Origin of the sequence: Neobacillus sp. GCM10027624, assembly GCF_042675345.1 — a bacterium.
Taxonomy (GTDB): domain Bacteria; phylum Bacillota; class Bacilli; order Bacillales; family Cytobacillaceae; genus Neobacillus; species Neobacillus cucumis_D.
This window is the reverse complement of record NZ_JBHTHD010000023.1, coordinates 230686-336472: the sequence shown is the minus strand read 5'-3', so window position 1 is coordinate 336472 and position 105787 is coordinate 230686. Positions and strand designations below refer to the sequence as shown.

107 protein-coding genes, 1 rRNA gene and 1 pseudogene (1 of these 109 cut by a window edge) are annotated in these 105787 nt (G+C 38.2%); 79 read left to right on the top strand and 30 right to left on the bottom strand.

The features are described from left to right. The 3 genes from rrf to ACFQZ9_RS28620 all read left to right on the top strand — a co-directional run. Positions 1–82: ribosomal RNA gene (rrf, locus tag ACFQZ9_RS28630) — 5S ribosomal RNA — on the top strand; the annotation flags it as partial. A gap of 245 nt (positions 83–327) precedes the next feature. Further along, the gene (locus tag ACFQZ9_RS28625) at positions 328–975 is read left to right on the top strand and encodes a glycoside hydrolase family 25 domain-containing protein (RefSeq protein WP_498946741.1); all 648 of its coding nucleotides are present in this window, start codon (positions 328–330) and stop codon (positions 973–975) included. A 123-nt stretch (positions 976–1098) separates the two neighbouring features. Beyond that, positions 1099–1701, top strand: a complete 603-nt coding sequence (locus ACFQZ9_RS28620; protein ID WP_498946739.1) for a VanZ family protein — start codon at positions 1099–1101, stop codon at positions 1699–1701. A 127-nt stretch (positions 1702–1828) separates the two neighbouring features. Here ACFQZ9_RS28620 and ACFQZ9_RS28615 read toward each other — a convergent pair whose 3' ends face one another. Then, a complete protein-coding gene (locus ACFQZ9_RS28615; protein WP_498946738.1) occupies positions 1829–2809 on the bottom strand; it encodes an NAD(P)H-dependent flavin oxidoreductase in 981 nt (326 codons plus the stop codon). A 278-nt stretch (positions 2810–3087) separates the two neighbouring features. Between ACFQZ9_RS28615 and ACFQZ9_RS28610 the strand changes: the two genes are divergently transcribed. The 32 genes from ACFQZ9_RS28610 to ACFQZ9_RS28455 all read left to right on the top strand — a co-directional run bounded on the left by ACFQZ9_RS28610 (position 3088) and on the right by ACFQZ9_RS28455 (position 38030). Continuing rightward, positions 3088–4317, top strand: a complete 1230-nt coding sequence (locus ACFQZ9_RS28610; protein ID WP_498946737.1) for a DUF438 domain-containing protein — start codon at positions 3088–3090, stop codon at positions 4315–4317. A gap of 535 nt (positions 4318–4852) precedes the next feature. Next, positions 4853–6037: a thiolase family protein gene (locus ACFQZ9_RS28605; RefSeq protein WP_498946736.1), complete on the top strand. Its 1185-nt coding sequence runs from the start codon at positions 4853–4855 to the stop codon at positions 6035–6037. Positions 6038–6419: 382 nt separating this feature from the next. Further along, positions 6420–7238, top strand: a complete 819-nt coding sequence (locus ACFQZ9_RS28600; protein WP_498946735.1) for an enoyl-CoA hydratase/isomerase family protein — start codon at positions 6420–6422, stop codon at positions 7236–7238. A gap of 28 nt (positions 7239–7266) precedes the next feature. Further along, entirely contained in the window at positions 7267–8418 is a 1152-nt protein-coding gene (locus ACFQZ9_RS28595) for an acyl-CoA dehydrogenase family protein (protein ID WP_498946734.1), read from the top strand. Beyond that, positions 8418–9503: an acyl-CoA dehydrogenase family protein gene (locus ACFQZ9_RS28590; protein ID WP_498946733.1), complete on the top strand. Its 1086-nt coding sequence runs from the start codon at positions 8418–8420 to the stop codon at positions 9501–9503. The genes ACFQZ9_RS28595 and ACFQZ9_RS28590 overlap by 1 nt, the downstream gene beginning before the upstream one ends. Positions 9504–9530: 27 nt before the next feature. Next, complete coding sequence (locus ACFQZ9_RS28585) at positions 9531–10754, top strand: SDR family oxidoreductase (RefSeq protein ID WP_498946732.1); 1224 nt, start codon at positions 9531–9533, stop codon at positions 10752–10754. Between the two features lie 33 nt (positions 10755–10787). Next, entirely contained in the window at positions 10788–12068 is a 1281-nt protein-coding gene (locus tag ACFQZ9_RS28580) for an acetyl-CoA hydrolase/transferase family protein (protein ID WP_498946731.1), read from the top strand. Positions 12069–12090: 22 nt separating this feature from the next. Further along, on the top strand, positions 12091–12876 hold the full coding sequence (locus tag ACFQZ9_RS28575; RefSeq protein ID WP_232490141.1) for an enoyl-CoA hydratase/isomerase family protein: 786 nt from the start codon (positions 12091–12093) through the stop codon (positions 12874–12876). Between the two features lie 29 nt (positions 12877–12905). Beyond that, positions 12906–14531 (top strand): class I adenylate-forming enzyme family protein, encoded by a 1626-nt coding sequence (locus ACFQZ9_RS28570; RefSeq protein ID WP_498946730.1) that lies wholly within the window; start codon positions 12906–12908, stop codon positions 14529–14531. Positions 14532–14589: 58 nt separating this feature from the next. Further along, on the top strand, positions 14590–15699 hold the full coding sequence (locus ACFQZ9_RS28565) for an acyl-CoA dehydrogenase family protein (protein ID WP_498946729.1): 1110 nt from the start codon (positions 14590–14592) through the stop codon (positions 15697–15699). Then, complete coding sequence (locus ACFQZ9_RS28560; protein ID WP_498946728.1) at positions 15683–16864, top strand: acyl-CoA dehydrogenase family protein; 1182 nt, start codon at positions 15683–15685, stop codon at positions 16862–16864. Before ACFQZ9_RS28565 ends, ACFQZ9_RS28560 begins: the two co-directional genes overlap by 17 nt. Then, positions 16836–17306, top strand: coding sequence for a MaoC family dehydratase N-terminal domain-containing protein (locus tag ACFQZ9_RS28555; protein WP_498946727.1), 471 nt, complete (start codon positions 16836–16838; stop codon positions 17304–17306). Before ACFQZ9_RS28560 ends, ACFQZ9_RS28555 begins: the two co-directional genes overlap by 29 nt. A gap of 5 nt (positions 17307–17311) precedes the next feature. Continuing rightward, positions 17312–17719 carry a hotdog family protein gene (locus ACFQZ9_RS28550; RefSeq protein ID WP_498946725.1) on the top strand — a complete coding sequence of 136 codons (408 nt, stop codon included), beginning with the start codon at positions 17312–17314 and terminating at the stop codon, positions 17717–17719. Between the two features lie 12 nt (positions 17720–17731). After that, entirely contained in the window at positions 17732–18871 is a 1140-nt protein-coding gene (locus tag ACFQZ9_RS28545; RefSeq protein ID WP_498946724.1) for a thiolase family protein, read from the top strand. Between the two features lie 24 nt (positions 18872–18895). Further along, entirely contained in the window at positions 18896–20851 is a 1956-nt protein-coding gene (locus tag ACFQZ9_RS28540; RefSeq protein ID WP_498946723.1) for an oxidoreductase, read from the top strand. A gap of 287 nt (positions 20852–21138) precedes the next feature. Beyond that, positions 21139–22287 carry an ABC transporter substrate-binding protein gene (locus tag ACFQZ9_RS28535; protein ID WP_198311905.1) on the top strand — a complete coding sequence of 383 codons (1149 nt, stop codon included), beginning with the start codon at positions 21139–21141 and terminating at the stop codon, positions 22285–22287. Positions 22288–22422: 135 nt separating this feature from the next. Continuing rightward, positions 22423–23292 carry a branched-chain amino acid ABC transporter permease gene (locus ACFQZ9_RS28530; protein ID WP_498946722.1) on the top strand — a complete coding sequence of 290 codons (870 nt, stop codon included), beginning with the start codon at positions 22423–22425 and terminating at the stop codon, positions 23290–23292. Then, on the top strand, positions 23292–24284 hold the full coding sequence (locus tag ACFQZ9_RS28525) for a branched-chain amino acid ABC transporter permease (protein WP_198311903.1): 993 nt from the start codon (positions 23292–23294) through the stop codon (positions 24282–24284). Before ACFQZ9_RS28530 ends, ACFQZ9_RS28525 begins: the two co-directional genes overlap by 1 nt. Before the next feature lies 1 nt (position 24285). After that, a complete protein-coding gene (locus ACFQZ9_RS28520) occupies positions 24286–25089 on the top strand; it encodes an ABC transporter ATP-binding protein (RefSeq protein WP_498946721.1) in 804 nt (267 codons plus the stop codon). Then, entirely contained in the window at positions 25082–25786 is a 705-nt protein-coding gene (locus ACFQZ9_RS28515; RefSeq protein WP_498946720.1) for an ABC transporter ATP-binding protein, read from the top strand. The genes ACFQZ9_RS28520 and ACFQZ9_RS28515 overlap by 8 nt, the downstream gene beginning before the upstream one ends. Positions 25787–25831: 45 nt before the next feature. Beyond that, on the top strand, positions 25832–26614 hold the full coding sequence (locus ACFQZ9_RS28510) for an SDR family NAD(P)-dependent oxidoreductase (RefSeq protein ID WP_498946719.1): 783 nt from the start codon (positions 25832–25834) through the stop codon (positions 26612–26614). Between the two features lie 48 nt (positions 26615–26662). Next, the gene (locus tag ACFQZ9_RS28505; RefSeq protein WP_498946718.1) at positions 26663–27403 is read left to right on the top strand and encodes a cyclase family protein; all 741 of its coding nucleotides are present in this window, start codon (positions 26663–26665) and stop codon (positions 27401–27403) included. Between the two features lie 15 nt (positions 27404–27418). Then, entirely contained in the window at positions 27419–28858 is a 1440-nt protein-coding gene (locus ACFQZ9_RS28500; RefSeq protein WP_498946717.1) for a sigma-54 interaction domain-containing protein, read from the top strand. A 75-nt stretch (positions 28859–28933) separates the two neighbouring features. Then, positions 28934–29767, top strand: coding sequence for a 3-hydroxyacyl-CoA dehydrogenase family protein (locus ACFQZ9_RS28495; RefSeq protein WP_498946716.1), 834 nt, complete (start codon positions 28934–28936; stop codon positions 29765–29767). Positions 29768–29833: 66 nt separating this feature from the next. Then, entirely contained in the window at positions 29834–30811 is a 978-nt protein-coding gene (locus tag ACFQZ9_RS28490) for an NAD(P)H-dependent flavin oxidoreductase (protein WP_498946715.1), read from the top strand. 91 nt (positions 30812–30902) lie between these two features. Further along, positions 30903–32558, top strand: coding sequence for an FAD-dependent oxidoreductase (locus ACFQZ9_RS28485; RefSeq protein WP_498946714.1), 1656 nt, complete (start codon positions 30903–30905; stop codon positions 32556–32558). Next, on the top strand, positions 32551–33192 hold the full coding sequence (locus tag ACFQZ9_RS28480) for a 2Fe-2S iron-sulfur cluster-binding protein (protein WP_498946713.1): 642 nt from the start codon (positions 32551–32553) through the stop codon (positions 33190–33192). Before ACFQZ9_RS28485 ends, ACFQZ9_RS28480 begins: the two co-directional genes overlap by 8 nt. Positions 33193–33230: 38 nt before the next feature. Continuing rightward, a complete protein-coding gene (locus ACFQZ9_RS28475; RefSeq protein ID WP_498946712.1) occupies positions 33231–33983 on the top strand; it encodes an enoyl-CoA hydratase/isomerase family protein in 753 nt (250 codons plus the stop codon). 68 nt (positions 33984–34051) lie between these two features. After that, positions 34052–34852 carry an SDR family NAD(P)-dependent oxidoreductase gene (locus tag ACFQZ9_RS28470; RefSeq protein ID WP_498946711.1) on the top strand — a complete coding sequence of 267 codons (801 nt, stop codon included), beginning with the start codon at positions 34052–34054 and terminating at the stop codon, positions 34850–34852. A gap of 26 nt (positions 34853–34878) precedes the next feature. Continuing rightward, positions 34879–35271, top strand: a complete 393-nt coding sequence (locus ACFQZ9_RS28465; protein WP_198311892.1) for an acyl-CoA thioesterase — start codon at positions 34879–34881, stop codon at positions 35269–35271. Between the two features lie 305 nt (positions 35272–35576). Continuing rightward, the gene (locus tag ACFQZ9_RS28460) at positions 35577–36797 is read left to right on the top strand and encodes a CaiB/BaiF CoA transferase family protein (RefSeq protein ID WP_498946710.1); all 1221 of its coding nucleotides are present in this window, start codon (positions 35577–35579) and stop codon (positions 36795–36797) included. A gap of 21 nt (positions 36798–36818) precedes the next feature. Next, positions 36819–38030 carry an acyl-CoA dehydrogenase family protein gene (locus ACFQZ9_RS28455; RefSeq protein WP_498946709.1) on the top strand — a complete coding sequence of 404 codons (1212 nt, stop codon included), beginning with the start codon at positions 36819–36821 and terminating at the stop codon, positions 38028–38030. A 120-nt stretch (positions 38031–38150) separates the two neighbouring features. Here ACFQZ9_RS28455 and ACFQZ9_RS28450 read toward each other — a convergent pair whose 3' ends face one another. Then, complete coding sequence (locus tag ACFQZ9_RS28450; protein ID WP_198311889.1) at positions 38151–38459, bottom strand: DUF3870 domain-containing protein; 309 nt, start codon at positions 38457–38459, stop codon at positions 38151–38153. Between the two features lie 198 nt (positions 38460–38657). On the opposite strand from ACFQZ9_RS28450, the gene ACFQZ9_RS28445 reads away from it, so the two are divergent. The 3 genes from ACFQZ9_RS28445 (at position 38658) to brnQ (ACFQZ9_RS28435) (ending at position 41771) form a co-directional block, all read left to right on the top strand. Beyond that, positions 38658–39968 (top strand): sensor histidine kinase, encoded by a 1311-nt coding sequence (locus ACFQZ9_RS28445; RefSeq protein ID WP_498946708.1) that lies wholly within the window; start codon positions 38658–38660, stop codon positions 39966–39968. A gap of 105 nt (positions 39969–40073) precedes the next feature. Further along, on the top strand, positions 40074–40208 hold the full coding sequence (locus ACFQZ9_RS28440; protein ID WP_286180196.1) for a hypothetical protein: 135 nt from the start codon (positions 40074–40076) through the stop codon (positions 40206–40208). A 207-nt stretch (positions 40209–40415) separates the two neighbouring features. After that, positions 40416–41771 (top strand): branched-chain amino acid transport system II carrier protein, encoded by a 1356-nt coding sequence (gene brnQ, locus ACFQZ9_RS28435; RefSeq protein WP_498946707.1) that lies wholly within the window; start codon positions 40416–40418, stop codon positions 41769–41771. 30 nt (positions 41772–41801) lie between these two features. Here brnQ (ACFQZ9_RS28435) and ACFQZ9_RS28430 read toward each other — a convergent pair whose 3' ends face one another. Both ACFQZ9_RS28430 and guaC read right to left on the bottom strand, forming a co-directional pair. Beyond that, positions 41802–42515 (bottom strand): cell wall hydrolase, encoded by a 714-nt coding sequence (locus ACFQZ9_RS28430; RefSeq protein WP_498946706.1) that lies wholly within the window; start codon positions 42513–42515, stop codon positions 41802–41804. A gap of 196 nt (positions 42516–42711) precedes the next feature. Further along, positions 42712–43695 (bottom strand): GMP reductase, encoded by a 984-nt coding sequence (gene guaC / locus ACFQZ9_RS28425; RefSeq protein WP_198311885.1) that lies wholly within the window; start codon positions 43693–43695, stop codon positions 42712–42714. A 201-nt stretch (positions 43696–43896) separates the two neighbouring features. Between guaC and ACFQZ9_RS28420 the strand changes: the two genes are divergently transcribed. The 5 genes from ACFQZ9_RS28420 (at position 43897) to proC (ending at position 48897) form a co-directional block, all read left to right on the top strand. Then, positions 43897–45006: an FtsZ/tubulin family protein gene (locus ACFQZ9_RS28420; protein WP_498946705.1), complete on the top strand. Its 1110-nt coding sequence runs from the start codon at positions 43897–43899 to the stop codon at positions 45004–45006. 168 nt (positions 45007–45174) lie between these two features. Next, positions 45175–45936 (top strand): SDR family NAD(P)-dependent oxidoreductase, encoded by a 762-nt coding sequence (locus tag ACFQZ9_RS28415; protein ID WP_498946704.1) that lies wholly within the window; start codon positions 45175–45177, stop codon positions 45934–45936. Between the two features lie 14 nt (positions 45937–45950). After that, positions 45951–46862 (top strand): ketopantoate reductase family protein, encoded by a 912-nt coding sequence (locus tag ACFQZ9_RS28410; RefSeq protein WP_498946703.1) that lies wholly within the window; start codon positions 45951–45953, stop codon positions 46860–46862. Between the two features lie 254 nt (positions 46863–47116). Next, a complete protein-coding gene (locus tag ACFQZ9_RS28405; protein WP_498946702.1) occupies positions 47117–48034 on the top strand; it encodes a DUF1002 domain-containing protein in 918 nt (305 codons plus the stop codon). Positions 48035–48099: 65 nt separating this feature from the next. Next, positions 48100–48897 carry a pyrroline-5-carboxylate reductase gene (gene proC, locus ACFQZ9_RS28400; RefSeq protein ID WP_198311880.1) on the top strand — a complete coding sequence of 266 codons (798 nt, stop codon included), beginning with the start codon at positions 48100–48102 and terminating at the stop codon, positions 48895–48897. 50 nt (positions 48898–48947) lie between these two features. On the opposite strand, the gene ACFQZ9_RS28395 is transcribed toward proC, so the two are convergent. Beyond that, positions 48948–49967 carry an HAD family hydrolase gene (locus ACFQZ9_RS28395; protein ID WP_498946701.1) on the bottom strand — a complete coding sequence of 340 codons (1020 nt, stop codon included), beginning with the start codon at positions 49965–49967 and terminating at the stop codon, positions 48948–48950. Between the two features lie 178 nt (positions 49968–50145). Between ACFQZ9_RS28395 and ACFQZ9_RS28390 the strand changes: the two genes are divergently transcribed. From ACFQZ9_RS28390 to ACFQZ9_RS28380, 3 genes are all read left to right on the top strand, one after another. Further along, a complete protein-coding gene (locus tag ACFQZ9_RS28390) occupies positions 50146–50517 on the top strand; it encodes a hypothetical protein (RefSeq protein WP_498946700.1) in 372 nt (123 codons plus the stop codon). A gap of 260 nt (positions 50518–50777) precedes the next feature. Further along, positions 50778–51161: a hypothetical protein gene (locus ACFQZ9_RS28385; RefSeq protein ID WP_498946699.1), complete on the top strand. Its 384-nt coding sequence runs from the start codon at positions 50778–50780 to the stop codon at positions 51159–51161. 314 nt (positions 51162–51475) lie between these two features. Continuing rightward, entirely contained in the window at positions 51476–53401 is a 1926-nt protein-coding gene (locus tag ACFQZ9_RS28380) for an FUSC family protein (protein ID WP_498946698.1), read from the top strand. Positions 53402–53512: 111 nt separating this feature from the next. Here the strand turns inward: ACFQZ9_RS28380 and ACFQZ9_RS28375 are convergent, their stop codons facing one another. From ACFQZ9_RS28375 to ACFQZ9_RS28360, 4 genes are all read right to left on the bottom strand, one after another. Next, positions 53513–54499, bottom strand: a complete 987-nt coding sequence (locus tag ACFQZ9_RS28375) for an inorganic phosphate transporter (RefSeq protein WP_498946697.1) — start codon at positions 54497–54499, stop codon at positions 53513–53515. Between the two features lie 37 nt (positions 54500–54536). Further along, positions 54537–55151 (bottom strand): DUF47 domain-containing protein, encoded by a 615-nt coding sequence (locus tag ACFQZ9_RS28370; RefSeq protein WP_498946696.1) that lies wholly within the window; start codon positions 55149–55151, stop codon positions 54537–54539. A gap of 307 nt (positions 55152–55458) precedes the next feature. Then, complete coding sequence (locus ACFQZ9_RS28365; protein ID WP_498946695.1) at positions 55459–55701, bottom strand: efflux RND transporter permease subunit; 243 nt, start codon at positions 55699–55701, stop codon at positions 55459–55461. Next, entirely contained in the window at positions 55598–58423 is a 2826-nt protein-coding gene (locus tag ACFQZ9_RS28360; protein ID WP_498946693.1) for an efflux RND transporter permease subunit, read from the bottom strand. Before ACFQZ9_RS28360 ends, ACFQZ9_RS28365 begins: the two co-directional genes overlap by 104 nt. A 261-nt stretch (positions 58424–58684) precedes the next feature. On the opposite strand from ACFQZ9_RS28360, the gene ACFQZ9_RS28355 reads away from it, so the two are divergent. Next, positions 58685–59962 carry a DedA family protein gene (locus tag ACFQZ9_RS28355; protein ID WP_498946692.1) on the top strand — a complete coding sequence of 426 codons (1278 nt, stop codon included), beginning with the start codon at positions 58685–58687 and terminating at the stop codon, positions 59960–59962. Between the two features lie 47 nt (positions 59963–60009). Here ACFQZ9_RS28355 and serC read toward each other — a convergent pair whose 3' ends face one another. From serC to ACFQZ9_RS28340, 3 genes are all read right to left on the bottom strand, one after another. Continuing rightward, entirely contained in the window at positions 60010–61107 is a 1098-nt protein-coding gene (gene serC / locus ACFQZ9_RS28350) for a 3-phosphoserine/phosphohydroxythreonine transaminase (protein ID WP_498946691.1), read from the bottom strand. Between the two features lie 272 nt (positions 61108–61379). After that, positions 61380–61499: a YjcZ family sporulation protein gene (locus ACFQZ9_RS28345; protein WP_327836079.1), complete on the bottom strand. Its 120-nt coding sequence runs from the start codon at positions 61497–61499 to the stop codon at positions 61380–61382. 40 nt (positions 61500–61539) lie between these two features. Continuing rightward, a complete protein-coding gene (locus tag ACFQZ9_RS28340) occupies positions 61540–61641 on the bottom strand; it encodes a YjcZ family sporulation protein (protein ID WP_198311869.1) in 102 nt (33 codons plus the stop codon). A 441-nt stretch (positions 61642–62082) separates the two neighbouring features. Between ACFQZ9_RS28340 and ACFQZ9_RS28335 the strand changes: the two genes are divergently transcribed. Together ACFQZ9_RS28335 and ACFQZ9_RS28330 are read left to right on the top strand one after the other, a co-directional pair. After that, positions 62083–63540, top strand: a complete 1458-nt coding sequence (locus ACFQZ9_RS28335; RefSeq protein ID WP_498946690.1) for a sensor histidine kinase — start codon at positions 62083–62085, stop codon at positions 63538–63540. Further along, positions 63537–64229 (top strand): response regulator transcription factor, encoded by a 693-nt coding sequence (locus ACFQZ9_RS28330; protein ID WP_498946689.1) that lies wholly within the window; start codon positions 63537–63539, stop codon positions 64227–64229. The genes ACFQZ9_RS28335 and ACFQZ9_RS28330 overlap by 4 nt, the downstream gene beginning before the upstream one ends. Positions 64230–64321: 92 nt before the next feature. Here ACFQZ9_RS28330 and brnQ (ACFQZ9_RS28325) read toward each other — a convergent pair whose 3' ends face one another. After that, on the bottom strand, positions 64322–65674 hold the full coding sequence (gene brnQ, locus ACFQZ9_RS28325; protein WP_498946688.1) for a branched-chain amino acid transport system II carrier protein: 1353 nt from the start codon (positions 65672–65674) through the stop codon (positions 64322–64324). A gap of 252 nt (positions 65675–65926) precedes the next feature. Between brnQ (ACFQZ9_RS28325) and ACFQZ9_RS28320 the strand changes: the two genes are divergently transcribed. From ACFQZ9_RS28320 to pdxR (ACFQZ9_RS28305), 4 genes are all read left to right on the top strand, one after another. Beyond that, the gene (locus ACFQZ9_RS28320; protein WP_498946687.1) at positions 65927–66424 is read left to right on the top strand and encodes a hypothetical protein; all 498 of its coding nucleotides are present in this window, start codon (positions 65927–65929) and stop codon (positions 66422–66424) included. Between the two features lie 42 nt (positions 66425–66466). Beyond that, positions 66467–66895, top strand: coding sequence for a DUF6220 domain-containing protein (locus ACFQZ9_RS28315; protein WP_498946686.1), 429 nt, complete (start codon positions 66467–66469; stop codon positions 66893–66895). Positions 66896–67173: 278 nt separating this feature from the next. Further along, on the top strand, positions 67174–67560 hold the full coding sequence (locus ACFQZ9_RS28310; protein WP_198311863.1) for a YkvA family protein: 387 nt from the start codon (positions 67174–67176) through the stop codon (positions 67558–67560). A gap of 102 nt (positions 67561–67662) precedes the next feature. Further along, on the top strand, positions 67663–69099 hold the full coding sequence (gene pdxR, locus ACFQZ9_RS28305; RefSeq protein WP_498946685.1) for an aminotransferase-like domain-containing protein: 1437 nt from the start codon (positions 67663–67665) through the stop codon (positions 69097–69099). Between the two features lie 50 nt (positions 69100–69149). Here the strand turns inward: pdxR (ACFQZ9_RS28305) and ACFQZ9_RS28300 are convergent, their stop codons facing one another. The 3 genes from ACFQZ9_RS28300 to ACFQZ9_RS28290 all read right to left on the bottom strand — a co-directional run bounded on the left by ACFQZ9_RS28300 (position 69150) and on the right by ACFQZ9_RS28290 (position 70449). After that, positions 69150–69581 carry a YfmQ family protein gene (locus tag ACFQZ9_RS28300; protein ID WP_498946684.1) on the bottom strand — a complete coding sequence of 144 codons (432 nt, stop codon included), beginning with the start codon at positions 69579–69581 and terminating at the stop codon, positions 69150–69152. 47 nt (positions 69582–69628) lie between these two features. Then, complete coding sequence (locus tag ACFQZ9_RS28295) at positions 69629–69823, bottom strand: hypothetical protein (RefSeq protein ID WP_198311860.1); 195 nt, start codon at positions 69821–69823, stop codon at positions 69629–69631. 197 nt (positions 69824–70020) lie between these two features. Then, positions 70021–70449: a Gp49 family protein gene (locus ACFQZ9_RS28290; RefSeq protein WP_498946683.1), complete on the bottom strand. Its 429-nt coding sequence runs from the start codon at positions 70447–70449 to the stop codon at positions 70021–70023. Positions 70450–70720: 271 nt separating this feature from the next. Between ACFQZ9_RS28290 and ACFQZ9_RS28285 the strand changes: the two genes are divergently transcribed. Beyond that, positions 70721–70870 (top strand): hypothetical protein, encoded by a 150-nt coding sequence (locus ACFQZ9_RS28285; protein WP_198311858.1) that lies wholly within the window; start codon positions 70721–70723, stop codon positions 70868–70870. Between the two features lie 221 nt (positions 70871–71091). Here the strand turns inward: ACFQZ9_RS28285 and ACFQZ9_RS28280 are convergent, their stop codons facing one another. Continuing rightward, complete coding sequence (locus tag ACFQZ9_RS28280) at positions 71092–71412, bottom strand: thioredoxin family protein (RefSeq protein WP_498946682.1); 321 nt, start codon at positions 71410–71412, stop codon at positions 71092–71094. A gap of 121 nt (positions 71413–71533) precedes the next feature. Here ACFQZ9_RS28280 and ACFQZ9_RS28275 point away from each other — a divergent pair, with 121 nt between their 5' ends. From ACFQZ9_RS28275 to ACFQZ9_RS28265, 3 genes are all read left to right on the top strand, one after another. Then, complete coding sequence (locus ACFQZ9_RS28275; RefSeq protein ID WP_498946681.1) at positions 71534–72448, top strand: LysR family transcriptional regulator; 915 nt, start codon at positions 71534–71536, stop codon at positions 72446–72448. A gap of 87 nt (positions 72449–72535) precedes the next feature. Further along, positions 72536–73390: an MBL fold metallo-hydrolase gene (locus ACFQZ9_RS28270; RefSeq protein ID WP_498946680.1), complete on the top strand. Its 855-nt coding sequence runs from the start codon at positions 72536–72538 to the stop codon at positions 73388–73390. A 130-nt stretch (positions 73391–73520) separates the two neighbouring features. Next, positions 73521–74720 carry a class I SAM-dependent rRNA methyltransferase gene (locus tag ACFQZ9_RS28265; protein ID WP_498946679.1) on the top strand — a complete coding sequence of 400 codons (1200 nt, stop codon included), beginning with the start codon at positions 73521–73523 and terminating at the stop codon, positions 74718–74720. A gap of 213 nt (positions 74721–74933) precedes the next feature. Here the strand turns inward: ACFQZ9_RS28265 and ACFQZ9_RS28260 are convergent, their stop codons facing one another. The 3 genes from ACFQZ9_RS28260 to yedE form a co-directional block, all read right to left on the bottom strand. Continuing rightward, complete coding sequence (locus ACFQZ9_RS28260) at positions 74934–75272, bottom strand: DsrE family protein (RefSeq protein ID WP_198311853.1); 339 nt, start codon at positions 75270–75272, stop codon at positions 74934–74936. A gap of 190 nt (positions 75273–75462) precedes the next feature. Beyond that, a complete protein-coding gene (locus tag ACFQZ9_RS28255) occupies positions 75463–75642 on the bottom strand; it encodes a sulfurtransferase TusA family protein (protein WP_498946756.1) in 180 nt (59 codons plus the stop codon). A 69-nt stretch (positions 75643–75711) separates the two neighbouring features. Beyond that, positions 75712–76941, bottom strand: coding sequence for a selenium metabolism membrane protein YedE/FdhT (gene yedE, locus ACFQZ9_RS28250; RefSeq protein WP_498946678.1), 1230 nt, complete (start codon positions 76939–76941; stop codon positions 75712–75714). Between the two features lie 405 nt (positions 76942–77346). Between yedE and ACFQZ9_RS28245 the strand changes: the two genes are divergently transcribed. The 3 genes from ACFQZ9_RS28245 to ACFQZ9_RS28235 all read left to right on the top strand — a co-directional run bounded on the left by ACFQZ9_RS28245 (position 77347) and on the right by ACFQZ9_RS28235 (position 79458). Further along, the gene (locus ACFQZ9_RS28245; RefSeq protein ID WP_498946677.1) at positions 77347–78240 is read left to right on the top strand and encodes a LysR family transcriptional regulator; all 894 of its coding nucleotides are present in this window, start codon (positions 77347–77349) and stop codon (positions 78238–78240) included. 131 nt (positions 78241–78371) lie between these two features. After that, a complete protein-coding gene (locus tag ACFQZ9_RS28240) occupies positions 78372–79136 on the top strand; it encodes an SDR family NAD(P)-dependent oxidoreductase (protein WP_498946676.1) in 765 nt (254 codons plus the stop codon). Between the two features lie 16 nt (positions 79137–79152). Next, positions 79153–79458: an ArsR/SmtB family transcription factor gene (locus ACFQZ9_RS28235; RefSeq protein ID WP_498946675.1), complete on the top strand. Its 306-nt coding sequence runs from the start codon at positions 79153–79155 to the stop codon at positions 79456–79458. A gap of 95 nt (positions 79459–79553) precedes the next feature. On the opposite strand, the gene ACFQZ9_RS28230 is transcribed toward ACFQZ9_RS28235, so the two are convergent. The 3 genes from ACFQZ9_RS28230 to ACFQZ9_RS28220 form a co-directional block, all read right to left on the bottom strand. Further along, positions 79554–80969 (bottom strand): glycoside hydrolase family 18 protein, encoded by a 1416-nt coding sequence (locus ACFQZ9_RS28230; protein WP_498946674.1) that lies wholly within the window; start codon positions 80967–80969, stop codon positions 79554–79556. A 188-nt stretch (positions 80970–81157) separates the two neighbouring features. Beyond that, the gene (locus ACFQZ9_RS28225; RefSeq protein WP_007083705.1) at positions 81158–81313 is read right to left on the bottom strand and encodes a type II toxin-antitoxin system antitoxin; all 156 of its coding nucleotides are present in this window, start codon (positions 81311–81313) and stop codon (positions 81158–81160) included. A gap of 13 nt (positions 81314–81326) precedes the next feature. Beyond that, complete coding sequence (locus ACFQZ9_RS28220) at positions 81327–82187, bottom strand: SPFH domain-containing protein (RefSeq protein WP_498946673.1); 861 nt, start codon at positions 82185–82187, stop codon at positions 81327–81329. A gap of 288 nt (positions 82188–82475) precedes the next feature. Between ACFQZ9_RS28220 and ACFQZ9_RS28215 the strand changes: the two genes are divergently transcribed. The 6 genes and pseudogenes from ACFQZ9_RS28215 to fsa all read left to right on the top strand — a co-directional run bounded on the left by ACFQZ9_RS28215 (position 82476) and on the right by fsa (position 85818). Beyond that, on the top strand, positions 82476–83108 hold the full coding sequence (locus tag ACFQZ9_RS28215) for an AmiS/UreI family transporter (RefSeq protein ID WP_498946672.1): 633 nt from the start codon (positions 82476–82478) through the stop codon (positions 83106–83108). 164 nt (positions 83109–83272) lie between these two features. Continuing rightward, positions 83273–83695, top strand: a complete 423-nt coding sequence (locus tag ACFQZ9_RS28210; protein WP_198311847.1) for a MarR family winged helix-turn-helix transcriptional regulator — start codon at positions 83273–83275, stop codon at positions 83693–83695. 61 nt (positions 83696–83756) lie between these two features. Continuing rightward, positions 83757–84155 carry a DoxX family protein gene (locus ACFQZ9_RS28205; RefSeq protein ID WP_498946671.1) on the top strand — a complete coding sequence of 133 codons (399 nt, stop codon included), beginning with the start codon at positions 83757–83759 and terminating at the stop codon, positions 84153–84155. A gap of 148 nt (positions 84156–84303) precedes the next feature. Then, positions 84304–84405 carry a BA3454 family stress response protein gene (locus ACFQZ9_RS28200; RefSeq protein ID WP_498946670.1) on the top strand — a complete coding sequence of 34 codons (102 nt, stop codon included), beginning with the start codon at positions 84304–84306 and terminating at the stop codon, positions 84403–84405. A gap of 54 nt (positions 84406–84459) precedes the next feature. Further along, positions 84460–85116, top strand: a pseudogene (gene rpiA / locus ACFQZ9_RS28195) (ribose-5-phosphate isomerase RpiA); the annotation flags it as partial. Positions 85117–85155: 39 nt separating this feature from the next. After that, complete coding sequence (gene fsa, locus ACFQZ9_RS28190) at positions 85156–85818, top strand: transaldolase family protein (RefSeq protein ID WP_498946669.1); 663 nt, start codon at positions 85156–85158, stop codon at positions 85816–85818. A 139-nt stretch (positions 85819–85957) separates the two neighbouring features. On the opposite strand, the gene ACFQZ9_RS28185 is transcribed toward fsa, so the two are convergent. Further along, on the bottom strand, positions 85958–86446 hold the full coding sequence (locus ACFQZ9_RS28185; protein WP_498946668.1) for a hypothetical protein: 489 nt from the start codon (positions 86444–86446) through the stop codon (positions 85958–85960). Positions 86447–86843: 397 nt separating this feature from the next. On the opposite strand from ACFQZ9_RS28185, the gene ACFQZ9_RS28180 reads away from it, so the two are divergent. The 5 genes from ACFQZ9_RS28180 to ACFQZ9_RS28160 all read left to right on the top strand — a co-directional run bounded on the left by ACFQZ9_RS28180 (position 86844) and on the right by ACFQZ9_RS28160 (position 90370). Then, positions 86844–87782 carry a ring-cleaving dioxygenase gene (locus tag ACFQZ9_RS28180; protein ID WP_498946666.1) on the top strand — a complete coding sequence of 313 codons (939 nt, stop codon included), beginning with the start codon at positions 86844–86846 and terminating at the stop codon, positions 87780–87782. Between the two features lie 23 nt (positions 87783–87805). Next, positions 87806–88414, top strand: a complete 609-nt coding sequence (locus ACFQZ9_RS28175) for a flavin reductase family protein (RefSeq protein ID WP_498946665.1) — start codon at positions 87806–87808, stop codon at positions 88412–88414. A gap of 38 nt (positions 88415–88452) precedes the next feature. Further along, a complete protein-coding gene (locus tag ACFQZ9_RS28170) occupies positions 88453–89070 on the top strand; it encodes an alpha/beta hydrolase (protein WP_498946664.1) in 618 nt (205 codons plus the stop codon). A 146-nt stretch (positions 89071–89216) separates the two neighbouring features. Continuing rightward, positions 89217–89822, top strand: a complete 606-nt coding sequence (locus ACFQZ9_RS28165; RefSeq protein ID WP_498946663.1) for a hypothetical protein — start codon at positions 89217–89219, stop codon at positions 89820–89822. A gap of 152 nt (positions 89823–89974) precedes the next feature. Continuing rightward, a complete protein-coding gene (locus tag ACFQZ9_RS28160; protein ID WP_498946662.1) occupies positions 89975–90370 on the top strand; it encodes a gamma-glutamylcyclotransferase family protein in 396 nt (131 codons plus the stop codon). A 67-nt stretch (positions 90371–90437) separates the two neighbouring features. Here the strand turns inward: ACFQZ9_RS28160 and ACFQZ9_RS28155 are convergent, their stop codons facing one another. Continuing rightward, a complete protein-coding gene (locus ACFQZ9_RS28155) occupies positions 90438–90866 on the bottom strand; it encodes a hypothetical protein (RefSeq protein WP_198311840.1) in 429 nt (142 codons plus the stop codon). Positions 90867–91309: 443 nt separating this feature from the next. Here ACFQZ9_RS28155 and ACFQZ9_RS28150 point away from each other — a divergent pair, with 443 nt between their 5' ends. Continuing rightward, positions 91310–92323, top strand: a complete 1014-nt coding sequence (locus ACFQZ9_RS28150; protein ID WP_498946661.1) for a DUF3231 family protein — start codon at positions 91310–91312, stop codon at positions 92321–92323. Between the two features lie 294 nt (positions 92324–92617). Here ACFQZ9_RS28150 and ACFQZ9_RS28145 read toward each other — a convergent pair whose 3' ends face one another. Together ACFQZ9_RS28145 and ACFQZ9_RS28140 are read right to left on the bottom strand one after the other, a co-directional pair. Further along, positions 92618–92989: a hypothetical protein gene (locus tag ACFQZ9_RS28145; protein WP_198311836.1), complete on the bottom strand. Its 372-nt coding sequence runs from the start codon at positions 92987–92989 to the stop codon at positions 92618–92620. A 243-nt stretch (positions 92990–93232) separates the two neighbouring features. Continuing rightward, positions 93233–94024: a hypothetical protein gene (locus ACFQZ9_RS28140; protein ID WP_498946660.1), complete on the bottom strand. Its 792-nt coding sequence runs from the start codon at positions 94022–94024 to the stop codon at positions 93233–93235. A gap of 176 nt (positions 94025–94200) precedes the next feature. On the opposite strand from ACFQZ9_RS28140, the gene ACFQZ9_RS28135 reads away from it, so the two are divergent. Then, the gene (locus ACFQZ9_RS28135; protein ID WP_498946659.1) at positions 94201–94752 is read left to right on the top strand and encodes a DJ-1/PfpI family protein; all 552 of its coding nucleotides are present in this window, start codon (positions 94201–94203) and stop codon (positions 94750–94752) included. 203 nt (positions 94753–94955) lie between these two features. On the opposite strand, the gene pdxR (ACFQZ9_RS28130) is transcribed toward ACFQZ9_RS28135, so the two are convergent. Then, positions 94956–96365, bottom strand: a complete 1410-nt coding sequence (gene pdxR, locus ACFQZ9_RS28130) for an aminotransferase-like domain-containing protein (RefSeq protein WP_498946658.1) — start codon at positions 96363–96365, stop codon at positions 94956–94958. A gap of 104 nt (positions 96366–96469) precedes the next feature. Here pdxR (ACFQZ9_RS28130) and pdxS point away from each other — a divergent pair, with 104 nt between their 5' ends. From pdxS to ACFQZ9_RS28105, 5 genes are all read left to right on the top strand, one after another. After that, positions 96470–97354, top strand: coding sequence for a pyridoxal 5'-phosphate synthase subunit PdxS (gene pdxS / locus ACFQZ9_RS28125; RefSeq protein ID WP_498946657.1), 885 nt, complete (start codon positions 96470–96472; stop codon positions 97352–97354). 1 nt (position 97355) lies between these two features. Next, complete coding sequence (gene pdxT / locus ACFQZ9_RS28120; RefSeq protein ID WP_498946656.1) at positions 97356–97946, top strand: pyridoxal 5'-phosphate synthase glutaminase subunit PdxT; 591 nt, start codon at positions 97356–97358, stop codon at positions 97944–97946. A 598-nt stretch (positions 97947–98544) separates the two neighbouring features. Beyond that, entirely contained in the window at positions 98545–100101 is a 1557-nt protein-coding gene (locus ACFQZ9_RS28115) for a spore germination protein (protein WP_498946655.1), read from the top strand. Positions 100102–100126: 25 nt separating this feature from the next. Continuing rightward, positions 100127–101218, top strand: coding sequence for a spore germination protein (locus tag ACFQZ9_RS28110; protein ID WP_498946654.1), 1092 nt, complete (start codon positions 100127–100129; stop codon positions 101216–101218). Beyond that, positions 101215–102426: a Ger(x)C family spore germination protein gene (locus tag ACFQZ9_RS28105; RefSeq protein WP_498946653.1), complete on the top strand. Its 1212-nt coding sequence runs from the start codon at positions 101215–101217 to the stop codon at positions 102424–102426. The genes ACFQZ9_RS28110 and ACFQZ9_RS28105 overlap by 4 nt, the downstream gene beginning before the upstream one ends. 78 nt (positions 102427–102504) lie before the next feature. On the opposite strand, the gene ACFQZ9_RS28100 is transcribed toward ACFQZ9_RS28105, so the two are convergent. Both ACFQZ9_RS28100 and ACFQZ9_RS28095 read right to left on the bottom strand, forming a co-directional pair. After that, positions 102505–103434, bottom strand: coding sequence for a response regulator (locus ACFQZ9_RS28100; RefSeq protein WP_498946652.1), 930 nt, complete (start codon positions 103432–103434; stop codon positions 102505–102507). 4 nt (positions 103435–103438) lie between these two features. Further along, positions 103439–104758, bottom strand: coding sequence for a sensor histidine kinase (locus tag ACFQZ9_RS28095; protein ID WP_498946651.1), 1320 nt, complete (start codon positions 104756–104758; stop codon positions 103439–103441). 188 nt (positions 104759–104946) lie between these two features. Here ACFQZ9_RS28095 and ACFQZ9_RS28090 point away from each other — a divergent pair, with 188 nt between their 5' ends. Then, a protein-coding gene (locus ACFQZ9_RS28090; RefSeq protein WP_498946650.1) for a glutaminase crosses the window boundary here: on the top strand, positions 104947–105787 show its 5' portion. It continues 197 nt past the right edge of the window; the window shows 841 of its 1038 coding nt (coding positions 1–841); its start codon is at positions 104947–104949; the stop codon falls past the right edge of the window.

Sequence of the window (105787 nt, the reverse complement as noted above, 5' to 3'; positions counted from 1 at the left end):
CATACCGAACACGGAAGTTAAGCTTCTCAGCGCCGATGGTAGTTGGGGGCTGTCCCCCTGTGAGAGTAGGACGTTGCCAGGCATGATGAAAGACAACCTAAAGAGGGTTGTCTTTTTTGATGTTTCACTACTGGCAAATAAAATTATAAAAGTGGGGAATAAAGTTCAAAAATGAGACCATTAAATCAAGAGCTTTATTAAAAGCGTCTCTCCATTAAGAGGGCGCTTTTTTGTGTTTAATAATAAATTCTAATGCTGTCTTAATCGATTTTTTCATTAGGATAAGTATCCTCCGCATATACATATAGATGGAAATGGAGGTGTAGTATGGCGGTTTTTTGGGGTGTAGACTCTGGAGTAAATGCTAATGAGGAAGTATTACTATGTGTCCAAAGAAACTTTGGGGAACCGGACTTTTGGGGAAGATATTTGAGCACGGTGCCCAATGCTAGCGAGGGACTTACGAAGGAAGAACTACGGTTTTTAAGATCGAAAGGCATAAAAGTTATGCCTATTTATAATGATTTTAACAACCCTGTTGGGCGGCAAGAGGGAAGAGTAATGGCACGGAATGCTATTTACCATGCCCGAAGGCTGGGAATTCGTAAAGGGACTGTTATATTTGCCAATGTAGAACGGTTTCACGAAGCGGATGCGGAGTGGTTAATTGGCTGGGTGGAAACGTTTTATACCAGTTCATATAGGCCGGGATTTTATCATGATCCAATGGTCGGGAATTTTCATAGTGCCTACTGTGAAGCCATTCAAAAAGAGGAACTCGTGAAAAATCAAGCAATATTGTGGAGTGCGAAGCCTGAAAAAGGAATCAGCACCAAACGAAGCAAACCGAAATTTAATCCGATGAAACCCAGATGTCCTGGTTCAGTTTGGGCCTGGCAATATGGAAGAGATGCAAAGGTCTGCCCAATTGACACCAATTTAGCAGATGAAAAATTATTTAATCTTATGCATTGAGATTCGACAAAATCCGGGTGGTGCCTGTCACCGCCTGAATTTTGTCGAAAAACAAGGTTTCTCCCCGCTGCTGTTTTTCATGGTAGAATGGGTAAGGATTGATTTTTTGACGGGGGTTCTTCCATGATTTCAAAAAAATGGGCGGTTTGGCTCTCTGTGATTGTATCGCAAGGCTTATTTGCCGCTTTGCTTCCGATTTGGATAAAATTATTTAATTATCTACATCCTGTCGTTTTGATTGTGGTGTGGTTCTGTCTGACCATTTTTATTTTTTTCTTAATTTTTTTGGTTACAGGAAATACGATGTCTATTTCAAAACGGGTATTATCAACTTTCTTATTTTTGTATTCGTGTTCCTTGCTGGTTCTTTTGTTTTTCAGGCCATCTAATCAAGAATACCAAACATATAATTTTGTTCCTTTTAAAACCATCTCCTCTTATTTAAGTGGGGAGGTTTCATTCTTAATCGCGTTTTACAACTTAGCAGCGAATGTTTTATTGTTTATCCCATTTGGAATTTTTGCTATGATCATAGACAGTAAATCATCTGCCAATAAAATAAAACGATTCGGGCTCCCCATTATCATGATTACCATGATCGAGGTTCTGCAATTCCTTACCAAAAGAGGAAGTCTGGATGTAGATGATTTGATATTAAACGTTTTCGGGGTATATGCAGGCTATGGATTGTCGCGTTCGATAAAGAAGGTTCTGCAAATAGATTAGAGGTAGCTGATTTTTATCGGAGGGTAAATTAAAAAAGCTCCCGAGTGTTTAAATCTGCACCCGGGATTTGGTAGCTTTTCGCCAAAAAGTAAGACGAGAGTGTTTCATTCTAGTACAAAATAGACTCTTAAGCATTTTTTACAGCCATACCATATTCAGTAGTAAGATTGTCAATGATTTTTTGGACCGGAAGAATTTCCTTTATTTCTCCTACTCTTGCACCAGCAAAAACTAACCCATTCTCAACATCTCCTCCAACCGATACAAGGAGGGAATCAAGTGTGCAAAAGCGATAAGAACAATTTTTTAGACAATCATGGCATTTAGCAATTTTCAACTTGTCAGGACCACTGATCAATTTTGTAAAGTTATTGATAATGGCTCTTCCTTGGAGGCCAACTGTCGTCTTAACCAGAACGGTATCTTCTTTTCGTGCATCCACATATTTTTGCTTGAAGGCAAGTGGTGCGTCACATTCCTCGCTTGCGACAAACCGAGTGCCCATTTGCACGCCGGATGCACCCATTCCAATCGCTTTTGCAATATCATCACCCGTGATAATTCCTCCTGCAGCAATGACAGGGATGGAAACAGCCTCGACAACTTCGGGAAGTATATCGAACATAGGACGGTCAGTACCAAGATGTCCTCCGGCTTCAAAACCTTCAACGACCACTGCTGCAGCGCCAAGACGTTCAGAAATTCTAGCCAATTTTGCCGAAGAGACAATCGAAATGACGGGTATTCCCGCCTGTTTTCCCCATGCGTACATATCTCGTGAGATTCCAGCGCCAGATATAATAAAATCCACTTTTTCCTCAAGGGCCGCTTTCATTTTTTCCGCAAAATCATTCATGGCAAATAATACATTTACGCCAATATATCCAGCATCTTTGACAAGATTTTTAGCTCGTCTTATATGGGTCCTCATTTCATCAACTGAAATTCCAGTACCGGATATTATGCCAATCCCGCCGGCATTCGCAACAGCTGAAGCTAGCTTGCTTAAAGAAATGCCAACACCCATACCACCTTGCATAATCGGTACTCTCGGCATCATATGACCTATTTTCAGTTGTGGAAAGTTCACTACATAACCCCATTTCAATAAAATTATTTACTAACTCCCTTGCATCATACCATTCAGATTTTAAATTGGATGTGATAATTATCATCAGGTCATAATAGCAGGTATTTCCAATTCGACAAAATCCGGGTGGAGACTGGCACCACTCGGATTTTGTCGAATCAACTTGTCTATTTTGTGAACATTGTTTGTTTTACATTGTAGTAATGATATAAATCACAAACCTTTGCGGGACTGCGTGATATTCTTGAGAAAAGTTATCACTAAGGTACAGTATGCTTTAGCGAAGGAGAATCGTTATGAGTGAAATGATTAATAATCGTGAACAATTTTCATTAAAAAATACAGAACGACTTGAGATGATTAAACAAATTTTTACGGATCTTCATAATGGAAGAAGTGTGGAAGAGGTAAAAGCCCATTTTAATGCGCTCATCGGTAAAATTACCGTTGATGAAATTTCACAAATCCAGCATGATTTTACCCAAGAGGGGACATTGCCGGCAGAGGAAGTGAAGCGCTTATACGCGGCGCATACCGCTCTGTTTAAAGGCTCAATCGAAGAGGAGCAGCGCTCACAGCATCCAGAGGAACAGCCAGGGCATCCGGTCCATACTTTTAAATTGGAAAATAGGGAATTAGAAAAATTAATCAAAACAAAGGTTCAAATCCATTTATGGCAATTTGAAAAGGAAGATTCACCTGAGAATGTTTATAAACTCCTAGAAGATTGCAATCTTTTACTGGATATTGACAAGCATTTTAACCGCAAGGAACATTTAATTTTCCCATACCTCGAGAAATATGGAATCTATGGCCCTTCTACGAATATGTGGAGAATCGATGACTTTATTCGTGATGCGATTAAGGATGCTAAACAAAAATTATCCCATTACGAGGGAGATCAACAGGGCATCGTTCAAGTAGTTACCTATATCATCAATGAAGTAAATGATATGATTTACCGGGAAGAAAATATTTTGTTCCCAATGGCCCTCAACAATCTGACTGAAGATGAATGGGTGAAAATTGCCCATGAAAGTGATGAAATTGGCTTCTGCCTGACAGAGCCTGCTGATGTTTGGAAGCCTGAAAGACAAGCACTTGCGGAGAATGCCATCTCTGAAGGGTATATCAAGATGGAAACCGGGATTTTATCGTTAAAACAGCTTGAGTTGCTGTTAAACCATTTACCGGTGGATATCACCTTTATTGACCAGGACGATGTTGTTCGTTATTTTTCACATGGAAAAGAAAGGATTTTTGCCCGTACGAAAGCTGTTATCGGGCGGACGGTCCAAAATTGTCATCCGCCAAGAAGTGTCCATGTCGTCGAAGAACTGCTCGCAGATTTTAAAGCAGGCAAAAAAGATGTGGAGGATTTCTGGATTAAATTTAAGGACAAATATGTTTATATTCGCTATTTTGCGGTTCGGGATGAAAATGGAGAATATATTGGCACCTTAGAATTTACGCAAAATATTGATCCGATCAAAGCGATTGATGGCGAAAAACGGATTCTATCATAAGATTAGTAAACGGAGCCCCTTCTACTGAAATGGAAGGGGTTTTTTTGGTTTTCAAAAAAACTAAATGGAACCAATTGGATTTAATGTAAACACCCCATTGTTTATTGTGTAAAGAAATTAGCTTTAACCTATTTTCATATGTCATCTAATCCGTATTTGGCATGGTTCTTGCATTATCATTTAGTGACATAGAAAGTTACAGAAATCATTCTTCATTGGGGGATTATCAGAATTTAACGGTTTTATATACTGTTTGGGATTTGAACTTAAATGTTAGGGGGGAACACGATGACTACTGCTTTAGCCTCATTTATAGAAGATGTAGAGTAAAACTAAAAGTATGAGTGTTAGAGACATGCTTGAGGAGGTAAAAGGTTGGTAAACATTTCGTCTCTAAAATACAAAATGTTTACTAGTAATAATGTTGAAACAAATTTTTAACTATGCAATTTCATCCGGGAGTTGCTCTCAGGTTCAGAACTCTTATTAAAAGTTAGGAATAGTAATAAAATTTCTTAATTAGGGGATGTGAATAATGGTGGAAAAAGTAGTAATTGTTAGCGGTGCTAGAACACCAATTGGTTCATTTGGAGGTTCATTAAAAAAACTATCAGCATCTGATCTTGGAGCAATCGCCATTCGTGAAGCAGTGAATCGTGCTGGAATTTCTTTTGATATGGTGGAAGAAGTGGTAATGGGATCTGTAGGACAATGTGGTAGTGATGCCTATTTGGCAAGGGTAAGTGCACTAAAAGCAGGCTTGCCGAATGAAACGACAGCACAAACGGTTAATCGCCTTTGTTCCTCAGGTATGCAAGCAATTGTATCCGGAATGCAGACAATTCAAACAGGGCAAGCAGAAATCGTCGTTGCCGGCGGTGCGGAAAGTATGAGTAATTATCCATTCTTGTCTCAAAGTACAAGATGGGGGGCAAAAATGGGAAATGTATCATTAGAGGATGGATTAGTTACAGTTTTATCAGATCCATTGGAAAAATATCATATGGGAATAACGGCGGAGAATGTAGCAGAGGAGTTTCATATTTCAAGAGAAGAGCAGGATCAATTTGCCTTGGAAAGTCAGCAAAAAGCTGTCTCCGCAATTGAGTCCGGCAAATTTACCAGCCAGATTGTTCCTGTCACAATAAAACAAAAACATGGAACTGAAACAGTAGTGGATACAGATGAATATCCAAAGAAAAATACAACCTTGGAAGGGTTAAGAAAGCTTCCTCCCGCTTTTAAAAAAGATGGAACCGTTACAGCAGGTAATGCATCCGGTATTAATGATGGTGCAGCAGCAGTGGTTTTAATGGCTGAATCCAAAGCGAAAGAGCTTGGTATTACTCCTATGGTGACCATTGTTGGGGCTGCTGTTGCAGGTGTCCGACCTTCACATATGGGTACGGGTCCGATTCCAGCCGTTAAAAAGGTGCTAAAACAAACAAATTTGACTTTGGATCAAATCGACTTAATTGAATCAAATGAAGCCTTTGCCGCCCAGGCTGTAGCTGTCTCAAAAGAATTAGGTTTACCTTCGGAAAAAGTGAATGTAAATGGGGGAGCAATCGCCTTAGGGCATCCTATTGGTGCTACGGGGTGTATCATATCGATAAAATTAATCTATGAATTAATGGCAAAAAAATTAAATTATGGTTTGGCTACCTTGTGTATTGGTGGAGGGCAGGGAATGGCGATTATTTATAAAACGATTAAATAGATTAAATTTAAATTTGGTCTCATCAATAGATGGGGCTTTTTTATTACCATCTTTTCCTAATCAATTTTTATATGGATCTGTTAAAAGTTATCCCTTTTAATTTGGCACGGTTCTTGCAATATAAATAAGCAAGAAGCAGATCATCTTTATATGTTTTCAAATCATAAGGTAAAGAGCCCTTACATATCCCATGTTAACTAGAAAGCGCTCTCAATTCCCATATTACAAGGAAGGTTTTCTAGGTTATGTAAACAAAATGTATATGTCTAAATAACTGGGTGTCAATTTGTATACAGAGGTATACAAATTGGCGATGGGGTAAATGGATTTCTAGAATCATAATTTAATAGTTATTATCATTCATCATACGGAGGGATAAGTTGTGCAAGATTTATTATTTGAAGTAAACGGTGGTATTGCAACGATTACACTTAATCGTCCAGATTCATTAAATGCCTTCAGTATTAACATGATACAAAATTGGATTAAGGCTCTAGAAGAAGTTCGTGACAATGATAACATTAGGGTTTTGGTTTTAACTGGAAAAGGCAAGGCTTTTTGTGCTGGCGGAGATATAAAAGCAATCAAAAATAATGATGGATTTTTAAATATGGATGAACATGAGGAAAAGGATTTTTCTTCTACAGGTTTAAATCGAAAAAATAGTCTTTGGAAGTATGTTCAGAGAATCCCATTATTAATGGAAGAAATCGATAAACCTACCATTGCTGCAATTAATGGAGACGCAATAGGAGCTGGGCTGGATATGACATTGCAATGTGATATCCGAATCTCATCGGAAAAGGCCAGATTTGGTGAAGGCTATGTGAAATTAGGGATTGTCCCTGGCGATGGCGGCGGTTACTTTTTACCAAGAATAATTGGATTGGATAAGGCATTGGAAATGCTGTGGACTGGAAAAATCATTGAAGCATCAGAAGCAAAGGACATTGGCCTCGTTACCCATGTTTATTCCCATGAACAATTTTTAGAAGAAGTTTATAAACTGGCCGAAAAACTAGAAAGAGGTCCACAACAAGCTATCCGTCTTATTAAAAGAACCGTACAGCAAGGGTTAAAAACGGATTTAAGGACATCACTTGATCTTGTGTCTTCTTTTATGGGATTAGTAACAGAACATCCTGATTATCATGAAGGCATTAATGCACTTATTGAGAAGAGAAGACCAAATTTCGAATAAGAAGAATCGAAAAGAAGGGAGAAATAATATGAAAACGTTAAATCTAACAGCAGCTACTTTACCTGAAGAGGCTGAAAAATTAAGATACGAAGTTCGTGAATTCCTTGCTGAAGAATTGGCCGCAGGTACATTTGAACCGCGTTGCGATTCCTGGCTGGGGAGCCATTCCGCGGAGTTCAGCCGAAAATTGGGGGAGCGCGGCTGGTTAGGCATGACTTGGCCGAAAAAATATGGGGGACATGAACGTTCTTCATTGGAGCGATTTGTTCTTACGGAGGAGCTGCTGGTTGCGGGCGCACCGGTTTCAGCTCATTGGTTTGCCGACCGTCAAACGGGCCCGCTTCTATTAAAATATGGTACCGAACAACAGCGTATAACGTTTCTTCCTAGAATGGCGAAAGGTGAACTATTTTTTGCAATTGGCCTAAGTGAGCCAAATTCTGGATCAGATCTGGCATCCATTTCAACCCGGGCAAAAAAAGTGGGCGATAAATGGGTAATCAATGGAACTAAGATTTGGTCAAGTGGTGCTCATCATGCTCATTATATGGTGGTCCTGCTCAGAACATCGCCGCTTGAGGATGGGAAGAAACATGCTGGGTTAACCCAAATGGTTGTTGACCTTTCTTCTCCGGGGGTAACCATTCGCCCGATTCATTTAATGACTGGTGAACACCATTTTAATGAAGTAATCTTTGAGGATGTTGAAGTTTCGGATGACATGATTGTCGGTAGTTTAGGAGATGGCTGGAAGCAAAGCTTAGCGGAGCTGGCATTTGAACGAAGCGGTCCAGAACGTTTCCTAAGTACATACCCATTACTTCAAGAATTAGTCCTTCAACTTGAAAATTCCTCCAATCAACATGCAAAAAATAAAATCGGTAGATTAACAGCAAGGCTTTGGACTTTAAGGCAGATGTCCCTAGGGGTGGCAAGCTTGCTGCAAGAGGGGAAGTCACCTGAAATAGAGGCTGCATTAGTAAAGGATTTAGGAACAGCTTTTGAAAAAGAAGTGATTGAGGTGACGAGGGACCTTGTTTCAGCGAGACCTTCCATGAATTCAAAAAAACGACTGGAAGTGCTGCTGGCGGAAGCGATTTTACATGCACCAGGTTTTACACTTCGCGGAGGTACAACAGAAATTTTACGAAGCGTTATTTCAAAGGGGTTGGGTGTGTAATGAGTGATATTCGAAACATGCTGGTTGAGACGGCTAATAAAATCTTAAAAGATTTTTGTTCAAAAGAATCGATAATGGAAGCAGAAAAAGGAATTTGGCCTGTGGAATTATGGAACGTATTAGAAGAAACAGGCATGACCTTAGCGGGAATTTCCGAGGAGGCTGGCGGAGTTGGCGGGGATGTGGGTGATGCACTAAGTTTATTAAAAATTGCTGGTAGATATGCAGCCCCTATCCCTTTAGCAGAAACTATCATTGCTAACTGGCTTTTGGGAGCCTCTGGAAAAACAGTCTATACGGAAGCCGTAACAGTTGGGCCGGTGCGAATGGATGATTCCTTAAATTTTACGAAGGTATCTGAGGGTTGGGTGGTTTTTGGGGAATTGAGAGATATCCCTTGGGCACGTGATGTAAAGGAAATTGTCCTTTTTGGTAAAACGGAGGATGGCAACAAGATAGTTACATCAACGCCGTTGGAAAACTGCCAGATTCGTAAAGGGACGAATCTGGCTGGTGAACCAAGAGATGAGGTTATTCTAAATAACATTTTAATTCCGAACGAAAATGTATCCATCAATCCTCCAGTGAGCGAAACCGACTATTGGAATTTAAGTACCCTTACTAGAGTTTCTATGATGGCTGGGGCGCTTGAAAAGGTTTTAGAAATATCTGTAGATTACGCGAATGAAAGAAGCCAGTTTGGAAGATCGATTGGAAAATTTCAAGCCGTGAAACAACAATTGGCGGTTATGGCTGGTGAAGTGGCTGCATCAAGTGCGGCTGCAGATTCTGCTTTGGCTGCATTTTGCAGGGGTACCATAGTTCATGAAACGTCAATGGCCAAGATACAAGTAGGAGAAGCGGCTGCCCTTGTAACTAAAATTGCCCACCAGGTTCACGGAGCAATGGGCTTTACCGATGAACACCCACTCCATTTGAGTACAAGAAGACTATGGTCTTGGCGGGACGAGTATGGAACCGAAAGTCATTGGGCTGAATTACTAGGTGGGTCGGTACTTGAAAATGGGTCAGAAACCCTTTGGAACATGATTACCTCCTCCTTCATCACGGAAAAAATCAACTAAAGCGATTTTTTAAAATGGAAAGGGATTATGACGATTGATGTCAAAATATTTAAAAGGTTGAAAAAATATGTCGCAGCCCTTTTCATTACAGTTTTAAATAAAACTTCGATGGTGGTGGTAGGTTTGACCAAATGTAAAAAGGTTTTGGTAGTAGGTGCCTCCGGGCTTGTCGGAAATGCTGTAATGAAACATATGGCACGACAACGAAATATTAGTGTAGTAGCCGTATCCCGCAGGATGCCGTCCAATACATTCGGCGCTGACTTTGTCTCTGTGGATTTGACCAATCAAAAGGAATGTTCTGAGGCTTTTGGGAAAATGGCTGGAATCACACATATTGTATATGCTGCTCTTTTTGAAAAACAAAATCTTACCTCGGGATGGCTAGAGCAAGATCAAATTCGGATCAATGATCAAATGCTTCGAAACATTTTTGAACCGGTGGAAAGGGCATCAAAAGGGACTTTAACTCATGTAACCTTATTGCAGGGAACAAAGGCATATGGAGGACATGTTCGCCCATTTGCGGTACCTGCACGGGAGGGGAAATCTGATGCACGTGATATTCCCAACTTTTACTGGGCTCAGGAGGATTACATTCGAAGCAAACAGCAGGGAAAGGATTGGAACTGGACGATTTTTCGACCGCAAATTATCATAGGCGAATCGATTGGAAGTGCAATGAATATCATTCCTGCCATTGGAGTCTACGCATCCCTCCTTAAAGAGGAAGGGAAGCCTTTGTACTACCCAGGCCAAGAAACGGCCGTAATGGAAACAGTGGATGCGGATCTTCTTGCTCGGGCAATCGATTGGGCAGGGGATGCAGGTGCTGCCTCCAATGAAATATTTAATATTACGAATGGGGATATCATGGTGATGAAAAACATTTGGCCTGCTATTGCAGAGGCATTCGAGATGGAACTTGGGGGAAGCATTCCCATTTCCTTAGCTAGTGAGATGCCTAAACGGACTGATGAATGGGATCAGATCCGTGCCAAGTACAATCTGGCTTCACCTAATTTAAGAGAATTTGTTGGTCAATCCTTTCAATTTGCGGACAGGTACTTGAATGATTTGCATCATCCACTCCTAGTGTCTACTGTCAAGCTTCGCGAGGCAGGGTTTTATGAGGTATTCGACACTGAATCAATGTTTAAAAAATGGTTTAGGATTTTCCAAGAAAAAAGGCTTCTACCTTCTCCTAGTCAGATGAATAAAAGGACGAACCTGCAAGTTAATAGTATTTGAAGCTAAGGAATGAACAGGATTTGAGGGGAAGTGATGAAGTTTAAAATGTGGAAAAGATACTACGATACAAGAATAGTAACAGCAGAACAAGCCATTAGCTCGATTTTGCCTAATCAATCCATATTGATTGCGCCGCTAAGTAATGAACCTCAAACATTGGTTGAACAATTGATTGAACAGCGACACCGGATACAGACTTCTTATATTTACACGATGGTCCAGGGGAGTAGATGCAAGTATGCCAGCAGTGATTGCCTGCCATTTTTTAAAATCAGGACATTTCTTTCCTCTCCCTTGTTAAAAGGGGCATTTACAGAAGGAGACTGTGATTATATTCCAATCAATATGTCAAAAATTCCAGATTGGTTAAAACATAAAGAAATAGATACGGTTCTAATGCAAGTTTCCCCACCCAATGAAAAAGGATTTTGCTCTCTAGGGGTTTCAGTAGATTTTATGAAAACTGCAATTCAGTATGGAAAGAACATAATCGCACAAGTAAATAGTGAAGTACCATGGATTTTTGGAGATACAGCCGTCCATGTAAATGAAATAGACTCTTTTGTTGTTTCCAACAGACCCATTCTTGAAATGTCTCCCAAACCACTTACAGACGTAGAACGGAAAATTGGGGAATATGTGGCAGAAATTATCCCTGACAAATCAACGTTTCAAATCGGAGTTGGCAGCATTGCTGAAAGCGTTTTATTGAATTTGGAGCACAAAAATGATTTGGGTGTTCATACCGGTACCTTTACTGATGGCATTATTCGTTTAATAGAAAAGGGTGTTATCAATAATAAATACAAGAATTTGAATAAAGGCAAGATTGTCGCCACTAATATTTTTGGTACAAGAAAATTATACGATTATGTTCATAACAATCCTTTATTCGAGCTCTATTCTGTAGAATACACGCATGATATTAATACTCTATCTAAAATTCAAAACTTCTATTCGATTAATTCTGCATTGGAGGTTGACTTAACAGGACAAATCAATGCTGAAAAATTTGGTTCTTATCCTATTGCCGGTGTCGGTGGACAAATGGATTTTATCAAAGGGTCCCAGGCATCCCCAGGTGGAAAATCAATTATCGCTCTGCCGTCAACAGCCAAAAATGATTCGATTTCAAGGATTTCCAAGAAGGTTGCCTATGTAACATCATTAAAATCGGAAATCGATTATGTAGTTACAGAATACGGGATTGCCACACTGTTAGGAAAATCACAAAAGGAAAGAATGAATGAATTAATTACAATTGCTCATCCAGCGTTTAGAGATGAATTAAGGTCATCAAATATAACGGTTTAAATCGTTGGAAAGGTGTGTGGTCATGTTGTTGGAATCTCACAGTGTCCGGTATGAATGTCAGGACGGAATCGCCATTATTACGTTAAATGAACCCGATTCCCTAAATGCCCTTTCAAACCAAATCAAAAAGGATTTATTGAAGTGGGTTGAAATGGCTGAAACGGATCCGGAGGTGAAAATTATTATACTGACAGGTACTGGTAAAGCCTTTTCGGCAGGCGGGGACGTTCGAGGAATGGGCAAGAGAACCACGCTAGAGTCAGTAGAAAAAATTACGAATACAACCAAGATCATCCTGCGTATCGCAGAATTACAAAAACCAGTCATTGCTGCAGTGAACGGGTATGCAATGGGGGCAGGATTTAGTTTGGCATTGGCGGCAGATATCGTAATTGCCCAAGTAAATTCGAAATTTGGTCTAAGTTTTTCAAAAGTTGGGCTGATCCCTGATTGTGGTCTATTACACTTTCTACCAAAAATTGTTGGTCCTTGGAAGGCAAAGGAATGGATTTTTTCCGGCGCTGTCTTGTCAGCAGAAGAAGCTAAGCAATATGGTATCGTGAACCGGCTGGTTGAAGAGGGCGAAGCCCTGAATGAAGCTACTGTTCTCGCAAAAGAATTGGCAAGCAGGCCACTTCAAACGATGGTTTTCGTAAAATCAATTATGGAAAAAGTTCAAAATCAAGATTTAAGGGCAACGATTCAATATGAAAATTATGCCCAAGCAGTTCTTCAACAAACAGAAGACCACTTAGAAGGGGTTACAGCATTTAAGGAAAAAAGAAAACCGAATTTTATCGGCAAGTAATTCGTTCTATTCTAGGAGGTTAGGTGGCATTGGCAGATACTAAAGCGCTAACGAAAAATGAAACGATTTATGGGCGTAATTTAAAAGTATATCAAGAAGCAAGGAAAACTCTAAATGAAGTATTAAAAAGTTCTGTTGAAAAATTCCCCGAAAGGGAAATCCTCATTTTTGAAAATAAACGGCTCACTTATCGTGAATTTTATAACCTGGTTGCGAAAATGGCTGCGAATTTACAGCACCGGTACCAGTTTAAAAAGGGAGATCGCCTGGCCATTTTGTCTAATAATACCATAGAGTTTTGTATCAGTATATTTGCGGCCTCCTTTCTTGGCGGGATTGTCGTTCCACTCAATACAAGGCTTCGTCCCTCTGAATTGCAATTTATGATGAAAAATTCGGGAACGAATGTTTTGATCGTTGAGGACGTCCTTTTGAGTGTGGCAGAAGAATCGATTGAATTAGCCAATATTGACCTAAAGGTATTTGTGACAGGAAAACCGGCGCAAAACAAAAACACGCTTTGGTTCCCATTTGAATGCTTATTAGAAGAGGCTCCCCCAGCGCAAATGGCTGATGTCGATAGGACAGACCCATTATTTATCATGTACACATCCGGAACTACGGGCTTACCTAAAGGAGCACTGGGAACCCATCTTGGAATCACACAAAATGTTTTAAATTTCAGTTTGAACCTAACAACTGATGAAAGAGACCGGACCTTGATAAATATCCCATTATTTCATGTTTCTGGTTTGATTGCAGGATTCACCCATATGGTATCCGTAGGCGGCACATCGGTGTTAATGTATACCTACAAAACGCAAAAATTCCTCGAGCTGCTTGACCGTGAAAAAATTACTTATATTAATACGGTTCCAACGATATTTGTCTTTTTATTAAACTACCCTGAATTGGAAAAATATGATCTAAGTCATTTAAGATTAGCCGTCACCGGCGGTGCACCTATGGCTGTCAGCACGATTCAAAAGCTGACGAGCCTTTACCCAAACATGAATTTTATCAATAATTATGGTGCAACGGAATGTACAGGGTCTTGTACGTTTTCAAGACCGGAATCTGCGTTTACAAAACCTGATTCGGTGGGAATCTTGACGAAGATTATTGATTGGAAAATTATTGATGATGATGGTGCGGAATTAGAAAGAAATAAAATTGGAGAACTATGCATAAAAGGGCCGACAGTGATTCCTGAATATTGGAACAATCCCGAAGCAACGAACAAAGAATTTATTGATAATGGGTACTGGAAATCCGGGGATATCGGCTATGTGGACGACCAAGGCTACTTTTTCCTTCTTGACCGCAAAAAAAGCATGATCAATCGCGGAGGAGAGAACATCTATACGGCAGAAATCGAAAACGTTCTTTATAATCATCCAAGTATTTTGGAAGCTGCTGTAGTTGGTCTCCCGGACAAAGTGTTTGGAGAAGAAGTATTGGCCTCCATTGTAGTGAAGGAAGGCCATTCAATGACAGACCAGGATATCCGTGAATTCGTCGGCCAATATTTAGCCGATTATAAAGTGCCAAAATATGTTCAATTTTTAACGGAATTGCCAAGAAATCCTTCTGGAAAGGTCTTAAAGAACCATTTAAAGGATGGCTATCAAAATTTACCTATTAAAAATAAATAGGATAAACGTCTGTGATTTTAAGTCTGAAATTTAAGAAAATTAAGAAGGCGGGATGGTAATGAGCTACGAATTAAGTGAACAACAAATAACATCGAGAGAACAAACATTGGAATATATTAAAAACCATTTGGCAAACCATTTAAACAGAATCGAGGCAGAAGGAATCATAAAACATGAGGATATTAAGGCATGCAAAGACTCTGGTATTTGGGATCTTGTTTTAGAGGATGGAACTGATTGGGTAACAAAGGTAACCCTATTGAGTGAAATCGCAAAAACTTCCCCCTCTTTTGCAGCTATATTTACTGACTTGATCTTAAGTAAAGCCATTTTAGCAAAGGATTTGAACCAACATTTTTACGCAACCGCCTTTGTTGAGGAAGAAGCTGGATCTGATTTAACGAGAATTCAAACTGATGCAAGGGAGACAAAGGATCACTGGATATTGTCAGGTGAAAAGTGGTTTGTAGCGAACTTACATTTGGCAGAAACACTACTTGTATTGGCGAAAACGCCTGAACAGTCCTATGCAATTTTCTTGGTTCCGAAAGATTCTGATGGTCTAATCCTTGAGGAACAAAAGAAAATGGGATTAGAAGGATTAAAGCTCTCAAAAATCGTTTTAAATAATGTATCCATCTCTAAATCTTCGTTAATTATTTCATTGGGCAATAGCGTTGAAGGTTTAAATCAAGCCAATATGCTTGCAAAGCTTTCAATTGCTTCGTTAGCAATCGGGATTTCAGAAGCCGCCTTAAGGGAGTCCTTGGAACGGGCTCGTACGAGACAGCAATTTGGGAATGCAATTGGTGAATTTCAGGCCATCCAATTTAAGATTGCTGATATGACGGTCGGAATCAATGGTGCCAAGACGTTACTTTATCTTGCGGCACAAAAGCTAGACCGAAAAGAAGATATCGCAACCGAAGCAGCCATGGCTAAGGTTTATTCCACTGAAGCAGCAGGCAGTGCAGTTAATCACGCCGTACAAATCCACGGTGCGCATGGTTTATTAACAGATTCCACCGTTTCTCAACTATATCGCTCACAAAGATTAACGGAAATCTTTGGCCAGACTTCTGAAATGCAGCGAATCGCAATAGCCAAGCATGTGATCAATACCATTGGAGTTAATGAAAGGGAGGTTAATTATGGATTATCGCTATAACGAAAGACAACAAGCATTAATAAAAAAAATTGAAGAAGTATGTAAGAACCAATTAGTCCCGATTCAAGAAGAATTCGGTGAACAGGATGTTCTCTCATTTGATATGGTTCGGGCACTAGCAGAAAATGATTTTTATCGAAGACATATCCCTGTAAAATATGGCGGTTTGAACGAAGCAGAGGATGCGAATGCAACCGAACTATGCATCATAAGAGAAGAGCTTGCCAGACTCTGTCCGTTAGCAGAATCGACCTACTCTGTAACCGGCCTTGGAAGTTATCCGATTTTGTTGGCTGGGACAGAGGAACAAAAGAAACATTATTTAGGAAAAATGATTTCAGGAGAAGAAGTATTTGCATTTGCCTTGACAGAGCCAAATGCAGGATCAGATGCTGTTAGCCTGCAAACAACCGCAAAACTTGATGGGGATGAATGGGTCATCAATGGAAAAAAAATCTTCATTTCCAATGCAGGCGATGCAGGTGTCTATGTAGTTTTTGCCCGTACAAGTAACGCACCAGGTTCAAAAGGTATATCAACTTTTATTGTGGAAGATGACACAATCGGATTAGAGGTCTCTCAAAGATTGACTATGATTGCCCCGCATCCAATAGGAGAATTAACCTTCACAAATTGCCGGGTTCCTAAGGAGAATCTTTTGGGGGAGGAAGGTCGCGGGTTTAAATATGCCATGCAAACCTTAGATATGTTCCGTTCATCTGTCGGTGCACAGCAGGTCGGTTTTGCAAGGTCAGCTTTAGAGCATGCTGCAGAATATGCCAGACAGCGCCATGCGTTTGGCGGCCCCATCACTCAGTTCCAAGCCATTCAATTCAAATTGGCAGATATCTATACAGAAATACAGGCCGCTAAGAATTTGGTTTACTATGCTGCCCACCGCAAGGATTTAGGAAATCGAGTGACAAAAGAAGCGGCCATTGCAAAGCTTTATGCCACACAAGTGGCACAGCGTGCTGCATATGAAGGCCAGCAGATTTTTGGCGGATATGGAATGATAAAAGGAAACCCACTGGAACTTATCTATCGGGAGGTCAGGCCGGCAGCCATCTATGAAGGCTCCACTGAAATTCAGCATATGGTGATTGGTCGAGGGATGATCAATGGAAGTTTCATAGATGAAAATCTGGAAAAAGTATTATTGTGAGGTGGTCAGAATGATAGATAAAAGCTTAATTGGTAAAATCAGCGAACCTGTTTATGTGGAAATTGAAAAAGGATCTATCCGTAAATTCGCACGGGCAATCGGCGATGATAATCCCGTATATCATGAAGAAAGCGCTGCAAGGGCAAAAGGGTATCCGTCCTTGCTTGCCCCCTTAACCTTTCCAACAACTTTTCGTGATGTTGAACCAGAATGGTATACAAAAATCGATAAAAGCAAATTACTGCATGGTGAACAGGAATATGACTATTTCAGGCGATTTTATGCTGGAGAGCGTTTGAAGTGCATTGAAAAAGTAGTGGATGTGTATGAAAAAGAGGGGAAAAATGGAAAATTAACGTTTCTTGTACGGGATAAGGAAGGATACGATGAGACTGATCAGTTAGTTTTTAAAGAGCGGCAGACATTAGTGATAAGGGGTTGAAAGCCATGGGAATTGAATCTAAAACACTACTAAATAAAGAAATTCCGAAACTAGTAAAGGAATCAATTACACAGGTGCAGCTTGTCAAGTATGCCGGGGCTTCAGGCGATTATAATCGAATTCATATTGATGAGGAGTTTGCTAAAAAAACCCCCTTAAAGGGCACAATCGCACATGGCATGCTGTCAATGGGTTTTTTAGGGCAATATTTGGATAAAATCGCCGGTGATGTATACGATGTGAAAAATTTTAAAGTCCGGTTTCGTTCAATGGTGAGGCCAGGAGATACCATTACGTGCATAGCGGAAGTATTGAACGGAGATCATCAAGAAATTTCATTAGAACTTAAAGCGTTGAATCAATATAACGATACGGTTATATCAGGTAATGCAGTTCTTTTAGCGAAGGAATAGGGAGGGGTATTCGTGAGAGAAGCAGTTATTGTTGAAGCGGTAAGATTGCCGGTTGGGCGAAGAAAAGGGGTATATTCGGAAACCAGATCGGAGTACCTCTTAAGTGAGGTCCTAAAAAGCATTGTCGAGCGTTCAGGGATTGATCCAAAGGAAATCGAAGATGTCATCGTCGGCTGTGTAACCCAAAACGAGGAGCAGGGGAACAATATCGCAAGAATCTGCACCTTAATGGCTGGTTTGGATATTCAGACAGCGGCAACAACTTTAAATAGAAAATGCGGTTCATCACAACAAGCAATTAACCAGGCAGCACAAGCAATCATTGCAGGAGATCAGGATGTTGTCATTGCTGCGGGTGTGGAAAATATGACTAGGCATCCACTTGGAACAGACCGGGTAGAATCACCTTTAGAATTAACAGAAAGGTATGAAATCATCCAACAAGGAGAATCAGCAGAAAGAATCGCCGAAAAATGGAGCATTACCCGTATAGAACTTGATGAGTTTTCCTTAAGAAGTCATAAATTAGCGGAGCAGGCAAGGAAAAGTGGAGCGTTTAATAGAGAAATCATGCCAATTGAAGTAGAAAAAGACGGAGAAAAAATCCTTGTAACAGAAGACGAAGGAATCAGGCCAAGTACCACATTGGAAAAACTCGGCACATTAAAACCTGCATTTATGGAAAAGGGCATCATTACAGCCGGGAACTCAAGCCAAATTAGTGATGGTGCGGCAGCAGTGCTGATTATGTCCAAGGAAAAAGCGTTGGAATTGGGGCTGAAGCCGAGGGCGAAAATCATTGCCCGTGATGTGATCGGTTCGGATCCAACGATGATGTTAACAGGTCCAATTCCAGCAACGAAAAGGATTCTTGAGAAGGCTAGGTTAACAGTAGAAGATATTGATATATTTGAATGCAATGAAGCGTTTGCCTCTGTTGCTTTGGCTTGGGCCAAGGAAATGAATCCTGATCTTAATAAGGTGAACCCGCGTGGGGGAGCAATTGCTCTTGGACACCCTACCGGCGCAAGCGGTGCAAGAATTATGACTACACTTCTCCATGAATTGGAGGATATGGATAAAAAATATGGGCTTCAAGTTATGTGTTGTGGAGGAGGAATGGCAACAGCCACAATCATTGAGCGTCTCTAATAGGAATCTATGAGGTGATCGATCTTGAACAATACAATAGTAAACTTTTCGCAGGATCTCTTTTCTCCTTTTTATATTGGATCAGTAAAAGTGAAAAATCGAATCATGATGGCGCCAATGGAAACCAATATGCCTTCCTTAACAGGAGAGGTTAACGACCGCGTGATTCAATACTATAAAGAAAGAGCAGAAGGGGGAGCCGGTGCGATTATTGTTGAATTTACCTGTGTGGATTCCCCAGTAGGGAAGGGAACGGAAGCACAATTGGTCATCGACCATGATGGCTATATCCCCGGTCATACTTATTTAACGGAAGAAATTCAAAAATACAATTGTAGAGCCTTTTTACAGCTTCACCATGCTGGAAGACAGACGAATTCGAAAATCACTGGCTTCCAGCCGGTGGCTCCTTCTCCGATAGCCTGCAAAGTGATGCGGGCAGAACCAAGAGAATTGACGACAGAAGAAGTAGCCGATTTGGTTACTAAGTTTGTATGGGGGGCAAAAAGAGCCAAACTAGCCGGATACGATGGGGTGGAATTACACGCAGCCCATGGCTATTTGTTAGGCAGTTTTTTATCTCCTTACACGAACAAAAGAACTGATCGGTATGGCGGAAACACCGTCAATCGAACCAGAATGATTCAAGAAATTATCCAAGGAATTAAAGCCAAGGTTGACCGGAATTTTCCCGTTATTGTCCGATTCAGTGCAGATGAATTTGTTGAAGGCGGCTTAAAAATTGAAGAATCAATCGAAATTGCAAAGCTTTTAGAAAGCTATGGGGTTGATGCCATTCATGTTTCGACTGGGACTTTCGAATCCAATGACAAAAATATTGATCCTATGTCGGCAAAACAAGGATGGCGTATTAAATTGGCAAGTGAAATAAAAAAACATGTAACCGTTCCGATTATTGGCGTTGGTGTCATTCGTGAGCCGGAATTTGCGAATGATATCATTCAATCTGGGAAAGTTGATTTTATTGCTTTAGGAAGAGCGTTGATCGCAGACCCTAAATGGCCGGAAAAAGCCCGGAAGAAAAACTACAAGGAAATTAATCGCTGTACTACTTGCGGATATTGTACTGACCGACTCCGCCAGCACCAAAGTATCCGTTGTTCCGTGAATCCAAGAGCGGGTCGTGAATTATCGCTGCCCGAATTGCAGCCAGTAATTAATCCAAGTAAAAAGGTCCATGTAATTGGGGCAGGGGCAACAGGAATGTATACGGCTGTCCTCGCAGCCAAAAGAGGATATGAAGTCTTTCTTTACGAAAGAGAAAATCAACTCGGGGGGTTATTAGATGTTGCCAGTGCCCCTCCAGGAAAAGAAAATTGGAAATGGTTTAAAGAGTACTTAATCTATCAGATAAAACTGTTGCCAAAGATTACGGTCTTTTTAAATAAACAAATTCATACTGAGGATTTAGTCATAATGGAGAACGACTATGTCATTGATGCATCCGGAATGGTTCCGAAACAAGATACTCAGTTAAAAAACGCCCAAATTCCGATTGTTAGTGTAGTGGATGTCTTGCAAAATTATAAAATTGAAAACCGGAATGTTCTTATTCTTGGTTCCCGGGGAGCGGGTTTAGAAGCGGCAAACTTTCTTGCAGATAAGAAGAATATGGTAGTTGTCATTGCAAGGTCGGGTAAACGTGCCAATGGATTAAATATTGATTTAATCAACCGGATGGACCTTTTAAATGAACTGAAGGAAAAGAATGTGAAGATCATGAATCAAACAGATATCTTGGTTGATCGCAATGGCAGGTTCCAATTTTATCATACGGAGAGTAAAGAGAGGATTCCGTTTGATTTTAATCCCGATGTTGTGGTTTCAGCAAGAGGGTTTGATTCAAATCCGATCTTAGAGGACAATGAAAACATCATAAAAATCGGAGGCAGCAATGAACCTGGAAAAATATTAAATGGAATTTGGATGGCCTATGTTGAAGTGAGCAAATTTCATTAAGGTATACACGATAAACAGATCTAGGGGAGAGGCTATCTCCCTGCACTTAATATTAGTAGTTTTATAGGAATAATAAGGATTTGAAGTGAAATAGCTCCTTGAATAGAGATACATACTTTTTTAGAAGGGTATACAAACTGTATCCTGTCTACAAAAAGGAAAAAAAGTATACAATCCATTTACTGAAAATTCCAAAAAGGGTAATAAAATTACGGAATTTTTGCTTATTTTATTTGGCATGGTACTTGCATGTTAATTAAGTGATTAAATCAAAGGAGGGTCATTTTGTGAGAAAAAAAGTACTTTCAGTTTTCGTAATAATTTTGGTTTTAATTTTAGGGGCATGTTCACAAGCATCAGGCGGTTCGGGTAAAAATGAAAGCGGAAACATAAAGATTGGTGCGGTTCTTCCTTTGACAGGCCCTGCGGCTTTGTACGGCCAGCAAACATTGGATGGGGCAAAATTAGCTGTAAAAATGATTAATGATGATGGCGGAATATTAAAAGGACGTAAAATTAAGTTACTTACAGAAGATGATCAATCGAAACCTGAGTTAGGTGTGACGAAATATAAAAAACTGATTGAGAGCGACAGGGTAGATGCCATTACCGGCGGGGTAAACAGTTCTGTTAACATGGCAACAAAAGAGGTTGCAAAAAATAAATTAATAAATGTTGTAACCGTTTCTAAAGCTCCAGAAATTATGTCAGATCGCGATCCATATCGATTCCGGTTAAATAGCACAAATGACATGGATGGAAAAGCATTCCATAACTTTATTGCTCAAACGTTAAAGCCAAAAACGGTTGCCGTTATCGCTGAAAATACGGACTATGGCCAGGCAGAATTAAAAGCTTTAAAAGCAAACTGGTCCGGAAGTGATGCTCCAAAAATCGTGGCTACTGAATTTTTTGAATTAACAGATACAGATTTTACCAACCCGTTAACGAAATTAAAGGCGGCCAATGCAGATGCATTATACGTGGTTGGTGCAGCGATTGAAATCAATTCTGCGATCTTTAAGCAAGCTCATCAATTAGGTTTCAACAATACAATGAAGCTGCTTGCACCAGGAAATATTAATTCAAAGATGGTCGAGTTAGCAGGAGAAGGGTCGGAAGGAGTTATTTCTGCTGACCTTTATCAAAACTCGATTGACAATGAGATGAACAAAAAATTTGTCGCAGCTTTCGAGAAGGAATACAATCATAAACCTGAAAAAATGGAAATGTTAGGTTTCGAATCAATCTGGTTTGTTGCAAAAGCAATGGATAAAGCAGGATCCTCAAATGATTATAAGGCGATTTCCAAAGCATTGGAAGGGAATGACTGGCAATCACCAAGAGGAGATTTAAAGTTTGAAAACGGACAGGCGTTAGGAAAAGTCATCCCATTAACGGTTAAAGACGGTAAAATCGTTCCTTACCAACAGTAATGGGTAAATATACAGCCAAATAGCTTTCTGCTAAATTAGGAAGCTATTTGGTTGTTATAACTTAATAGAATTCAATGGAAACACCTTCCTTGAAAGCAGTCTGTACCCTTGGCGGGAAGAAAGGGGGATTTATTTTTGGAAATCCTAAATCAATTAATTGCAAATGGATTAGTTATTGGACTGACCTATACATTATTTGCTCTAGGAGTAACGTTAATTTTCGGAATATTAGGAATGATTAACTTTGCCCATGGTGAATTTTATATGCTTGGGGCGTTCGGATCATATGTACTTCAACAGGAATTGGGATTGAATTATTTCCAAGCAGGGATCGTAACCATCATTATTATCTGTTTAATTGCCTGGTTGATTGAGCGCTTTACATTAAGGTCTTTACTAGAAACTGATCATCTAAATTCGTTGCTGGCAACGTTTGGTTTAAGTATCGTTCTATTAAACATGGTTGCAATTGTTTATGGTTCGACTCCTAGACAAATTAGCAGCCCGTTTAATAGTGTTCTGCACATTGGGAATGTATTTATCACTCAGCAAAAAATTGTAATTGTCTTCTTGGGGATCGTTGTCATTCTGTTGTTAAACCTCTTTATCAAACACAGCCATTTAGGAAAACTCATGCGCGCTGTATCTCAAAATCGAATGGGAGCTATGGTTTCAGGGATTCCTATTAAAAAAATATATTCCTTTACCTTTATCTTTGGTGTTTCAATTGCCTCACTTGCAGGAATTCTGATCGGTCCAACCACCTATGTCACACCAACAATGGGGATGAGCGTTATGTTAAAAGGATTTGTAATTGTTATTTTAGGTGGTTTAGGAAGTGTCCCAGGTGCAATTATCGGGGGAATGCTGCTGGGATTCGTTGAAACTGGGGCCTCATCGCTAGTAGGAAACTCCTGGAAGGACATTATTGGGTATGTCATCTTAATACTCGTATTATTAATTCGGCCGCAAGGAATCTTTGGATTTCAAAGGAGGTCTCAATAATGCAAAAGAAGCTGGCCTACTTCCTATTATTCCTAATCCTACTCTCTCTCCCGTTTATTTTAAATAATCCTTACTATTTAAATATTATTATCACATTCGGAATTTTCTCGATCCTTGCATTAAGCCTTAATTTTATTGTCGGTTATATTGGAGAAATATCATTTGGTCATGCTGCATTTTTTGGATTGGGCGCTTACTTTACGACAATGATAAATCAAAGTCTTGAGGTTCCATATTGGATCAGTTTAATCCTTGCTTTAATTTTTACAGGCTTCATTGGAATGTGTGTTGGCTTTTTGTCCCTTCGCCTCCAAGGCGTTCATTTTGCGATTATTACACTGGCATTTGCTGAAGTTTTTCGCTTAATCATCCTGAATTTAACTGACATCACCCGTGGCGCAATGGGCTTAAGTGTTTCTTCTCCCACGCTGCCCTTTACGCAAATGTCTTTGTCAGATCCCCTGGTTTTTTACTACTTTGTTTTTCTAATATTAGTAGGAGTAATTTATTTTATTAAATTTACACTGAGGATACCTTTTGGAAGAGGAATTGTTGCAATACGGGAAGGAAATTTATTAGCAAGCTCAATTGGGATCAACGTATCTAAGTATAAAATTATTGCTTTTACCATTTCAGCTGTTATTGCTGGGCTTGCGGGTGCCCTTTATGCCCCATTTGTTGGCATTATTACCCCAGATCTTTTGTCGGTTCATTATACAACCGAGGCATTATTGATGGTCATTGTAGGTGGAAAAGGATTTTTACTGGGACCATTGTTCGGTGCCTTTATATTTACGATTATCCCGGAATTTTTATGGATGTCCCCAGAAGTACAGCTGCTTGTATTCGGTGTCATTCTAGTTTTATCGATTAAGTTTATGCCGAAAGGGATTGCGAATCTTATTAAAGTGATTCGTACAAAAATCCAAAAGGATAAAGGTACGAAATCCCATTTATCTCCTGTCGTTGAGGAAGAAAAGGAGGTGTCGTAGTTTGGCATTATTGTCAGTTTCTAATTTAAGTAAACGTTTTGGAGGATTAACGGCTAATTCTGATATTTCCTTTAATGTAGCTGAACAAAGTATTGTTGGAATTATTGGGCCTAATGGCGCTGGGAAAACCACTTGCTTTAATCTCTTAAGCGGGTTTTTACCACCAACAGAAGGGGAAGTAATCTTCTCCGGCACAAATATTACAAAATTGAATGCCCATCAAACGGCATCATTGGGAATGGTGCGAACCTTTCAACATACAAGCGTTTTTTCAGAGCTTTCCGTTCTCGATAATATTTTGACCGGGCAACATTTAGAAGTAAAAGGATTATTAAAATTAGCCTTTATGAATCGAAAGAAATACGTTGAAAAACAAGACAAAATGAAAGAGAAAGCGATCGAAATATTGAACTTAATGGAATTAGAAGATAAGAAGGATATGATTGCCAAAAGTCTACCTTATGGAGAACAAAGGAAGCTGGAGATTGCCATTGCCTTAGCGGCTAATCCTAAATTATTACTTTTGGATGAACCGGCAGCAGGGATGAATGAAACCGAGTCTGCAAAGCTAGTTCAAATCATAAGAAAACTAAAAGATAAAGGACTCTCCATCTTGATCGTTGAACATGATATGAAGGTGGTTATGAATCTATGTGACTATATTGTGGTTTTGGATCAAGGAACAAAAATTGCTGAGGGAACCCCAAAAGAAATTAGTACCAATCCTAAAGTGATAGAAGTTTACCTTGGAACACCGGATGAAGATCACCACATAGAAGAGGAAGGAAGTGTGGAATATGCTTAGTTTAGAGAATGTCCATGTTTCATACGGCCCGATTAAAGCCATTAAAGGAATTTCTCTTCAGATTGATGAGGGGGAAATGGTCGCATTAATCGGTGCAAATGGAGCTGGAAAGAGTACAACCCTTAAGGCCATTGCAGGAATTGAACCCATTGAATCAGGCGAAATTAGATTTAATGGACAGAATATATCAAACCTTCCATACAATAAAACCAGCAATCTCGGGATTACTCTTGTACCTGAAGGCCGTCAGCTATTCCCTGACATGACCGTAAAAGAAAATTTAGAAATGGGTTACAAGAAATCCAGGAAGGGTGCATGTTTACTAGAATTACTTGAAAAGGTATACGAATATTTTCCAGATGTATACACGAAGAGAAATGAACTTGCAAGCAGTTTAAGCGGAGGCCAGCAGCAGATGGTAGCGATTGGAAGAGGGATTATGTCAGAGCCGAAACTTCTGATGTTTGATGAACCTTCCTTGGGATTAAGCCCCGTATTGGTACAAAATGTGGTCAAAATTATTCGGACTTTGCATGAAAAAGGACATAGTATTTTACTAGTGGAACAAAATGCAAATATGGCCCTTAAAATAGCGAATCGAGGTTATGTCTTAGAAATGGGGAGAATTGTCTTGGAAGATCAGGCTCATTCTCTATTAAAAAATGAAGAAATAAAAGCAGCGTATTTGGGGCTTTAAATCGTTAGAATCACTATTTACATAGTGGAAATAAGAGATTAGGAGATGATTGGATTGTTATTGCATGATCAAGTTGCCATCGTGACGGGTGCAGGAAATGGGATTGGGAGAGCAGCGGCTATTGGATTAGCCCAACAAGGTGCAAAGGTTATTGTGAATGATATAAACGAAGCAGACATAGCTGTAACCGTTGAAGAAATCAGAAAAAATAAGGGGGAAGCCTATGGCGTTCAAGGAAGCGTTGCGGTTTATGAGGAAGCAAAAAGAATGGTTGATGCCGCTGTTGAGATATTTGGAACGGTAAATATTCTCGTTAATAATGCAGGAATTATTCGCCCTGCAATGATTCACAAAATGCATGAAGATCAATGGGACCAAGTAGTAGATGTCAGTTTAAAAGGGGCATTTAATTGTATTAAAGCAGTTGCACCTATTTTTATAGAAAGAGGGAAGGAAAACCCAGAGGCATTGTCGAATGGAAAAATTATCAATGTTACGTCCACTGCTGGTTTAGGCGGAACCATTGGCCAGATCAATTATAGTGCGGCAAAAGCGGGTGTCATTGGGGTGACGATGTCAACTGCCCGTGAGTGGGGCCGCTACCGAATTCAATCAAACGCGGTAGCCTTTGGGGTCGTTGAAACCGATATGACCAAAACGATTCGAAGTGATAAATTTGCTGATACCTACAAAAATAAAATCGTATTAAACCGTTTTGCCAAAGTGGATGATGTCGTACCGGGGATTGTCTTTTTAGCATCAGGCGGATCCAATTACATTACCGGACACGTTTTAAACATTTCTGGCGGTTCACATATTGGATTTTAATAGAAGAAGGTTTAAAGGCAAAATTACAATACGAATCGGGGGATTATGATGCCGCAAATTATTGATTTAACAATGGGAATATATGAAGGAATGCCCCAGCATCCTGCACACGGACGCACGCCGCTTTTTTTATCTGGAACTCGAAATCATCAAGCATATATGGACTTTAAGCGAATCAACCAATACGATGAATCGGATTTTATTTCATTTGAAAATGAGCAAATCGTTATTTGTGGACACACTGGTACTCATATGGACTCCTGTTTTCATGGGGATCCGGAATCAGAATTTACCATTGATAAAATGCCTCTGGAATGCGGGTGTGGAAATGCAGTCTGGCTTGATGTGTCCTTTCGTTTCGGACCAAAAGCAGTTGTAACTGCTAAAGACCTGCAAGAAGCTGAGTTTCGGTCGGGAACAAAAATCCAGCCAGGGGATATTGTGTTGATCTTTACGGGCTGGTCAACGATTAATGATCCAGTAAGGTATGCATTTGAACATATGGGTTTATCAAGAGATGCTGGTGAATGGCTTCGCGAGAGAAGAGTTAAAACAGTCGGAATTGATAACTGTAATGTCGATGCAGCGGGAGAATTATCGATGCCCGTTCACATGAATTTTTTGAAACCGCGGATTCTAGGCTTACCTAATGACGATTTTATTGCCATCATTGAAAACATGGTAAATATCAATAAGATTCCAAAATCCAGATTTACTTTTTCAGGAGCGCCAATTCCGTATATTGGTAAAACAGGAGGGCAAGTGCGTGCCTTAGCGATTATCGATTAATAGGATGGTGAAATCATGCTTTTAAACAATAATTCCTTGCAGGAATTCATATTTAAAGAAAGTTTCGAACCAACGTCGATTCATGACTTTCCAATGGTTCAGGTTTTGAATTATATTCATGATGGAGTTGTTGTTGTAAATGAAAAGGGGATAATCGTTTATGCGAATCCCTCTTATACGAGGATTTTACAAGTGCCTGTTGAGAGAGTAATTGGCAGGAAAATGAAAAAAGTAGAACCAAATGCACGAATTTTAACGGTTATGGAAACCGGCGTCCCTATTTTACATGAGCCCGTATATCTTGATCATTTAAAAGCAGAAGTAATAGTGGATGCAACACCACTATACAGTAATGGAAAAATTATTGGCGGTGTCACGGTATTTAAACAAGTTAATGAGGTCGTTCGTTATTATAATGCGCTGACGAAATTAAATGAAATTAAAAAAAGAGAACAAAAGCAAAAGGAGCAAAATGAAGGATCGGAACTAAAGGACCCGTTCAAGAAGATTATCGGCAGCGATCCCATTTTTATCAAGAGCTTAAAAAAAGCCTCAATCGTTGCTGTATCGAATGCCTCCATTCTGTTAAGAGGGGAAAGCGGGGTTGGGAAGGAAGTTTTCGCCAAGGCGATTCATGAATCCAGCTCCCGCAAAGATGGTCCGTTTATTAAAATAAATTGCTCTGCAATTCCAGAAACCTTAATCGAATCAGAACTCTTTGGATATGAAAATGGGGCCTTTACCGGAGCCAAAAAGGGAGGAAAAATCGGGAAATTTGAATTAGCCCATGGCGGGACAATCTTTTTGGATGAAATTGGAGATATGCCGATCAATGTTCAAGCAAAATTACTTCGGGTATTACAAGAAAGGGAGCTTGAGCGAGTTGGTGGTGATCAGACTATAAGGGTGGATATTAGAGTGATCGCAGCAACTCATCAAAATCTTCCGGAAATGATTAAAATGAAACAATTCCGTGAGGATCTCTACTATCGAATAAATGTGATGCCCATCTGGATACCTGCCTTACGAGAAAGACCACAAGACATTGAATTATTAGCGAACTATTTTACAGAGAATTTTTCGAATATTTATAATAAAAAATTAATTATTTCAAAGGATGTCATAGAGGTATTAAAAGCCTATCATTGGCCTGGAAATGTCCGGCAAATGATGAACATTATTGAACATGGAGTTATTTTATGTGACAGTTCGGTTATTCAAATGGAACATCTACCTCAGGAAATAACCCAAAATCAAACCGTCGAAGACCAACCGTTCGTAAAAGAACAAGAAAAAACTCATGAAATAGATGAAGAGGGCTCGGATGAACGTTCAAAATTTATTTCTGCATTAAAAGCAGTACAGTATAACCGTACAAAGGCGATGGAAATTCTTGGAGTGAGCAGACGAACATTTTATAAAAAACTAAGAAAGTTTAACATTACCTTACAATGAATCTCCCGTATGGGGATGACCGACAGATTGTAGATGGATAGAGGTAAAGCTTTCTTTTAAACGGAGGTGCATTAGATGGATGTTGTAATTCTTGGAGCAAACGAGCAGGCATTAGAATTAGCCTTATCATTTTTAAGTAAAGTGAATTCCATTACATTTTTTGATAGGGATTTAGATTTACTAGAAAACTTACAAGACGAATTTGAAAATGATAGTAATGATAAACTAGGGATTAAATTTTGTTCAGATTTAGACTTTGACCAAAATCATCCATTGTTTATTTTTGATTTTTTGCCTGACAGCGAAGAAAAGTTTAACGTGCTTAAACAGCTTCGTTTCGGACTATTAAATGGCAGTTTATTCTTTACAACGAGTAAAGTTTATTCTGTTTCAAAAATCGCATCCTTTTTACAAGACCCAAAATGTATAGTCGGACTACAATATTTATCCCCTTTTGAAAATTCCCAAGTGATTGAATTGGTTAAAGGAATCCATACTTCGGCTAGGTCCTTGGAAAGGGCTAAGCGGTTAATGGCGGATATGGGTAAGGAAATAATGGTCGTGAAAGATTCACCAGGGTTTTTATTAAATAGAATGACAATTGTTCTCATTAATGAAGCAATTCATCTATTAAATGAAGGACTCGCAACACCAAATGAGATCGACACGGAAATGGAACTGGCTCTCGGTCTAAAGTTAGGTCCTTTACGTCTAGCTGACCATATGGGCTTAGACATTGTTTTAAGTATGTTAAATTCGCTTTATAAAGGAACAGGAAACCCGAAATTTCTTCCCTGCTCCTTGCTGCAAAATATGGTATATTCCGGATATTTAGGTCAAAAAACCAATTCAGGTTTTTACAGTTATTCTGCTGAAATATTAAATTTTCCTCATTTAAAAGTCTATTAGTCGCCCCATTCATTTTTTTATAGAAATTTTTTAGGTATTAAAAATTGGAAAAGAGAGGGTTGGATTATGGGAAATCGTATTTGTGAGTTGCTTGATGTGAAGTATCCAATAATAGAAGGAGGGATGGCTTACGTTGGGAACGGGGCTTTGGCTGCGGCAGTTTCCAATGGTGGGGGATTTGGACAAGTGGGTTCGGCAGGAAGATCACCTGAGAACTTCGAAGAGGAAATTTTGCTTGCTTCCCAATTAACTAAATCCCCTTTTGGGGTTAATCTTCCGATTAGTGAACACAAAGACAATCAGCCATATATAGATGTGATTGCGAAACATAAGGATAAGATCAAAGCGGTTAGTATTAGCGCTGGGAATCCTTCCCCATTCATTCCTATTTTTAAGGAAATGGGTTTAGTGGTAATGGTGATCACGGCAACTGCCAAACATGCATTGAAAGCTGAAAAAAGCGGCGCTGATATTATTGTTTGTGAAGGATATGAGGCTGGAGGGCACAACGGTGGAGCGGAATTGACGACCTTTTCATTAGTGCCGCATGTTTCAAGAATTGTCGGGGTTCCGGTTGTGGCAGCTGGTGGAATCATGGATGGCCATGGAATGGTTGCGGCGATGACGTTAGGCGCTGATGGCGTTCAAATGGGAACTAGATTTGTAGCAACAAAGGAATGCCAGGCCCATGAAAATTATAAGCAATATTTGGTAGATTCCAGTGACGATGCCACCACCATTTTAACACGAAAAATTGGCGGAGTAATCCGTGTTCTAAGATCAGATTATGCTTCTATGGTCCAGAAGATTGATCAAGAGACTTCTTCCATAGAAGAAATCCTCCCTTATGTACGTGGAACCATTAATAAAAAAGCCGTAATCGAAGGTGATTTTGATAATGGCTGGGCAAGTGCTGGGCAGGGTGTAAGCTTAATTAACGAGATTATAAGTGCTGAAGATGTAGTAAGAAACATTGTAGAGGAAGCAAATAACGTAATAACTAATTTAAAAAAGATTGATGTATTAACTGGATGTTCTAACTAGTTTGTAAATCTATTTGTGTTTAAAGGAGGTGTACCATTATACCTCCTTTAAATTTACATTTTTTACATTTTCAAAATTGAGGAGCATGAAATTGGAAATCTATCAATATGATGTGGTTTGCATTGGCAGCGGTGTGGCTGGGATGATGGCAAGTATTTCTGCGGCGGAACGCGGATTAAATGTTTGTGTCGTTTCAAAGGATCCCATCGGCTGGGGAAATACTCGAATCTCCGGCGGGATTGTCACAACAAATGAATCGAATGAAAAAGCATTATATGAAGATTTATTAAGAACCGGTGAACAGATTAATCAAAAAAATCTCGTCAATACCCTTCTTAGTGAAAGTAAAAATGTCAATGACAAGATTGAAAAGTGGGGGCATATTTATCTCCGAAATCCTGATAACCCAATAGAAAAGGAGTTTGTAAAACCTGGGGGGCACACCATACCTAGAACGTTAAAATCCCATAACCGCGGGATTTCGATTGCGAATTCCTTGCGCAGCAAATTTTTGTCTTTAGATATCAAAACACTGGAAGAAGTCATTGTTTGTAAAGTAATTGTGCAGGAAAAGAGGGTTTCGGGAGTTCTTTGTTATGACTGGAATGAAAACAAATGGATGGGTATTCATTCGCCGCATGTTATTTTAACATGCGGCGGTGCAGGAATGATTTATTATCCCCATTCTGATAATATGCGCACGTCAACAGGGGATGGATATGCATTAGGTTTAAGAGCGGGTGCACGGTTAATTGATATGGAACAGATTCAGTTCATTCCATTCGGTGTTCTTTATCCAAATGGAATGAAAGGCTTGGAAGTGGGTGATACCTCTGCTGCAGGTCCATATGGTGTTCTCCGAAATAATCGGGATGAAATTGTTGTGGAGGATGTATCGAGTAAAACAAGAGAGTATGTAAGTAAAGCAATTGCCCTTGAAGCAAAAAATGGCAATGGTTCACCGAATGGCGGTCTTTGGCTTGATCCGACTGAAAATCGCAAACATGAAGATGGCGAAAAAAACTGGCAGCATTGGAAATCAATCGGGACCATTAATACACTCAAGATGGCATATGGAACAAAAGCTTCACAATGGCAAGAAAAATTTGAAGTTTGTCCAACTCAGCATTATTTTATGGGCGGGCTAATGATTAATGAGAAGGGCTGTACCGATATTTCCGGGCTGTATGCGGCTGGTGAAACCGCAGGCGGATTACATGGTGCCGGACGTATGGGGTCGATGTCATTATTTGATGGATTAACCTTTGGAAAAGTGGTCGGGAAGGAGATCAGTAAAAAGGAAAAAGAAAATTTTGTTTTAGAAAAGGACCATTTTCTCCAGGAGAAAGAAACACTGATCAAACAATTTGCCGGAGAAGGCAATGAGAAACCGATTCGTCTAAAAAGGGAAATAAGTAAAATTATGTGGGAAAATGTTTCCATCATTCGTGATCAAACAAGTTTGAACCGAGCATTGAGTGCTTTAATGGAGATTGAAAAAAGGTCAAAGTGTATCAAGGTTTCTTTTGAAGGAAAACATAACAATCGATTTTTGGAGACGGTGGAGCTTCGATTTATGATTGATACAGCAAAATCAGTGGTATTAAGCGCTTTAAAAAGGACGGAGTCAAGAGGCAGCCATTATCGAAGTGATTACTCTGAAAAGAATGAAAAATGGCAGCAGAAAAATGTTATGGTCAAATTTTTTGAAGAAGAGCATTTAGTTGAGGTGAAGAACAATGAGTGAAATTTCTATTTATGTAAAAAGAGGTGCAAATCTGCAAACCACTGAGAAGTTTACACTAGATTTATCACTTGGGGATTCTACTGTCTTAGAAGCTCTTCAAATCATACAAGAGGAATTTGATGATACCTTAGCCATTCGATATGGATGCCGATTTAAACAATGTGGTCTCTGTGCAGTAACGGTTAATGGAAATCCTAGGATGGGATGCATGACAAAAGTAAAAGATGGTATGGTCGTGGGTCCCTTAGAACATCTCCCCATCCAAAAGGATTTGGTAGTAGAAAGACGATTTATCACCGAGAATATAAAAAATAAAAAACTATTTCCTAAAACACTAAACCATTCGATCAATCCAGTCACTACAAAAGAGTTTGATATTTTAAGTAAATGCACCGATTGTCAGTCCTGCTTATCAGGCTGTCCGGAATATCATTTTGAAAAAATGGATTCTTTTGCGGGTCCTTTGTTTTTTGTAAAGCTGGCACAGCTTCAAAATCATCCGCAAAATGAGCATAATTATTTCGAGAAAGCAAAAGAATTGGGTATGGAGATGTGTAAAGGGTGTGCTGGCTGTCCCTGCCCATATGGAATTCCAATTAAGAAACTTGCCATCAATCCTTTTTTGAACGACTAAATCAATAAGGCTAGATTTATAAATTAGGAGTGACATTTATGATTGAAGTTTCTCACAAAGAGAATGTTTTATTTCTTACGATAAACCGGCCGGAGGTATTGAATGCACTCAATATTGCTGTGATGAATCGCCTTCAGGAAGAGCTTACTTATGCGGAAGAGAATGAGTCTGTAAAGGTGATCGTGATTACCGGTAAAGGAAAAGCGTTTGTCGCGGGAGCGGATATCAATGAATTTTTGTCTTTAAAGGATGCAGGTGAAGCAGCAGAGTATTCACGATTAGGCCAAACCGTATTTTCCTATATTTCTAATCTTTCAAAACCAGTGATTTGTGCGATTAATGGCTTTGCCCTGGGAGGCGGGCTTGAATTAGCCCTGGCATGTGATATTCGGTTTGCATCAGAAAATGCAAAACTGGGTCTTCCGGAAATAAAATTAGGTTTATATCCGGGGTATGGAGGGGCTCAAAGGCTTCCAAGATTAGTTGGAAAGGGAAAGGGTTTGTATTTCATGATGTCGGGTGAAACTTTTTCAGCACAAGAAGCCGAAAAAATGGGTCTAATCGAACGTATTGTCCCACACGAAACCTTGCTTGAAACTGTAAATGATTTTGCCTGCAAAATAGCAAAATTTCCATCGGGAGCACTTGGAGCACTTAAAGCTTCTGTTTGTAACGGACTAGAAATTCATATTGAGGAAGCTTTAAAGTGGGATTCTCAAAGAATTGGGGCTTTGATGGTTTCGGATGAAGCACAGGAAAGGGCCAGGCAATTTATAAGCAAACAAAACTAGATAAAATCACTTTACTAGAATGAGTAATACGAATTTTTACAATAAGGATGTAGGGGGGAGCATTTCCTGTGAAATTAAACGAACAAGTGGCGATAATAACGGGGTCGACAAAAGGAATTGGCTATAGTTTAGCCAAATCTCTTGTTGAAAAAGGGACAGCTGTTGTTGTCAATGGACGGAACCATGAAAGGGTAAACCAGACTGTACGAGATCTTCAGGCAATTGGGGGTAAAGTAATTGGGATAGCCGGCGCTGTGGAAAATCCTGAAACGGGTAAAAAACTTGTTAATTTAGGTACACAAACCTTTGGAAAAGTTACGATTTTAATTAATAATGCAGGAATTATTCATGATAAAATTTCCTATAAAATGACGGATGATGAATTTTCTAATGTGATTGACGTCCATGTGAAAGGATCGTTTTATTGTACAAAGCCTTTCATCCAGCAAGTGAAAAAGCAGGGGATTGGTGGTCATATTATTAATATGACGTCTGACTCTGGTTTAGAGGGAAATATCGGCCAAATTAATTATAGTGCAGCAAAGTCAGCAATTAACGGGATGACCTGGACACTCGCTAAAGAATTAAAAAAGGATCAAATTATCGTTAATGCCATTGCGCCTGCGGCTCTAACCGATATGACACGTCCCTATGTGGAAAGAGCACAACAAATGGCTATTGAAAAAGGAAATCCATTATCACCAAATTGGGAAATTGGTACACCAAAAGAAGTAGCTAATTTTATTGTCGCTTTATTAGAAAAAAGAGAATTTGAGGAAACAGGCTCTATTTTTGGAGTAAACGGTCAAAATGTTGTTCGATGGGAACCTCCGGTCCGAGTGACCTATAATAAGAATGTAGTGTTTTAGTAAAAAAATAGAAAAGGTGATATTTTGTGGAACATCTTACTGAAATTAGTATAATTGAAGACTATTTGGATCCAATTGGACATGTAAACAATGTTAAGTTAATGTCTTTTCTTGAAGATGCCCGAAGACAATGGTACAAGAAAGCGGGAATTTCTTATGAGGAAATGAGAAAAATGAGAGTCGGGACTGTAATCCTTCGAATGGATATTATGTTTTTAAAAGAAACTTTTCTGGGGGATACGCTTAAAATCATTACACAGCCTCAAAAACTAGGGACTAAAAGTTTTGTTTTTCAACAGAAAATTTATAATCAAATGGAGGAATTGGTTTTAGAGGCTACTGTTACATGTGTTATGCTCGATACCACGATAAGAAAAAGTATGCCGGTTGTAGACCAAATTGCCCGCCATTTTTCATGAAAAATTAATGTGAATAAAAATTTTTCAAATACTAACATAAGTAGAAACATAAAAATTTTTTTCAAAAGTACTTGAAGTATTCAGAAGATTCTTTTAAAATGAAAATAACTTCTCCCTAACAGCCTTTACAGCTGAAGGTAGTGAAGACCGTTTTTGATTCTAAAATATTTGACTGAGAAGATTCCAGTACCAGCCCTACCAGGTTGGATGAAATGGATCATGTAGCCAGTCCTTAACACATTAATGTGGAAAGGACTGGCTTTTTGTATTTAAAAAAATTTTTTTCAAAAAGGGGAGGAGGTAACATGAACGGTGCATTAGATGGGATTAAAGTATTAGATTTAACGCGAGTGCTTGCGGGTCCTTACTGCACAATGATTTTAGCAGACTTAGGAGCGGATGTGATAAAAGTCGAAGCCCCCGGAGGTAGTGATGAAACACGAGGATGGGGACCTCCTTTTCAAAATGGGGTAAGTGCCTATTATTTATGTGCGAATCGGAATAAGCGCAGCCTGACTGTTGACTTAAAAACGGAAGAAGGCAGGGACATAATCCGAGAACTAGCCGAAGAGGCGGATGTGTTGATTCATAACTTTAAATCTGGTTCTATGGAAAAATGGTTACTAGATTATGATTCATTGAAAAAAATCAACTCAAAACTAGTCTTTTGTTCGATCACAGGATTTGGAGAATCAGGCCCTTATCGCCATCTTCCCGGATATGATTATATTATCCAAGGAATGAGCGGTTTGATGAGCATAACCGGTACTCAAGACAGTGGCCCATTAAAAATTGGGGTGGCAATGGTAGATATTCTCACCGGATTATATTCAGCTATTTCTATTGAAGCAGCCCTCTTGGAACGAGAGAAATCCGGGCAAGGACAAAAAATTGATATGTCGCTTATGGATGCTGCAGTTAGCTCATTAGCTAATGTGGCAAGCAATTATCTTATTTCTGGTAATGTGCCACGAAGGCTCGGAAATGACCATCCAAATATTGTCCCGTATTCTATATTTAAAGCTATGGATGGAGAAATTATTATCGCTGTTGGGAATAACCGGCAGTTTACAACATTATGTGAAGTAATGGAGATACCTGAAATAGCTAAAGATGAAAAATATAGAACAAATGAAGCAAGGGTAGAAAATAGGATTGAACTTACGAATATTTTGGAAAATCAGCTTCAATTAAAGCCTTCTGATATTTGGATGGAGTTGTTTTCTAAAAATAATATCCCTTGCGGCCCAATCCAAACCATGGATCAAGTATTTAACCACCCACAGGTGATTGAGCGGGATATGATAGTTCAAGTCAATCATCCTGAGGCAGGTTCAGTAAAACTAGTAGGTTCTCCAATAAAACTATCAAGGACAGTTACAAAAGTAGAACGTCACCCACCAATGCCGGGAGAGCATACCATAGAGATCCTTCAAGAAGCAGGCTATACTCCTGAAGAGATTTCACAATTTATCCAGAAAAAAATTATCGACTCTGGGATTAATAAGTTAGAGTTAAAAAATTAATATAAATGGAGAGTGTTCACGATGAATTTTGATTTTTCAGAAGAGCAAGTAATGTTACGGAAGATGGTTAGAAGTTTTGTAGATAAAGAAATAAACCCATATATGCGGCAATGGGATGAACAAGGGGCATTCGATCCGAAAATTTGGAAGCGCTTAAGTGATTTAAACCTTATGGGGGTTTGTATCCCGGAAGAGTACGGTGGAAGCGGGATGGATTATAATTCACTGGCAATTGTTTGTGAAGAGCTGGAAAGAGGGGATACAGCGTTTCGTACAGCAGTTTCCGTTCATATCGGATTAAACAGTTTAACCTTATTGCAATGGGGAACAGAAGAACAAAAACAGAAATACCTTGTTCCACAAGCGAAGGGTGAAAAAATTGCTGCTTTTGGTTTAACAGAACCTGGAGCCGGTTCAGATGTTGCTTCACTGCAAACCACTGCCGTTCGGGATGGGGATGACTATATACTAAACGGTTCAAAAACATGGATTTCCTTGTGTGACGTTGCCGACCACTTCATTGTATTTGCCTATACGGATAAGGAAAAGAAACATCATGGAATCTCTGCGTTTATCGTAGAAAGAACGATGCCAGGGTTTTCATCCCGTGCCATCAAAGGGAAATTAGGAATTCGCTCTGGTAATACAGGGGAATTATTCTTTGATCAGGTAAGGGTTCCAAAAGAGAACCGATTAGGTGAAGAGGGCGAAGGCTTCAAAATTGCCATGGCTGCCCTTGATAATGGACGTTTTACGGTTGCGGCTGGTGCAGTTGGTTTAATCATGGCATCTTTGGAAGAGAGTGTGAATTATTGTCATGAACGGAAGACATTTGGGAAAGAAATTGGAAGGCACCAATTGGTTCAACAAATGATTGCAAACATGGAAGCAGGTTTACAAATGAGCCGATTATTAGTTTATCGTGTAGGGGAACTCAAAAACAAAGGTGTCCGAAATACTCGAGAAACATCGCTGGCAAAATGGCAGGCTTGTGATTTCGCGAATAAAGCCGCAGATGATGCGGTACAAATCCATGGTGCTTATGGATATTCGAGTGAATATCCGGTTGAACGATTCCTAAGAAATTCAAAAGCTCCGGTCATCTATGAAGGGACTAGAGAGATCCATACTATCATGCAAGCAGAATACGTTCTTGGGTATCGGGAGGACAAACCTTTAAATAATCCTCTGCCGGCATGGCCATTTGAAAGGGAAACAGTGAAAAAAGGTTAATTTATCTTAATAGATAAATCCCCGGAGAGTGATGAACCTCCGGGGGTATTGTATGCTATTGAATCCGCTTTCAATCTAGCGTTTTATTTTAAGAAGAAAACACTATATTAGTTAAACTGATTATTTTTTAATTGATTCAAATTGTTTGTATAAGTCTTTTAACGCTGCAATGAGAGCATTTGCTGCTTTTCCATTGTAAAATCTTTTTACATCATCGAGTGGTTTGTCAATTCCATGACGAAGACTATGGCCTTTTAAGAGTCTAGCAATATAATCCTTTCCGTGATCAGTTGCCAGGGTACAGGCAGCATCCACTATTACCCCAAAATGATTGTCTATTTCTGCTGTAATCGTTAACGTTTCAAACAAATTGCTTGCTGCCATACCTGAGGGTAATTTTGCATGTCCGGCAATAAACATCGTATTCATTTAACACACTCCTAAAAGTTTGTATTCTATATTTAGAATAATATAAAAATGGAGTTTTGGTAAGAATAAAAGAACAATAAAATATATGATTGGAAAATAATTAAGAACACCGATATAATAGAAACCTCTTCCTGCATACCCCTTCTTGATGTATAATTTACAAGACGTTCTAACCAACATAGTTAGGAGTATGCAACGATGCACTTCGTATATATCAATCATAATGTGTTAGATAACTTGTTTTATATTATTGTCAGTATTCTAATGTTTTTTGTTTTATATGATAATGTAAGCCGGCTTAAGAAATATAAGCAAATCCTGCTTACTGCCTGCATGAGTTTACCGATTATTTTATGTATGAAATTCCCAATTTATATTGATCAATACTGTGTACATGACCTGAGACAAATCCCGCTGTTTATTGGAACCCTTTATGGAGGCTGGCCTACCGGGGCTGCACTTTTGATCATTTTATTAGTCAGCCGGTTTGCGATTTATGGATTTAATTTTTTAACACTAATCGTTTATGTGGTCATCTTTATTGCTACGGCCTTTTTCTCCACAAAGTTCAATCGAGTAAATAAAAAGAAAAAGCTGTTCTTTTCAGCTGCAATCACCTTATTTTTGGAAATCATTACAACCTATATGGCCGTTGAGATGTCTGATTTCTTTAAAGTAACCGAAGCGTATATTTTCTATTTTATTATTTTACCTCCTGTGATCGTATTTTTTGCAGTCTATCTGCTAGAGATATTGATGGATACGATTCATGTTAGGTCAAATATGGTGAAATTGGAAAAAATGGAGGTAGTCAGCCAGCTGGCAGCAAGTATCTCGCATGAAGTTCGGAATCCACTGACCGTGGTAAAAGGATTTATTGAGCTGCTAAAAGATCCGAATTTATCGCAGGATAAGAAAGAGCAATATATTGAACATGTGTCGAGAGAACTCAATAATGCAGAGACAATTATTAGTGACTATTTAGCCTTTGCCAAGCCGGCAACGGAGAAAATAGAACCAATTTTCGTTGAACGTGAATTCAAAAATATTATTGAGATCTTGAAGCCTTGGGCAAATATGAATTCAGTAAAGCTTAAGGATCAGCTTGTACCCGGTTCAGTCCTCGGGAATGCGAATTATTTCCGTCAATGCTTTTTAAACATCATGAAAAACGGGGTTGAGGCCATGCCAAATGGTGGAGAGCTGGAAATTGCAACCTTTTTAAATAAAAATGATTTAACCATTAAAGTGAGTGACACGGGCGTAGGAATGACAAAGGAACAAATTAATCGTTTTGGCGAACCGTATTACAGCAGTAAGGAAAAAGGGACTGGGCTTGGGTCAATGGTCGCAGTGAAGACAATTCAAATGATGAAAGGGAAGCTGGAAATTGAGAGTGTTGCAAATGAAGGGACGACGATTACGGTGATATTTCCAATTTATTTAGCGGAGAAGGCAAAGGTAAAAGAAAATCCACTTAAATTGGAAACGGAGTTTTTACGGTCATAGGTAAAACAGCTTGGGGGAGGTTCTCCAAGCTGTTTTTATATCCGCTGTTGGAGAATGAACCTCCTAAATACGTTCATAATAAGAACGAAAAGGGGTGTTGACAGCATGGATGGAAAATATAATACGAACGATGATGCAACGGTAGAATTGAAGAAGGCGCTAAATAAAACGAAGCCACCAAAATACCCGAATATGAGCGAGGCAGAGAGGCGCTTAAAATTTCAAGGAAAAAAAGGTTGAATCAATCAGGAGGGCATGGGAAACCGTGCCCTCTTACTTATTACTTTTTTCCAAGAACGGGGGGAGACTTTTTAGAATTGTTATAATAATGTGAGTTTGTGTTGCATTTCACGGACAAGAAGAGTATTATTATTTTGCTAATATAGTAAATTCAGACGATATTCTAGAATATCAACCGTTGTAAAACTTAGGAGGAAAAGCTTTTTTATGCAAAACAAGTTACCATTTTCGAAATATTTTGTTATTGGAGTCATGCTCTTTGCCTTATTTTTTGGAGCTGGAAATTTAATTTTCCCAGCATCACTAGGGCAGAATGCAGGATCGCAAATTTGGATGGCGATCGCAGGATTTTTGATTACCGGAATTGGTTTGCCATTCCTTGGAATTTTGGCGATGGGGTTTTCAGGAAGTAAAAACCTTCAGGAGCTCTCAAGCCGGGTTCATCCAATTTATGGGGTGATATTTACCGCATTGCTTTATTTAACGATTGGGCCGTTTTTTGCTGCACCAAGAACGGGTGCTGTTGCTTACGACATTGGGATTGCACCGTTTGTTGGCAAAAGTCATGGACATATTGGACTTTTTATCTTTACTCTCATTTTTTTTGTGGTTACCCTTTGGTTTTCATTAAATCCGGCAAAGATTGTCGATAATGTTGGGAAAATTCTATCTCCTGCGATCATTATCCTGATCCTTGTCTTATTATTCATGGTGATCGTTAAACCATTAGGTCCAATCGGTGCGCCGCAGGAGACGTATTCGAGTGGAGCATTCCTAAAAGGATTTATGGAAGGATATAACACGATGGATGCACTCGCATCCCTTGTATTTGGTATTATTGTCATCAATGCGATTCGTTCGATGGGAGTTACTTCTGCACGAGGTGTCCTAATTACATCTGCAAAGTCCGGACTGGTAGCGGTTGTTTTTCTAGGAATTATATATGCCGGTGTTGCCTATTTAGGGGCTACCAGCACAGGAAGATTCGGTTTATTCGATACGGGTGGACCTGTCCTTGGAAAGGCCGCCTATTACTATTTTGGAACGTTTGGAACGGTGATGTTATCGGTTATTATCATCCTGGCCTGTCTCACGACAAGTATCGGGTTGGTCACAGCCTGTGGGGAATATTTCCATTCATTGCTTCCAAAGTTAAACTATAAGGCGTGGGTTTTTTTCTTTTCTCTAGTTTGTTTTGTCATTTCGAACTTTGGACTTTCCAATATCATTAATTTTTCCATTCCTGTTTTAATGTTTCTTTATCCATTAGCGGTGGTGCTCATGCTTCTTACTTTTACTTCAAAACTATTCAGGCATGCCCAGATGGTTTATGTAACGACGATTACTGTTACGTTGTTGATCAGTATTATTGATGGGTTTAAAACCTTGTGCCAGCTTCTGAACATTGAATATTTTAGCTGGCTTGCACCGATTATCGAATTTTATAATAGGGCTTTACCTTTTTATGAGGACGGGCTCGGATGGCTGATTCCGGTACTGATTGTGATTTTTGTAACCGGATTGCTCATCCGTATACCAAAGTTCTCTGAGGTTCGCTCATAGAACAGAAGGGATCTCCATCGTGAGATCCTTTTATTTTTTAAAAACATGACGTCCAATGACTAGTGTGGTCGGGCGGGTATCGAGCCAGCGGCTTTGCGCGATTTTTGGATTATAGAAAAATAAAGAGCTGCCGACTAACTCTCGTTTACTGCTCAACGCTTCATTCACAGCTTCCCTTGATTCCTTATCGGCCGGTTTATTGATTTGACCATTTAAAACAGGCTGAAACTGGTTTCTAGCATAAATCACAGATTTAATAGAGTTTGGAAACTTTTTACTTTCCACGCGGTTCAGAACCACACATGCCACTGCGACCTTACCGTTAAAGGGCTCATTTTGGGCCTCAGCTCTAACAAGTCTTGCTAGTAAATCCCTTTCATAAGTAGAGATTTCAATTAATTTGGGTGAGCTTTTTGTTTTTTGTTTGGATATATGAGTTGCTTGTCTAACTTTTAAGTCTGCCTTCGTTATGTATTCAGGTTCGGCTGTATTGGCACTTTTTCCTATCTGAAGGGGTTCTCCAATTTTATGGTCAGGTTTGATGGTATTGATGTATTGGCCAATGTAAATGGCGTTAATATTCTCAATTTGCGGGTTTAGCCTTGTTAATTCCTTCAAGGTTAAAAAATGGTCTTGGGCGATCGTTTCCACCGTGTCTCCATCTTTAACGGTATACGCAAACGTTGGTGTAGCAAATAAAAGTGAAACTAAAATTGTGATAGCGGTAATACATTTCTTTAACATACTTTCCCTCCTGGATCTCGTTCGTCACTTGTGAATCTCTTAGCTATTTCTATGACTATGAACTCCAGGAGTAGAATAGTATTACAGTTAGTAGAGTACTATTACAGTTTAATTACATTGAGAGGGGATTTTTTGGGAAAATAATAGTCTCTGGGTAAAAAATGAGCGGGTTCGTTATTGAACCCGCTCATTTTACTTAATAAACCTTATCGCCATTGAAAATGGAATTTTTTACGACTACATAATCAACAGTACGGATGGCATCTAGCCTGTTGCCGCCAGCGTAGGAGATAGAGGATTGAAGATCCTGCTCCATCTCGATTAATGTGTCGATTAATTTACCTTTGTGCTCCACATACATTTTTTTACCTTCGACATTTTTACGTTCACCTTTTTGGAATTCGGATGCCGAACCGAAATATTCTTTAAAGCATTTTCCGTCTTTCTCGTAGGTTTCACCTGGAGATTCTTCATGGCCGGCAAATAGGGAACCAATCATCACCATGCTTGCTCCAAATCTTACGGATTTAGCGATATCCCCATGTGTACGAATTCCGCCATCAGCGATAATCGGTTTCGTTGCAGCTTTGGCACACCAGCGCAATGCAGCTAATTGCCAGCCGCCTGTTCCGAAGCCAGTTTTAATTTTTGTGATACAAACTTTTCCAGGCCCGATCCCGACTTTTGTTGCGTCCGCACCGGCATGTTCTAATTCTCTTACTGCTTCAGGTGTACCAACGTTTCCGGCAATAACGAAACTTCCTGGAAGGAGTTTCTTAATATGTTGAATCATTTCGATCACGGCGTTGGAATGTCCGTGTGCGATATCGATTGTAATGTATTCAGGTGTTAGGTTTTCATCTGCAAGTTGTTGAATGAAATCATATTCTCCATCTTTTACGCCGACACTAATGGAGGCGATTAAACCTTGTTTTTTCATATCTTTTATAAAATCAATTCGCTTCTCTGGCTGGAAACGGTGCATGATGTAAAAGTAACCGTTTTCCGCTAGGAAAATGGCAATCTTTTCGTCAATGATGGTTTGCATATTGGCTGGTACAACTGGAAGCTTAAATTTGTGGCCACCAAAGGTTACTGTTGTATCACATTCTGAACGGCTTTTCACTATAGATTTTGCAGGAATCAATTGTATATCTTCGTAATCAAAAACATTTTCCATGAGTTACACTCCCAAACACGAATATTAATGTTAGTTATTTAAAAATCGTTCGTACATTTAGTAATTTACATTATTTTTATCAGTATGTCAAAATATTTTAATATTTATGTGGAAAATATTTCGGGGATTGAGCTTTTTTCAATGAACAAGTCTAATTTCATAAAAAGTGAGTATTATCTTAGTAGATAAGGAGGCGATCTGGTGAAATCAATCGGAATTTTGGGTGTAGGTCAAGCCGGTGGAAATATTGCTGAGATAGCATCGACGTTGGGCTTTCAAACCGCCCTTATCAATACAAATCAACGCGATGGGGTAGTCAACACGAAGGTAGAGAAAAAGTATTTTGTCCCTGGATATAATGGCGCCGGACAGGATCGTTCAGTCGGTTTGCGTGCCGTTCATGAGCATTACCGCGAAATGATTGACTTTGTGAAAAAATCCTTCAAAAACATTAAATTATTATTGGTTGCATTCTCAACAGATGGCGGATCGGGTTCGGGGATGAGCCCACTGTTAATTGATATTTTATTAGACCAGCTGCAAGGCGTTAACATAGGGGCAATTGCAATTGTTCCTGAACGCAATGTGTTGGCAGGCAACCGCATTAACGCAGCAGAATGCATTGAACAAATCTCAAAAATTGAGGGAATCTCTTCGGTGTTCCTAGTCGATAATGATCAAATGCGCAAGGCGAACCCGCAATCCAGTAAACAACAAATTTATCTCTCTTCGAATCGTCAGGTCATGGAAGCAATCAGCTATGTGTTGCAAGTGACGCAGAAGAGCTCGCTTTTTGGGAATTTTGATGAGACAGATCTCATGAATATTCTAAATACAAGAGGGGTAACGCTTATTTCTTCGGCGACGGTAACGGATGCAAGGACATCAGCTGACGTTTCCAGCAAAATTCAACGGTCATGGGCGCACTCGATTTTCTGTCCTGTTGATACGGTTGGTGTAATCCGAGCCGGCCTAATTTATGAGGGTCCAGAAACGGTATCCAAACTCATTAATTTGCCGCAGATTTTTGAAAAAATTGGCGAGCCTTTGGAATTATTTGAAGGTACCTATATTTCGGAATGTGATCCAACGGTTACGACCATTTTAGCTGGGCTTTCTTTCCCGCCAAGCCGACTGAAGACGCTTGAGGAATCGCTCGAAAAAAACAAAGAGCGGCTGCAATTCCTGGTTAATAAGGAGCAAACAGAAAAATATGAATCACAGGTATCCTGGGCTTCCGGACTGAAAGCTAAAGCACCGGAAAGAAAACCTGGGTCGGTGACATCGAAGTTGTCTAAGTATCAGAAATAGGTATTCATTCGGCATCTCCTGAAAATGGGGGTGTCACTTTTTTTGGAGGGATGAAGTGAAAAAGAGCTTTCCAGTAAAAGCTTGAGTAGCTTTTTTAAAATCTACTCAATAAAACGTTATAATATAAATAGTTCAATATTTTCGCAATTTTAAAAAGGAGCTTTTACAATGGATTTAAAATTACAAAACAAAAACATCCTAATTACCGGTGGATCCAAAGGAATCGGGAAAGCCATTGCCAAGACCTTCGTGTCAGAAGGAGCAAACGTGGCCATCACTGCCCGTGGATTGGATGCATTAGAAAAAACAAAAGAAGAACTCGGCGGCAACGTTACGATTTTCCAAGCGGACCTAACAAGCGCAGATGAACGTATCAAGCTCATACACGATTTCGTTGAACAATTCGGAACCATCGACGTCCTTATCAATAATGCCGGTGGAAGCAATGGCGGTAAAGCGGCTGAAACGGAGATGGATCTCTTTTACAAGGCGATGGAGCTGAATTATTTTTCTGCGATTCACTTAAGTAAATTAGCTGTCGAACAAATGAAACAACAGCATTCAGGTTCGATTATTAATATCACATCCATTTATGGAAGAGAAAGCGGTGGAAAAGTTACCTATAATAATGCAAAGTCTGCTCTCATCAGCTTCACAAAGTCATTGGCAGACGAAGTGATTACATACGGTATCCGGGTCAACAGTATTGCTCCGGGAAGTATCTTGCATGAAACCGCCAATTGGCAAAGACGGCTTGAGGAGAATCCGGAGAGCATTAAAGAATTTGTGAAAAAAGAAATTCCCGCCGGGCGTTTTGGAACACCAGATGAAATCGCAAATGTTGCAGCATTTCTTGCATCTGAGAAAGCCTCATGGATTGTCGGCGCCAGCATCAATGTCGATGGCGGCCAGTCGAAAATGAATTTTTAAAGAGGAGAGAGATTATGAAAGTATCTATTATTGGGTTGGGCGCATTAGGGATATTATTTGGACACCATTTATCGAAAAAAATGCCAAAAGAGGATTTGCGAATTATTGCAGATAAGGACCGAATTAAACGGTACGAGGAAGAATGGGTTTTTTGTAACGGCGAACGCTGTGAATTTCAATATGTTTCACCTGAAGAACGCTGTGAACCTGCTGATTTAATTCTGTTTGCGGTAAAATTTAATGGATTACAGGATGCAATCCAAGCTGTTAAACATCATGTTGGAGAAAATACCGTTATTTTATCAGCCTTAAACGGAATTTCGAGTGAAGCGATTATCGGCGAAGCGTTTGGGATGGACAAGGTTTTATACTGTGTGGCGCAGGGAATGGATGCCGTTAAGGTCGGGAATCAACTTACCTTTGATCATATGGGTATGCTCTGTTTTGGAGATCGGGAGCCAGGGGTGATTTCAGACAAAACAAAGCGAGTAGCCGAATTTTTTGAAAAAATAGAGTTGCCTTATGAGATTGATACCAACATGCAAAGACGGCAATGGGGGAAATTCATGCTGAATGTCGGGGTCAATCAAACGGTTGCTGTTTATCAAGGTAATTATGGTGAAATTCAAAAAGAAGGGCAAGCAAGAGACACCATGATTGCCGCGATGAGAGAGGTTATCAAACTATCTGAAAAAGAAGGAATCCACTTAACAGAAGAGGATTTGAATTATTGGTTAGGCGTGCTTTCGACATTAGGTCCAACTGGAAAACCTTCGATGGCGCAGGATATGGAAGCGAGACGCCTGAGTGAAGTGGATTTATTTTCTGGTGCCGTTTTGAAACTGGGTCAAAAACACGGTGTATCCACTCCGGTTAACAAAGACCTCTATGAAAAAATAAAAAAGATGGAAAGCCAGTTTAGTTGATTTTAATTTATATAAATGGTGGGCTCGCCAATCGGCGAGCTTTCTTTTTTGAATACAAATGAGTAGCTATCAGCGGTAAAAGGCATCCAATCAGCGAAACGCTACCTCTAATTGGCGAAAAGTCCCTTTCAATCAGCGAAACTAAAAATTTATACGGCTTAAAACCTATTCACATGAAAATCTTGGCGTGATAGAGTAAAATAGGTTTCTGAAACAAACCAAGGTTATTTTATGTGAAAAGGAGAGACTTAAAAATGAAATGGAATCGCTTTTTAAAAGGGGCGGCAATCGCCAGTGTTCTGATAACGACATTATTTATAAGAAATTCTGGCATTGCTCTTGCCTCAAGTGGTGATAATGACAGCATTAATGAAAAGTATGGACCCCCAGTAGTCGTGTACGGGGCACAATTATCCGCTGCCCAAAAAGACGAAGTCAAAAAACTTTTAGATGTGACCGATCCAAGCCAAGTAAGAGAAATTACGGCAACTGGACAAGACCTCGTGAACTATATCAAAGGGGATGCCCATGCCAATATGTATTCCTCTGCAAAAATTACCAGAGACGACACAGGTGAGGGAATTGTCGTCAACATCGTAACACCTGAAAATATTACTGAGGTCACAAAGGAAATGTATGCAAATGCCTTGTTAACGGCTGGGGTAAAGGATGCCGAAGTGGATGTTGCATCCCCAATAAAAGTCAGCGGACATTCCGCCCTTGTTGGGATCTATAAGGCATATGATACCGGAAAAGGTACTAACCTAAATAAGGACCGGACGGAAGTTGCTAGTGAGGAATTAAGCTTAGCAACTAATTTAGCCAAAAAAGAAGGCATGGATTCCGATAAAGTCAGCCAGCTGTTAACAGAAATTAAACAAGAAATTGCTGCTCAGCATCCGGCAACAAAAGAGGACATTGCCAACATCGTGGATGAAAAATTAAAAACGTTGAACATCAGCCTGAGTGAGAAAGATCGTCAGCTGTTAATTGACCTATTCGATAAAATGCGTCATCTGAACATCAATTTTGATAACGTCCAATCTCAACTCGATAATCTTGCACAGGACGTTAAACAGAAGGTCGAGAACGCGGTGGACCAAGGATTTTTTCAAAAAGTCGCAGATTTCTTTCAAAAATTAATTGATGCGATCAAGAGTATTTTTTCATAAGATTTATCGACCAAATTGGGTAAGCTAAGCAACATATTCAACTTAGAAAATCAAGGTGAGCAGCAATGAGTAACAGTAAAAAAAATGTTTTGTTTATTGGGGCAGGGCGCATGGCCCAAGCTCTTATTGAAGGACTAAACAAGAATAAATTTGCCATACTTGTCGGCAATAATGGAAACGAAGAGCGATTACATGACGTAAGAGAAATATATGACGTGGAAACGACCGATTACTGGCAGCAAGAGGTCAGCATGATGGATATCATTATACTCGCTATGCCGCCAGAATCTCATGATTCGATTCTTGCAGATTTAGTAGACCTAGTTCATGGACAACTGATCATCACGGTAGCAGCTGGAATCGGTCCAACCTACCTGGAGTCTAAGCTTCCTAAAGGAACAGCTGTAGCATGGGTAATGCCCAATACAGCCGCAAAATTAGGAAAGTCGATGACCTTGTATGCACTTGGCCAAAATGTAAAACAAGTACAGCAAGATTGGATTGAAGCATTGATTTACGGCATTGGTGAATTTGAAAAAGTAACGGAGCAGCAAATTCATGAACTGACAGCTGTCACCGGAAGTGCCCCGGCCTTTATCTACCGAGTAGCGGAAGCACTTGAAAAAATCACAATGGAGTCCGGTGTCAGTCAAGAACAAGCAAGGAAGCTAGTGGCAAACATGATTGCCGGCTCTGCAGAAATGCTGAAAACCAATGCGGATCCTGCGGAACTAGCAGATGAGGTGGCCACCCCGGGCGGTTCAACGGCTGCTGGTTTAGAGGTTTTGGACACCAACCATTTAGATCATCTAATGATCGATGCGATTGAAGCATGCCGCCAAAAAGCAATGGTTCAAGATTAACCGAATCCAAAAAAGCCTTCCATTCTGTTGAATGTGAAGGCTTTTTTGGATTAATGCTGCCCAACTGGGGTGTTAGTTAATTTTAATAGATGACGGACCGCATAAGCAAAACCATCTTCATCATTTGTTTTTGTGACTAGATCTGCTTTTTCTTGCACATAAAGGGGGGCATTACCCATTGCAACCGAAATATTAGCTACTTCAAACTGGCCGAGGTCATTCCCGCCATCACCAAAGGCAATAATCTCATCAAAAGACAGCCCCATCATTTTTTTGTACTTCAATAGGGCCTTTCCTTTGTGAGCATCGCCTGACGTAATTTCAACATTATTTGGAAAGGAAGAAGCCATCGTAATCGGGAATTTTCCCGCTAACGCCGCTTTTATTTCATCAACCTTTTCAAGTTGGTCATTGTGCACCAAAGCAATTAATTTATAGATTTTAAGATTTTCCTGCTCGAAAATTTTATCGTAATTGTATTCATGAAAAAACGTGTCGAGTTCTTCTTTACTCTTATCTTTTAATGGAGGCAGGGTGGAAGGAAAACCGCCATGATTCGTGTAGACAAGAATACCTGCGCCTAAATTTTTCAAAATTGGAAGAAGTTCTTTAAAGGTAGAAATCGGCAAAGTCGCCTCATACAGCATTTCTTTTGTACGTGAATACAAAACAGAACCATTTATACAAAAAATAGGAATCTCTAAATTTTGCACGGCTTTTAATTGAATGACATCTGCCAATGCTCTTCCTGTATTCAAAATAAGCTCATGACCTTGTGCTTTTAATTCGTTTAAAACTTTTTCGCTTTCTTCTGAAATTTCATGCTCAGAGTTCAATAGTGTCCCATCTAAATCAATTGAAATACATTTCATTTTAAAAAAGTTCCTTTCTATCCTCATTAAGACTACTATATCAGATTTTCCTGCAAAAAAGTTTAGTAAAGCATTGGATGATGCAGGCATAAGAAATAAAAATTTATCAATACTAAAATGGAAAAAATAATAAATAAAGGAGTAAACATCCATCAAAAAAGCTTTTATTTCTTTTATTTTCGTTTTACTGTTTTCCATGGTAAACACCGCTTCATTTGCCGGTGCGGAAGCGGGGAATAAAGCTGACTGCTCTCTTGAAAGAGCATATTTTAATTGCAGGCAAGGGTTAGGTGCTGAAATTCTACACTTTTCATGATAATAGTAGTACCATATATTTATAATTGCTATTTTTGAAAAATCCCAAGGAGAGTAAAAAATGAGTTTTAAAAAGGAAGAACTACTTAGTTTAAGGGTAAAGGATCATGACCTTTATGAAAAAAAGGTTCAGACATCGTTGATAGAAAAAAGACAGGAATTTCTTGATGTGTTTGAAGATTATTTTCGAGAAAGAGGATTTGTCATTCGAAAAAGGAATGATTCAGTCAGGGCCTCTTTTGATATCCTTCATTTTAAGGCTTTTTCAGACGAAACTGGAAAACTAATGATTATGAAAGGAAAGGAAGAAATCGCAAACATCTACATTCATTTTGATGGAGACGCCGATCCAGATTTTTATTACACAGGAAGCAATTTTGAGATAAAGTTTGACAGCCCATTGGCTATACTTGAAAGTATTTTTCAGATATAGCTGATTCTACTTTAAGACACCACCAAATATTGGGTGAAGGGCACTGATAATCTATGATTATCAGTGTTTTTTCTTTGAAAAGAACTCGTAGCTATTCTTTTTAAAAATTTATTTTCCACTTTCGCTATTTTATTTTCCACTTCCTAAATAGATAATAAGATTCAATATTTTGTCAATTTTCGTCCCAAAAATAGATCCAAAAAATGATAGGATGATTGTGGTTAGCAATAACCAAAAAATTTTGAATAGGAGAATGTGTTATGGGTCTAGATATGTATCTATTGAGTGCCCCTAAGATTGACGGAATGAACCTTGAACAAGTCCTTCTCGCAAACAGGCGTTTTCATCAACTAGAAGAAGGGGATGAGCGCTATAAACTAGTGAAACCTTACATTAAGCACTTTGAAGAATTTGGTCACAAATGGTCCAGTATGTTAGAGGAAGTTGCCTACTGGCGAAAGGCAAATCAGATTCACAATTGGTTTGTAGAAAATCTTAATGATGGAACAGATGAACCTGTTTTTACGGTGGAAGTCACGAAAGACCAATTGAAGGAACTTTATAAATTATGCATAGAAACTCTTACGAAACAGACCCATCCACATGACAAGGCCAGGTTGTTTTTTCGGCAGCATTGCCTATGATGACTACTATTACAAAGAACTTGACCGAACGAAATCGATATTAGAAAACCTCCTTAAAAACTTCAATTTTGAAACCCACTATTTGTTATATCAATGTTCCTGGTAAGCCTTAATGACCTCATTAATTTATTCTCGAATTTTTAAAAATAATAGAAAAACACGTTATATTTATTGTAATACCCAAACGGTGAAATGGGAAATATAAACAGACATCACGATATTCACAATGACGATGAAAAATCAGACAGCATGCTGTCTGGTTTTTCTAATGTTTATTTTCTTCTTAGACATCTAATAGAGAGGAGGCCCCCTGAATGGGAGAAAACAAAAATGGTTCGCTTAAAGTCTCTTCCATCATCAGACAAGCGTTAAAGGTAAATAAAATGCCATTTCCCTGGTTGAAAGCATTTTGCGCGGGATTGGCTGCATCGTTACCCATTATGATTGGATTACTCCTGGGGAATTTTCAATATGGATTACTAGCCGGCATGGGGGGATTTACTTATCTATACGTCTTTCATATTCCTTATGCTCAAAGAGCAAAAAAGTTATTCTTTGTCTTACTGGGAATAACGTTCGTTACGTTCTTAGGAACAGTTGCAGCTCCACACCCACTGGCAGCCGCTATTTTAATGGGGGTCATCGGAGGCGCTGGAATCTTTATTTTTGGGGCTTTAAAAATTAAAGGGCCATCCGCCATCTTTTTCGTTTTAATTTTTGCGATGACATCAGGTATGCCCGTTCAACCTGAACTTGCTCCACTGCGGGCCGGTCTTGCCTTTCTTGGCGGCGCTTTATCATGGGTGATTGCCATGATCGGTTGGTTTTTTCATCCCCATGGTCCTGAAAAAGATGTGGTAAAACGAGAATATTTCGAACTGGCATCCTTTTTTGATTCAATTGGCTCTGATCACTTGAATGCTGCTAGACAACGAGTAATGACCGTTTTTAAAGAAGCAGAAGAAACGCTCACAGCGGGATACATATCATGGCGTAAAACAGACCTTTTTCAACGATTATATTTATTACATAATCATGCAAATTTGATATTTATGACTGTCCTAGAAAATATTCCAGAAGAGCATTCAAACTTGCCGCTAAAAATGGGAGAATCGATACGTAAAATTGCCCAATCACTTGAGCAGAACAAACGTGGGGAAAATGACGTTGAGCAAAAAAATACGGATCCTTCCATAAACACGATATGGGCAAGAATCTATGAGGCTGATGCGATTTTGCAAAAACCGATTACCGAACTGGGGCCAGAGATGGAATTGTCGAAGCAATCTCTAAAAACGATTTTTTTAGGAGCCTTTGATAAAAACTCGTTTGTTTTTATTTCCGCCTTACGTTTTGGCGTTGTTACCATGATTGCCGCGATAATCGCGTATAAGTTTGGCTTTAATCGGTCCTATTGGATACCATTATCCTGTGTAGCAGTCATGTCGGGAGCTACAATCGTGTCTACCTACCATCGCGCGGTTCAAAGAGGAATTGGCACGATCCTTGGGATTCTCATCGCAAGCCTGGTTCTCTCAACACACCCAACTGGATACATGATTGCTTTCTTTGTTCTGCTTTTAACCTTCATAACAGAACTATTTATTGTGAAAAATTATGGGTTAGCCGCATTGTTTTTTACGCCCAATGCCTTATTGATGGCGGAGAGTGGAAGTCAAGGAAACCATAGCTTCTCCTTTTTTGCATCTGCCAGAATTCTTGACGTCATCATTGGAATTGTGATTGGTATTCTAGGGGTTTTATTGCTAGGGAGGCGGTCTGCTTCAAGCCGTCTGCCGCATAATATCACAAAAACGATAAGAAGCCAGGCACAGTTTTTATTTATTCTTTTCTCTGATCAAGGAGAAGGTTTTGATGCAGGAAAAAGCAGAGAGCGAAGTAAAATGAGGACGAATCTTAATAATTTACGAACTATGTATGATACAGCAACAGGTGAGATTCCCGTTAATCAAAAGACTTTAACGTATTATTGGCCCGTTATATTTTCCATCGAACAGCTTGGGTACTTACTGGAAAAATGCTCGCTAATGTCTAAACGTCCGGTTCTTAGTGACGATGCTCTTGCTCAATTGTTTTATGTGTTTGAAACAATGGCGAATGCTGCCGACCGAGAAACATCCCCAATGATAAAAAATGTTCCTAAAATTGTTGAGTTCCCAAGTATAGAAAAAGAAATCGATTCCTTACAGCATGCATTTCAATTAGATGTTGAGAAATAAGACCTCAAATAGATGATGTTTATGTGAACCTAAAAGAATCCCATCTGAACTTAAATCAGATGGGATTTTTTTGTTTTGTCCATTAGAAAAATCAGGTCACCTACTAAAGTGTTATAAAAAAATCTTTATGATAGTTATGAAAATGCCAGCAATTGCTGCAGAAATCGGTAATGTTATCACCCATGTAATGACCATTCTTCCTGCAACACCCCAATTGACACCTCGAAATCGCTTAGCAGATCCTACACCTAATATCGAACAGGAAGCAACATGAGTGGTTGAAACTGGAACACCTAATAAAGTTGCTCCCTGCATGACGGCAAAGGATGATAAATCTGCAGCAAATCCATTAATGGGCTGTACTTTAAATAATTTTTTAGCCACCGTTTTAATAATTCGCATCCCGCCAATCATGGTACCAAGACCCATTGCTGCTGCGCAAATCAACTGAACCCAAAAAGGAACATCAAGGGTTGATTGATATCCGGCTGCTACTAAGGCGAAAACAATAATCCCCATTGTTTTTTGGCCATCATTTCCTCCATGTGAAAAAGCAGCTAATCCGCCAGCTATAATCTGAATCGAACGAAAACCGCGGGTGGCACGGTGAGGATTCGCATTTTTGAAAAGAATTCTTAATATTTTCATGAGAATAAAGCCTACAAAAAAAGCTAAAAAGGGTGAAATAATTAAACCTTTAATAATGTCTGTGAATCCAACCCAGTTGATGGTATGTAGTCCTGACCCAAAAATAACAGCACCTGCGACCGATCCAATTAATGTATGGGACGAGGAAGAAGGAATCCCAAAATACCAAGTAATCAGATTCCAAAAAATCGCGGATAGTAAGGCGGCAATGACGATGGCCATTCCATTTTCAATATGAAAGGGATCAGCGATTTTTCCACCGATTGATTTTGCTACCGCTTGGGAAGTGATTGCACCAATAAAATTTAAAACACCTGCAAAAATAACAGCAAACCGTGGTGACAGAGCTCTTGTAGAAACCGACATGGCAATTGCATTTGCCGTATCATGAAACCCATTAATGAAATCAAAAGCTAAGGCAAGAATGATGATAATAACAATGGTTGTCATGAAATCCTCCTTCAGTTAATTTTATTTTTAGTTGAAATTAGGAGTTCTTCATAATAATGGTTTCTAATGTATTGGCTACAGATTGACAGTAATCGGCGATATCTTCGAGCTCTTCATATATTTCCTTATATTGAATAATTCGAATCGGGTCTTTTTCAACTTCAAACAAATGTTTAATGGATTTTCGCAGGATGCCATCACATTTTGATTCAATATCTTTAATTTTGATTGAATGTTCCCGAATGGGCTGTAGTTTTTTAGACGATAGCAATTCGATGGCTATATCGATTTCATCCGCACATTTTCGGATCCCTTCAACAAATTGAAGCATGAATTCGTCCGCATTGGTAATGGAATACATTTCAAAAAGAGAAGCAGTATGCTCTAATCCATCTAAAACATCATCCATCGTCATGGTGAGTGTAAGAATATCTTCGCGTTCGATTTGGGTAATGAAGGCATTGTTTAATTCTTGGATGACTTCATGAACATAGGTATCTCCCTTGGTTTCATATTCCTTCATTTTTTCAGCGAAGATTTTAAGGTCGCTGACGTTTTTAAGTTTGTAATCAGCAAAAAAATAGGCACTTTCTTTTAAATTTAATGAAATATTACTTAGGTAATTTGCGAACTTATCTTTCTTTTTTGCCATTTTATTTCCTCCACAACGTTCAAGAATATTTATTTTATATGTTTACATACACATGTAATTTTCCCTAATGGAAAATTACAATTCACAAAAAAAACAAAAGCACTGACGGGATTGTCAATGCTTTTTGTATCTTGATTTTCTCCATTAACTGATATTACGTTGATTGGACGTATCAATATTGTTTTTTGCCGATTTTTTATGCAGCCATTCGTAAATAATCGGGATGATGATAAAGCTGTTGATGGTTGATGTAATCATACCGCCAATCACCACAATTCCGAGTGTTTGCGAAATGACCGTATCTGCATTATGAGAAAAGGCAAGTGGTAAACAACGTAAGTATCGTTGCAGCTGCTGTCATTAAGATTGGTCGAATCCTTGAAAGACTACCGTTTACTACTGCCTCTTTAACAGACATACCTTCTTTCTGATTTCTCTCGATTTTATCAATTAATACAATTCCGTTTGTAACCACTATACCAGTAAGCATCAGTACACCAATCAATGCGGCTAAGTTCCACTCTCCGTGGAATAAAATCAACGCGATCACTACACCGCTTAAAGCAAGTGGAAATACTTAATAAAACAGCAAGTGGTGCTCTCCAGCCTTTGAAAATAGAAGAAGTAATCAGTAAGACTAATAAAATGGAAAAGGCAACGGCAATCGACATATCAAAAATCATTTGTTTCACTTGTTCGGAAATTCCGCCTAATGAATACGATACACCGCTTGGTAATTTCAAGCTGCTTAAAGCTTTGTCCGCTTGATTTGAAACTTTACTAATATCATTTGATGTGATCTGTGCTGTGACAAGGGAGAATGGCTGACCATCTCTTTCACTAATCGTAGATGGTGATAGATCTTTTTCAATTTTAGCGAATTGATCAAATCGGACGTTTTTCCCATTTGTTCCAGGCAATGTTTCAGCTGCGAGTGAAGCCAAAACATCATCCGCTGAAGCATTTAGCGTGATCACAGAATTTGGTCCTGATGCAATTTGGTCTAAATATTGATCCACAGGGAATGCCATATGATTAACCGAAATCGTTGCATCCTTGGATTGAGACATATAGCGATTAATCACAGCTAAAATGTCAGTAACCTTTACACCATTATCATGAATCGCTTTTTGATCAAATACCACTTTGTATTTAGGCGAACCGTTTGTTAGATCGACTTTTCCATCAACACTTAAGTTAGTAATTTTTGATAAGTTTGTTCTAGCTTCTTGTGCTACTTTATCCAATGTTGCTTGGTCTGAACCGGTAAAGAGAATCCGCATTTGTGAATCATCACCGGAGATGTTCTGGCTTGTAACGGTATATATCACATTTTTAGAGAGTGTTGGAAGTTGTTTTTGTAAATCTTGAATAACCAAATCCGCATCCTTGTCATTTTTCAATACAACAGAAAGGTTAGCGACATTAGGATAGGTAATAAAACCGCCGCCTTGGTCAAATACATCATCGCTTTGCGGTGTCATCGTAGAACCAAAATTGGCTGAATACGCAGCAACCTTTGGATCTGTTTTTAACGTTTTTTCAATTTTTTGGACTTCAGAATCGACTTGAATTAAGGTGCTTCCTTTTGGCAATTCTGCTTTAATGGCAATTTGTCCAATTTTCCCGCTTGGTAATAAACTTATGGGTAGAAAAGCGGAATAGATGCCTGCACCTAAAAAAACTAAAATGGAAACAGTAATCATCGCTTTTCTATGCTTAAACGCTGAGTGTAATACCGGCTTCATTACATGATCAAGTTTGACCGTTTGTTTTGCACCGTTTCCACCTTTCCATCCCATGAAAGCAAGAGCAGGGATCACAAGCATTGCTACAAAGAAGGAAATGATTAGAGCAATGACAACGGACCAAGCAAACCCGCTATAGGAAGCGCTGATTACACCGCCGACAAAGGCGATTGGGATGTAAACCGCAATTGTTGTTAAGGTAGAACCCAGAATTGCAGGGATCATTTCAGTTACGGCTGAACCAAGAATGGAAAGCAGAGATTTATCTTTCGATTCTTCGCGTTTTCGATACATGTTGTCCAAAATAACAATGGAGTCATCGACAATCCGTCCCATAGCTACGATTAAGCCAGAAACCGTTAAGATATTTAAAGTAATTCCCATTGTTTTTAAAATGGCGGTTGTTGCCAGTAATGAAATTGGCAATGAAATCGCAATTAATAAAGTCGATCTTACATTCCGGAAGAAAAAGAACACACAGATCATCGAGAACAAGCAGCAAAGCAAACCTTCTCGTATGAGTCCAAATAATGAGCTGTTTAATTCTTTTTCACGGTCAAGCAAAACCTGGAATGAAACATCTTTTGGATTGATCGTATCCAAGTGAAGATGTGAAACACGGTCCTTTACCTGATCGGCAACATCTGTGATGTTGGCTGAGGGTGTTTTGATTACATTTAACGTAACACTTGGTGTTCCATTTGTTCTAGAGACAGTTTTTAAGTCATTTAAGGAATGTGTTACGGTCCCAAATGCAGAAACAGGAATTGCTTTTCCCGCTTTATTTGTAATCGTTGCATTTTCCATTTGCTTTGGAGTTAATTGTATTCCATCAAACGTTACAGGTATTGATAATTGGTTGTTTACAATATTCCCCTGCGGCATGGATGGAACAGCCAATGAAAATGATTTATTCACGTCGTCTAATGTTAATCCATTTTTCACTAGGTCTTTCATCCGAACGGTTAATACATAACCATCTTTTGCTCCACCAAATACAGAAACATCTGCAACACCAGGAACAGATTTTAATTGTTTAACAATTTCCATTTGTGCTGTTGAGCGAAGAGTTGGTTCATCTAATTTTGAACTTGTTATGCTGTAAGTCAAAATTGGGAATGAGCTGGTTGTTAATCGTGTGACCGAAGGTGTAGTAGTAATTGTTTGTGGAAGATCGGCATTTGCCAATGCTTTATTTACTTGATCCTCGGCTTGTTTCATGTCAGTATTCATCGGAAAATACAAGCTCATAAATAATCCACCGTCATAAGATGTGCTTTCCACATTGGATAACCCGTCTACTGTTTTAACGGCACTTGCTAGATTATCTGTCACTTGTTGTTTTACTTGAGCAGCCTGATACCCAGGTACTCTCATACTGACCGATAGAGTAGTGTTGTTGATTCCGGGTAAATAATCACGTTGCATTTGGAATGCAGAAATACCTCCCCAAGCCAAAATAATGACAACACACACAATCATAAGAACGGCTCTTTGCATGGTTGCCTCTACTAATCTTTTCATGGTTTTACCTACCCAAATTTTTGAATACAACCCAATTTTTTGGCAACTATATCTGTTTTTTTCTATTTTTTTAAAAAAGTTTCTTGATCTCCATAATCGGGCATCCTAAGTATATAAAATGAACTTGTACATTCACTTAATAAAGAATTAATAATTCATAAAGATGAAAATTGTATACATTTTTCATGTTACAGTGTGGTTAGAGCTAAATTCGAGTTTGTTTAATTTAGTTCGTTTCTCTTAAAATTTGGAGGCATTTCTATGTCACATTTAATCACTTTATTTGAACAACACAGTTATCTGATTCTATTTATCGGGATTTTTCTAGAACTCATGGCTCTCCCTATATCTGGGGAATTTTTAATGAGCTATGCAGGGTACTTTGTTTTTCAGGGGAAAATGAATTACATTTTGGCACTCCTGACCGTTTTTTTAGCAGGTGGTGCAGGTATTACAGTTACGTATTGGATTGGGAGGGCAGGGGGAGATAAACTTATCGAAAGATACGGGAAATATATTCATCTAGGACCTGAACGTTATAGAAAAACAGCTGCCTGGTTTGAACGTTCCGGAAGTAAATTGTTGATCATTGCTTATTTCATACCGGGAATTCGACATTTCACCGGGTATATTTCAGGTATTTCAAAAATGCCGTTCCGAAAATTTTTTATTTCAGCTTATATTGGTTCGTTCCTTTGGGGATTTTGCTTTATTACACTTGGAAAGGTATTAGGGCCTCGCTGGCAGGTTTTCCATCATGCAGCTAGTAAATATTTTGTCATTTTCATTATTATTTTTGCCCTATTGTTAGCAGGGTATTTTGTGTATCGATTTTATAAAAATCAAATTAAAGACTTTTTCATTCGTTTCGTAAAATGGTTAATCTTCCGTTTTAAAACAATTCGGGCAACTGAAATCTTTCTTATTTTTCTTACCCTCGCTTTTATTGGAATGATCATCTTAATGTTGGGCATTGCACAAGACTATTTGGCTAATGATTTTACAGAATTCAATGATGTAACGGAATATCTGGTTAAATCTGCGGTGTATTTAGGATGGATGGTGGGATTTCTAGTATTACAATCACCATATCTTCTTGGTGCAATCATAACGATCACGGTTATTAGGATTTGGAGGAAAGGACGAAATAGGGGATTAGAGTATCTTTTATTACTAGTTACAATCGCCGGGTCAAAAACATTTCATGATATGCTCATGAAGGTCTTTTTTTACCTTCAATCATTTGGGTTCGTAGGGAAATTTCATTCAGGTAATTTTCCAGATCTAAATGCGATGATTTTGATCATCATCTATGGAACATGTATCTTTTTATTGGTCCGTCATTCGAAAACGAATGTAATAACCATAGTTGTACCATTTTTGGGGCTTATATTATTAATGTTCATAACCATTGCGAACATCGTAACTTCAAATATACTACCAAGCGACATTATGGGAGGGTATGTATATGGCGGTGTCTGGATCTTTTTTAACTTTTTATTATTTGAACTGCTCCGCCTTATTTTGGATAAGGGTTGAAATGTAAAAAGAGACTGCAAATAGATTAAGCAGTCTCTTTTTTATTTTTAGTTATTTTCTTTCTGAAACTTCACCATAAACTGGCTAAATGCCTGACAAGCCTCATACGGAACTGCATTGTAAGTAGAAACGCGGCAGCCGCCAATAGAACGGTGACCGTTTACTCCAACAAAGCCTTCTTGTTTTGCTTGTTCTAAGAATTTCTTTTCTAATTCTTCATCTTTTAAGTTGAAGGTGATGTTCATCAATGAACGGCTATCCTTTTCAGCATGGCCGATGTAGTAACCTTCACTTGAATCGATTGCATCATAAATGAGTTTTGCTTTTTTCTCATTAAGCTCAGCAATCGCCTCTATTCCACCCAGCTCTCGAGCCCAATTAAGAACTTCGCCAAGCATATAAATACCAAAGGTTGGTGGTGTGTTATACAATGAATTGTTTTTAGAGTGCGTGCTGTACTTCAGCATTGTTGGGATATTGCTGTTCGCTTGTTCAAGGAAATCTTTGCGAATAATCACAACGGTTACACCTGATGGACCGAGATTCTTCTGAGCACCAGCGTAAATAAGTGCAAATTTGCTAACATCAATTGGTCTAGAAAGAATATCACTCGACATATCGGCAATCAACGGAACGTCTCCAGTGTTTGGGTATTCCTTCCATTCTGTACCGTAAATCGTATTGTTGGAAGTAATGTGCACATAGGCATCATCCTGTTTATACTGCAATTCATCAAGCTTAGGAATGCTGCGGTACTTGTCCTCTTTCGTAGATGCAGCTTGATATGCCTCCCCGAAGAGTGCGGTCTCTTTGAATGCTTTTTCAGACCAAGATCCTGTCATCACATAGGCCGCTTGTTTTCCCTGCTGTAAAAAATTCATTGGAATCATCGAAAACTGAAGACTCGCTCCACCTTGAAGGAAAAGGACTTCATAGTTTTCAGGAATAGATAGCAATTCTCTTAAATTGCTAATTGCCTGATTATGTACAACTTCATACGCTTTGCTGCGGTGGCTAAGCTCCATCACAGACATTCCTGTTCCGCGGAAATCAATTAATTCCTGCTGTGCTTTTTCCAGGACGGCAATCGGTAAGGCAGAGGGACCAGCATTAAAATTATAGGCACGTTTTGTTTGTAGTTTCATTATGAACTCACCTCAAATTTTGATTTACTTGAATATAACATATTTTTTTAATTTTTAGGATAAATATTTTGTTGAGAGAGGGAGTAAATCATGGTAAGAAAGGGTTTCCAATGTTGTATTAATAGGAAAAGGAACGAGGATTATTTTTTTAAAAAAAGAGGTCACCAGTCCGATTTTTAATGCTTTTCATTTGTAGAATTTATATAAATGGAAAAAAGCCTTTTTGAGGCTTTTTCCTTCTTAAAACCTCTAATTTTAGGGTCTTAATCAAATTAATAAAAACAAGCTGCTCCAACAATGATTAAAAGAATGAACAAAACAACGATTAAAACAAAACTACCGCCGCCATAGCCGCCATATCCATAGCCGTAACCGTATCCACCGAAGCACATAGGGAGTCCCCCTTTTCATTAGAAATTGGAATTCACTTTTTTAATAAAATCCGCCACCCATGTAAGCTGCCCCTACAATGATTAGCAGGATAAACAAGACAACGATTAAGGCAAATGCGCCTCCACCTACACCATCAGACATACTATCGAACCCCCTTTCACCAGCTAATAACAAAATATGTAAAAAAAGTAAAATTGGAAGGGCACCTTTCAAAAAAGGTTAGAAAGTAGGGGAATTTTTTGAATTTTCCTTTTGAATAAGCCAGAGGGGGGGCTATTCATAAAAACATCAACAAGGTACCGCCACCTTGACTGATGCATAAGCTTTATAGTACCTCAAAAACAATAGTAATCTCACGAAATTTAAAGGTCCCTTTTGAGGGACCTTTTTGAATTTTATAGACAGTTTCTAAATTCAAATTTTGTATGGTAACAATAAAAGGGGTCTGACCCCAATATTTATACTTTTTTTAGATTTGTTTTAGAGGTGGTTTAGATATGTTGGGTATGATGAAGTTAAAGTTATAAACTAAATTTAAAAGGATTAATTGGTTATAAATAAACCGACTTTAAGGAGATTTTTATGTCCATTAAAACGAGATTATTGCTTTCTTACCTTGCTATGACCTTTATTCCCATCATCATGTTTGGGTTCATTGCAACAACGCTGTTTTCAGCTTTTTATAAAGATATGGCAGGAACCGGTGGTGGGAGGCGAATGCCCGTATTTTGGGAAATGGCAAATCAACGTCGCGACCTGATTGCTGGTGTGAAATTTATGGCACATACTGATCCTGACAGATTTACTAACAGCGATTTTCTAATAAATACAGATAAAAGAACGAACATATTGCATTCAGGTCTGGTTGTCATGGCAAATAATCAAGTTATCTTCTCTTCTCCATTTGTTGACAGACTTAACCTTAAGCAGTCTCTTCAAGAGCTGTCATCGAGTAAAGGACAAGAACGTTGGGGAAGAAGTCGGTATTCAGTGGAAAAATACAATATCAAGTTTAGCAATCACTCAAACGGCACTGTATACCTAATTTCTGATTTAAACCCCTTTTTCAACGAAGCAAGAAAATTTTTCCCATTGCTTATCTTGTCCCTGCTTTTCGTTATCGGGCTAACCAATGGTTTTCTTACCTTTATCGTTTCCCGTAGTTTTATTAAACCTTTGTATACCTTAAAACGGGCTGCTGAGCAAATAAAGGAAGGTAATCTACACTATGAGTTGAAGGTGAAACGAAAGGATGAAATTGGAGAATTGGCAGCTTCGTTTGAAGAAATGCGTAACCGGTTAAGCGATTCAATCCAGCTTCAAGTCCAATATGAAGAAAACCGGAAAGAACTAATTTCCAATATTTCGCATGACCTAAAAACCCCGATTACCGGGATTAAGGCTTGTGTTCAAGGCATACAGGACGGAATCGCCGATTCTGCACGAAAACAGGAAAAATATATCAATATGATCGCAAAAAAGGCAGAAGATATGGACCAATTAATTGATGAATTGATGCTGTATTCCAAACTGGATTTGAAACGGCTGCCGTTTCATTTGGAATCAATGGACATAAATGCTTATTTGCGGGATTGGGTGGAAGAATTACGCATTGACCCAAGAATGGAGAAAATCGGAATAATCTATTCTGACAGTAGCAATCCCATTCCAGTGATAGCTGACCGCGAAAAGCTGTATCGGGTTTTGATGAATATTATCGATAACAGCTTAAAATATATGGATAAGGAACAAAAGGAAATTTGGATATCATTACTCGAAGATGGTGACAAAGCACTTGTACGCATTCAGGATAATGGGCCGGGAATTGATAGCGAGGCGCTTCTTCATATTTTTGATCGTTTTTACCGAGCAGACCCATCAAGGAATTTAAACACAGGAGGAACCGGACTAGGACTAGCGATTGTCAAACAGATGATTGAAGGGCAGGGGGGAAGTGTTTGGGCAGAAAGCCAAATAGGTGAAGGGACTAGCATTTATTTTACAATGCTAAAAACCACAAAGGAGGGTGAACACAAGTGAAACGGATCTTAATCATCGAGGATGATCCGGTGATTGTGGAGGTAGAAAAAGATTATTTAGAAACTAGTGGGTTCAAAGTGGATATCGCTACAAGTGGCGATATTGGTCTCAATATGGCTCTTGAAACGAAGTATGATTTAATCATTCTTGACCTCATGCTTCCCCATACGGACGGCTTGGAAATTTGCAGAAGAATCCGTCAAGTGAAGAATATCCCGATTCTAATCGTTTCCGCCAAAAAAGAAGAAATTGATAAAATCCGCGGACTTGGACATGGCGCAGACGATTATATGACGAAACCATTCAGTGTAGGGGAGTTAGTTGCCAGAGTGAAAGCTCATCTATCAAGATATGACCGATTGATCACAGATAACCAGACGAGACAAAAGAATGAAATCCAAATACGTGGCATTCGAATAGATCAGTTATCTCGAAAGGTGTTCGTTAATGAAAAAGAAATCTCATTTACGTCGAAAGAATATGATTTACTGCTATTTTTGGCCCAACATCCAAACCAGGTGTTCAGCAAAGAGGAGTTATTTGAAAAAATCTGGGGACTTGATTCGATGGGGGATACTGCCACTGTTACGGTTTATATTGGAAAATTACGTGAAAAAATCGAACTCCATCCATCTAAACCGCAATATATCGAGACAATTTGGGGTGTTGGTTATAGATTTAATGTTTAATTGCCTGGAAAAAGGGAAAGGTTTTCAGTACAAAAATAATAAAGATTAGAAAAGGGCTATCAAATTGCAAAGATTTGATAGCCCTTTTCTAGTTATCGTATTTCAATTTTTTTTAAACGTGTTGGCCATAAATAGCCGACAATGGCACCAACAACTGCTGGTAAGATCCATCCAAGACCAATATCATAGAGCGGTAAATAATTTACATAAAACGATTTAATCGATTCGAATAAAGCAATTGTAGCTCCCGGTAAGCTGCTGACTAATGTGCTGTAGCCATCGAAGATACTTACAAAAAATGTTAGGAGCATCGTTACTGCATAAACGCTTCTTTTATTACCAAATAATGGTGATAATAGTGCTAATAAGATAAGAACAATGGCTAGCGGGTACAAGAACATTAATACTGGAACTGCAAATTGAATGATATTAGTTAAGCCGAAATTAGCAATCGTAAACGATACAAGGCAAAGGATTGCCACAAACCATTTATAGCTTACTTTTGGAAATACTTCATGGAAAAATTCACTGCATGATGTAATCAGTCCGATACTTGTTTTTAAACAAGCGAGTACAATAATAATTGCCAGTAAAATGTTTCCGAATGATCCAAAATAGTATTGAGAGACCGCAGCAAATATCAGACCACCATTATCGAATTTCCCTATCGCTGATACACTCGATGATCCCATGTAGGTAATGAGTCCGTAGATGAGCATCATTAGTCCCATCGCAAAAATGCCTGATTTCCACGTTGCTTTTGCAATTGATTTTGGATCCGTAATGCCTTGTCCCTTAATTGCATTGATGACAACAATACCGAATGCGAGGGAGGCAAGGGCATCCATAGTGTTATAGCCCTCTTTAAAGCCTGTTATAAAAGCAAGTCCGCTATAGTCGCCTGCCGGTTTACTAAAGTGACCCATTGGCTTGACGATGGCAATGATAATTAATACGAATAAAAACACTAAAAACGCAGGTGTTAAATATTTGCCAATATAGTCCATAATTTTTGCTGGATTCAAAGAAAAATAATAGACAATTGCAAAAAATAAAAAGCTAAAGAGTCCGAGATATAAACTGGTGTGCTCTGGATTAATATATGGTTCAAACCCGACAACAAAAGGTACCGTTGCTGTACGTGGAATAGCGAAAAACGGTCCAATTGTTAAGTATAAAGCCATTGCGAAAACGACTCCAAATAATGGGTGTACGCGATTAGCTAAATCTCGCAAGCCATTGCTTCCAGATAGACCAATTGCTAGGATCCCCATAAAGGGAAGACCGATAGCTGTGATTAAAAATCCAATCAATGCCGGCCAAAAGTTTGTACCAGCAAGCTGTCCCATCTGGATGGGGAAGATCAAATTACCCGCACCAAAGAATAGTCCGAATAACATCGTACCAATGACAGCATACGTTGAAAATGGTATTTTTTGTTGCATACAAATTGCTCCTTCGAAATATTTAATGTTGTTGTTTTTCTAAAATAATATAATAATATAATAATTTCGTCATTATTGAAAGGGCGTATTAACATTTTCACTTCTTTTCTAAGATTTTTTTCCCTATTTATTAAGATTTTACTGCTGAATCCTTTCTATTTTTTATACTTTTTTTAGATTTGCTTTAGAGTCCTTTTATACCCAAAGCGTAACATTATTAATGGAAATAGATTTAGAAGGGAGATCCATAGAATGCGAAGATTAAGCCTGACCAAGAGAAAATGGCTGTTGATTCTTCATTTAATGTTTTCGGCCATTATGTTAGGAGTTTCTATTGTTTTTCTGATTCTAAGTATAACGGCCGCAAATACAAACGATGTAAATGTGTTGAAAGCATGTTATTCCAGTATGCATGTGCTTGCGAAGACATCCGTTCGTGCTTCAACAATTGGCGCCGTAGTAACTGGAATATTACTATCGGTGCTGACGCAATGGGGATTGTTCAAATTTTACTGGATTATCGTAAAGGAAGGGTTGACACTCCTATCGATTTTTTTGGGTCCCATTGCGATGTATAGTTTTACGTTAAAAGCAATCACGCTCACCACCAAGGATGGAATAAATATCTTTTTCGATCCAGCTTTTACAGTGAATAAATGGCAGCTCTGGTGTGGAATCATCCTACAAGTCATTTCACTTGTTTCGATGTTCGTGATATCCGTTTTTAAGCCATGGGGACAGCGAAAATAGAAAGAGATGAAACTTGCGTAAAAATGAGAGGAGAAAAGAGAAGTGGAAAATAAAAAAAGAAAAGTGCAAAATGAAGTGGTAATTCAAGGATCTACCAGGATCCGCACAGTAAGATTTCTATATGGAGGACTGGCTGCTGTTTATTTTATTTGTGTAATCCTTCAAGTATTTTTCGCAGGATTGGGCCTGTTTGTGAATTCTAGTGTTTGGCAGCTACATCGAGTATTCGCCAATTATTTTGAGGCGATCGCGTTACTCTTATTTCTTTTATCATTTTTCGGACGAATACGTGGGGGCCTCCCCTGGCTGCCTTTAAGTCTTTTTGTTCTTACATCCTTACAGCATATGACGATTCAAACTTTTTCCGGATACCTGCGGGCGCTGCACACAATTGATGCATTGCTGTTATTTGGAATCTCGATGCACTTAATGAAACGTTCATGGCGGTGGGTGAAAATGGGGAAGAATTAATGTTAATATTAGGTGGGAATATTGGATAATTTTATTGTATTTTATTAGGAGAAATTAACCGAAAAAAACTGTTCAGAAAAGGATCTCTTAAGGTGGATTTTGGAATACAGGTTAGAAAAACAATCGAAATGGGAATCTTTGAATATAAAGACACTTGGAGGCCATGCTTTGCTAGGGTATAAAATTCAGTTGAACTATGTCAGGAGTGGTCAATACTAACGGATAGACTAAAATTCGCATACTATATGAGAAATTGTTCATTTTTTAAGGAGAAAAACATGGGTAAAATAAAAACTTGGGCAAAAAATTTGAAACGAAAAATATTTATTCTTTACTTTGCATGCAAAGATAAAAGAGTTCCTTGGTATGCCAAAACGTTTACGGCTGGTGTTGTTGCCTATGCCTTCAGTCCCATTGATTTAATCCCCGATTTTATACCAATCCTTGGCTACCTGGATGATATCATTATTGTCCCATTAGGAATTATGCTTGCCTTAAAGATGATTCCTATAAATGTAATTTCTGATTGTGAACTGAAAGCAGAAGAAATGCTGAAAAACGGAAAGCCAAAAAATTGGGTAGCTGGTTCACTTATCATCAGCATTTGGAGCCTTTTTATCCTTTGGCTGATTGTAAAGGGATATCAAATTATACAGGGTCAGTGATCACAAACACTGACCCTTGTTTCTTATTTCAAATGCTATTTTAAAACCTTGAAAAAGTATACAATAGTTTTAAAGAGTAAATTGAAATAAAGGATGTAACAAATGGATTGGAAACCGGATCGAGAATCGAAAATACCAATTTATAAACAACTTGCTGTCTATATTGAAAACGGGATTGCAGATGGAACTTTTCCTCCTGATAAACCACTGCCTTCTGAAAGAGGTTTAGCGAAAGAGCTTAAAATCAACAGAAGCACGGTTATTGCTGCCTATGACGAATTGGAAGCCAATGGTCTAATTGATCGGAATAGAGGCAGTGGAACAACGGTCAGCAAAGATATTTGGGGGATGACCAAGAAACGGATTCCAAGTTGGAACCGGTATATTGAGGCAGGATCGTTTTTACCTAATTTACCTGTCACTCAACGAATACATAAAGAAATGGTCGAGCAAAATCTGATTAACTTAGCCAGTGGGGAATTGTCTCAGGATCTTTTTCCAATGACCTCCCTAAGAGAGATTACTTCTAACCGATCGTTTATCGGAACCTTGGGATATGACCATCCCCAGGGGAATGCCATACTCCGGCATACGCTAACGAATCATGTGAAACAGTTTCGAAGTATAGAAACGAACCCATCATCGATCATAATTACATCAGGGGCACAGCAAGCTTTGCATCTTGTCGTCCAATGTTTATTAAAACCTGGAGACGCCGTTGCGATTGCAAATCCTTCCTATCATTATAATCTGCCTGTTTTTAAATCAGCCGGAATCAAAACCTATTCTTTAAAAATGGATAATGAAGGGATAAACCCAAACGATATAACCACATTGTATAAAAAACATCGAATCCGAATGATTTTTATGAATCCTATTTATCAAAATCCCACAGGTACATTAATGTCGGAGGAAAGAAGAAAAAAGGTCTTGGAGATATCCTCCGAATATGGAATTCCGATTGTAGAGGATGATCCGTACAGTTTAACCTCTTTTACAGGGGAAAAGATGCAGACACTTAAATCATTAGACCGGAACGGAAATGTATTATATATTAGCTCATTAACGAAAATTGTTGCTTCAGGTCTGAGGATTGGTTGGATTATCGGTCCTAGGGCAGTGATTGAACGGTTATCAGATGCTAAGCAGCAGGTTGATTATGGACATGCAAGTTATACGCAATGGATCGCTAATGACTTTTTAGATTCCAGTGATTTTGAATTTCATATAAAAAATTTAGTGAAGCAGTTAGAAATCAGAAGAGATCAAGTTGTCGACAGCCTTCAGACTTTTTTAAAAGATCAGGTAGAATTTTACGTTCCTAACGGTGGAATTCATATTTGGTGCAGGATAAAAAAGGAAGTGAATGAAAATCAATTGTTGGAGGAATCCATTAAAAGAGGAGTCATCTATGTCCCCGGCTTGACAATGGGCTCAGAGAAGGGATTTGTTCGATTTACTTTTTCAAGGGAAAAAGAAGAAAATATCCATGAAGGAATCAAAAGATTTGCTGATGCTTTGAATGCTGTTACAAAATGATAAGAATTAGAAAAGGCGGTCATTTAATAGACCGCCTTTACTTAATCTCGTTATGCAGAAAAAGACCATTTTTGAAGGCTTTTTGAAAGTAGTTGATAGGCTACTACCTTTTTCTTGTACTGTTTGACTACCTCTACATTATGTTTGGAACAGTAGACAAATAACCTTACATCTTTTTTACCTTCTTTAGTTTCAATGACGAAGGGGGGTTCAATGTTCTCTGGGTGTAAATATAATTCCTCTGTTCCTGGATAAATATAGTGCTTCTTTAAAAAGGTAGACTCATTAAATGATTGAAGTACTCCTATTTTGTTTTCACCCTCAAGTAGTTTCCCGTCAAAGGTAACGGTGACATTCATGTTGGTAAGTTTTGTATGAATTTGAAATTTATTGATCAGCCATTCCACTGGACCGGTTGGAAGACAGGTCATTAAAATTTTCAAAATACTGACGAGAACAATCGAAATCACAGCCCATGTCATCTTTCATCAACTCCGTTAATCTATTTAATTAAGCAGGGGACCTTGCATTATAATGTTAACCAAATATAGATTCCTAGTGAAATCAGCGCGATTAAAATAATGACTACATAAATTAAGGTTAAGTTTGTTGTATTTCTTTTTGTGGATTTACTGTAGTCTTCATCGGGTTTTCCGGTTATGAATAATGTCAAAACGGCAGAAATAATTAAAATAAAGATAACCAAACCTATCAATATATTCATGCTGCACCTCTTAAAATTTACTTTCGTTAGAGTTCTACTTTTTTATAATTAAATCATATCGCAACCGGATGGAATGATAACCATCCAATTTAACTAAAAAAAGACCATCCACTTAGAGGTCTTTTCAACTAATTAAAATTAAAATAACAGTCAACTAAAAGGGCCAGTGATTTTCACATCACTAGCCCCACTTATTATTATTGGTATTTGTAGCCTTCTAATTCCGAAATTCTTTGTTTGATCCGTTCTAAACAAATCTGGATATCTGCGTCTTTATTGTAATGTGCTGCATCTTGGCTCGTAGTTGATTCTGTAAGGACAAAACCATTTGCCAGCTGAACCGCAACCATTGTACATTTGCCAAAAAGCTCAACGATTTCTATTTGTGCGTTTTCGATCATCAAATCAATATCCGCTAGTGTAATTTCTTGTTTTTGCACTTGTGCCTTTGGACTTACAGAAGCAATAAATTTATATTCTGTTGGTTCAAATGCGATTTCAAAGGCTTGTTCTGAAATTTCAATGATCTCATTGGTTGCTAAATTTTTAACCTTCACAATCCCATCATTCGTTATTTCTAATAATTCTACTTTATTATCCGTGCCTTTTACCCGGTAAACCTTCAATTTCTGTTCCCCCCATACCCATTTTCCTTCAAAATGTCTAATAAGGCATCACCCTCTGGTAGTTGATTTTTTCATGAATGATCAACTTTTTTTATTAGCTTATTCATGTCTAAACCGAGCGGTGAAACCTGAAAGTGCGGAAAAAAGAGGGTATTTGAAGTTTAGGGTCATAAGGAATATTCTCGAGAATCTATAAAGAGTATAAATATTCAAGGGGATAAAAACGAATCCTAAAAGTGTATTTTTTAATCTATTTAAATGAGGTGAAACCATGACTAAGAACAATCCGATTGAGTATACAGGTAAAGTACTGGACCAAAGAAACGACCTTACGGGTCCAGATGATGCAGGAAAGGGAAACTATCCAAATCCGCCCAAAAAAGTAACGATACAACAGCAAAACAGGAATAATGAGCAATAGTTTAATGAGACCAGAGCTGGTTTAAGACAGTATTTGGATTAACATAAGCGGCTTCGCTTCCGCTATATTATAAAGCTTAGAATTCTTTTTATGGATCTAACCGTATAAAATAATGCTAGGCACCCAAAAATTGGATGGTGCCTGGCATTTTTCTGCTGCTAAAAGCAGCCTTAGGATGTACCATGTCAAGGTTTAATAAGAAGACTTGTGGAAAAAACTTCCTAGTCAACCAAACCGTATTTTTTTAAGGATTCCATCAGCATTTCTTTAGGTTGAAAACCTGTTATCCGCTTCACCAGCTTACCATCTTGAAAAAACAATAATGTCGGAATTCCTAGTACCTCAAACTGACTTATAAACTCCTCATTTTCATCGGAATTCACTTTTACTATTTTTAATTCCAATTCCTCGTCAATTTCTTCCAAAACGGCTCCAATCATTCTGCAAGGAGGACACCATGGAGCCCAGCAATCAATCAGCACTGATTTACTTGTTTGGATTTCCTTCAGAATTCTTTGCCCCTTTGCATATAAGATACTCATGAAATTTCCTCACCTTTCATATTTTCTTGCTTGTAGTATATGATGAGTTATAATATAAGTAAAATTAATACTTTTAATTTATTAAATAAGTAAAAACTAATGGATAAAAAAGAGGGAATCTATGACCATATTTCAATTAGAAGTTTTCTTAAAGGTAGTTGAAACGAAAAGTTTTACAAAAGCCGGGGAGCAAATCGGCCTATCCCAATCTGCCGTCAGTCAAGCAATAGCAGCCTTGGAATCCGAGTTAAATATAAAATTATTAAACCGACACAGGAATGGGATTAGCGTTACAGAAATTGGAGAGCGTATCACGAGCTTGATAAAGGACTTGCTAACGATTAAAACAAAAATTGTAAACGAAGCAAGTGGAATGGCAGCCGTTGAAGCAGGAACGATAAAAATCGGAAGTATTTCAGGTATGTCAACGAAACTATTACCAGGAATGATCAGTTCCTTTAAAAAACGGTTTCCCGGTGTAGATGTCACTCTATATGAAGGAAATTATGAAGAAGTAAAAAATTGGATTAAATTGTCGGTAATTGATGTCGGCGTGGTCACAGAGGAAAAGCATGAATTTGAATTTATTCCCTTATTACAGGATAAAATGGTTATAATTGTTCCGGAGCAACATCTTTTGGGAAATCAATCTTCCATATTCTTAAAAGAAATCGGTAGTGAACCTCTGATCATGCCAAAGGAATGTGATCGTTTACTTCGTGCAGTCTTTAAGGAACAAGGAATAACACCCAACATTCATTTTGAAGTCAGTGACATAGCAACCATTATTGCAATGGTTCAAGAAGGGGTTGGATATACAATACTTCCGGAGTTGGCGATTCCCTCAACCTTGCCGAAGGTCACTCCTTCATACTTATCTCCTCATGTGTACCAAAACCTAGGTCTAGAGATCCGTTCATTAGAATACATTAGTCCAGTCCTAACTGCTTTTATTCATGAGGCACAAGAATTCACAAAAAATTTATCATTAAAATTATTTAACAGCTATCATTCTGTTATTGTGAAAAAAAGATAATTTCTTTTGGAGCACTTCATCAAGTAAAAAGGAAAAATAAATTGGAAAATAATCATAAATACAAGTAATCAAAGGGGGAAAGCAGTTATGCATTCAATTGAGAAAATAGGTAAGCGTTTTTGGTATATCACTCCCATTTCTGAGACGGACAGGCCCATTCTTGGGATGGTGGTTGGGGATCACAAGACATTGATGATTGATGCAGGTAACTCCGAAAACCATGCCCAATACTTTTTGGCAGAACTTTCAAAAAGGCAAGTCCCAAATCCTGATTTGGTGGTCCTTACCCATTGGCATTGGGATCATATATTTGGACTTGCGGCATTAACAAATTCAGTATCTATTTCCTCTAAAGAAACAAAAGAGGAAATGGAGAAATTCATTCATCTTTCATGGTCGGATGAGGCAATCGATGCAAGGGTGAAAGAAGGAACAGAGATTGAATTTTGTGCAAGGGCGATTAAGCAGGAATACACTGACCACCGAGATATCACCATTGTCCTACCTGATGTAGTTTTTGAAAATCAAGTGGAGATAGACCTTGGAGGAGTAGCCTGCATAGTACAGCGAGTTGGAGGTGATCACGCCTCAGATTCTGTCATTGTGTATATCAAAGAAGAAAAGATTTTATTTTTAGGTGACTGTATTTATCCCGATATTTTTTCGGAAAAAGAAAACTATACAATTCAGAAAACACTTCAACTTTTAGATAGATTAGAAACATTTGATGCAGATACATATGTCCTTTCCCATTGGAAACCGATTTCAAAAGAGGAATTTAATCAGGAAGTTACCATGCTGAGAACCATTGCAAGAATCACCGATACTTATTGCGGGGAACAACAGAAAATTCAAGAAGAATATGAGAAATACGTAAAGAGGGAACTTACAGAGGACGAAATGGTAACAATCACCGATTTTGTGAATGGATATCAAAGATAAAGTTCAGAAAGGAAGCACCGACCTTTGGGGCTTCTTTTTCTGTATTGGGGAGAAGGTTTTGACAAGTTTTCTTTTAAATTATGACTACATATGTAACAATAGAATGTAACTTAATGTAAGGATGAAGATAATGAAATCAGAAGTTAGTGTAAAGGTGAAGGCATCGTTCGTTAACAAATATAAGGAAGGGTATCCCCTTATATCGAAACAAGTGATTAATAACGCATCTGATTTATTAGAAGAGGGTATGTTGATTAACCTTGTTGATGAAGAACATACATTTATAGGAAAAGGTTATTACGGTAAGCAAAACAAAGGGTATGGCTGGGTGCTTACTCATAATAAGGATGAAAAGATTGACCAATTGTTTTTTGAAAGAAAGATTAGGGCTGCATTAGACAAAAGAAAATCGTTTTTTAAAGATCAGGAAACGACTGCCTTTCGTGTATTTAATGCAGAAGGTGATGGAATCGGCGGCTTAACCATCGATTATTTCGATGGTTATTACTTAATCAATTGGTACAGTAGAGGGATTTATACGTATAAAGACCATGTGCTTGCAACACTTAAGAATCTAGTGGAATATAAAGCAATTTACCAGAAGAAGCGTTTTAATATTGAGGGAAAATATATTGAAGAAGACGGATTTATGGATGGAGAAAGAGGACAGTTTCCTATTATTGTCAAAGAAAATGGGGTTAATTTTGCTGTCTATTTAAACGAAGAAGCGATGGTTGGGGTTTTTCTTGATCAGCGCGATGTGAGGAGAACGATTCGTGATAAGTACGCAAAAGAAAAGACTGTATTAAATACCTTTTCGTATACCGGGGCATTTTCTATTTTTGCGGCAATCGGTGGTGCTGCAAAAACAACGAGTGTTGACTTGGCTAATCGTAGTTTACCGAAGACGATTGAGCAGTTCAGTGTGAACGGAATTGATTATGAAACCCATGATATTATTGTGGAAGATGTTTTTCACTATTTTAAATATGCTGGTAAGAAGAAGCTAACCTTTGATATGGTAATCCTTGATCCTCCTAGTTTTGCAAGGTCTAAAAAATTCACCTTCAGTGCAGAAAAGGATTATAAAAATCTCCTGAAAGAAGCGATCGCGATTACAGAGAATAATGGGGTAATTGTCGCTTCAACAAATTGTGCTGCGTTTGACATGAAAAAATTCAAAGGGTTTATTGATGCTGCATTTAAGGAAAGTAACAGGAAATATCGGATAGAAGAGGAATTTTCCTTACCTCAAGATTTTAGATCCATTAAGCAATTTAGGGAAGGGAACTACCTTAAAGTTGTGTTTATTAAAAAGCTTAATGGCTAGAGGAATGAGTCAAAGGTAATGAACTGCACCTCAATTTTTGGTCTAATAATTGTAGGTGCAGTTTTGATATGCCTTAAATTATGGCTGCTGTATAAAAAGTATGTTGTATTAGTAGTCTTATCTTGTTGCATTAAAGCGCTCGATTGTTGAATCTCATCATTGTTAGATTTTATTAAATAAATGACAGATACTTTATTGAAAACCTCTTCAAAATCAAGATAAAGTAATGACCTCATATTTTGAGGCTAACTCAATAAAATGGTCCATCCCGCTGATTTTTCCAGCTGCAAGCTTTTCATTTACTTCATAGAAGTCTACACATGTTTTACAAGCCAGAACGTCAACACCCTTTTCTTCCAGTTCTTTTAATTGGAGAGAAACAAGCGAGTTTTCCGTTAATGTAAACACGCCACGGTTCATGCAAAAAACAGCCGCAGGCAGTTCTTCCTTTTGCTTGAGAATCGTAAAGAAGGTTTCTAATATCCCTTCGCCTAGTTCTGGTTCTCCTTTGCCAAGCTGATCCGAAGAGAGTAAAATGACTTTGTTTTTCAATTTCTTCACCTCATTGATTTAATAACACTATGTTAGCATATTTAATTAGGAAATAACTACCTTTTCTATTCCATGGTGTAATAGCTTCGGTGTCGTTTCTTAATTATAAAAATAAGTAACGTTGGCAGACTTTTTTCGTGTCTGCCAACGTTACTTTTTAAAAGAAGAGGTCGCTTTTGTAAACAGTCTGCTATTTTACTACTTTAATGTAAAAATAAATATCCTGCCCAACCTTTTTCGGTTCTGTCAGGAGCTGGTATCCATGTTTGACAGCTTCTTCCGGAACACTTCGGAAGGATTGCGGACAATCTGCGATGACCTGTAAGACTTCCCCGATTTTCATGGTTTTTAGCGCATCCAGCGCAAAAATGACAGGGTACGGTCATGGCTCGCCGCGAATATCTAGAGTGTAGTTGACATCCATCACCTGGGACATGTATTAAGCCTCCTTTGTAACGTGTGAAACCCGCTCTGTTTTTTGATATTGGATTCCCTTTCCATAACGGAATCGCTTTTGCCACCAATTAGATAGGAAGAACCAGGCAGCCAGCATGGCCAGTGTTCCAAATAAAGCTCCCATTGGCCCCCATTGTTCGATTAAGTTCACTTTTGGCCAATTCTCTACAAGTGCATGGTAGATGCCGAGATGGTCCCAGCTATAGGCAAGAACTGTAGCACCGACAATATTACCTGCACCAACCACCCAAAATAACAATTGACCTTCCATTGCCCGGTACATCATGCCAGTTTCACAGCCGCCGGCAAGAACGATACCAAACCCGAATAGGAGTCCGCCGATTGCCGTGCTAGGAGCGGCCATTTTGATAAGGGCGACAGAGCCGTTTTGAATATAAATAAAGGTTATAATCACACTGATCATCATCCCAACGGCAATCGCTTTTGACATTACAGCCCGACCGCTGACCCATAAGTCACGAAAAGCAGAAGTGAAACAAATTTGTCCGCGTTCGATAAGAATCCCGAACAAGGCTCCTGCTATACAGGCAACCGCCAAAAGTGATTTGCCAGTTGCGAAAAAGTAAAGAACAAGCGCAAGATATATACAGGCAAAAATGAGGCCGATCACAGGCTGAACATTATGTTTTTGGACATGCTGGTTGACAACCGGGCTCATCGACCCTTTCATCATGGTAGGTTTTCCACGCCACCATTTTGTATTTACAACCTTGACGCCAAAGTAGGTTCCAATTGCAGTGGTCAACATAAAAATCCAGGAATGGAACGAGAACTGAGGCACGCCCGTAAAAAAGGCCGCCAAGTTGCATCCAAGGGCAAGGCGTGCGCCAAACCCCGCGATGATCCCGCCAATAAAACCTTGGACTATACGCCTTTTTTGTCGGGGGATGCGGATTTTAAAACTGTTGCTTAGTAAAATCGTAATGAGTGCCCCAACGAGCATTCCAATGACAATCCAGCCATCGGTCCGGCTAATGGGAGTCCCTTCGATTCCCACCAGTTGAAAATATGCCCATTGCGACACATCTACACCGAACCATTGTAAGATATGTCCGCCGAGTCTGGTGAATTCCCCCGTAACTGCCCAAACTGTACCTGTAATTCCAAAGTACAATGCACTAACCAGACCAGCAATACTGATGGCTATGTAGGGATTCCAATACTCCTTGAAGATTTTTTGATAAAGATTCATTAATTTATCTCCTCCTTTTTTGCAAAGGCCATGGGGGCCTGCTCTTGTTGTCAATAGCAAGAGAAATGTCCTTATGAAATTGTCCAAAAATGCAGGCATACAAAAAAACCCGGAAAGATCCAGGGCATTTTGAAAGCTTCATTTATTCACTACTATAACGTTAGTTTGGCTTGTATCGCAATTCAAATAATCGATAAGATAGATTAATATATATCGTAATATTGGATACTTGGGATTCCAATCATCATAAAATATTTTATTTTCATTTTAGAAAAATGGTATCATTAGATCAATTCAATTTATCTATTATATCAATGAATATTTATCGTTCAATTAGATGTAAACGCGTTAAAGTCTGTATGTTGTTTGACTATAAAGCAAATGCAGCATAAAGGGGATAATCGAATGGATTTACACCAGCTATTTGTTTTTTCAAAAGTGGTAGAGCATAAAAGTTTTTCCAAGGCAGCAGTGGATATATTCTTGAGTCAATCCACGGTAAGTGCGCATATTCAAGCATTAGAAAAATCATTGAAAATGAAACTGTTTGACCGTGTCGGGCGGGAAGTCATTCTTACGCCTTATGGAAGTCGTTTATATCAATGGGCATTAAAACTGCTTCAATTAAAAGATGAAGCCATACTTGATTTAAAAGAGGGAATGAATGAATTGCGGGGAATGATTCGAATTGCGGCAAGTTCGGTTCCGGGTCAATTTATGCTTCCTACAATGATCAAGAATTTTCGGAATCAATACCCGAATGCCATTTTTCCTATTGAACAATCTTCTTCAAAGGGCGTAATGGAGAAGGTATTAAATGGTACTGTTGATCTCGGATTATTGGGTGAAAAGTTTGAAAATGATAAACTTTGTTTTGTTCCGTTGGTAAAAGAAAAACTTGCCCTTATTACCTCAAATAACACAGTGATAAACGAACCGGTGACAATTCAGGAGCTTTTGAAATATCCATTTATTATGAGAAATTCCGGATCAGGAACACATGCCATTCTCGAGCAATTATTAAAAAAAAATAAAATCTCTAAAGAACAAATGAACATCATTGTCTATACAGAAAGCGGTCAGACATTAATTCAGTTTGTAATGGCTGACATTGGCATTGCCATTATTTCAGAAATAGCCGCTAAAGAATATGCCAAAAAACAATTACTTAAAATGCATGAAATAGATGGCTTCGATGATGAAAGATATTTTTATCTGGTTTATAACAAAAATAAAACACTGTCGATGCTTTCCAAATTATTTATTGAGCATTTAAATAGGAATGAAAATAATTTGTGATCTTTCTCTCAATGAAATTGACATTGAGAAAAAATTTAATTATTATATGTTTAAACGTTTAAACATTTAAATATTTAAACGAGAATTTTCTATTTCCTAAATAAAATTAACCAATTTGGAGGAACGAGTGAGTGAAAAGGACTGCATTAATTACTGGAGCGACAAGCGGTTTAGGATATGAGTTCGTGAAACTGTTTGCTGCTGATGGCTACAATCTTGTTCTAGTTGCCAGAAATCAACAAAAATTAGAAGAAATCAAACATACCTTTACCCATATAGAAGTTACGATCATTACTAAAGACTTAAGTGTACCTGAAGCGGCTAATGAAGTTTTTCAAGAAGTTGAAAAAAAGGGAATTCATATTGATGCTTTGATTAACAACGCTGGCTTTGGATTAATGGGGAACTTTGATGATCTTGACCTTCAAATGCAATCAGAGATGATTCAACTAAACATCACGGCATTAACAGAATTAACCTATTATTTTCTGCCAAGCTTAAAACAAAGGAATAAGGCAAGAATCCTGAATGTCGCAAGTACAGCTGCATTTCAGCCGGGTCCATTAATGGCTGTCTATTACGCGACAAAGGCATTTGTTCTTTCCTTTTCAGAAGCACTTGTGGAAGAGTTAAAAGGAAGCAATGTCACGGTTACAACTCTATGCCCTGGTGCAACAAAGACCAATTTTGGTTCTGTTGCTAGTGTGGAAGGAACAAAAATGTTCAGTCGGGCCATGTCCTCAAAAATAGTAGCTCAACAAGGTTACCAGGCAATGATGCACGGGAAACGTGTGATAATAACGGGTGGATTAAATAAAGCTGGTGCACTCGCAGCAAAGTTTTTGCCAAGGAGCCTGGGAGCAAAAATTGCGATGTATGTCGCTGGTGAAAAGTAAGGGGGCTCTTGGAGTTATGACAAAACAAGCGATTGATGTTTTTAGGGCGTGTATTCCGTTATTTAACACGTTAAGTGACCCGGCAAGGCAGGATATTATTCTTTTGCTGGCAGAACGAGAACCGTTAAGTGTAAATGAAATTGCTGAACATTCCAGCTTATCGCGACCAGCAATTTCTCATCATTTAAAAATTATGCGCGAACAACAGCTCGTGAAAATAGAACAAAAAGGAACCCAGCGTTACTATTCACTTTCGTTAAATCAAAGTATAGAGCAATTGAAGGAGTTAATTGAAATAGTGGAGAGTGAATGTATTCTTTAAAGTGTAAAAATGGTTCTGTTTCATTTATAGCTTGGATGAAGGACATTTCGAGGGTATCCCAAGTTAGATTTGTCCTTCATATCCCGGATTCACCATTACAAAGCTAATCTTTTTATCGTAAAATTGTCATTCAATAATGCCCAGTTTTGTGGATAAGGATAACCTAACGCCCAATAACTGACACCACGAAGGTTATATTGTTTGACCATATCAAACTTCGCTTGGGCACTACGTGCATCTTCAAACCATACTTCATGACCCCGGCCTTGTTCATCCACATAGCGGAAAAATGGGGATTGTGCTGTGGTATCATATTGAATGGAAGCTCCATATTTAACAGCTCTTCTTACCGCTTCTTGAGGACTAAAGGTCTCAGCTTCTTGGCCCTGAACATGTGGGAGTAGCCAATCCCGGGCATAAATTTGAAATCCTAAAAAGATTTTTTCAGAAGGCATCACTGATAGTGCATATTCCACAACTCTTCTCATTTGGTTTATAGGCGAGATAGCTTGCGGAGGCCCTAGTCGATAGCCCCATTCATACGTCATAAGGACAACAAAATCTGCAATTCTTCCATGTGCCTCATAATCGTGAGCTTCATATAAAAGACCGGCTTGGGTCGCACTCACTTTCGGTGCAAGAGCAGTTGATACTAAATATCCTTTTGGATGGAGACGGTCAACAGCCAATTGTAGAAATTGATTATAATTCTCGCGGTCCTCCGGTTGTACATTTTCAAAATCAATGTTTAACACTTTATAGCCCTTAGTATCCATCACTTGAAGAGCATTGGTAAGTACTTTTTCTCTTAAATCTGGATTGGATAAAACAACATGCGCTAAATTTGATCCAGCTTGTGTGGAGGTAAAATTTGTGACCGCTAACATGGGTACAATATTTTTAGATTTTGCAGCATCAACCATTACCTGGTCATTCATCGGTTGTAAGGTCCCATCTTCCTTGATCATATAAGCAAATGGGCTAAAATAAGTAAGTAGATGTCCAAATTCATTAAAGTTATCGACAGTTGTTTCGTTCGACTGATACGTATAAGCGTTTACTTCAATTGTTGGTTTTTTTCTTGGGATTGCCAATTGCATACCTGGATAAATCATGTTAGGGTCTTGAATGTGATTTTCACTGATGATTGCCTGAACCGATGTCCCATACCTGTTGGAGATTTGCCATAACGTCTCCCCCGATTGAACAATATGTGTAATAGAAGGAATAAATAGTTTGGTACCCGGATATAAAACATTTGGATTTGTTAGTTGGTTCGCTTGAATAATCGCCTGAATCGTGACGCCATATTGTTGAGAAATGGACCATAAAGTATCTCCATATTTAATGATGTGGAATGTCCCAGGTTTTGGAATAACTAAGGACTGTCCTACTAGTAATTGATTTGGGTTGGGTAACCCATTTAATTGAACAGTTGTATTCATATTTACAGCATAGCGGTTGGTAATTTGCCAAAGCGTCTCGCCTGCGCTCACTACATGTATGATCATTCGGACTCCCCCCTAGGCGTTTTCATTAATGCATAATATGTAATCACCAATAAAAGGTGTTTATATCTTGGGATTGACTCTTTTTTAAGAGGGAGAAGCCCGTTCGTTCAATAACTTCTTAGCTGTAAAAAGATGAACAGAAACAAAAAATCTTTCTGATCCATGATACAATCAGAAAGACCCATTAATTATTCTTTTTTCAATCTTCCGGCCTTTTTGGCAGCCTCTTTTAAAATTACCTCGATTTGGGCGTTCACACTTCTAATTTCATCTTCCGCCCATTTTTCCAACACTTCATATAATTTGGGATCAATGCGGAGCGGAAATGATTTTCGTTTCGTCATTTACGACACAACCTTAATAAATACTTCCTGTATTGATAATCGGCTGCGTGCCTTTTTCAGATACAATCGCGACCATCAAATTATTAACCATCTGTGCCTTTTTCTCCTCATCCAGCTCAACAATTTCTTGTTCCGCCAGCTGATCAATCGCCGCTTTGACTAGCCCTACAGCACCATCGACAATCACTTTGCGGGCAGATAACACAGCTTGAGCTTGCTGTCTTTGAAGCATCGCTGAAGCGATTTCCGAAGAATAGGCAAGATGCATAATCCGTGCTTCAATCACATCAACCCCGGCAACCTCAAGTCTCTTTTGTAAATCAGACATAAGGACATCTGCAACCTCATCGCTATTTTGTCTTAGTGTTAAGGTGTTTCCAGTAGACTCAAACGAATCATAGGCATAGGTGCTGGCAATATGGCGAATCCCGGTCTCACTCTGAATTTGAATGAATTTTTCATAGTTTTCTACATCAAATAAGGCTTTGGCAGCATCCCTTACTTTATATACCACAACAGCAGCGATTTCAATCGGATTTCCCTCTAAATCGTTGACCTTTAATTTCTCGCTGTTAAAGTTCGTCACACGTAAGGAAACACGTCGTTTAAACGTGAAGGGAATAGTTGCCCATAATCCTTGTTCACGAATCACACCTAGATACGTACCGAAAAATGTTAATACTTTTGCTTCGTTAGGCTGAACAATGGTTAAACTGGTCGCAATGATCAAACCGAGTAGAACGGCTGCAATGGCAAGTATTTTTTCTAGTGTAGAAACACCGTTAATGACTAATAAAACTCCGCCAACAATACACACAATGGCAATGACAAGTGCGGCAAAACCATTCATTTTAAAGATCGTTTTTTCTGTCATACAATCCCCTCCCTAAGATCAACGTGATATAAAAGTGATATCACATTTATATCATATAATTTTTGTTGAAAAAAGTAAAAGGTTATAGTGCTAACCAATTTATTTGTGTGGTGAAACAAACAATTTCCATTTTTTTAAGATATAGAAAGGATTTACTCTCTGATAGAGTATAAGTATAATAAGAAATGCTTGTTGGACGTCATACGACTTTTTAAAAAGTAAAAACTTTTGATTATTTAATAGACAATCTCTACTTGTAATATAAAAAAACGAAAAGGAAAAAATAAAATGGATATAATCGGATTGTTCTTATCTGGTGCTGCACTATTTTTAAATGGGATTATGCTCGTTGGAAAAGCGGATGAAAAAAACGTTGGGATTTTTAATTTGTTTGTTGGGGCGTTCCAAGTCATCGCTCCTTTTTATTTAATTATAGTTTCCGGTCAAGATCACTGGTTTTTATATGAAAAAGCAGCCACTTTCTTGTTCGGCCTAACCTATTTGTACGTCGGAATTACTTTGTTAAAAGTAATGAATGGAAGCGGGCTGGGTTACTACTCTTTATGGGTGTCTATTATCGCTCTCGGTTATGTGATTGAATCCATTATCCATTATCATGATATGGTTAATGCGTTGACATGGCTATTGTGGTCATTTTTATGGTTTTTATTTTTTGTAATCAATACACAAAAAATCAATATCAATAAATTTGTTGGAAAAGTAGCTATTATTCAATCATGGATAACCTTAACTTTGCCGGCGCTTTTTTCTTTCATAGGCATATGGGGGAATAAATGGATGTACGATTTCTGGATTATAGTCTTAGGAATTTCAATCATCTACTTTCTCCTTTTGGCATACAAACAATTTTTTTATCAAAAAAAGCTTAGCTTTAAAGGAAAATTAACCATTTCAAAATAAGAAAATTGGACTAGGGCGGCATGACTTTTAATAAGTTATGCTGCCTTTTTTCTAATTGGGGACATTGCATGAATAAAAATAGGTATTGACATGAAAAATGTTAAGAATTATAATTATCTCATATTCAAGATAATTAATTTCGAGATTTTTAGGAGGTGATTTAAATGGAGCGAAAATGCAAGAATTTACCCTTTCTGGTCTTAATGCAAACATCAAAAGCTATTCATGAGCGCATAAAGGAAGAAATGACCAAAAACAAACTGAGTATTACGGAATTTTCAGTTTTAGAGGTCCTTTACCAAAAGGGGAAACAGACCATCCAACAGATTGGTCACTGCATCTTAATTTCAAGTGGGTCGATGACCTATGTGATAGATAAATTAGAACAAAAAGGTTTGTTAAAGAGAAATGACTGTCCTAATGATCGACGTGTGATTCATGTGACATTAACGGATAAAGGAAATCAATTTATGGAGGAAATCATGCCGAAACATCATGAGTTAATTGAGGATATGTTTCATTCATTAAATTCTGATGAGGCAGAGACATTAGTTCGGTTATTGGAAAAAGTAAAGAATACAATATAAAATTTTATTTTTTTAATAAATATCTTGAATCCGAGATAAAGATACTTAGGAGGAATCAGAAATGATTAATATTGGTTTATTAATAATTCGTTTAGTAGTTGGTATATTATTCATTGGTCACGGTGCTCAAAAATTATTTGGCTGGTTCGGTGGTTACGGTTTAAAAGGTACAGGAGGCTGGTTTGAATCCATTGGTATGAAACCGGGTGTAACCATGGCACTTTTCGCTGGATTAGCAGAACTTATTGGAGGAATTTTATTTGCTTTAGGACTCTTAACTCCACTTGCAGGTATAATCATCGCTGGAACTATGGTTATGGCGATTGCGAAAGTACACGGTCCAAATGGAATATGGGCAACCTCAAATGGTTATGAATATAACTTAACTTTGATTGCCGTTACGATCGGTATAGCTTTAGTCGGTCCTGGTCAATATGCTTTAGATGTATTTTTATTTTAAAATATCTCAAATTAGAGATATTTAAATTTTGAATAAATGTATTAGGTAATAATTTTAGAAACAAGAATCAAACAAAAAAATTTAAACTAAAAATTTATAAAGGAGTGTAACCTATGACAGAAAGTGACAGTTAAGCTTTATTTTAAAGGTGGTAAATTACCTTACAAATGTAATTGTTAAAAAAGAAACATCTGAAAAACAAATTTTAGAAATAGAGGAGGAACAAATTAAAAGGCAGTGGATAAATTAAGCACGGTTGTCATCTTCAAAACTTTAAATGAAAGGAGCAAAAGTCCTTGAATGAAAAAAAAAAGTTGGTGAAAAAGCTGCTGATTACGTAAAAGATGGAATGGTAGTCGGGCTCGGAACGGGTTCAACCGTATTTTATACCATTTCTAAACTTGGCAAATTAGTTCAACAAGGACTCTCTATTAAAGGAATCCCTACTTCTAAACAAACAGAAAAGTTGGCTATAGATGTAGGAATACCCCTAATTTCGTTTAATGAAATCGATCAAATTGATGTGGCTATTGATGGTGCTGATGAAGTGAATAATGATTTAGACCTTATTAAAGGCGGTGGCGGCGCCCTTCTAAGGGAGAAAATAATTGCAAAAGCAGCTAAAACTTTTATAGTTGTAGCCGATTCACAGAAAATGGTGTATAAGTTAGGAAATTTTCCACTTCCAGTAGAGGTTGTTCCTTTTGGATTTAACATGACTATGAAATATATAAGAGAGCTTGGATGTAGTCTCCAGTTACGAGAAAAAGATGGAATCCCTTTTCGAACTGATAATGGAAACTATATCTTTGATTGTAGATTCCAGGCTATTAAGTTTCCTGCGGATCTAGAGAGGGAATTGAATCTAATTCCAGGCGTCGTTGATAATGGCTTATTTATTGGAATGGCTGACATCATTATAACTTTGAATAAAGAAAAGAACATACTTATTCAGGAGTAAAAAATATCTAAGTATATATAAATCGGAGGATTAAATATCATGAAATTTTTTATAGATACTGCAAACTTAGAAGAAATAAAGAAAGCATATAAAATTGGAGTGCTATCTGGAGTAACAACTAACCCTTCATTAGTAGCAAAAGAGGGAGTGAAATTTGAAGATCGTATCGCCGAAATCCTAAATGCTGTTCCCGAAGTTGAATCTGTATCTGCCGAAGTAACTCCCAACGCTTTAACAGCTGAACAAATGATTGCTGAAGCAAACGAGCTCATTAAAATTAATGGCGGGGATAAAAATATTACCATCAAACTTCCAATGACATTAGAGGGATTAGAGGCGTGTCGATACCTTACCAAAAAAGGTGTAAAAACAAACGTTACCCTCATTTTTTCGGTAAACCAGGCATTATTGGCAGCTCGGGCTGGGGCAACCTACGTATCTCCATTCTTGGGCCGGTTGGATGATATTAATGAAGACGGTGTTCAACTCGTTTCACGGATTGCTGAACTATTCCGTGTCCAAAATTTAGACTCTCAAATCATTGCAGCATCAGTTCGTCACCCAGACCATGTAACCCGTGTGGCAATGGCTGGAGCACATATTGCAACGATACCATTTAAGGTAATCGAGCAATTATCTAAACATCCATTAACGGATCAAGGAATTGAAAAATTTGCTACTGACTGGAAAAATGCTCTTTAAAAACTGTAAATAAACTTATTGTGAAATAAAATTAAACACCCTTACCTGCTATTTATAGTCAAGGTAAGGGTGTTTTTTACAAATAATAATTTTTATATATCATTTATCCAGCAATTTACTAAGGACCTTTCCGCAATAATTAAGCTTTCTGTTTTAGTTGAAATTTAACATTTTGAATATGTACATTTAAGAATTGTTCTAATAGGACCTGCTTTGCATCAACTTCTTTGTTTTCCTTTTCGCAAACTACATTTTCATGTTGGAGATTATTTACCATGGTCGTTACTAGTTGTTTAAAAATAGGGGATTTAGTTAATAGATAAATAATTAATTCTGTAACGGCTTGCTTTTCCTTTTCGTTCCTTGCGGCAAATATACTATGTTTATCTGGCTCAAATACGATTAAAGTTTGCATATCCGCTGTAAAACGAATACCAAAATACCTTTTTTCAGTTCCATAATATTCATTTTCCCTTATACGAAGAAACTCTAACCCAACCATAAATTCATAAAACAGTAAGTCGTTTTCAAGAAATTGAAATATTTTTAGTTCAATGTTGGAGCTTTGATCTATAAATATTTCCTTTTCTAACCTGGTTTGGATAACTTTGGATTCTAACAAATTCATTTAATTACCTCACTTTTTGAATTCTATTTGCATTTTTCGTAAAAAATAAGTGGTAAATAACTCTTTTTTAATATTAAATAATTGAAATAAGTTCTAAGGAATCTAAACAATTTTTAGTTATATATGTAGTAAACCCATAATTTTTAATGCTTATTCAAACTATAAAGATATAGAAGATACTCCTTAAACCTTTTTTTAAGTAGTTACTTATTGCTAAGCAATAAACATGGCTTAAGTAATCAGAGGGTAAATGTAACTTAAGTTAAAAACATATTGACACGTAAGTATAAAAGTATTAGTATTATCTCATATTCAAGATAATTAAATTCAAGGTATTTTCGGGTAGGTATTCAGTTCCTTTTCATAACGTTTTTCACATTAAAAAGGAGTGAAAAAAATGAGTAAGAAAACAATGGGGATTCACCATATCACAGCCATCGTAGGTCATCCACAGGAAAATGTAGATTTTTATGCTGGAGTTTTAGGATTACGACTTGTCAAACAAACGGTCAATTTTGATGATCCAGAAACTTATCACCTTTATTTTGGTAACGAAGGTGGAAAACCAGGAACAATTATTACCTTTTTTCCATGGACCGGGGCACGTCAAGGAATCATTGGAGACGGGCAAGTAGGAGTAACTTCATATGTAGTTCCGACAGGTGCTTTTGGATTTTGGGAAAAAAGACTAGAAAAATTCAAGCTTTCTTTTACGAAAATGGAACGCTTTGGCGAGCAATACCTGGAATTTGATGATCCACATGGGCTTCATTTGGAAATCGTAGAAAGAGAAGAAGGGGAAGCTAATACATGGACCTTTGGCGGAGTAACATCGGATGTAGCCATAAAAGGATTTGGCGGTGCCACTCTTTTATCCTCTCAACCAAATAAAACAGCGGAATTGTTAGAAAATGTTTTAGGATTAGAAAAAATCGGAATAGAGGGGGATTTTGTACGCTTTCGCTCCTTAGCTGAAATCGGAAATATAATCGACCTTAAACTAACTCCGATTGGTCGAGGACAAATGGGTGTGGGAACTGTACACCATATTGCATGGAGGGCGAAAGATGATGAGGATCAATTAGATTGGAAACAATTCGTTCAAGCAAATGGGTATAGCGTTACACCAGTACAGGATCGAAACTACTTTAATGCGATATATTTTAGGGAACATGGGAAAATCCTTTTTGAAATTGCAACCGATCCTCCAGGTTTTGCGCATGATGAGTCACAAGCTACAATGGGGGAAAAATTAATGTTGCCATCACAATATGAGCCTCATAGAGGACCAATAAAACGCGGATTGTTACCATTTGAAGTAAGAGAACTAAACTGATTTTACGAAAGGAAATGATTACTTTGCTTTCGATTGACCCAGCCACATTGTCTGAACGGGATAATTATAAGTTCCTAATAGGAAGCATCATACCTCGACCGATTGCTTTCGTCACAACGATATCAAAAGACGGGGTTTTGAATGGAGCACCATTTAGCTATTTTAATATTGTATCATCCAATCCTCCGTTGATTTCATTATCGATTCAACGTGCACAAGGGGAACGAAAGGATACATCAAGAAATATCATCGAGTCTAAAGAATTTGTTGTTCATATTGTGGATGAGCAAAATGTGGAAAAAGTAAATAAAACAGCTGCCAGTCTTCCACCAAATCAAAGTGAAATAGAGTTAGCGAAATTAACTCCAGTAGAAAGCGTAAAAATTACTGTGCCGGGAGTAAAGGAGGCGAAAATTAGAATGGAGTGTTCTTTAGAACATTCATTTGAATTGGGAGGTTCGGATTCCCCGGGATGTGATTTAATCATTGGAAAAGTGGTGCAATTTCATATCGAAAATGACCTTTATGAAAAAGGGAGAATTAATCCCAAGGGTTTGGCTGCGGTAAGTAGATTGGCTGGGAATTATTACGCCAAAATTGGTGAGATTTTTGAAATCGAAAGACCTAAATAGTTCATTTCAATGATGAACGTTCTGGAGGGAGATTAATCATGAAGCATATATTCAATAAGGGGCAAGACTCAACTAAACCAACGTTATTATTACTGCATGGTACGGGTGGCACAGAGTTAGACCTGTTGCCGATTGCAGGAAGAATAGATGATGAGGCGAATGTCTTAAGCGTCCGTGGGAATGTATTAGAAAATGGCATGCCCCGTTTTTTTAGAAGATTAGCGGAAGGTGTCTTTGATGAAGAGGATCTTATTTTCCGGACAAAAGAATTAAATGAGTTTCTAGATGAAGCAGCTGAAAAGTATGGTTTTGACCGAAATAATATCATTGCCATCGGTTACTCAAATGGGGCGAATATTGCGGCAAGTTTATTATTTCATTATCAAAATGCCTTAAAGGGTGCGATTCTCCATCATCCAATGGTACCGAGAAGAGGAATCGAACTTCCTGATTTATCAGGGAAGTCAGTATTTATTGCCGCTGGAACAAATGATCCAATCTGCTCTCCAACAGAGTCCTCTGAACTACAATCTTTATTTGACAAGGCAAATGCGAAGGTAGAAATTCATTGGGAAAATAGAGGTCACCAACTAACATTGGAAGAAGTAGAGGCTGCAGGCCAATGGTATAAACAATTTAAATTAAAAAATACGTAAAAAGAAAATCAATGAATATAAACTAATCGGAATCTTTTTCGGTTAGTTTTTTTATGGGTATAAAAATGGGTAAAGAAACAAAGCAGGAAATCCTTTGATTTTATCGAAAGTATATGAAAAACAGGTTTTAATATAGAGGTGACATAATGATTTTTCATTATCATTTTTGGACTCCCCATCTGGAGGAAACTGAAAAGTTTTATCAAGAGAATGGATTTCGAATATCGCAACGTTTAGGAAAATACAAGGGCGATTTTCAAACGTTTAATCCTCCATTAACTTGGGATGATTTTCGTGAAAAAAAGATTCTTTTCCGAATTATAGAAGCAAGAAAAGGGGCAGTTAATATAACTTTTGGTTATGGAAAGAGAATTATGTTTGATCATATTGGCTTTTTAGTATCGAAGGAAGAAAAAGGTAAAATTAGTGAAAATGCTGAAAACATGAATTGGGCGGTTGATCGCGGTGAACGGAGGACCTTTATAACAACACCCTATCATTTTAGGATTGAACTCCAATCGTGCGTAGCTGTAGTAGACTCTATCAGTGATAACATAAAAATAAATAAATTAACATTGGAAACTAAAATCGAAGGATTAGATAAGGGTCTTTCCCAGTTGTTTGGTGGACCCGTTAATCAAATCATTTCCGACGTCGGTAATGAAGTTATGATTAAAGAAGCGGTTATAAATGGGTTCTTATCATCGAATGTTGTAGACCCTAACGGAGTAAAAGTTTTTAACAATATTTAGATATATTATATAAACTAACAATCATAAAAATAGATGTAAATTCCATAAAAAAACTTCATAAAGCCTAATCAAAAGAGGTTTAAAGTGATGTACCGCTTTCGTTTTATGGGTGTATTTGTAGGAGAAGGTTTAAATACTCGGGAGTGATGGGAATGGAAAAAAGGCACTATGTTTTCGTTTACGGTACCTTAAGAAAGGATGACCGTAATCATAAGCTGCTTAAGGATGCTGTTTGTATTGCAAGTCATTGTTGGACAGACGGAAAGCTGTTTGATTCGTATAAAGGGTACCCATTTTTAGTGCAATCCAATGACAGTCGAGTAGTTGGAGAACTTTATGTAGTGGACGACGCGCAACTTTCTGACCTCGACCGGTTGGAAGACTACCATGGATCTGGAAAAAATAATCTTTATGATCGGGTGGAGCAAATGGTCCATACTAAAAGTGGAAACTATCAGGCTTTTGTATATGTCCTTCCAGATAAAAGGAATACCAAAAACATGCAGTTGATTGAAAGCGGAGACTGGATCCTATATCAAAAAAATTAGAAAACAAGTCTAGGGTAGTGTTATTCTAATTTTTTTAAAAGGATGAAAAATTAAATAGCTGATTTGGTTAAGAGCTTGGTAGCAGCATTTTATCTAATTCTCGGACTCTTTCATAAGATTCAGCCAGATGTTTAGGGACCAATGTTCTTCCGAATTTCCAGGCATTTGTTTCAATTAACGATTTAAGCTGTTCAATTTCATCATCTTCACCATACATTAGAATCCTAGTATCATGTTTGTTTTTCTTAAAATCTAAATAGTACCCGAGTACCCGATAAAGAATAAGTTTAACAAAGTTTTCATCAGTCTCTTTAATTTTAAAGTTCAATTTATCTTTATATCCGTTAATTTGTAAGTAGTTAAACTTAATCGTATTTGTCGATACGTTATAACTCATGGGCACAGTTAGATGATTGTTAAATTCATAATTTATATCTAAATTATGTTGATGTAGAGTATTTTCAATGATCTTTTCAATATCCCATATGTATAGCATTTGATCCACCAATACCTTTTCCCATTATGATATTCGATAAACTTTATGTAATGATCTGAATTTGTCAAAATTATAGCACAGATTTTTATTACATTAATGATAAGAACATAACAATTTAATATCAGTTCACTTACAAGAAATTTATCCTTCTATATTCAGGTGAAAATTTATAAAGATTTTTAAGTTCCCAATTTAATTCGGATGGGGAACTTTTTTGTATTAAGCTCTATTAAAATTTTGAATGAAGATTCAATAATCAAAACCTGAATAGCAATTATTTACATAGGAAAATCTATCACAAGGTGAACAATTTGAAAAATTAAAGGTATAGGAAAAGTTTTTAGCATAACGGTTAATTCTAATACTTCAATGAACATCATTACCTAGTATATATTTTCAGTTCTAGATTGTTGATATAGGTGAAAAAGGATGGTGGACATGTTATGGAGAGCAAGGACGAGAGCGTAAAACTAACAAGCGCAGAAGTATCGGTCTTGTGGGGTACATATGTTAACGACAGTATGGTGGATTGTATCATGCACCACTTTTTGGAATCCTATTCGGACCCGGATATTCTTCCTATACTCGAGCAAACGAAAAACATTGCCAAAAAACATATGATTGAAACAGAGCAATTATTTCTTAAGGAGAAAATTGCAGTACCAGAAGGATTTAAGGTAGAGAAACATGTTATTCCTGGAGCCCAAAAACTTTTTTCCGATATGTTTTATATGCAGTATGTATTGCAAATTTGTCGTTTTGGAATTGCTTCCCATACTGCAGGTTTAACATCAGCTGCAAGAGAAGATGTACGAAAAATGTTTAAAGATTTCTTCGATGATGCCTCGCAACTATACAATGAAGTAGTGAATCTTATGGAAGAAAAGGGCACTTTTGTGCGGATTCCTTATATGACCTATCCAACTAAAATTGACTATATCAATAAAGAAAACTTTTTAACAGGTTGGTTTGGTCGAAAACGTTCCTTGTTGGGAATAGAAGTTACCCATTTGATGCTTAATGCTTTTCAAAATGAAATAGGAAGAGCAACATGTGTGGGTTTTTCGCAGGTAGCTCAAGAACAAGAAATAAGAGATTATTTCCTGAGAGGAAAACACTTAACGAAACATTTTCTGAGTTCTATTCATGATGTACTTGTAGAAAGTGACATCCCAAATGCAATGTCATGGGACCAAAGTGTTACAGGTTCAACCATACCGCCATTTTCGGACCAGTTGATGCTTTATATTATTGGCATTCTTTCTAATCTTGGTATAGCAACTTATGGAGCTGGTTTATCTGCATCCATGCGTAGGGATATTGGTGCGATGTACGCCAGTTTTATAACAAAAGCAGGAGCTTTTGGAGAAGATGGTATGGATTTAATGATTGAGAGAAGATGGATGGAGCAACCTCCGACATTTGAAGACCGAGATCGGATAGCTAAAAGGGATTAGTTTCAGGACAAAAAATGGTACCACAATCAAACTGAAAACGAGCCCCAATTATGTGGCTCGTTTTCCTAGGTGGTAAAGTCTTACTTTTCCTTGACAGCAAGTCCGATCATCATCACTATGAGCGTAAGCAACTGAATCATAACCTCTAGGTTAATCTTCATTCGCCCTCCTAACCTAAGTGAATTTTCTATCCTCCGGTCTCACAAAGAAGAAGTAAAGACTTACGTTTCCCATACACTATAGATATTCGGTCAACCAGCAAATATGACTGGTGAAATTCTGATGACTTAGATTCTATTCGAGTCCTGTTTGGGTTTTACCAGAGACGTGCCCATGTATGAACGTTACCAAAATCGAATTCGGACCGGCACTTGCGGCATAGGTGTATACTTCCATTGTCAATTTTCCTGATTGCCCTTGGGTTTGCTCAGTCGGTTTCCCTAGAATTTTTTCGACTTCGGCTTTAGTCATGCCGCCTTCGCCAGTCTTTACATCCCCTACGCGAATTTGATCGTAGTCTGCTTTACTTGGCAGAGCTTTTTCACTTTGTTGTGGTGCATTTTTCTCATCTAAGATATGTGGAATTCCATTGACAACCCCAACGATGATAAAAATTAACACAAAAGCACCTATCAGAAGCATGACAAGTTTAAAAAGTTTTCCCATTATGATTCCCCTAACACTTACATTGTCTTATTAACATAGACTATATTAACAGACAATCAATTTAAATCCAAAGGATGAAATCAATGCAATTTCATTCTTAATTAGAAATTACCTTAGTGGACAAGGTTCGAGATAGAATCGTTCTAATACTTCAAAATTAGAAGCTGAACTAAATTCCAATGTTTAAGGAAGATTAGAAAATTATTAAATGATGGCATCATTTGAGTTCTATCCCTAATAGGTTCAATCTTGTCCTTTTAGTCTAAACCCCATCTCCCACAATTCCTCAAAATAAAGCTCCTCAAATTTTTTCTCAAGAATCCCATAGAAATAGGCTATAGGCTTCTTAACTGTGGCTTTGGTTTTCAACTTTCTAACCAATTGTTTAAATGAATCGATAGCTGTCACAAGGACTTGATCTTTTTCCTTTTCCCGATCACCTCGATAGGCTGCAATATTCACCATATGCCAAAATTCCTCAATCGTTTTAGCATCAGGAAAGAAGTAATTTACTAATTGAACAAACGGTTTTGGTACTCTGTCATTAACAAAAGTGTGATCGATTTCAACAGACGGTTCTTCTTTACGTTTATTTATCTCTTGATTATTTGTTTTAGAAAGATTGCTAGTTTTAGGGTGGTCCATTTTTTCCTCTATTGGTGGTTCACTTTGAGGAAAGCGATTAAATACATAAAGGTTACTCGATTGTGAGCCGTTTTTTCTCTCGGTCTCATAGACAATCATGATGCCTAATTTGATTGCTTTTTGGATCATCCGTTTAAAGGTTGAGCGAGAAATGCCATTGTCATGGTATTCTTCATGAATAGCTTTTAAGACGGTGCCAATTTTGGCATTCGAAATGCCAGGAACTTTTGCAGAAAAACGAGCCAGCCGTTTTAGACCGACTAATTCACCTTTTGAAAAATCCCTCTTATGTACTGCCAGCCACATCTCCATATGGGTATTAAATTCCTTAAGTGAAGAGAATTGAGAATATTGTTCGAAGCCTTCAATTTTACCTGATTTGATTTGCATATAAATGCACCACCCTTTCACCGTCTATATAAAGAAAAACTGTTGAAAAGGACATGGTGGGGGAGGGTGAGTTGTGACAGATTTATGAAATCAAAATTAGGTAAAGAGTAATAATAGGATGAGCTTTGAATATATAAATAATGTTGGCTTGGCTTATATTGTATGGAGGGATGAATATGTCAAAAAAAGTACTAATTTTAGCAGGGGATGCCGTTGAGGCTTTAGAGGTCTATTATCCATATTTTCGCTGTCTTGAAGAAGGATATGATGTTAAAATTGCTGCACCATCCGTGAAGAAACTGCAAACTGTCGTACATGATTTCATCGGTTGGGATACTTATACGGAAATCAAGGGTTATCTGATAGAGGCTAACCTCGCATTTGAAGATGTCAATCCTGAAGAATATGACGGGTTAATTATCCCTGGAGGCAGAGCGCCTGAATACATTCGGTTAAATGAGAACGTTCCGAGAATTGTTGCTCACTTTTTTGAAGAGAATAAACCAGTAGCAGCCATATGCCATGCCAGTTTAATTTTAACAACAGTCCGCCAATACTTGGAGGGCCGTGAGTTGACTGCATATATTGCCTGTAAACCAGACGTGGAAGCAGCAGGGGCAAAATATATTGACAAACATCTCCATGTAGAAGGAAATCTAGTATCAGGACATGCATGGCCTGACCTGCCAGGCTTCATGAAAGAATTCATCAAACAATTAAACCACTAATTTTTGCTGAAAAAATTTAAAAAAGGAACCCGATCAACTTTCCTCGAATCATAGCTGTCATTTTAGCAGCTTTTCTTATTGCCGAACAGAGTTGAAGAAGAACATATGGCAAGAAATCCAATCATAAAACAAAATAACAGCCATGGGTAGAACCATTGGCTGTTAAATTTACTTGCATACATAATCCAAGTTGACCGCCTGAGCTATCGCTTTTTTGATTTTGAAATTCCCCAACATTGCATTAATTGGTGAATGCCTTTTTCAATTTGATCGAATGGAATGCTACCAAAGCCAAATAGAAAAGTTGGATATTGATAATTAATTGGCTTTAATAAATAATCGCTTACTGGGTAGATGACAATATTGTTTTTTTCTGCAATCTGTTTTAACTGATCCTCACTTTTTGACAGGGGGACAGAAATTAATATGTGCATTCCTGCTTGGTCTCCGGTGATGATTACATCAGGATAATACATTTCAAATATTTGAGTTAATTTTTCATGTTTTTTACGATAAATTTTTCGCATCCGGTTTAAGTGTTTTGAAAAATAACCATCTCTCATAAAGTTCGCTAATATATGTTGTTCAAATCTCGGTACAGTTGCTGAGTAAAAACTAAATGTCTCTTTATATTTTTGTAGTAATGTTGAAGGCAATACAAAATAAGCAACCCGTAATGAAGGCATTAATGATTTGGTAAAAGTGCTCATATAAATTACTTTATTGTTTTGGTCTAATCCTTGTAATGCAGGAATGGGTTTTCCGATATAACGGAACTCACTATCGTAATCGTCTTCAATGATGTAGCGATTTTCATCTTTTGCTGCCCAGTTTAATAATTGCGTTCTTCTTGTTGCAGATAGCACCGCACCCGTTGGGAATTGGTGGGAAGGTGTAATATAAACAACATTGGCATTTGTTTTTTCAAGTTCATCCACCATTAAACCATCTTCATCAACCGGAATGGGAATTGCTCTATTTTCCAATTGTATTTTTGGGATTGCAGAATAGCCAGGATTTTCAAGGGCAAATTTTGAATCATTTTCAAGTAATCTTAAAATCATTGGAAGTAGATGTTCTGTTCCCGAACCAATTACAATTTGTTCTGGTTTACATACAATCCCTCTCGATTGAAAAAGATATTTTGAAATTTCAGTTCTTAATGCGTATTCTCCTTGAGGGTCTCCAATTTGTAAAAACTCTTTTGAACTATTATCATATAAATTTTTTGCATATTTTCGCCAAAGTGAAAATGGGAATGAATCGGTATCAATTTTTCCTGGATGGAAGTCAAATTGATAGATTTTCTTCTCGTCCTTTTCTACAGGTATGTTTAAAAGATCTTTTTCAATATAGGGTAATTCATCAATCTCTTCTACAAAAAAACCAATTCGAGGTTTAGATACCACATAGCCTTCTGCAATAAGTTGGAAATAAGCAATTTCAATCGTTGTTTGACTGATATTTAAAAATTCAGCTAATTTTTTTTTTGATGGTAATTTGGTTCCAACTTCAATTTGTTTATGGATAATGGCATCTTTGATACCGATATAAAGCTGCTCATATAAGGGTTTTTCTGTACTTTTATCCAATTTAAACATAAGCATATCCATCTACAATTCCCCCAGCTGACCACATTGATTTTTAAAAAATTGAACCTTTTCATAAAGTCAATTTCTATTATACTAGGAATCATCAAATGTATGGAGGTTTTTTTATGAAACAAGTTGGAACAGAGAGAGTAAAACGTGGAATGGCAGAAATGCAAAAAGGCGGCGTAATTATGGATGTCATTAATGCCGAGCAAGCAAAAATTGCAGAGGCTGCAGGTGCAGTTGCTGTTATGGCTTTAGAGCGGGTACCATCCGATATTCGAAAAGCTGGGGGTGTTGCCCGTATGGCAGATCCTCGTATTGTAGAGGAAGTATTGAACGCTGTAACCATTCCAGTAATGGCAAAAGCACGTATTGGTCATATTGTAGAAGCACGTGTATTAGAATCAATGGGCGTTGATTATATTGATGAAAGTGAAGTATTAACACCTGCTGATGAGGAATACCATTTATTAAAAAGCGACTACACCGTACCTTTTGTATGTGGGTGTCGCGATTTAGGGGAAGCTGCACGTCGTATTGGAGAAGGAGCTTCCATGTTACGTACGAAAGGTGAACCGGGAACTGGAAATATTGTAGAAGCTGTTCGTCATATTCGAAAAGTGAATGCACAAGTAAGACGCGTTGTGGGTATGAATACAGATGAATTAATGACTGAAGCAAAAAATTTAGGAGCACCATTTGAATTATTACTCGAAATCAAAAAATTAGGGCGCTTACCAGTTGTAAATTTTGCTGCTGGTGGGGTAGCGACACCTGCCGATGCAGCTTTAATGATGGAACTTGGAGCAGATGGTGTATTTGTAGGATCAGGTATTTTCAAATCGGATAACCCAGAAAAATTCGCACGTGCCATTGTAGAAGCAACTACACATTATCAAGACTATAAACTGATTGCTGAAATTTCAAAAGAGTTAGGGACACCGATGAAAGGTATTGATATTTCAACGCTAGCTGTAAGCGAACGTATGCAGGAACGTGGTTGGTAACATGCTAAAAATTGGGATACTTGCATTACAAGGTGCAGTCAGAGAGCATATTAGACAAATCCAAGAGCTTGGTTGTGAGGCCATTTCTGTTAAATCTGTTGAGGATCTAAAAGAAATAAATGGTCTGGTATTACCTGGCGGAGAAAGTACAACAATGCGTAAACTGCTAGACCGTTACGGTTTACTAGAACCCATTCGTACTTTAGCTGACAAAGGAATTCCGATGTTTGGAACATGTGCGGGTCTGATACTATTAGCAAAAGAAATCCTCGGATATGATACGCCCCATCTTGGGTTAATGGATGTAGTGGTTGAAAGGAATTCATTCGGACGCCAAGTAGATAGTTTTGAAGTAGAGCTATCCATTCATGGAGTAGGGGAAGATATTCCAGCTGTTTTTATCCGGGCACCCCATATTGTAGATGCCGGTGAAAATGTTGAAATTCTAGCAAAACATGAAGAACGCATTGTGTTAGCTCGAGAAGGTCAATTTTTAGGTTGTTCCTTTCATCCAGAGTTAACAGAAGATAGTAGAATTATGAAGTATTTTATTCAAATGGTGGAAGAGAACACAATTGTTTTATCTCATTAGGAATGTCTCCAAATTGTATAAAAGTGTTTCTTCCATATATATGTACCAAGAGATTTAAAAAGCTAACATAGTGAACCAAAATATAAAACGGTAAAACACTCACAAATTTATTTATAAATTTTTGTGGGTGTTTTTTTATAGAAATCCCACTGCTTCGAAGAACACCACAGAAAACCACCGTAATAAATAAAACAAGTAGAGGAGAAACTAGAGTAATTACTCTTTTGTAAAATGTTTCAAAAGCAGTTTTTCCATGGAATCGGCCATTTCTTTTGTGCACTCACCCCATGATATCCTTTTCATTCCTTCGAGTTCTCTTCTCCTTAGTAATTTTGAATCTTCCGTTCCGATTTTTTTCCAAGTTTTTGCCGATCTGACGGCCATATGGGGTCAAGGATGTAAGTAACTGTTGGCTGATGGTTGCATCTTTTACAAACTCATTTGTGCAAATATTTCCAATTGCAACTAAACCAAAACATATTAGGGGGGAAACTAAATGGTTTAAATTCCTATATAAAAGACAAAAATGATGGTACAAAACCAATACAAAATGATCTAATCTTGGTTCGCAGATTAACAATTAGTGAGTGATCAATCAATGAGAAAACTAAAAATAAACAGACTTGCAGACAAAAAGGCTTATGGACGTGATACTGTTTCTCAAGATTCTACTCCAAGATTTACCGATGACTTACCAATAAATTTGGAATTAGTAAAACAAGAAATCGGTCAAAACTGGGATGTCCATTATCGGGAGTTTAACATTGGGCGTACTGGGATAGGGGCATGCCTCATTTTTGTCATTGGATTATCCGATATAGAACTCATAAATAAACAAATTATTTCATCCTTAATGGTTGAATTTTCTTCAGAACTAAAACATGAATTATCCCTATTAAAAGGAAACCAATTAAATAAATTTTTAAAAAACCAAGTGATCCCCATTAGTGAAATTGAAGAGATAGGTTCGATAAAAGTGGCAACTGCTAAAATCCTTACAGGCTCTGCAGCACTTTTAATCGATGGGTCTTCAGAGGTGCTCGTCTTAGGTACCACAAAATTAAAAACAAGAGCGATAGAAGAACCAGTGTCCGAGGCTTTAGTCCGAGGGCCCCGCGTTGGATTTACGGAGTCTTTGAGGGATAATACCTCAATTTTGCGAGGAAACGGTGAAGTTGAAAATCTAACCTTCGTAAATTTTAGAGTTGGTAGGACTTTAAAAAAAGATTTGGTTGTCGCTTACATTAAAGGAATTGTCGACCCGGATTTAGTTCAAGAGGTAGAAATGCGAATAAAGAAAATTGATCTTGATCATATCCCGGAGTCCGGTTATGTCGAGCAGTTGATTGAAGATAATTACCGAAGCCCTTTTCCCCAGGTGCAGAGTACAGAGCGTCCTGATCGAGTAATGGCTGCTTTAATGGAAGGCCGGGTATCCATTTTACTGGATGGAACGCCTTTTGCATTAATTGTTCCGGTTACCTTTAGCATGATGTTACAATCACCGGAAGACTATTATGAAAGATGGATTCCCGGTACGCTGCTCCGGTTACTTCGGTATCTGGCATCGCTTCTGGCTCTTTTCACACCAGCGCTGTATATTGCTTTTATCTCGTTTCACCCAGGGATGATTCCGACTAAGTTAGCGATTTCCATTATAGGTTCGAGGTCAGGGGTTCCATTCCCGGCATTGATTGAAGCCTTATTCATGGAAATTTCTATTGAAATTTTGAGGGAAGCCGGGCTCCGTCTGCCAAAACCAATTGGTCCGGCAATGGGCATTGTCGGTGGATTAATTATTGGTGAAGCCGCTGTACAGGCAGGGATTGTGAGCAATATTTTAGTCATTATCGTATCTTTAACGGCTATTTCATCGTTTGCCATTCCGCAATATACTGGAGGGATACCGCTACGTATCCTACGATTCGTAGCCATGCTTTTTTCTGCGGTTTTAGGTTTGTACGGGGTGATTTTATTCTTCATCTTCTTAACCGCCCATTTAGTGAAATTGAAAAGCTTTGGCACTCCATATGTGAGTCCGGCGGCTCCTTATCGTTTAAGTGATTGGAAGGACTTTATGTTTCGCATGCCGCTTATGATGATGAAGGAACGTCCAAAAGTGAATCATCCGAAAGATAAGATACGGAAGGGATAATGTATCGTGAAAGGAAGAGTAAGGTATGATTCTAAATCCTAAAGATCAAATCACCACTTCCCAGGCAGCGGTTATCATCATCAACGCGATTCTTGGCACAGGAATCCTCACCTTGCCCAGGACGTCCGTAGATAAGGTGGGTACTCCTGATGTATGGATCACCGTTTTGTTAGGCGGGCTGCTAGCGATCCTTGCAGGAATTATTATTGCGAAGTTAGGCCAGCGATTTCCGCAAAAAACTTTTTATCTCTATAGTCAGGATATTGTAGGCAAGTGGGTCGGCGGATTTCTTGGTTTACTTGTTATTGGTTATTTTCTCGCCACATCAGGTTTTCAAATCCGTTCCTTGACGGAAGTAACAAAGTTCTTATTACTGGAGGGAACTCCCAGCTGGGCCATTATCCTGCCATTCATGTTGGTGGGGCTTTATTTAATGATGGGCGGAATTAATCCAATTGCACGACATTTTGATATTATTTTACCGATAACGGTCGTCCTTTTTTTGCTCGCCATTTTTTTGAGTTTCAAAATATTTGAGATCGATAATTTACGTCCCGTATTGGGGGCGGGAATTATACCAGTGCTAAAAGGGGTAAAAACAACGGCGCTTGCATTTACTGGCCCTGAGGTTATGCTGTTCCTTGTGGCTTTTATGAGTGAGCCAAATAAAGCAGTAAAAGCCGTGATAGTGGGTATTACGATTCCTTTAATATTTTATATCATTACCGTCGTCCTTGTAATTGGTGCATTATCAGCGGATGAGGTGGTCACAAGAACATGGCCGACACTTGATCTGTTGCGAAGTTTTGAAATCTCGGGTTTGATTTTTGAACGATTTGAATCATTGCTGCTGGCGATTTGGATTATGCAAATGTTTACCATTTATACAATTGCACACTATGCTGCTGCACTGGGACTGGCTCAAATTTTTAAAAAGAACATTCATCCATTTATGATTGGATTGGTACCGGTTATTTATTTTATTTCAATGATTCCTAAAAATTTAAATGATATTTTTAAGCTTGGTGATGTAATTGGGAATGCTGCATTGTATTTATTTGGTGTAATGCCACTATTCCTTCTCATCATCGCAAAATGGGTGAGAAGGGCAACATGAAGTTTAAACACTTTTTAGTTCGTATTCTTTTTGGTTCACTGTCTGTTATTTTTCTGTTTTCCCTCACTGGCTGTTGGAGCAGCCATGAAATCGAGGAGTTAAGTCTTGGGGTAGGAATGGCCCTAGATACAAATAAGGATTCAAACTCCGAAAAAATGATGAATGAGAAAGACGCAGAGGATTCAAAGGAAAATGCAATTACTACCACTTACCAACTTATTACGCCAGAAATCGCCAGCTCATCGAGTAAAGGGGAAGAATCACAAAAAAATTCCTACTTGAATCTTTCTGAAACGGGAAATTCTCTTATCCAAGAGGTGCGGGAATTATCATTACGGTCGGACCTTCCCTTAAATGCCTCACATATGAAAGTCGTGGTTATTGGGGAAGAACTGGCGCGATCGTTCAGTTTGCAAGAGTTATTTGATCTGTATCTTCGGGATAATGAGTTCCGCCCAAGCTGTCTGGTGGTTGTCAGTAATGGGAGAGCAAGCGATTCCTTAATATCCAAGAAGGAAGGAGAAGTTCCGGCCTTCCGTTTGTTTGGAATCGTCGATAATGCTTATCGAACAACCAGGATTTTACCTCCAGTCTCGATTATTAAATTGGATAGCAAGCTCCAATCGGGTTCCAGTTTTCTATTGCAAAACGTGGTTTCAACAAATGGACAAGTGGAATTTGCCGGAGCTGCAGTGATAGATGGAAAGACAAAAAAATTGCGTGGTTTTTTAAATAAGAAGGAATTGGAAGGAATTACCTGGTTGGCGGGCAAAGAAAAAGGCGGTGTGGTCAAAAGTTTTGATCAACAGTCAAAAAGGCTGATTATGTATGAGATTGAAACCATAAAAAGTAAAATCACACCACATATAAGGGGAAACACCATCTCATTTGATGTCAACATTGAATCGAAAGGGATATTAATGGAGCATCGGGTAACATCCAGTACACCGTTTGAAAATTCTTTTCTTAAAAGGGCAGAAGCGTCAACCGAAAGTGCCGTAAAACAATTGGTCGAAGATTCAGTAAAAAAAATGCAAAAGAAATATCAAGTAGACGTGGCCGGTTTTGGCAACCGTATAAAAATTGAAAATCCGAAACTATGGGAAAAAGTTAAAAAGGATTGGGATCAAACCTTCAGTAAGGTTCCCATTCATTACAACGTGAAAATAATGATCAAAGGTTACGGGGCATCCGGTCATTATAAATAAGATTACTAATAGATCGATCTCAAAGAAAAAACTTCACGAAACAAGAATTCCGTGAAGTTTTTTTGTTAAACTTATAAGCTATTGTTCAGAATGAACCCGGTATGCTTCAAAATAAAGGACTTGAATAAATTTTTTCGTATTAATTCGGGTTAGCGATGTTGATGGTGCAGAGCCATTCTTTAATTCTGCCATTTTGGTCCTGACGGTTGCAAAGTCAAAAAACTTTGAAGCATAATTCTCAAACTTCCAATTCGAAAAATCGGCTAGACCAAGGGATGCCAGATGATTCAGCGACTGATAAATGGCCCGGCGCACCCGTTGTTCGGTTGCTTTAATTTCTTTCTTTAACTCCGCGGCTGGGACATCAGTTCCCAATCTTTTTTTTGCCAAATCGATAAAAATTTCTTTAAGGGTTGGAAATCGATTATTTAAAATGTCAGTTTGTTGATTATGGTCTAAATATTCCAGAATGTCCAGTAAATCTTTACTGCCATTTTCGCCTGCTATCCCTAATTCCGTTAATAGAAATTGACCTGAATTTTTGATGTTTTTTTTATTGATAGGATTTGCTTGTCCTGGTGATGGATTGAATTTAAGCACGGCATGAAGAGACTTGTGAATATCCTGTATTGATTTTTCCAATTGGATTTTTTCTATGACTTTTTGAAGAATCGTTAATACTTCAATTCTGTTGACGGGTTTAATGATATAATATTCACTGCCTAGCGAATAGGCTTCAGCAATTAATTCTTTTGATTCTACTTGAGAAATCATGATGATTTTTCCATCGAAATTCGATTTTATTTGCCGGATGGTTTCCAATCCGTCCCGATTTGGCATCAACAAATCAATTAATAAAATTTCGATGTTAAGCATGTTCAGATTGTCGCCATCAATTAATGAACCATCTTCTGCTTCTCCAATAACTTCCCCTAAACCTTCGTCTTCGATGATTTGGGCTAACATCGACCGAACAGCTTCATCATCGTCGATAATGTAAAATCGCATCGAATCATCCTTTCTTGATTAAATGACTCACGGGTAATCGAATTATGAAAATCGTTCCTGTTCCTTCTGGTTGATCCTTAACTGATATTTCACCCTCAAGTTGATCCATCATTTCTTTGACAAACGATAATCCCATACCAGTAGAGGGATTTCCGGACTGATCATATTTCGAAGTAAACCCTGGCTTAAAAATTGCATTTTTTCGCCTTGATGGGATACCAGGTCCGTCATCGCCGATTTGAAATTCAATTGTTTCTAGATTCCTTTCTACGTTAACGGTGATTGTTCCGACATAGTCGATTGCTTCTACCGCGTTTGTGACAATATTATTGATGATTGATAGAAGGGTGAACGCGTGATAGGGAGGATGAACTCCACTAATGGAATACTCAATGTGAATCTCTTTACCTAGTAAAGAGGCATATTTTTCGTTTGTCCGTTTTATGATGGAAATCAGCTCGTTTAGTTCCATATAATCAGCGAAGCTTTCAACAGAAATGAGCTTTGAAAGTCCTGCAAAAATACGCTGATTATCTTTTTTAATCTCATGAACTTCTCCAGCGATATTCAACGCCACCCTAGAGAAATCCTCGATTGAATTGGCAATACCCGGAACGTTTTTCAACTCGTATAAGCCTTTGTATAAATCATAGGATTTTTTTGTGATGTTTTCGGCATTGACCAACGTTTTTTTTAAATGAATCGATTCTTCATATAGGTTGGAAATCAACAGGAGCATATGCTCATTTTGTTTTCGAATTTGTCTTTCTCTTTCTTGCGCCTGATACAGCTGCATGATGGTAAAAAAGCTAAGAACAATAAAACTGTGTGAAATCGCCATTATCAGCATTTCGCTTAGCGACGAAAATTTAATCGTTGTACTTAAAACGATGTATTGAACGGTCAATTCAACGATATCAGATAAGATTTCAATGAAAATGCCAATCCATCCGATGACCAAAAGCCGGTCATGAAATCGGTTGACTCTTGCCAAATAAAAGAAACAAGCATAAGCCAAATAAAAGAAGAAGCTTGAAAAATTGTCTTGAAAAGAGCTTACCCAATGAAAATGCTCATCCTGGATAAATTCTAGCAGGATACGAAATCCTACAATATTTATAGCGGTCAAAAAACCAGGCAAGACAGGCGGAATCTTACGAAATAATAATAAAAAGAATAAAAAGGTCGGCACCCCAAAACTGATTCGGAAGGCGGCATTGATTGGATAAAAATTGATGACACCAGCTAATGGGACCGTTATCAACATCAAAATAAGGATGTTGATGTCTTTTTTGAGTAGTGGGCTGAAATTCAAGATGATCACTTCCTGTTTGTCTGAACAACAGTATACAGGTAGAAATATCTGAACACAATGCCAGAGCCATGTTTAAAAATTTTATTTTAAAGATAAAAAACTTTCTGTAGATTCCCGTTTTCTTTTGTAGTGCGGATTATAGAATCAATTATATTTTTTAAGTAACAATTCGAAAGCGTTTTCTAAACCGAACATTAATGAAAGCGAGAGGATTCCACTTTCATTATTGTAAAAACATTAAAGGAGAGAAGAACTTGATCAAAGCGATAAAACAAGAGGTTCATGATCAAAGAATAGATGGGTTGGATGAATGGGTGTCCCATTTTCGCGCTTTTGCCACGGAAGGACAATGTGCTAGCTATATTCCCGCTTTGGGGAAGGCAAACCTATTCCAGCTGGGAATTTGTATTTCATTACCAACAGGTTCAAACATCCGGTCTGGGGAATGGCATGTCCCTTTTACATTGCAAAGTATCTCAAAAGTAATCAGCTTTATTACAGCATGTGTAACTCGTGGAATTTCTTATGTGTTGGACCGTGTGGATGTTGAACCAACGGGTGATCCCTTTAACTCGATCATTCGTTTGGAGATGCATAAACCGGGAAAGCCGTTTAACCCAATGATTAATGCGGGGGCTATTACTGTTGCTTCCATGCTGCCAGGGGATTCGTCACAAAGTAAATTGGAAAATGTTAATGAATTAATTGAAAGAATGATCGGAAAACGTCCAAACCTGAATGTGGAAGTGTTCCAATCTGAATGGCAAACAGCCCATCGAAACCGGGCTTTGGCTTACTATTTAAAAGAGACTGGCTTTTTAGAAGCCGAGGTGGAAGAAACACTTGAAGTTTACTTAAAGCTTTGTTCGCTCGAAGTAACTACAGAAGATATCGCCATGATTGGAATGATTTTGGCGCATGACGGATATCATCCCATTCACCATGTACAGGTTTTACCTAAAGAAGTGGCCAGACTGACTAAAGCTTTGATGATTACTTGTGGAATGTACAATGCTTCCGGTAAATTTGCGGCATTTG

What these genes read in the sequence shown, in the direction of transcription:
- ACFQZ9_RS28625 (WP_498946741.1), top strand. Translation starts at nt 328, where the DNA reads ATGGCGGTTTTTTGGGGTGTAGACTCTGGAGTAAATGCTAATGAGGAA.
- ACFQZ9_RS28620 (WP_498946739.1), top strand. Translation starts at nt 1,099, where the DNA reads ATGATTTCAAAAAAATGGGCGGTTTGGCTCTCTGTGATTGTATCGCAA.
- ACFQZ9_RS28610 (WP_498946737.1), top strand. Translation starts at nt 3,088, where the DNA reads ATGAGTGAAATGATTAATAATCGTGAACAATTTTCATTAAAAAATACA.
- ACFQZ9_RS28605 (WP_498946736.1), top strand. Translation starts at nt 4,853, where the DNA reads ATGGTGGAAAAAGTAGTAATTGTTAGCGGTGCTAGAACACCAATTGGT.
- ACFQZ9_RS28595 (WP_498946734.1), top strand. Translation starts at nt 7,267, where the DNA reads ATGAAAACGTTAAATCTAACAGCAGCTACTTTACCTGAAGAGGCTGAA.
- ACFQZ9_RS28590 (WP_498946733.1), top strand. Translation starts at nt 8,418, where the DNA reads ATGAGTGATATTCGAAACATGCTGGTTGAGACGGCTAATAAAATCTTA.
- ACFQZ9_RS28585 (WP_498946732.1), top strand. Translation starts at nt 9,531, where the DNA reads ATGACGATTGATGTCAAAATATTTAAAAGGTTGAAAAAATATGTCGCA.
- ACFQZ9_RS28580 (WP_498946731.1), top strand. Translation starts at nt 10,788, where the DNA reads ATGAAGTTTAAAATGTGGAAAAGATACTACGATACAAGAATAGTAACA.
- ACFQZ9_RS28575 (WP_232490141.1), top strand. Translation starts at nt 12,091, where the DNA reads ATGTTGTTGGAATCTCACAGTGTCCGGTATGAATGTCAGGACGGAATC.
- ACFQZ9_RS28565 (WP_498946729.1), top strand. Translation starts at nt 14,590, where the DNA reads ATGAGCTACGAATTAAGTGAACAACAAATAACATCGAGAGAACAAACA.
- ACFQZ9_RS28560 (WP_498946728.1), top strand. Translation starts at nt 15,683, where the DNA reads ATGGATTATCGCTATAACGAAAGACAACAAGCATTAATAAAAAAAATT.
- ACFQZ9_RS28555 (WP_498946727.1), top strand. Translation starts at nt 16,836, where the DNA reads ATGAAAATCTGGAAAAAGTATTATTGTGAGGTGGTCAGAATGATAGAT.
- ACFQZ9_RS28550 (WP_498946725.1), top strand. Translation starts at nt 17,312, where the DNA reads ATGGGAATTGAATCTAAAACACTACTAAATAAAGAAATTCCGAAACTA.
- ACFQZ9_RS28525 (WP_198311903.1), top strand. Translation starts at nt 23,292, where the DNA reads ATGCAAAAGAAGCTGGCCTACTTCCTATTATTCCTAATCCTACTCTCT.
- ACFQZ9_RS28515 (WP_498946720.1), top strand. Translation starts at nt 25,082, where the DNA reads ATGCTTAGTTTAGAGAATGTCCATGTTTCATACGGCCCGATTAAAGCC.
- ACFQZ9_RS28510 (WP_498946719.1), top strand. Translation starts at nt 25,832, where the DNA reads ATGATTGGATTGTTATTGCATGATCAAGTTGCCATCGTGACGGGTGCA.
- ACFQZ9_RS28505 (WP_498946718.1), top strand. Translation starts at nt 26,663, where the DNA reads ATGCCGCAAATTATTGATTTAACAATGGGAATATATGAAGGAATGCCC.
- ACFQZ9_RS28500 (WP_498946717.1), top strand. Translation starts at nt 27,419, where the DNA reads ATGCTTTTAAACAATAATTCCTTGCAGGAATTCATATTTAAAGAAAGT.
- ACFQZ9_RS28495 (WP_498946716.1), top strand. Translation starts at nt 28,934, where the DNA reads ATGGATGTTGTAATTCTTGGAGCAAACGAGCAGGCATTAGAATTAGCC.
- ACFQZ9_RS28490 (WP_498946715.1), top strand. Translation starts at nt 29,834, where the DNA reads ATGGGAAATCGTATTTGTGAGTTGCTTGATGTGAAGTATCCAATAATA.
- ACFQZ9_RS28480 (WP_498946713.1), top strand. Translation starts at nt 32,551, where the DNA reads ATGAGTGAAATTTCTATTTATGTAAAAAGAGGTGCAAATCTGCAAACC.
- ACFQZ9_RS28475 (WP_498946712.1), top strand. Translation starts at nt 33,231, where the DNA reads ATGATTGAAGTTTCTCACAAAGAGAATGTTTTATTTCTTACGATAAAC.
- ACFQZ9_RS28460 (WP_498946710.1), top strand. Translation starts at nt 35,577, where the DNA reads ATGAACGGTGCATTAGATGGGATTAAAGTATTAGATTTAACGCGAGTG.
- ACFQZ9_RS28455 (WP_498946709.1), top strand. Translation starts at nt 36,819, where the DNA reads ATGAATTTTGATTTTTCAGAAGAGCAAGTAATGTTACGGAAGATGGTT.
- ACFQZ9_RS28450 (WP_198311889.1), bottom strand. Translation starts at nt 38,459, where the DNA reads ATGAATACGATGTTTATTGCCGGACATGCAAAATTACCCTCAGGTATG.
- ACFQZ9_RS28445 (WP_498946708.1), top strand. Translation starts at nt 38,658, where the DNA reads ATGCACTTCGTATATATCAATCATAATGTGTTAGATAACTTGTTTTAT.
- ACFQZ9_RS28440 (WP_286180196.1), top strand. Translation starts at nt 40,074, where the DNA reads ATGGATGGAAAATATAATACGAACGATGATGCAACGGTAGAATTGAAG.
- brnQ (WP_498946707.1), top strand. Translation starts at nt 40,416, where the DNA reads ATGCAAAACAAGTTACCATTTTCGAAATATTTTGTTATTGGAGTCATG.
- ACFQZ9_RS28430 (WP_498946706.1), bottom strand. Translation starts at nt 42,515, where the DNA reads ATGTTAAAGAAATGTATTACCGCTATCACAATTTTAGTTTCACTTTTA.
- guaC (WP_198311885.1), bottom strand. Translation starts at nt 43,695, where the DNA reads ATGGAAAATGTTTTTGATTACGAAGATATACAATTGATTCCTGCAAAA.
- ACFQZ9_RS28415 (WP_498946704.1), top strand. Translation starts at nt 45,175, where the DNA reads ATGGATTTAAAATTACAAAACAAAAACATCCTAATTACCGGTGGATCC.
- ACFQZ9_RS28410 (WP_498946703.1), top strand. Translation starts at nt 45,951, where the DNA reads ATGAAAGTATCTATTATTGGGTTGGGCGCATTAGGGATATTATTTGGA.
- ACFQZ9_RS28405 (WP_498946702.1), top strand. Translation starts at nt 47,117, where the DNA reads ATGAAATGGAATCGCTTTTTAAAAGGGGCGGCAATCGCCAGTGTTCTG.
- proC (WP_198311880.1), top strand. Translation starts at nt 48,100, where the DNA reads ATGAGTAACAGTAAAAAAAATGTTTTGTTTATTGGGGCAGGGCGCATG.
- ACFQZ9_RS28395 (WP_498946701.1), bottom strand. Translation starts at nt 49,967, where the DNA reads ATGGAAAACAGTAAAACGAAAATAAAAGAAATAAAAGCTTTTTTGATG.
- ACFQZ9_RS28390 (WP_498946700.1), top strand. Translation starts at nt 50,146, where the DNA reads ATGAGTTTTAAAAAGGAAGAACTACTTAGTTTAAGGGTAAAGGATCAT.
- ACFQZ9_RS28385 (WP_498946699.1), top strand. Translation starts at nt 50,778, where the DNA reads ATGGGTCTAGATATGTATCTATTGAGTGCCCCTAAGATTGACGGAATG.
- ACFQZ9_RS28380 (WP_498946698.1), top strand. Translation starts at nt 51,476, where the DNA reads ATGGGAGAAAACAAAAATGGTTCGCTTAAAGTCTCTTCCATCATCAGA.
- ACFQZ9_RS28375 (WP_498946697.1), bottom strand. Translation starts at nt 54,499, where the DNA reads ATGACAACCATTGTTATTATCATCATTCTTGCCTTAGCTTTTGATTTC.
- ACFQZ9_RS28370 (WP_498946696.1), bottom strand. Translation starts at nt 55,151, where the DNA reads ATGGCAAAAAAGAAAGATAAGTTCGCAAATTACCTAAGTAATATTTCA.
- ACFQZ9_RS28360 (WP_498946693.1), bottom strand. Translation starts at nt 58,423, where the DNA reads ATGAAAAGATTAGTAGAGGCAACCATGCAAAGAGCCGTTCTTATGATT.
- ACFQZ9_RS28355 (WP_498946692.1), top strand. Translation starts at nt 58,685, where the DNA reads ATGTCACATTTAATCACTTTATTTGAACAACACAGTTATCTGATTCTA.
- serC (WP_498946691.1), bottom strand. Translation starts at nt 61,107, where the DNA reads ATGAAACTACAAACAAAACGTGCCTATAATTTTAATGCTGGTCCCTCT.
- ACFQZ9_RS28345 (WP_327836079.1), bottom strand. Translation starts at nt 61,499, where the DNA reads ATGTGCTTCGGTGGATACGGTTACGGCTATGGATATGGCGGCTATGGC.
- ACFQZ9_RS28340 (WP_198311869.1), bottom strand. Translation starts at nt 61,641, where the DNA reads ATGTCTGATGGTGTAGGTGGAGGCGCATTTGCCTTAATCGTTGTCTTG.
- ACFQZ9_RS28335 (WP_498946690.1), top strand. Translation starts at nt 62,083, where the DNA reads ATGTCCATTAAAACGAGATTATTGCTTTCTTACCTTGCTATGACCTTT.
- brnQ (WP_498946688.1), bottom strand. Translation starts at nt 65,674, where the DNA reads ATGCAACAAAAAATACCATTTTCAACGTATGCTGTCATTGGTACGATG.
- ACFQZ9_RS28320 (WP_498946687.1), top strand. Translation starts at nt 65,927, where the DNA reads ATGCGAAGATTAAGCCTGACCAAGAGAAAATGGCTGTTGATTCTTCAT.
- ACFQZ9_RS28310 (WP_198311863.1), top strand. Translation starts at nt 67,174, where the DNA reads ATGGGTAAAATAAAAACTTGGGCAAAAAATTTGAAACGAAAAATATTT.
- pdxR (WP_498946685.1), top strand. Translation starts at nt 67,663, where the DNA reads ATGGATTGGAAACCGGATCGAGAATCGAAAATACCAATTTATAAACAA.
- ACFQZ9_RS28300 (WP_498946684.1), bottom strand. Translation starts at nt 69,581, where the DNA reads ATGACATGGGCTGTGATTTCGATTGTTCTCGTCAGTATTTTGAAAATT.
- ACFQZ9_RS28295 (WP_198311860.1), bottom strand. Translation starts at nt 69,823, where the DNA reads ATGAATATATTGATAGGTTTGGTTATCTTTATTTTAATTATTTCTGCC.
- ACFQZ9_RS28285 (WP_198311858.1), top strand. Translation starts at nt 70,721, where the DNA reads ATGACTAAGAACAATCCGATTGAGTATACAGGTAAAGTACTGGACCAA.
- ACFQZ9_RS28280 (WP_498946682.1), bottom strand. Translation starts at nt 71,412, where the DNA reads ATGAGTATCTTATATGCAAAGGGGCAAAGAATTCTGAAGGAAATCCAA.
- ACFQZ9_RS28275 (WP_498946681.1), top strand. Translation starts at nt 71,534, where the DNA reads ATGACCATATTTCAATTAGAAGTTTTCTTAAAGGTAGTTGAAACGAAA.
- ACFQZ9_RS28270 (WP_498946680.1), top strand. Translation starts at nt 72,536, where the DNA reads ATGCATTCAATTGAGAAAATAGGTAAGCGTTTTTGGTATATCACTCCC.
- ACFQZ9_RS28265 (WP_498946679.1), top strand. Translation starts at nt 73,521, where the DNA reads ATGAAATCAGAAGTTAGTGTAAAGGTGAAGGCATCGTTCGTTAACAAA.
- yedE (WP_498946678.1), bottom strand. Translation starts at nt 76,941, where the DNA reads ATGAATCTTTATCAAAAAATCTTCAAGGAGTATTGGAATCCCTACATA.
- ACFQZ9_RS28245 (WP_498946677.1), top strand. Translation starts at nt 77,347, where the DNA reads ATGGATTTACACCAGCTATTTGTTTTTTCAAAAGTGGTAGAGCATAAA.
- ACFQZ9_RS28235 (WP_498946675.1), top strand. Translation starts at nt 79,153, where the DNA reads ATGACAAAACAAGCGATTGATGTTTTTAGGGCGTGTATTCCGTTATTT.
- ACFQZ9_RS28230 (WP_498946674.1), bottom strand. Translation starts at nt 80,969, where the DNA reads ATGATCATACATGTAGTGAGCGCAGGCGAGACGCTTTGGCAAATTACC.
- ACFQZ9_RS28225 (WP_007083705.1), bottom strand. Translation starts at nt 81,313, where the DNA reads ATGACGAAACGAAAATCATTTCCGCTCCGCATTGATCCCAAATTATAT.
- ACFQZ9_RS28220 (WP_498946673.1), bottom strand. Translation starts at nt 82,187, where the DNA reads ATGACAGAAAAAACGATCTTTAAAATGAATGGTTTTGCCGCACTTGTC.
- ACFQZ9_RS28215 (WP_498946672.1), top strand. Translation starts at nt 82,476, where the DNA reads ATGGATATAATCGGATTGTTCTTATCTGGTGCTGCACTATTTTTAAAT.
- ACFQZ9_RS28210 (WP_198311847.1), top strand. Translation starts at nt 83,273, where the DNA reads ATGGAGCGAAAATGCAAGAATTTACCCTTTCTGGTCTTAATGCAAACA.
- ACFQZ9_RS28205 (WP_498946671.1), top strand. Translation starts at nt 83,757, where the DNA reads ATGATTAATATTGGTTTATTAATAATTCGTTTAGTAGTTGGTATATTA.
- fsa (WP_498946669.1), top strand. Translation starts at nt 85,156, where the DNA reads ATGAAATTTTTTATAGATACTGCAAACTTAGAAGAAATAAAGAAAGCA.
- ACFQZ9_RS28185 (WP_498946668.1), bottom strand. Translation starts at nt 86,446, where the DNA reads ATGAATTTGTTAGAATCCAAAGTTATCCAAACCAGGTTAGAAAAGGAA.
- ACFQZ9_RS28180 (WP_498946666.1), top strand. Translation starts at nt 86,844, where the DNA reads ATGAGTAAGAAAACAATGGGGATTCACCATATCACAGCCATCGTAGGT.
- ACFQZ9_RS28170 (WP_498946664.1), top strand. Translation starts at nt 88,453, where the DNA reads ATGAAGCATATATTCAATAAGGGGCAAGACTCAACTAAACCAACGTTA.
- ACFQZ9_RS28165 (WP_498946663.1), top strand. Translation starts at nt 89,217, where the DNA reads ATGATTTTTCATTATCATTTTTGGACTCCCCATCTGGAGGAAACTGAA.
- ACFQZ9_RS28160 (WP_498946662.1), top strand. Translation starts at nt 89,975, where the DNA reads ATGGAAAAAAGGCACTATGTTTTCGTTTACGGTACCTTAAGAAAGGAT.
- ACFQZ9_RS28155 (WP_198311840.1), bottom strand. Translation starts at nt 90,866, where the DNA reads ATGCTATACATATGGGATATTGAAAAGATCATTGAAAATACTCTACAT.
- ACFQZ9_RS28150 (WP_498946661.1), top strand. Translation starts at nt 91,310, where the DNA reads ATGGAGAGCAAGGACGAGAGCGTAAAACTAACAAGCGCAGAAGTATCG.
- ACFQZ9_RS28145 (WP_198311836.1), bottom strand. Translation starts at nt 92,989, where the DNA reads ATGGGAAAACTTTTTAAACTTGTCATGCTTCTGATAGGTGCTTTTGTG.
- ACFQZ9_RS28140 (WP_498946660.1), bottom strand. Translation starts at nt 94,024, where the DNA reads ATGCAAATCAAATCAGGTAAAATTGAAGGCTTCGAACAATATTCTCAA.
- ACFQZ9_RS28135 (WP_498946659.1), top strand. Translation starts at nt 94,201, where the DNA reads ATGTCAAAAAAAGTACTAATTTTAGCAGGGGATGCCGTTGAGGCTTTA.
- pdxR (WP_498946658.1), bottom strand. Translation starts at nt 96,365, where the DNA reads ATGGATATGCTTATGTTTAAATTGGATAAAAGTACAGAAAAACCCTTA.
- pdxS (WP_498946657.1), top strand. Translation starts at nt 96,470, where the DNA reads ATGAAACAAGTTGGAACAGAGAGAGTAAAACGTGGAATGGCAGAAATG.
- pdxT (WP_498946656.1), top strand. Translation starts at nt 97,356, where the DNA reads ATGCTAAAAATTGGGATACTTGCATTACAAGGTGCAGTCAGAGAGCAT.
- ACFQZ9_RS28115 (WP_498946655.1), top strand. Translation starts at nt 98,545, where the DNA reads ATGAGAAAACTAAAAATAAACAGACTTGCAGACAAAAAGGCTTATGGA.
- ACFQZ9_RS28110 (WP_498946654.1), top strand. Translation starts at nt 100,127, where the DNA reads ATGATTCTAAATCCTAAAGATCAAATCACCACTTCCCAGGCAGCGGTT.
- ACFQZ9_RS28105 (WP_498946653.1), top strand. Translation starts at nt 101,215, where the DNA reads ATGAAGTTTAAACACTTTTTAGTTCGTATTCTTTTTGGTTCACTGTCT.
- ACFQZ9_RS28100 (WP_498946652.1), bottom strand. Translation starts at nt 103,434, where the DNA reads ATGCGATTTTACATTATCGACGATGATGAAGCTGTTCGGTCGATGTTA.